Annotated in this window: 89 protein-coding genes and 1 pseudogene; 36 read left to right on the forward strand and 54 right to left on the reverse strand. The window is 71.9% G+C overall.

Features of this window, described 5'->3' with window-relative positions:
* Nucleotides 1-136: 136 nt before the first annotated feature.
* Nucleotides 137-892 (reverse strand): TIGR00730 family Rossman fold protein, encoded by a 756-nt coding sequence (locus ABZ659_RS13060; RefSeq protein ID WP_360217513.1) that lies wholly within the window; start codon nt 890-892, stop codon nt 137-139.
* Between the two features lie 145 nt (nt 893-1,037).
* Entirely contained in the window at nt 1,038-2,117 is a 1,080-nt protein-coding gene (gene dapE / locus ABZ659_RS13065; RefSeq protein WP_360217516.1) for a succinyl-diaminopimelate desuccinylase, read from the reverse strand.
* Between the two features lie 53 nt (nt 2,118-2,170).
* Here dapE and ABZ659_RS13070 point away from each other — a divergent pair, with 53 nt between their 5' ends.
* Together ABZ659_RS13070 and ABZ659_RS13075 are read left to right on the forward strand one after the other, a co-directional pair.
* On the forward strand, nt 2,171-3,166 hold the full coding sequence (locus tag ABZ659_RS13070; RefSeq protein WP_360217519.1) for a heavy metal transporter: 996 nt from the start codon (nt 2,171-2,173) through the stop codon (nt 3,164-3,166).
* 297 nt (nt 3,167-3,463) lie between these two features.
* Nucleotides 3,464-3,898, forward strand: a complete 435-nt coding sequence (locus ABZ659_RS13075; protein WP_360217522.1) for an ATP-binding protein — start codon at nt 3,464-3,466, stop codon at nt 3,896-3,898.
* A gap of 69 nt (nt 3,899-3,967) precedes the next feature.
* On the opposite strand, the gene ABZ659_RS13080 is transcribed toward ABZ659_RS13075, so the two are convergent.
* Together ABZ659_RS13080 and fdxA are read right to left on the reverse strand one after the other, a co-directional pair.
* Nucleotides 3,968-5,059 (reverse strand): bifunctional succinyldiaminopimelate transaminase/glutamate-prephenate aminotransferase, encoded by a 1,092-nt coding sequence (locus ABZ659_RS13080; protein ID WP_360217525.1) that lies wholly within the window; start codon nt 5,057-5,059, stop codon nt 3,968-3,970.
* A 141-nt stretch (nt 5,060-5,200) separates the two neighbouring features.
* Nucleotides 5,201-5,527 carry a ferredoxin gene (gene fdxA / locus ABZ659_RS13085; protein ID WP_360217528.1) on the reverse strand — a complete coding sequence of 109 codons (327 nt, stop codon included), beginning with the start codon at nt 5,525-5,527 and terminating at the stop codon, nt 5,201-5,203.
* Between the two features lie 111 nt (nt 5,528-5,638).
* Between fdxA and ABZ659_RS13090 the strand changes: the two genes are divergently transcribed.
* Nucleotides 5,639-6,790: a GNAT family N-acetyltransferase gene (locus ABZ659_RS13090; RefSeq protein WP_360217531.1), complete on the forward strand. Its 1,152-nt coding sequence runs from the start codon at nt 5,639-5,641 to the stop codon at nt 6,788-6,790.
* Between the two features lie 17 nt (nt 6,791-6,807).
* Nucleotides 6,808-7,659 carry a transglutaminase-like domain-containing protein gene (locus ABZ659_RS13095; RefSeq protein ID WP_360217534.1) on the forward strand — a complete coding sequence of 284 codons (852 nt, stop codon included), beginning with the start codon at nt 6,808-6,810 and terminating at the stop codon, nt 7,657-7,659.
* Between the two features lie 121 nt (nt 7,660-7,780).
* On the opposite strand, the gene ABZ659_RS13100 is transcribed toward ABZ659_RS13095, so the two are convergent.
* The 4 genes from ABZ659_RS13100 to ABZ659_RS13115 form a co-directional block, all read right to left on the reverse strand.
* A complete protein-coding gene (locus ABZ659_RS13100) occupies nt 7,781-9,949 on the reverse strand; it encodes a hypothetical protein (RefSeq protein ID WP_360217537.1) in 2,169 nt (722 codons plus the stop codon).
* Between the two features lie 223 nt (nt 9,950-10,172).
* Nucleotides 10,173-10,556, reverse strand: a complete 384-nt coding sequence (locus tag ABZ659_RS13105) for a DUF6113 family protein (protein ID WP_360217539.1) — start codon at nt 10,554-10,556, stop codon at nt 10,173-10,175.
* Complete coding sequence (gene mshB, locus ABZ659_RS13110; protein ID WP_360217541.1) at nt 10,553-11,416, reverse strand: N-acetyl-1-D-myo-inositol-2-amino-2-deoxy-alpha-D-glucopyranoside deacetylase; 864 nt, start codon at nt 11,414-11,416, stop codon at nt 10,553-10,555. Before mshB ends, ABZ659_RS13105 begins: the two co-directional genes overlap by 4 nt.
* 72 nt (nt 11,417-11,488) lie before the next feature.
* Entirely contained in the window at nt 11,489-11,683 is a 195-nt protein-coding gene (locus ABZ659_RS13115) for a hypothetical protein (protein WP_360217543.1), read from the reverse strand.
* Between the two features lie 187 nt (nt 11,684-11,870).
* On the opposite strand from ABZ659_RS13115, the gene ABZ659_RS13120 reads away from it, so the two are divergent.
* Nucleotides 11,871-13,991: a prolyl oligopeptidase family serine peptidase gene (locus tag ABZ659_RS13120; RefSeq protein ID WP_360217546.1), complete on the forward strand. Its 2,121-nt coding sequence runs from the start codon at nt 11,871-11,873 to the stop codon at nt 13,989-13,991.
* Between the two features lie 266 nt (nt 13,992-14,257).
* Here ABZ659_RS13120 and ABZ659_RS13125 read toward each other — a convergent pair whose 3' ends face one another.
* The 12 genes from ABZ659_RS13125 to ABZ659_RS13180 all read right to left on the reverse strand — a co-directional run bounded on the left by ABZ659_RS13125 (nt 14,258) and on the right by ABZ659_RS13180 (nt 30,771).
* On the reverse strand, nt 14,258-15,298 hold the full coding sequence (locus tag ABZ659_RS13125) for a dipeptide ABC transporter ATP-binding protein (RefSeq protein WP_360217549.1): 1,041 nt from the start codon (nt 15,296-15,298) through the stop codon (nt 14,258-14,260).
* Entirely contained in the window at nt 15,291-16,271 is a 981-nt protein-coding gene (locus tag ABZ659_RS13130) for an ABC transporter ATP-binding protein (protein ID WP_360217552.1), read from the reverse strand. The genes ABZ659_RS13125 and ABZ659_RS13130 overlap by 8 nt, the downstream gene beginning before the upstream one ends.
* Nucleotides 16,272-16,274: 3 nt before the next feature.
* Complete coding sequence (locus tag ABZ659_RS13135; RefSeq protein ID WP_360217556.1) at nt 16,275-17,255, reverse strand: ABC transporter permease; 981 nt, start codon at nt 17,253-17,255, stop codon at nt 16,275-16,277.
* Entirely contained in the window at nt 17,248-18,171 is a 924-nt protein-coding gene (locus ABZ659_RS13140; RefSeq protein ID WP_360217559.1) for an ABC transporter permease, read from the reverse strand. The genes ABZ659_RS13135 and ABZ659_RS13140 overlap by 8 nt, the downstream gene beginning before the upstream one ends.
* 12 nt (nt 18,172-18,183) lie before the next feature.
* Nucleotides 18,184-19,821: an ABC transporter substrate-binding protein gene (locus tag ABZ659_RS13145; protein WP_360217562.1), complete on the reverse strand. Its 1,638-nt coding sequence runs from the start codon at nt 19,819-19,821 to the stop codon at nt 18,184-18,186.
* A 187-nt stretch (nt 19,822-20,008) separates the two neighbouring features.
* Nucleotides 20,009-21,118 (reverse strand): dipeptide ABC transporter ATP-binding protein, encoded by a 1,110-nt coding sequence (locus ABZ659_RS13150; RefSeq protein WP_360217565.1) that lies wholly within the window; start codon nt 21,116-21,118, stop codon nt 20,009-20,011.
* Nucleotides 21,119-21,133: 15 nt separating this feature from the next.
* Nucleotides 21,134-22,195, reverse strand: coding sequence for an ABC transporter ATP-binding protein (locus ABZ659_RS13155; RefSeq protein WP_360217568.1), 1,062 nt, complete (start codon nt 22,193-22,195; stop codon nt 21,134-21,136).
* A 15-nt stretch (nt 22,196-22,210) separates the two neighbouring features.
* On the reverse strand, nt 22,211-23,188 hold the full coding sequence (locus tag ABZ659_RS13160) for an ABC transporter permease (RefSeq protein WP_360217571.1): 978 nt from the start codon (nt 23,186-23,188) through the stop codon (nt 22,211-22,213).
* A gap of 97 nt (nt 23,189-23,285) precedes the next feature.
* The gene (locus tag ABZ659_RS13165; RefSeq protein ID WP_360217574.1) at nt 23,286-25,076 is read right to left on the reverse strand and encodes an ABC transporter substrate-binding protein; all 1,791 of its coding nucleotides are present in this window, start codon (nt 25,074-25,076) and stop codon (nt 23,286-23,288) included.
* Nucleotides 25,077-25,178: 102 nt separating this feature from the next.
* Complete coding sequence (locus ABZ659_RS13170) at nt 25,179-26,225, reverse strand: ABC transporter permease (RefSeq protein ID WP_360217577.1); 1,047 nt, start codon at nt 26,223-26,225, stop codon at nt 25,179-25,181.
* A gap of 409 nt (nt 26,226-26,634) precedes the next feature.
* Nucleotides 26,635-28,551 carry a translational GTPase TypA gene (typA, locus tag ABZ659_RS13175; protein ID WP_360217580.1) on the reverse strand — a complete coding sequence of 639 codons (1,917 nt, stop codon included), beginning with the start codon at nt 28,549-28,551 and terminating at the stop codon, nt 26,635-26,637.
* 141 nt (nt 28,552-28,692) lie between these two features.
* On the reverse strand, nt 28,693-30,771 hold the full coding sequence (locus tag ABZ659_RS13180; protein ID WP_360217583.1) for an ABC transporter family substrate-binding protein: 2,079 nt from the start codon (nt 30,769-30,771) through the stop codon (nt 28,693-28,695).
* 319 nt (nt 30,772-31,090) lie between these two features.
* On the opposite strand from ABZ659_RS13180, the gene ABZ659_RS13185 reads away from it, so the two are divergent.
* From ABZ659_RS13185 to ABZ659_RS13200, 4 genes are read left to right on the forward strand one after another with little or no spacing between them, the layout of a single operon-like run.
* Entirely contained in the window at nt 31,091-31,381 is a 291-nt protein-coding gene (locus ABZ659_RS13185) for a hypothetical protein (RefSeq protein ID WP_360217586.1), read from the forward strand.
* A gap of 47 nt (nt 31,382-31,428) precedes the next feature.
* Nucleotides 31,429-32,265, forward strand: a complete 837-nt coding sequence (locus ABZ659_RS13190) for a hypothetical protein (RefSeq protein WP_360217589.1) — start codon at nt 31,429-31,431, stop codon at nt 32,263-32,265.
* Complete coding sequence (locus ABZ659_RS13195; RefSeq protein WP_360217592.1) at nt 32,265-34,142, forward strand: fumarate reductase/succinate dehydrogenase flavoprotein subunit; 1,878 nt, start codon at nt 32,265-32,267, stop codon at nt 34,140-34,142. Before ABZ659_RS13190 ends, ABZ659_RS13195 begins: the two co-directional genes overlap by 1 nt.
* Entirely contained in the window at nt 34,139-34,909 is a 771-nt protein-coding gene (locus ABZ659_RS13200) for a succinate dehydrogenase/fumarate reductase iron-sulfur subunit (protein ID WP_360217595.1), read from the forward strand. Before ABZ659_RS13195 ends, ABZ659_RS13200 begins: the two co-directional genes overlap by 4 nt.
* Before the next feature lie 10 nt (nt 34,910-34,919).
* Here ABZ659_RS13200 and ABZ659_RS13205 read toward each other — a convergent pair whose 3' ends face one another.
* Nucleotides 34,920-35,234: a hypothetical protein gene (locus ABZ659_RS13205; protein ID WP_360217598.1), complete on the reverse strand. Its 315-nt coding sequence runs from the start codon at nt 35,232-35,234 to the stop codon at nt 34,920-34,922.
* 106 nt (nt 35,235-35,340) lie between these two features.
* On the opposite strand from ABZ659_RS13205, the gene ABZ659_RS13210 reads away from it, so the two are divergent.
* Nucleotides 35,341-36,774 carry a hypothetical protein gene (locus ABZ659_RS13210; protein ID WP_360217601.1) on the forward strand — a complete coding sequence of 478 codons (1,434 nt, stop codon included), beginning with the start codon at nt 35,341-35,343 and terminating at the stop codon, nt 36,772-36,774.
* A gap of 4 nt (nt 36,775-36,778) precedes the next feature.
* On the opposite strand, the gene ABZ659_RS13215 is transcribed toward ABZ659_RS13210, so the two are convergent.
* The 6 genes from ABZ659_RS13215 to ABZ659_RS13240 all read right to left on the reverse strand — a co-directional run bounded on the left by ABZ659_RS13215 (nt 36,779) and on the right by ABZ659_RS13240 (nt 43,314).
* Entirely contained in the window at nt 36,779-39,502 is a 2,724-nt protein-coding gene (locus ABZ659_RS13215; protein ID WP_360217604.1) for a SpoIIE family protein phosphatase, read from the reverse strand.
* Between the two features lie 232 nt (nt 39,503-39,734).
* The gene (locus ABZ659_RS13220) at nt 39,735-40,163 is read right to left on the reverse strand and encodes an ATP-binding protein (RefSeq protein WP_360217607.1); all 429 of its coding nucleotides are present in this window, start codon (nt 40,161-40,163) and stop codon (nt 39,735-39,737) included.
* Between the two features lie 59 nt (nt 40,164-40,222).
* Nucleotides 40,223-40,645, reverse strand: a complete 423-nt coding sequence (locus ABZ659_RS13225) for an NUDIX domain-containing protein (protein WP_360217610.1) — start codon at nt 40,643-40,645, stop codon at nt 40,223-40,225.
* A gap of 39 nt (nt 40,646-40,684) precedes the next feature.
* Nucleotides 40,685-40,876 (reverse strand): SPOR domain-containing protein, encoded by a 192-nt coding sequence (locus tag ABZ659_RS13230; RefSeq protein WP_360217613.1) that lies wholly within the window; start codon nt 40,874-40,876, stop codon nt 40,685-40,687.
* A gap of 360 nt (nt 40,877-41,236) precedes the next feature.
* A complete protein-coding gene (locus ABZ659_RS13235) occupies nt 41,237-41,989 on the reverse strand; it encodes a GntR family transcriptional regulator (RefSeq protein WP_360217616.1) in 753 nt (250 codons plus the stop codon).
* A 113-nt stretch (nt 41,990-42,102) separates the two neighbouring features.
* A complete protein-coding gene (locus tag ABZ659_RS13240) occupies nt 42,103-43,314 on the reverse strand; it encodes a DUF4190 domain-containing protein (protein WP_360217619.1) in 1,212 nt (403 codons plus the stop codon).
* Nucleotides 43,315-43,441: 127 nt separating this feature from the next.
* Here ABZ659_RS13240 and ABZ659_RS13245 point away from each other — a divergent pair, with 127 nt between their 5' ends.
* Nucleotides 43,442-44,668 (forward strand): serpin family protein, encoded by a 1,227-nt coding sequence (locus tag ABZ659_RS13245; protein WP_360217622.1) that lies wholly within the window; start codon nt 43,442-43,444, stop codon nt 44,666-44,668.
* Nucleotides 44,669-44,675: 7 nt separating this feature from the next.
* On the opposite strand, the gene ABZ659_RS13250 is transcribed toward ABZ659_RS13245, so the two are convergent.
* Complete coding sequence (locus ABZ659_RS13250; RefSeq protein WP_360217625.1) at nt 44,676-46,256, reverse strand: S8 family peptidase; 1,581 nt, start codon at nt 46,254-46,256, stop codon at nt 44,676-44,678.
* Nucleotides 46,257-46,636: 380 nt separating this feature from the next.
* Here ABZ659_RS13250 and ABZ659_RS13255 point away from each other — a divergent pair, with 380 nt between their 5' ends.
* Complete coding sequence (locus ABZ659_RS13255; protein WP_360217628.1) at nt 46,637-46,780, forward strand: hypothetical protein; 144 nt, start codon at nt 46,637-46,639, stop codon at nt 46,778-46,780.
* Between the two features lie 12 nt (nt 46,781-46,792).
* Here ABZ659_RS13255 and ABZ659_RS13260 read toward each other — a convergent pair whose 3' ends face one another.
* Genes ABZ659_RS13260 through ABZ659_RS13270 form a run of 3 tightly spaced genes read right to left on the reverse strand, consistent with a single transcriptional unit; the run spans nt 46,793 to nt 52,246 of the window.
* The gene (locus tag ABZ659_RS13260; protein ID WP_360217631.1) at nt 46,793-49,219 is read right to left on the reverse strand and encodes an ABC transporter substrate-binding protein; all 2,427 of its coding nucleotides are present in this window, start codon (nt 49,217-49,219) and stop codon (nt 46,793-46,795) included.
* Nucleotides 49,220-49,232: 13 nt separating this feature from the next.
* A complete protein-coding gene (locus ABZ659_RS13265; RefSeq protein ID WP_360217634.1) occupies nt 49,233-51,362 on the reverse strand; it encodes a bifunctional serine/threonine-protein kinase/ABC transporter substrate-binding protein in 2,130 nt (709 codons plus the stop codon).
* Complete coding sequence (locus ABZ659_RS13270) at nt 51,362-52,246, reverse strand: hypothetical protein (RefSeq protein ID WP_360217637.1); 885 nt, start codon at nt 52,244-52,246, stop codon at nt 51,362-51,364. The genes ABZ659_RS13265 and ABZ659_RS13270 overlap by 1 nt, the downstream gene beginning before the upstream one ends.
* A 404-nt stretch (nt 52,247-52,650) precedes the next feature.
* Here ABZ659_RS13270 and ABZ659_RS13275 point away from each other — a divergent pair, with 404 nt between their 5' ends.
* From ABZ659_RS13275 to ABZ659_RS13300, 6 genes are all read left to right on the forward strand, one after another.
* Entirely contained in the window at nt 52,651-56,238 is a 3,588-nt protein-coding gene (locus ABZ659_RS13275) for a LamG domain-containing protein (RefSeq protein WP_360217991.1), read from the forward strand.
* 88 nt (nt 56,239-56,326) lie between these two features.
* Nucleotides 56,327-62,776: an RHS repeat-associated core domain-containing protein gene (locus ABZ659_RS13280; RefSeq protein ID WP_360217640.1), complete on the forward strand. Its 6,450-nt coding sequence runs from the start codon at nt 56,327-56,329 to the stop codon at nt 62,774-62,776.
* Between the two features lie 53 nt (nt 62,777-62,829).
* On the forward strand, nt 62,830-63,393 hold the full coding sequence (locus ABZ659_RS13285) for a hypothetical protein (RefSeq protein WP_360217643.1): 564 nt from the start codon (nt 62,830-62,832) through the stop codon (nt 63,391-63,393).
* Nucleotides 63,394-63,930: 537 nt separating this feature from the next.
* Nucleotides 63,931-66,165, forward strand: a complete 2,235-nt coding sequence (locus tag ABZ659_RS13290; protein WP_360217646.1) for an MMPL family transporter — start codon at nt 63,931-63,933, stop codon at nt 66,163-66,165.
* Nucleotides 66,166-66,171: 6 nt separating this feature from the next.
* Nucleotides 66,172-67,410, forward strand: a complete 1,239-nt coding sequence (locus ABZ659_RS13295) for a sensor histidine kinase (RefSeq protein WP_360217649.1) — start codon at nt 66,172-66,174, stop codon at nt 67,408-67,410.
* Nucleotides 67,407-68,069 carry a response regulator transcription factor gene (locus ABZ659_RS13300; protein WP_360217652.1) on the forward strand — a complete coding sequence of 221 codons (663 nt, stop codon included), beginning with the start codon at nt 67,407-67,409 and terminating at the stop codon, nt 68,067-68,069. Before ABZ659_RS13295 ends, ABZ659_RS13300 begins: the two co-directional genes overlap by 4 nt.
* Here the strand turns inward: ABZ659_RS13300 and ABZ659_RS13305 are convergent.
* The 3 genes and pseudogenes from ABZ659_RS13305 to ABZ659_RS13315 all read right to left on the reverse strand — a co-directional run.
* On the reverse strand, nt 68,042-70,210 hold the full coding sequence (locus tag ABZ659_RS13305) for an SNF2-related protein (protein WP_360217655.1): 2,169 nt from the start codon (nt 70,208-70,210) through the stop codon (nt 68,042-68,044). The two genes, ABZ659_RS13300 and ABZ659_RS13305, sit on opposite strands and share 28 nt — an antisense overlap.
* A 132-nt stretch (nt 70,211-70,342) precedes the next feature.
* Nucleotides 70,343-70,717, reverse strand: coding sequence for a PIN domain nuclease (locus ABZ659_RS13310; protein WP_360217993.1), 375 nt, complete (start codon nt 70,715-70,717; stop codon nt 70,343-70,345).
* A 179-nt stretch (nt 70,718-70,896) separates the two neighbouring features.
* Nucleotides 70,897-70,986 (reverse strand): annotated as a pseudogene (locus ABZ659_RS13315) (IS5/IS1182 family transposase); the annotation flags it as partial.
* Between the two features lie 450 nt (nt 70,987-71,436).
* On the opposite strand from ABZ659_RS13315, the gene ABZ659_RS13320 reads away from it, so the two are divergent.
* The 3 genes from ABZ659_RS13320 (at nt 71,437) to ABZ659_RS13330 (ending at nt 74,408) form a co-directional block, all read left to right on the forward strand.
* Nucleotides 71,437-71,901: a hypothetical protein gene (locus tag ABZ659_RS13320; protein ID WP_360217658.1), complete on the forward strand. Its 465-nt coding sequence runs from the start codon at nt 71,437-71,439 to the stop codon at nt 71,899-71,901.
* 9 nt (nt 71,902-71,910) lie between these two features.
* Nucleotides 71,911-73,734, forward strand: a complete 1,824-nt coding sequence (locus tag ABZ659_RS13325; RefSeq protein ID WP_360217661.1) for an alpha/beta hydrolase — start codon at nt 71,911-71,913, stop codon at nt 73,732-73,734.
* A gap of 281 nt (nt 73,735-74,015) precedes the next feature.
* Complete coding sequence (locus ABZ659_RS13330; RefSeq protein ID WP_360217664.1) at nt 74,016-74,408, forward strand: hypothetical protein; 393 nt, start codon at nt 74,016-74,018, stop codon at nt 74,406-74,408.
* A 196-nt stretch (nt 74,409-74,604) separates the two neighbouring features.
* Here ABZ659_RS13330 and ABZ659_RS13335 read toward each other — a convergent pair whose 3' ends face one another.
* The 3 genes from ABZ659_RS13335 to ychF form a co-directional block, all read right to left on the reverse strand.
* Nucleotides 74,605-75,018 (reverse strand): PIN domain-containing protein, encoded by a 414-nt coding sequence (locus ABZ659_RS13335; protein WP_360217667.1) that lies wholly within the window; start codon nt 75,016-75,018, stop codon nt 74,605-74,607.
* A complete protein-coding gene (locus ABZ659_RS13340) occupies nt 75,000-75,284 on the reverse strand; it encodes a hypothetical protein (protein ID WP_360217670.1) in 285 nt (94 codons plus the stop codon). The genes ABZ659_RS13335 and ABZ659_RS13340 overlap by 19 nt, the downstream gene beginning before the upstream one ends.
* A gap of 217 nt (nt 75,285-75,501) precedes the next feature.
* Entirely contained in the window at nt 75,502-76,590 is a 1,089-nt protein-coding gene (gene ychF / locus ABZ659_RS13345; protein ID WP_360217673.1) for a redox-regulated ATPase YchF, read from the reverse strand.
* A 395-nt stretch (nt 76,591-76,985) separates the two neighbouring features.
* On the opposite strand from ychF, the gene ABZ659_RS13350 reads away from it, so the two are divergent.
* Nucleotides 76,986-77,405, forward strand: coding sequence for a DUF6542 domain-containing protein (locus ABZ659_RS13350; RefSeq protein ID WP_360217676.1), 420 nt, complete (start codon nt 76,986-76,988; stop codon nt 77,403-77,405).
* 28 nt (nt 77,406-77,433) lie between these two features.
* On the opposite strand, the gene ppgK is transcribed toward ABZ659_RS13350, so the two are convergent.
* Both ppgK and ABZ659_RS13360 read right to left on the reverse strand, forming a co-directional pair.
* Nucleotides 77,434-78,183 carry a polyphosphate--glucose phosphotransferase gene (gene ppgK / locus ABZ659_RS13355; protein ID WP_360217679.1) on the reverse strand — a complete coding sequence of 250 codons (750 nt, stop codon included), beginning with the start codon at nt 78,181-78,183 and terminating at the stop codon, nt 77,434-77,436.
* Between the two features lie 29 nt (nt 78,184-78,212).
* Entirely contained in the window at nt 78,213-79,223 is a 1,011-nt protein-coding gene (locus tag ABZ659_RS13360; RefSeq protein WP_360217682.1) for a 4-hydroxy-3-methylbut-2-enyl diphosphate reductase, read from the reverse strand.
* 82 nt (nt 79,224-79,305) lie between these two features.
* Here ABZ659_RS13360 and xseA point away from each other — a divergent pair, with 82 nt between their 5' ends.
* The 3 genes from xseA (at nt 79,306) to ABZ659_RS13375 (ending at nt 81,521) form a co-directional block, all read left to right on the forward strand.
* Nucleotides 79,306-80,526: an exodeoxyribonuclease VII large subunit gene (gene xseA / locus ABZ659_RS13365; RefSeq protein ID WP_360217685.1), complete on the forward strand. Its 1,221-nt coding sequence runs from the start codon at nt 79,306-79,308 to the stop codon at nt 80,524-80,526.
* Nucleotides 80,527-80,542: 16 nt separating this feature from the next.
* The gene (locus ABZ659_RS13370; protein WP_360217688.1) at nt 80,543-80,782 is read left to right on the forward strand and encodes an exodeoxyribonuclease VII small subunit; all 240 of its coding nucleotides are present in this window, start codon (nt 80,543-80,545) and stop codon (nt 80,780-80,782) included.
* Between the two features lie 145 nt (nt 80,783-80,927).
* A complete protein-coding gene (locus ABZ659_RS13375) occupies nt 80,928-81,521 on the forward strand; it encodes a malonic semialdehyde reductase (protein ID WP_360217691.1) in 594 nt (197 codons plus the stop codon).
* A gap of 133 nt (nt 81,522-81,654) precedes the next feature.
* Here ABZ659_RS13375 and ABZ659_RS13380 read toward each other — a convergent pair whose 3' ends face one another.
* Nucleotides 81,655-82,188 (reverse strand): DUF4245 domain-containing protein, encoded by a 534-nt coding sequence (locus tag ABZ659_RS13380; RefSeq protein WP_360217694.1) that lies wholly within the window; start codon nt 82,186-82,188, stop codon nt 81,655-81,657.
* 128 nt (nt 82,189-82,316) lie between these two features.
* Between ABZ659_RS13380 and glpX the strand changes: the two genes are divergently transcribed.
* Entirely contained in the window at nt 82,317-83,348 is a 1,032-nt protein-coding gene (glpX, locus tag ABZ659_RS13385; protein WP_360217697.1) for a class II fructose-bisphosphatase, read from the forward strand.
* Between the two features lie 73 nt (nt 83,349-83,421).
* Here the strand turns inward: glpX and ABZ659_RS13390 are convergent, their stop codons facing one another.
* From ABZ659_RS13390 to ABZ659_RS13400, 3 genes are all read right to left on the reverse strand, one after another.
* Nucleotides 83,422-83,793 (reverse strand): WhiB family transcriptional regulator, encoded by a 372-nt coding sequence (locus tag ABZ659_RS13390; protein WP_360217700.1) that lies wholly within the window; start codon nt 83,791-83,793, stop codon nt 83,422-83,424.
* Nucleotides 83,794-83,958: 165 nt separating this feature from the next.
* Nucleotides 83,959-86,385 carry a glycoside hydrolase family 9 protein gene (locus ABZ659_RS13395; RefSeq protein WP_360217703.1) on the reverse strand — a complete coding sequence of 809 codons (2,427 nt, stop codon included), beginning with the start codon at nt 86,383-86,385 and terminating at the stop codon, nt 83,959-83,961.
* A 151-nt stretch (nt 86,386-86,536) separates the two neighbouring features.
* A complete protein-coding gene (locus tag ABZ659_RS13400; protein WP_360217706.1) occupies nt 86,537-88,639 on the reverse strand; it encodes a cellulase family glycosylhydrolase in 2,103 nt (700 codons plus the stop codon).
* A 507-nt stretch (nt 88,640-89,146) separates the two neighbouring features.
* Here ABZ659_RS13400 and ABZ659_RS13405 point away from each other — a divergent pair.
* Complete coding sequence (locus ABZ659_RS13405; RefSeq protein WP_360217995.1) at nt 89,147-91,705, forward strand: glycoside hydrolase family 9 protein; 2,559 nt, start codon at nt 89,147-89,149, stop codon at nt 91,703-91,705.
* On the opposite strand, the gene ABZ659_RS13410 is transcribed toward ABZ659_RS13405, so the two are convergent.
* Entirely contained in the window at nt 91,702-92,427 is a 726-nt protein-coding gene (locus tag ABZ659_RS13410) for a DUF1707 domain-containing protein (RefSeq protein WP_360217709.1), read from the reverse strand. The two genes, ABZ659_RS13405 and ABZ659_RS13410, sit on opposite strands and share 4 nt — an antisense overlap.
* Before the next feature lie 152 nt (nt 92,428-92,579).
* Here ABZ659_RS13410 and ABZ659_RS13415 point away from each other — a divergent pair, with 152 nt between their 5' ends.
* Nucleotides 92,580-94,247, forward strand: coding sequence for a fumarate hydratase (locus tag ABZ659_RS13415; RefSeq protein WP_360217712.1), 1,668 nt, complete (start codon nt 92,580-92,582; stop codon nt 94,245-94,247).
* Nucleotides 94,248-94,343: 96 nt separating this feature from the next.
* Here ABZ659_RS13415 and ABZ659_RS13420 read toward each other — a convergent pair whose 3' ends face one another.
* Together ABZ659_RS13420 and ABZ659_RS13425 are read right to left on the reverse strand one after the other, a co-directional pair.
* Complete coding sequence (locus ABZ659_RS13420) at nt 94,344-94,544, reverse strand: DUF397 domain-containing protein (protein WP_360217715.1); 201 nt, start codon at nt 94,542-94,544, stop codon at nt 94,344-94,346.
* Entirely contained in the window at nt 94,537-95,340 is an 804-nt protein-coding gene (locus ABZ659_RS13425) for a helix-turn-helix transcriptional regulator (RefSeq protein ID WP_360217718.1), read from the reverse strand. Before ABZ659_RS13425 ends, ABZ659_RS13420 begins: the two co-directional genes overlap by 8 nt.
* Before the next feature lie 118 nt (nt 95,341-95,458).
* Here ABZ659_RS13425 and ABZ659_RS13430 point away from each other — a divergent pair, with 118 nt between their 5' ends.
* From ABZ659_RS13430 to ABZ659_RS13440, 3 genes are all read left to right on the forward strand, one after another.
* Complete coding sequence (locus ABZ659_RS13430) at nt 95,459-96,844, forward strand: class II fumarate hydratase (protein ID WP_360217721.1); 1,386 nt, start codon at nt 95,459-95,461, stop codon at nt 96,842-96,844.
* Between the two features lie 44 nt (nt 96,845-96,888).
* Nucleotides 96,889-97,566 (forward strand): DUF402 domain-containing protein, encoded by a 678-nt coding sequence (locus ABZ659_RS13435; protein WP_360217724.1) that lies wholly within the window; start codon nt 96,889-96,891, stop codon nt 97,564-97,566.
* 287 nt (nt 97,567-97,853) lie between these two features.
* Nucleotides 97,854-99,905 carry an ATP-binding SpoIIE family protein phosphatase gene (locus ABZ659_RS13440; protein ID WP_360217727.1) on the forward strand — a complete coding sequence of 684 codons (2,052 nt, stop codon included), beginning with the start codon at nt 97,854-97,856 and terminating at the stop codon, nt 99,903-99,905.
* A gap of 29 nt (nt 99,906-99,934) precedes the next feature.
* Here ABZ659_RS13440 and ABZ659_RS13445 read toward each other — a convergent pair whose 3' ends face one another.
* Nucleotides 99,935-102,211 carry a transglycosylase domain-containing protein gene (locus tag ABZ659_RS13445; RefSeq protein ID WP_360217730.1) on the reverse strand — a complete coding sequence of 759 codons (2,277 nt, stop codon included), beginning with the start codon at nt 102,209-102,211 and terminating at the stop codon, nt 99,935-99,937.
* Nucleotides 102,212-102,428: 217 nt separating this feature from the next.
* Between ABZ659_RS13445 and ABZ659_RS13450 the strand changes: the two genes are divergently transcribed.
* From ABZ659_RS13450 to ABZ659_RS13470, 5 genes are all read left to right on the forward strand, one after another.
* Entirely contained in the window at nt 102,429-103,364 is a 936-nt protein-coding gene (locus tag ABZ659_RS13450; protein WP_360217733.1) for an SPFH domain-containing protein, read from the forward strand.
* Nucleotides 103,361-103,636 (forward strand): hypothetical protein, encoded by a 276-nt coding sequence (locus ABZ659_RS13455; RefSeq protein WP_360217736.1) that lies wholly within the window; start codon nt 103,361-103,363, stop codon nt 103,634-103,636. The genes ABZ659_RS13450 and ABZ659_RS13455 overlap by 4 nt, the downstream gene beginning before the upstream one ends.
* A 105-nt stretch (nt 103,637-103,741) precedes the next feature.
* Nucleotides 103,742-104,269: a PadR family transcriptional regulator gene (locus ABZ659_RS13460; RefSeq protein WP_360217739.1), complete on the forward strand. Its 528-nt coding sequence runs from the start codon at nt 103,742-103,744 to the stop codon at nt 104,267-104,269.
* Nucleotides 104,266-104,955 (forward strand): ABC transporter ATP-binding protein, encoded by a 690-nt coding sequence (locus ABZ659_RS13465; protein ID WP_360217742.1) that lies wholly within the window; start codon nt 104,266-104,268, stop codon nt 104,953-104,955. Before ABZ659_RS13460 ends, ABZ659_RS13465 begins: the two co-directional genes overlap by 4 nt.
* Entirely contained in the window at nt 104,952-107,288 is a 2,337-nt protein-coding gene (locus ABZ659_RS13470) for an FtsX-like permease family protein (protein ID WP_360217745.1), read from the forward strand. The genes ABZ659_RS13465 and ABZ659_RS13470 overlap by 4 nt, the downstream gene beginning before the upstream one ends.
* A gap of 1 nt (nt 107,289) precedes the next feature.
* Here ABZ659_RS13470 and ABZ659_RS13475 read toward each other — a convergent pair whose 3' ends face one another.
* The 7 genes from ABZ659_RS13475 to ABZ659_RS13505 form a co-directional block, all read right to left on the reverse strand.
* Nucleotides 107,290-108,606, reverse strand: coding sequence for an AI-2E family transporter (locus ABZ659_RS13475; protein ID WP_360217748.1), 1,317 nt, complete (start codon nt 108,604-108,606; stop codon nt 107,290-107,292).
* Nucleotides 108,607-108,770: 164 nt separating this feature from the next.
* On the reverse strand, nt 108,771-109,484 hold the full coding sequence (locus ABZ659_RS13480; protein WP_360217751.1) for a transglycosylase SLT domain-containing protein: 714 nt from the start codon (nt 109,482-109,484) through the stop codon (nt 108,771-108,773).
* Between the two features lie 397 nt (nt 109,485-109,881).
* On the reverse strand, nt 109,882-111,207 hold the full coding sequence (locus tag ABZ659_RS13485) for a PhoH family protein (RefSeq protein ID WP_360217754.1): 1,326 nt from the start codon (nt 111,205-111,207) through the stop codon (nt 109,882-109,884).
* Nucleotides 111,208-111,520: 313 nt separating this feature from the next.
* Nucleotides 111,521-112,294: an isoprenyl transferase gene (locus tag ABZ659_RS13490; RefSeq protein ID WP_360217756.1), complete on the reverse strand. Its 774-nt coding sequence runs from the start codon at nt 112,292-112,294 to the stop codon at nt 111,521-111,523.
* A gap of 496 nt (nt 112,295-112,790) precedes the next feature.
* Nucleotides 112,791-113,570, reverse strand: a complete 780-nt coding sequence (locus ABZ659_RS13495; RefSeq protein ID WP_360217759.1) for a methyltransferase domain-containing protein — start codon at nt 113,568-113,570, stop codon at nt 112,791-112,793.
* Nucleotides 113,571-113,601: 31 nt separating this feature from the next.
* A complete protein-coding gene (locus tag ABZ659_RS13500) occupies nt 113,602-114,474 on the reverse strand; it encodes an LLM class flavin-dependent oxidoreductase (RefSeq protein ID WP_360217762.1) in 873 nt (290 codons plus the stop codon).
* Between the two features lie 53 nt (nt 114,475-114,527).
* Nucleotides 114,528-115,268 carry an A24 family peptidase gene (locus ABZ659_RS13505; RefSeq protein ID WP_360217765.1) on the reverse strand — a complete coding sequence of 247 codons (741 nt, stop codon included), beginning with the start codon at nt 115,266-115,268 and terminating at the stop codon, nt 114,528-114,530.
* Between the last annotated feature and the right edge of the window lie 75 nt (nt 115,269-115,343).

Raw genomic sequence — 115,343 nt, forward strand, 5'->3', positions numbered from 1 at the left:
ACCTCGTCGACGCCGAGCAGCGCGCACGCGGCGAGGATGGTCGGGTGCGGCAGTCCGCCGAACTCGGCCTGCGCGGGCGAGGCCAGCGCGATCGACCCGGAAGGACCTCGTCCTCAGACGCCGGACGGGCTGGGAGTCACCTTCCCGCTTCCTTCGACACCAACGCCACCGCCTCGTCCACGTCGTCCGTCACGTGGAACAGCGCCAGGTCCTTCTCCGCCGCCTTGCCCTCGGCCACGAGGGTGCCGCGGAGCCAGTCGACCAGGCCGCCCCAGTACGCGGTGCCGAACAGGACGATGGGGAAGCGGGTGACCTTGCGGGTCTGGACGAGGGTGAGGGCCTCGAAGAGTTCGTCGAGGGTGCCGAGGCCGCCGGGCAGGACGACGAAGCCCTGGGCGTACTTGACGAACATCATCTTCCGGACGAAGAAGTAACGGAAGTTCAGGCCGATGTCGACGTAGGGGTTGAGCCCCTGCTCGAAGGGCAGCTCGATGCCGAGGCCCACCGAGACGCCGCCCGCCTCCAGGGCGCCCTTGTTGGCGGCCTCCATCGCGCCGGGGCCGCCGCCGGTGATGACCGCGAAGCCCGCGCCGACCAGGCCCTCGCCGAGCCGCACGCCCGCCTCGTAGTCCGGGGAGTCCACCGGGGTGCGGGCCGAGCCGAAGACGCTGATCGCTGGCGGGAGTTCGGCGAGCGTGCCGAAGCCCTCCACGAACTCCGACTGGATGCGCAGGACCCGCCAGGGGTCGGTGTGCACCCAGTCCGACGGGCCGCCGGTGTCCAGCAGCCGCTGGTCCGTCGTGCTCGCCGTGATCTGGCCGCGTCGCCGGAGGACCGGTCCCAGGCGCTGCTCCTCAGGCCGCCTGTCCTTGCCGGGGGTACCGGTAGCCATGTGCGCTCCCTCCGATAGGGGTCTCCCCGGTTCGGGCGGAGCCGAGAACCGGGGAGCGTCGTTCCACCTCAGCGTAGATCTACGCGGGTTACGTGCGGGGTACCTGAGCATGTCCGCCCTACGGCCGGGTAAACCGGGCCCGCCGTCATGCGGTGAGCCAGGCCCGCAGGCGCTCCTCTCCCGCGAGGATCTTGGCGGTTTCTACGCGTTCGTCCCGCCTGTGCGCCAAGTGCGGGTTTCCGGGGCCGTAGTTGACGGCCGGGATGCCGAGCGCGGAGAAGCGGGAGACGTCCGTCCAGCCGTACTTGGGCTGCGGGGTGCCGCCGACCGCCTCGATGAACGCCACCGCGGCCGGGTGGGACAGGCCGGGCAGGGCGCCGCCGCTGTGGTCCTCGACGACGAACTCCTCGACCCCGCAGTCCGCGAAGACCTCACGGACGTGCGCGATCGCCTCGTCCTCCGTGCGGTCCGGCGCGTAGCGGAAGTTGACGGCGACCAGGCACTCGTCGGGGATGACGTTCCCGGCGACACCGCCCGAGATCCGTACGGCGTTGAGGCCCTCGCGGTACTGGAGTCCGTCGATCACCGGGTTGCGCGGCTCGTACGCGGCGAGCCGGGCCAGGATCGGGGCGGCGGTGTGGATGGCGTTGGAGCCCATCCAGCCGCGCGCCGAGTGGGCCCGCTCGCCGCCGGTCCTGAGCACCATCCGCAGGGTGCCCTGGCAGCCGCCCTCCACCTCGCCGTCGGAGGGTTCGAGGAGCACCGCGAAGTCGCCCGCCAGCCAGTCCGGGTGGGCCTCGGCGACGTGCCGGAGGCCGTTCAGCTCGGCGGCGACCTCCTCGTTGTCGTAGAAGACGAACGTCAGGTCGCGGTTGGGGGCGGGGACCGTGGCCGCGATGCGCAGCTGGACCGCCACCCCGGACTTCATGTCGCAGGTGCCGCAGCCCCACAGCACGCCGTCGTCGTCGAGGCGGGCGGGGACGTTGTCCGCGATCGGCACGGTGTCGATGTGCCCGGCGAGGATGACGCGCTGGTCGCGGCCCAGGTCCGTGCGGGCGACGACGTTGTTGCCGTACCGGTCGACCGTCAGGTGCGGCAGCGCGCGCAGCGCGGTCTCGATCGCGTCCGCGAGGGGCTTCTCGGTGCCGCTCTCGGAGGGGAAGTCGACCAGCCGCGCGGTGAGCTTCGCGGCGTCCAGGGTGAGGTCAAGCGGGGTGTCGGCCATGGCGTCGACCCTAACCCCCGCCGATTTCCGTACTCTCCAGTACCTTGTATCGCGTGCCAGAGCCGTCCCCCACCACCCGCAAGCGTCGCGGCCGTCTCTTCCGTACCGGAGCGGCCCTCGTGGTCCTGTCCGCGGTCGCCGGTTACCTCGCCGTGCAGTACGTCACCGGCGGGACCGGCGCCCCGGGCTGCAAGGTCGTCGCGGCCGGGGCCCGGGGAGCGACGTACGAGTTCTCGCAGGAGCAGGCGGTCAACGCCGCGACGGTCACCGCCGTCGGCATAGCGCGCGGGATGCCCGAACGGGCCGTGACGATCGCGCTGGCGACCGCCCTCCAGGAGTCCGCGCTGCGCAACATCGGCCATGGCGACCGCGACTCGCTCGGCCTGTTCCAGCAGCGGCCGTCGATGGGCTGGGGCAGCGAGCGGCAGATCATGGACCCGTCGTACGCGGCGGGCATGTTCTACGACCATCTCGCCAAGGTCCCCGACTACACCCGGCTGCCGCTCACCGTGGCCGCGCAGCGCGTGCAGCGCAGCGCCTTCCCGCACGCGTACGCCAAGCACGAGCCCGACGCCACACTGCTCGCCGCCGCCCTCACCGGCCGCGCGGGGGCCACGCTGACCTGCGACGGACGCCCGGCGTCGACCCGGGCGGCCGTGGGGCCGGACGCGGTGCGCTCGGCGCTGGTGCGGGACTTCGGGCGGGACGCGCTGGAGGAGGCCGCCGCCGAGGTGGACGGGGACGGCCGGGAGGCCGGGGGCGCCACCGGGTTCGCCGCCGAGACCCGTGGGCGGGCGGTGACCGTGCCGGTCTCCGAGGACACCAACGCCGTGGCCGGGCGCACCGTCGAGCAGCGCGGCTGGCAGCTGGCCCACTGGGCGGTCGCCAACGCCTCCGCCCTGCGCATCGAGAGCGTCTCCTACGCGGGCCGGACGTGGACCGCCGGGAACACCGACAGCCGGTGGCACACCACCGGGGCGACCGACGCCAAGGGGTCGGGCGGCGCGGGGAGCGCCGCGGGCGCCGTCCGCATCGTCACTGGACAGTAGTGCGGGGCGTCACCCTCCCGGGTTGGCCGTGCGGTGCGGGGACGGTGGGGTGCGCGGGTGGGCGCGCTGTCACCCGCGTGTCGGGCGGAATCCTTGGCAGCAAAGGGATGTAAGGGTTCTGCCAGCTTCGCGGGACGGCGTCCTTTGCCCGTTTTTATCCACAACAGATAATGCGACGCATTGCCAACTCTTTACGTTGCGCCGCCGCAACCTTCCCGGGTTTCAAGCGGTAGTCACTGCGTCTGGGCCCGGACGATCAACAGCCTTCCACCTGTTCTCTCCCGTCAAAGGAGCACCATGTCCCTCCCTCTGACCCGTCGGATCGCCCGTGCCGCGCTGCTCGTCGCTGCGGGAGCGGCCGCCGGGGTCGGTGCGGCCGGCTCCGCCAGCGCGGCCCCCGAGCTGCCCGCCACGCCCAACCTGAGCGGTCTGACCGCCCTGGACGGGGCGAACGTCGGCAACACCGTCGACGGTGCGGCCCAGAGCGTCACCGGTGCCGCCGGTGAGACCGGCGGCAAGGCCGTCAAGAAGGCGGTCCCGGCCGCGGGCAAGACCGGTGGTCAGGCCGTGAAGAAGGCGACCCCCGCGGTGCAGAAGGCGGCCGGTGACGCGGCCGGGGCCGCCGGGGACGTGCTGGGTGACACGGCCAGGACCGCCACCAAGGGTGGGCTGCCCACGGACGGGCTGGCCAAGGGCGGCGCGCTGCCGGTGCAGGGCCTGCCGGTCAGCTGACCCGTTCGCTCCCGCGTGTGACGGTGGGGCTCAGGGGTTCTCCCCTGGGCCCCACCGCCGTCCGTACGGCTACAGCCGGGACACCGCCGCCGCCACCCTCTCGTCCGTCGCCGTGAAGGCGATACGGACGTGGCGGGCGCCCGCGGGGCCGTAGAAGTCGCCCGGGGCCGCCAGGATGCCGAGGCCGGCCAGGTGGGCGACCGTGTCCCAGCAGGGCTCGTCGCGGGTGGCCCAGAGGTAGAGGCTGGCCTCGCTGTGCTCGACGCGGAAGCCGTGGGACAGCAGGGCGTCGCGGAGGGCGGTGCGGCGGGCGGCGTAGCGGGCGCGCTGGGCGTGCACGTGGTCGTCGTCGCCGAGGGCCGCCACGACGGCCGCCTGGGTCGGGGCCGACGTCATCAGGCCGCCGTGCTTGCGGATCTCGAGCAGCGGGCCGAGGACGGCCGGGTCACCGGCGATGAACGCGGCGCGGTAACCGGCCAGGTTGGAGCGCTTGGAGAGGGAGTGCACGGCCACGATCCCGTCGTAGGAGCCGCCGTTCACGTCCGGGTGCAGGACCGAGACCGGGTCGGCCTCCCAGCCCAGTTCGAGGTAGCACTCGTCGGACAGGACGAGGATCCCGTGGGCGCGGGCCCAGGCGACGATCCGCGTCAGCTCCTCCTTGGGGAGGACCTGGCCGGTCGGGTTGGACGGGGAGTTGAGCCAGAGCAGCCTGAGGTCCGCCGGGTCCAGTTCCGTCGGGTCGTCGTAGGAGACGTGGTCCGCCCGGGCCAGGCGCGCGCCCACCTCGTAGGTCGGGTACGCGAGGCGCGGGTAGGCCACCGTGTCGCCGGGGCCGAGGCCCAGCTGGGTGGGGAGCCAGGCCACGAGTTCCTTGGAGCCGACGACCGGCAGGACGTGGTGGTGGGTCAGGTCGCGGGCGCCGAGGCGGCGGCCGAGCCAGCCGGTGATCGCGTCGCGCAGTTCGGGGGTGCCCCAGACGGTCGGGTAGCCCGGCGAGTCGGCGGCGGCGACCAGTGCCTTCTGGACCAGCTCGGGGACCGGGTCGACCGGGGTGCCCACGGAGAGGTCGACGATGCCGCCGGGGTGCTCGGCGGCCGTCTTCTTGTAGGGCGCGAGCTTGTCCCAGGGGAAGGCGGGGAGGCGGTCGGTGACGGAGGACACGGGTGCTGCTCACTTTCTCGTGCGGCGCTGGTGCGGGCGCTGGTACGGCAAACGCCTCGGTCCCGTACGGCGCCGGTGATGACCGGGGTCATCGGGCCGTACGGGACCGAGGCGGCGCGGTGGTGCGGGCCGCTTGGGGTGTTACTCGCCCGAAGCCTGCGGCGGCAGCGCGGCGATGAAGGGGTGGTCCCGCTCGATCAGTCCGAGCTTGCTGGCACCGCCCGGGGAGCCCCGTTCGTCGAAGAACTCGACGTTCGCCTTGTAGTAGTCCTTCCACTCCTCCGGAGTGTCGTCCTCGTAGAAGATCGCCTCGACCGGGCATACCGGCTCACAGGCACCGCAGTCGACGCATTCGTCCGGGTGGATGTACAAGGACCGCTTGCCCTCGTAGATGCAGTCGACCGGGCACTCCTCGATGCACGCCTTGTCCTTGACGTCGACACAAGGCTGCGCGATGACGTAGGTCACGCTGTCGTTCCTCCTCGATACGGGCGCTGGCGGGCCTCCTTAGGCTCCGCCGCCTGGCGCGCGGGAGCGCGGCGTCGTCGATGCCCACCCCTAGTATCTCCGTTCCTGGGCATGATCCGAACAGGAGGGGTGAACTGGCCTGTGGAAATGTCGGCCGCTGGGCGCCTTGAGGTCCGCATTACCGCCGCTGACGTGGGCAAACGCGTTTCCGTACGGCGTTTGACCGGCGCGTCGGGCACGGAGGGGAAATTCACCGACACGGTGGGTGTTCTCACATCATGGGATGACGATGTGCTCGTCATCACACGGCGGGACGGCGAGGCCGTGCCGATCGCGCGGGCCTCGCTGGTCGCCGGGAAGGTGGTGCCCGCCGCGCCCGCCCGGCGCCGGGGGCCCGCCGCGTCGTACGAGGAGCTGGCACGGGTCTCCGCGCGGGCCTGGCGGCCGGTGGAGAGCGAACGGCTCGGCGCGTGGGAGCTGCGCGCCGCGGTCGGGGAGGCGCCGCGCGGAGCGGGTCCGTGGGGGGCGGTGGCCGGGCGACGGGTGGGTTTCACCCGGCGGGCCAACTCCGTGCTGCCGCTCGGCGACCCCGGGGTGCCGCTGGACGAGGCGCTGACCGCCGTACGGCGCTGGTACGGCGCCCGGGGGCTGCCCGCCTACGTGCAGACCGCCACGGGTGGCGCGGGGACGCAGGAGCTGCTCTGCGCGGAGCTGGAGCGGCGCGGGTGGGTGCGGGAGGTGACCGCGGAGCTGTGGGTCGGGGCGCTGGCGCCGGTCGCGGACCTGCGGGACGGGCCCGGCGGGGTCGTCCTGTCGCGGACCGCTGACGACGCCTGGCTGGCGCGGTACCAGCGCAAGGGCGTGAGTGACGTGGCGTTGCGGGTGCTGGGAGGGGGGTCCCCCCGCGCGAGCGAAGCCGAGCGTGGGGGAGGGCCCTCGGTGTGGTTCGCGGCCGTGCCCGGGGCGGAGGGTGTGCCCGGGGCGGAGGGTGTGCCGGACGCGATCGGGCGGCTGGTCGTGGACGGGCGGTGGGCCGGGTTCGCCGCGGTCGAGGTCGCGCCGGAGCGGCGGCGCCTGGGCCTCGCGACGACCGTGATGGCCGCGCTGGCCCGGCGGGCGCTCGACGAGGGCGCGTCGGCGGCGTGGCTCCAGGTCGAGACGGAGAACGCGGGGGCGCGGGAGCTGTACGCCGGGATGGGGTTCTCGGCGCATCACGCGTACCACCACTACCGGCAGCCGGACCCCAGGGCGTCCGCCGACTGAGAAGGGCAACCTGACTCATGCGTCCCCCCTTCCCCCCGCCCCCCGAGCGCTCCGCGGAGCTGCGGCGGCGGTTCGCCGCGGAGGCGCGGTCCGAGCGGCCCGACCTGTCGGCGCTGTGCCTGCTGCTGGGCGCGGTGGCGGACGGCGCGCTGGACGAGGCGGGCATCGACGCCGCGCAGCTGGAGCTGGACGAGCTGGCGGGGCGGCTGCCGTTCCGGCCGGGCGGGCCGCACGCGTGGGCGGTGGCGCTGCGGGAGCTGCTCGGTGAGCGGCTCGGCTTCCGCGGCTCCCCCGGTGACTACCAGCGCCTTGAGTCGTCCCTGCTGCACGAGGTGCTGCGGCGGCGGCGCGGGCTGCCGATCCTGCTGTCGGTGGTGTGGCTGGAGGTGGCGCGGCGGGCCGGGGCGCACGTCTACGGGGTGGCGCTGCCGGGGCATTTCGTCGTCGGGCTCGGGACGGCCGGGGAGCAGGTGCTGGCCGATCCGTTCGACGGGGGGCGGGTACTGACCGGGCCGGACGCGGAGCTGCTGGTCGCGGGGGCGGCGGGGGTGCCGCTCGACCCGGGCATGTTGCGGCCCGCGGATCCGCTGGAGGTGGTGCTGCGGGTGCTGAACAACGTGCGCGCGTGGGCCGCCGCCCGGCCCGAGCGGTCGGACGTGGCCCTGTGGGGCGTGGACCTGTCGCTGCTGCTGCCGTCGCACCCGGCGCGGCTGCGCTACGAGCGGGCGCAGCTGCTGGTGCAGCGCGGGGAGTTCCTCGCCGGGGCGGCCGAGCTGGACGCGTACGCCGAGGTGGTGGCGCCGGTGGACGAGGCGACGGCGGAGCAGGTGCGGCGGCAGGCCCGCGTGGCGCGGGCCAGGCTCAACTGACCGGACCCGGCTGGTCGTACCGTCCCCCGCGCCCTGTGGGGCGCGGGGGTACCGGCGTCGCCTAGGTGTGCTGTCCACGGAGGTTAGTGATCGCTGTCACCAACCTCCGTGGACCGAACACCTAGCTCGGGTTCGTTTCTATGACCGCGGTGCGGTCCGAGGTGCTCTTCAGGGCCAGGCGGAGGGCGCCGATGACGTCCTCCACGGTGACCGCGGTCTTCTCGCCGGTGGCGCGGGTGATCAGGACGCCGTCGAAGGTGGAGCCGTACAGCTCCTTCAGGGCGGCCTTGTCGTAGCTCTCGACGAGCTTGCCGTCGACGGCCTTCACGCCGAGGAACTTCCACAGGGAGTTCTCGGGGCTGAAGGCGATGGAGTGCGCGGCGTCGGTCCGGACGGTGACGATGTCGGACATCGCCGGTTCGGCGAACTCCTTCATCATCCGGTCGACCTCGGCCTTGCCGACCGTGGGCTGCTTGGCGGTGGTCGGCACCTGGACGGGGGCGGCCGTGCCGGTCTCCACCTGGGTGCGGTACGCCGCCGCGACGGCCCTGGCCGCCGGGTCGACGGCGATGCCCTTGCCCTCCTTGCCGTAGACCGGGACGGCCTTGCCGGACTCGAACCGGATCGTGCCCTCGGTCACCGAGCCGGTGCCGCCCGCGGCGGTCTCCAGGGCCGCCTGGAGCTTCTCCTCGTCGACCGGCATGACCGGCTCGACGACCCGCTGGTCGCCGAAGAGCGAGCCGATCACGGAGACCGGGTTGTAGTCGCTGGCCGCCGCCGCCGCGACCGTCGCCGTGGCGTCGAACTGGAGGCCCGCCTGGTCCGGCTTGAGGGCGACGTTCTCGCCGCCCACGGAGAGCTTGAGCGGGTTGTTCACGCGGTCGCCGAGCGCCCCGTCGAGCTTCTTGACGGCCTCGTCGCGGGTGCCGCCGCCGATGTCGACGCCGAGCACGGTGGTGCCCTTGGGCACGTCGGAGTGGTTCATCAGCAGCCCGGCGCCGTAGGCGAGCCCACCGATGACGAAGACGCCGGTGCCGAGCAGGACGAGCTTGTTGCGGCCCTTCTTCTTCCTGGGGGCCGCGGGGGCGGGCGCGCCGGGCCGCGGCGCCGGGGGCCGGGCCCCGTCGCCGGGGGCGCCGGCGCCGAACGGCGGGGTGCCGCGGTCGGCGGGCGGGACGACGGGGATGCCGCTGGTGACGGTGTTGCCGGAGACGTTGTCCGCGGAGGTGCCGTAGAGGCCGCCGGGGGGTTCGGGGGCGGGCTTCTGCGGGGTCAGGATCGCGGTGTCGTCGCTCAGTCCGCCGCCGGGTCCGGGGTGGCCGGGCGCGCCGGGGCCGCCAGGGGCCGTGTGCGGGCCGCCGCCGGGCGTACCGGCCCCGGCGGGTCCACCGGGGCCGACGGGGCCGCCAGGGGCGCCGGGAGCCGCGCCGGGGCCGCCTGCCGCCGACATCCGGGGGCCGTCGCCGGTGACGGGGCCGCCGGTGGGGCCCGTGGGGTGCCGGGGGGCCGCGCCGGGACTGCTGAAGTCGTACGGGTCCACGGCGTGCTGGCCGGTGGTGCTGGCCGGGTCGTCGTCGGAGAAGTACGGCAGCTCGTCGCGGCGCGGTTCGGTGGGGTGCTGGCCCGCGGTGAGGGCCTCGGTGACGTCGAAGGAGCCGGTGCCGCCACCGTGGCCGGGGGCGACGGGGCCGCCGGTGGGCCCGGCGCCGTTGCTGCCGCCCGGGCGGGGGGCGCCCGGCGTGGCCACGGGGCCGGGGCCGCCGCCGGGGCGGGGCGCGGTGGCGCCCGGTGCGGGCGAAGCGCCGGAGGGGGCCGAGCCGTTGGCGGGGGCGCCGCCCTGACCGGCCTTGGGGGCCGGGGACTTGCGGGGGGCGAACCAGTCGCTGGTCTTCTCCCCGGCGCCCGGGCCGGACGTGTCCGGGCCGGACTCAAGGGTGCCGGGACCGCCGTTCGCCGTCGGCTCGTCAGCGCGCGGGGCGCCGCCCCTGGCGCCGGGTACCCCGCCGTTCGGGGTCGGCGTCTCGCCCTCGGCCGGGCCCGTGTCCTCGGTCTCACCGACGGGCTTGCGCACGACGACCGGCGGAATCGGCCGCGATCCGGGGATGTTGATCCGGATCCGGGTCGTCAGCGTCGTCTCGGTCTTGCGGTCCTCCGGCTGTGCGGCCGTACGGCCCGCGTCCGTGGTGCCGCCCGGCCCGATGGGGGTGCCGTACGGCGGCGTGCCCGAGGGGTAGGCGGCCGCGCCGCGCCCGTGGGGCCCGGAGGACGGACTGTCAGTTTCACGACTCAAGGCAGGTTCTCCCGGTTGGCTCGCCGCCCGTTGCGACCTCGCTCTGCTAGGGGGTCCCCCCGGCTTGAGCGGAACTCAAGGTTTGGGGGAGGCTCGGCGGCGGGACCACCATACTGGCCACTTCTGGCGCTTATCCCACGACCGCTGGGGAAACCCACACGGGACTCGCACGAGCGCGGGGCGGCGAACTGGTACGTCACTTGCGAAGTCGGACGACCCGGACCTACGGTTGCCGGCCCGTGGCGAGAGTGGCGCACATCACAGCCACTCCCATCCCGCCGAGCAGGAAGAGGTACGAGCCCGCTCCCGCGGCGAAGAGGAAGTCGCCCTCGGGGCGGCTGGCGGTGAGCAGCACGACGGCGACCATCCACCCCACGGCGGGCGCGACCGCCCCGCCCCGGCCGCCGAGCCCGCGGGCCCCGCCGAGGAAGAGCCCGGCCGCGCCGGCGAGGGCGAGCAGCAGTCCGCCGGGGAACCACGCGGCCTGCACCAGCGCCCCGGCGCCGCCGACGACCGCGCCGAGCAGGAAGAGGCCCAGGTAGACGGCGATCCGCAGGGCGGACGGCCGGTGCAGGGGCTGGGCGAGCAGGGAGCCGCGGTCGCTCATGCCGACGCCTCCCCGAGGGCGAGCCCGGCGAACAGGTCGCCCGCCGCCGGGCCCGGTTCGCCGCTGGCCAGCTCGTAGGACTCGATGGTGAAGATCGGCTGGGCGAGGTCGTTGGAGAGCGCGAAGTAGGGCTCGGCGACCTCGATCTGGGTGGCATGCGCCCGCATCGCGGCGGCCTTGGCGGCGGCGTACGCGGTGCCGTCGACCTCGGTGGTGATCCGCTCGTCGGGCACCACGCCGGGGACGTCGTCGAGGGTGGCGGCCCGGGCGAAGGGCAGGCCGGGCAGCGCGTCCCCGAGGCGGGCGAAGGCGTCCTCGGCGGCCGAGCGGGGGACGCGGTTCCAGTAGACCCGGGCGACGCCGCAGCCCTCCCGGTCGGCCAGTTCGGCGGCGCGCGTGGCGATGCGGTGGGCCTGGACGTGGTCGGGGTGGCCGTAGCCGCCGTGCGGGTCGTAGGTGACCAGCACCTGGGGGCGGACCTCGCGGATGACCTCGACCAGGTGGGCGGCGGCCTCGTCGAGGTCGGCCCGCCACAGGCAGTCGGGGTCGTCGTTGTCGGGCAGGCCCATCATCCCGGAGTCGCGGTAGCGGCCCGCGCCGCCGAGCTGACGGAAGTCCTCGACGCCGAGCGCGCGCATGGCGGCGGCCAGTTCGCCGAGCCGGTGCTCGCCGAGGGCGGCGCCGGTGAGGTGGGCGAGCGCGGGCGGGATGACCTCGCCGCGTTCACCGAGGGTGCAGGTGACCAGGGTCACATGGGCACCTTCGGCCGCGTACCGGGCCATGGTCGCGCCGTTGTTGATCGACTCGTCGTCCGGGTGCGCGTGCACCAGCAGCAGACGCCGCGCGGGCAGTTCCGTCATACGCCCACCCTACGAGGACGCACCGACGGACCCGCGCGGCACCGGCTGTGGGACCTGCCTAGTGCCGCGGCACTAGAACTTGATGCTGCCGATCATGCCCGCGATGTTCGTGGTCAGCTCGTTGATCGTCGGCGCGACGGTCGAAGAGGCGAGGTAGAAGCCCAGGAGCATGCACACGACGGCATGTCCGGCCTTCAACCCCGACTTCTTGACCAGCAGGAAGACGATGATCGCCAGCAGCACCACCGCCGAAATCGAGAGTGCCACGGCGGCTCACCTCCAAGAACCCGGGAACGTGGGGGAAACGGTCGAGGGACAGAGCGAGGGAACGGAAAATCCATACATCAGCCAGCAGGTTCATACCCACGCAGCGCTAGTGATCATAACTGTCAGTACGTGCGCATCGATCGGCGCACGGCCGCACAAGGGGGCGCATGGCCAATATGGTCAGGGCATGACGATGGCGCCTGATTCCTTCCCCCGACGGCACGCCCGCACCCAGCGCTTCACGCTCGGCGCGCCGCGTTCGTTCACGGTGGCTCCCGACGGTTCCCGTGTCGCGTTCCTGCGCTCCCCCTCCGGCTCCGACCGGGCCAACTCCCTCTGGGTCCTGGACGTCGCGGACGGCCGGGAGCGCCCGGCCGCCGACCCGCGCGCCCTGCTCGGCGGCGCCGACGAGGACCTGCCGCCCGAGGAGCGGGCGCGCCGCGAACGCAGTCGTGAGGGCGGTGCCGGGATCGTCGGCTACGCCACCGACACGGCCGTGGAACTGGCGGCTTTCGCCTTGTCAGGGCGGCTCTTCACGGCCGAGCTGCGGGCCGGTACGGCGCGTGAACTCCCCGTCGCGGGGCCGGTGATCGACCCGCGTCCGGCGCCCGACGGGCGGCATGTCGCGTATGTCGCGGGGGGCGCGCTGCGGGTGGTCGGCGCGGAGGGCGAGGGCGACCGGGCGCTGGCCGAGCCGGAGGCGGAGGGGGTCTCCTACGGTCTGGCCGAGTTCATCGCCGCGGAGGAAATGGCGCGTTCGCGGGGGTTCTGGTGGTCCCCGGAGTCGGACCGGCTGCTGGTGGCGCGGGTGGACGACACGCCGGTGCGACGGTGGTGGATCTCTGATCCAGCCCGACCGGAGCGTGATCCACAACACGTCCCGTACCCGGCCGCGGGCACCCCCAACGCGGAGGTGCGGCTGCTGGTGATCGGCCTGGACGGGACCCGCACCGAGGTGGCCTGGGACCGCGCCCGCTATCCGTATCTGGCCCGAGTGCACTGGTCAGCGGCGGGTGCCCCACTGCTGCTCGTACAGGCGCGTGACCAGTGCAGCCAGCTGTACCTGGCCGTCGACCCGGACACCGGGGCGACCCGGATGGTGCACGCCGACGAAGATCCGATTTGGCTTGATCTTTTCCCCGGGGTGCCGTGCTGGACGCCCTCCGGGCAGCTGGTCAGGATCGCCGACGAGGGCGGCGCACGGGTACTGGCGGTCGGTGAACGACCGTTGACCGGACCGCAGTTGCACGTCCGTGCGGTGCTCGACGTGTCGGACGACGACGTGCTGGTCTCGGCGTCGGCGGGCGCGGAGGCGGCGGCTCCCGAGATTGGCGAAACCCATGTGTACCGGGTGAACGAACTCGGGTGGGAGCGGGTGTCGCAGGAGCCGGGGGTGCACTCGGCGGCGCGCTCGGGGAACGTGACCGTGCTGGTGTCGCACTCCCTGGAGTGGGCGGGGGCGCGGGTGCGGGTGCTGCGGGAGGGCAAGCAGATGGCCACTGTCCCCTCGTACGCCGAAGATCCTGGTCTGTCCCCGCGCATCACGCTCACCGAGGGGGGCGCACGCCGCGTCCCGTGCGCCGTGCTTATGCCTCGGGACTACGCCGGTGACACCCCGCTGCCCGTCCTCCTCGACCCCTACGGTGGCCCGCACGGCTCGCGCGTGGTGGCCGCGCACAACGCCCACCTCACGTCGCAGTGGTTCGCCGACCAGGGGTTCGCGGTGGTCGTCGCGGACGGCCGCGGCACCCCCGGCCGCTCCCCCGCCTGGGAGAAGGCGATCAAGGACGACCTCGCGGCGGTCGTCCTCCAGGACCAGGTCGACGCGCTCCAGGCGCTCGCCGCGGAGCACCCGCTCGACCTCACCCGGGTCGCCATCCGCGGCTGGTCCTTCGGCGGCTACCTGGCGGGGCTGGCCGCGCTGCGCCGCCCCGACGTCTTCCACGCGGCGGTGGTCGGCGCCCCGGTCACCGATCTGCGGCTGTACGACACCCACTACCAGGAGCGCTACCTCGGCCACCCCGACGAGCGGCCCGAGGTCTACCGGCGCAACTCCCTGATCGACGACGCGGGCCTGGTCGACGCGGCCGGGCCGCACCGGCCGATGATGATCGTGCACGGCCTGGCGGACGACAACGTGGTGGTCGCCCACTCCCTGCGGCTGTCCTCGGCCCTGCTGGCCGCCGGACGCCCGCACGAGGTGCTCCCGCTCTCCGGCGTCACCCACATGACCCCCCAGGAGGAGGTCGCGGAGAACCTGCTGCTGTTCCAGCTGGACTTCCTCCGCCGCGCCCTCAACCTGGGCTAGCGGAAGTCACTCCACGGAGCACCGCAACCATCGGCTATCCCCGGCCTGAAGGCCGGGGTTCGCGCCGAAGAGTTACCTGATCAATTGGGCAACCACGACGAGAGACCAGCCGGCTCCGCGAGAGCGGCGCCGGTTGAGGCGCAAAAAGGGCAACGGGCCGGGGTGACATGGCGTACCCCGGCCCGTTTACGGCACCCGCACGGCCGTACGCTCCACAGACTGCCGCGTCCGTATATCGGAACCGGGTCGCGGGAGTTGCCTCCGTGTTACTCGTCCGGCGTCTCCGGGGGGACGACCCGTTTCTCCTCCGCGAAGTGACAGGCCGAGTCGTGGACGGCCGGGCCCCGCGCGCCCTGGAACACCTCCGGGACCGCCAGCGCCGGGACCTCCACCACACACCGCTCGCGCGCCTTCCAGCAGCGGGTGCGGAAGCGGCAGCCGGACGGGATCTTGGTGGGTGACGGCACGTCACCGGCGAGGATGATCCGCTCCCGGTGCTCCCGCGCCACCGGGTCGGGCACCGGCACCGCGGAGAGCAGCGCCTGGGTGTAGGGGTGGGTCGGGTGGTCGTAGATCTCGGTGTCCGTGCCGGTCTCCACGATGCGGCCGAGGTACATCACCCCGACCCGGTCGGAGATGTGCCGGACGATGGACAGGTCGTGGGCGATGAAGACGTAGGACAGGTCGAACTCGTTCTGCAGGCGGTCCATCAGGTTGATGACCTGGGCCTGCACCGACACGTCCAGCGCCGAGACCGGCTCGTCGGCGACGATGATCTCCGGGCGCAGGGCGAGGCCGCGGGCGATGCCGATGCGCTGGCGCTGGCCGCCGGAGAACTGGTGCGGGTAGCGGTTGACGTACTCCGGGTTGAGGCCGACGACGTCCAGCAGCTCCTGGACGCGCTTGCGCCGGTCGCCCTTGGGGGCCACCTCGGGGTGGATCTCGTACGCCTCCCCGATGATGTCGCCGACGGTCATCCGGGGGTTGAGGGAGGTGTACGGGTCCTGAAACACCATCTGGATGTTGCGGCGGACGGATTTCAGGGCGCGGCCGGAGAGGTGGGTGATGTCCTCGCCCTTGTAGCGGATCGTCCCGGCGGTCGGTTTCTCCAGGCTGACCAGCATCTTGGCGACCGTGGACTTGCCGCAGCCGGACTCCCCGACGATGCCGAGGGTCTCGCCGCGGGCGAGCTGGAAGTCGACGCCGTCGACGGCCTTGACCGCGCCGACCTGCTTCCTGAAGAGGATGCCCTGGGTGAGCGGGTAGTGCTTGACCAGGCCGCTCACCTCCAGGATGGGCTCAGCCATGCAGGCACTCCCTCCAGAAGTGGCAGGCACTGCCGCGGCCCGGGGCGCCCTCGACCTCGTACAGCGGTGGTTCGTCGGTGGTGCAGACGTCCCGGGCGAGCGGGCAGCGCGGGTGGAAGGCGCAGCCCGGCGGGATGTGGAGCAGGCTGGGCGGCAGGCCCTTGATGGCGTACAGCTCCTGGCCCTTCTGGTCCAGGCGCGGGATGGAGTCCAGCAGGCCCCGGGTGTAGGGGTGGGCGGGGGCCTTGTAGATGTCGTGGACGGGGGCCGACTCCACGATGCGGCCCGCGTACATCACCGCGATCCGGTCCGCGACGTCCGCGACCACGCCGAGGTCGTGGGTGATCAGGAACAGGCCCATGTGGTACTCGCGCTGCAACTCCGCGAGGAGTTCCATGACCTGGGCCTGGACGGTGACGTCGAGGGCGGTGGTGGGCTCGTCGGCGATGATCAGCTTGGGCTCCAGGGCGAGCGCCATCGCGATCATGATGCGCTGGCGCATCCCGCCGGAGAACTGGTGCGGGTACTGCCGTACGCGCTCGCGGGCGGCGGGGATGCGCACCCGGTCCATCAGCTCCACGGCCCTGCTCCGCGCGTCCTTGCGGGACATGCCGCGGTGCACGGTGAACATCTCGCCGAGCTGGTCGCCCACCGGGATCACCGGGTTGAGGGCGGAGAGCGCGTCCTGGAAGATCATCGCCATCTCGGCGCCGCGGACCTTCCTGCGCTCCTCCTCCTTCAGCTTCAGCAGGTCCCGGTCCCGGAAGACGACCTCGCCGCCGGTGATCCGGCCGGGCGGCATGTCGAGGATGCCCATGATGGCCTGCGCGGTGACGGACTTGCCGGAGCCGGACTCGCCGAGCACGGCGAGGGTCTCGCCCGCGTCCACCTGGTAGCTGACGCCGTTGACGGCCTTGGCGACGCCGTCCCGGGTGCGGAACTCCACGTGCAGGTCACGTACGTCGAGGAGCACGGCTCACCTCAGCTTCGGGTCGAGGGCGTCGCGCACCGCGTCGCCGAGCATGATGAACGCGAGCACGGTGACCGCCAGCGCCCCCGAGGGCCACAGCAGGGCGTGCGGGGCGTTGCGGACGTACGGGGAGGCGGCGGAGATGTCGATGCCCCAGGAGACGCTGGGCGGGCGCAGTCCGACCCCCAGGAACGACAGGGTGGCCTCCAGGGCGATGTACGTGCCGAGCGCGATGGTGGCGACGACGATCACCGGGGCGACGGCGTTGGGCGCGATGTGCCGCAGCAGCAGCCGGGAGTGGGAGGCGCCGAGGGCGCGGGCGGCCTGGACGTAGTCGTTCTGCTTGGCGGTGATGACGGAGCCGCGGGCGATGCGGGACAGCTGCGGCCAGCCGAGCAGCACGATGAACCCGATGACGGGCCAGATGGTGTTGCTGGTGACCACCGAGAGCAGCACGAGTCCGCCGAGGACGACGGGGATGGCGAAGAAGACGTCGGTGATCCGGGAGAGGAACGCGTCCCCGAGCCCGCCGAAGAACCCGGCGAGGGCGCCCAGGACGCTGCCCAGGACCGCCACCCCGAGCGTGGACAGGACGCCCACCGCGACGGACGTACGGGCCCCGTAGACGGTCCGTGTGTAGACGTCGCAGCCCTGCCCGTTGAAGCCGAACGGATGGCCCGGCTGGGAGCCCTCCTGGGCCCTCGCCAGGTCGCACTTGAGCGGGTTGCCGGAGGCGATCAGGGAGGGCCACAGGGAGATGACGACCAGGAAGAGGATGACCAGCGCGGAGCCGATGAAGACGGGGTTGCGGCGCAGGTCGTGCCAGGCGTCGGACCACAGCGAGCGCGGCTTCTCCTGGGGGCCGGTGCCGAGCGGCCCGCCCGGGGTGCGCTCCAGGGTCTCGGCCTCGTCCAGGCCCAGGTCCATCGCGCCGCCCTGCCCGGTGGAGGCGATGGCGTTGTCCGGTTCGCGCGGCGGCTCAGGCATAGCGGATCCTCGGGTCGAGTACGGCGTACAGGAGGTCGACGATGAGGTTGGCCACCAGGAAGACGAGGACGAGGACGGTCACGAAGCCGACGACGGTCTGGGTGTTCTGGCGCAGGATGCCCTGGTAGAGCTGGTAGCCGACGCCGTGGATGTTGAAGATCCGCTCGGTGACGATCGCGCCGCCCATGAGGAAGCCGACGTCGGCGCCGATGAAGGTGACCACGGGGATGAGGGAGTTGCGCAGCAGGTGCCGGGTGATGACCCGGCGCCGGGGCAGGCCCTTGGCGACGGCGGTGCGGACGTAGTCGGAGCGCCGGTTCTCCGCGATGGAGGTGCGGGTCAGCCGGGTGACGTACGCCAGGGAGACGGAGGCCAGCACCAGCCCCGGCACGATCAGCTCGTCGAAGGTGGCCTCCGACGACACCGACGGTTTGATCCAGTCCCATTTCACGCCGAGCAGCAGCTGGATCAGCAGGCCGGTGACGAAGGTGGGGACCGAGATGACGACCAGGGTGACCAGCAGCACCCCGGTGTCGACGGGATGGCCGCGGCGCAGGCCGGTGACGACTCCGAGGGTGATCCCGATGACGATCTCGAAGAGGATCGCCACCACGGTGAGCCGGATGGTGACCGGGAACGCCGTGCCCATCAGCTCGGTCACCGGCTGCCCGTTGAAGGCGGTGCCGAAGTCGCCGGTGAACACGTTGCCCATGTAGGTCAGGTACTGCTGCCACACCGGCTTGTCGAGGCCGAACTCGTGGCGCAGCTGGGCCGCGGTCGCGGGGTCGCACTGCCGGTCGCCGCAGAGGCCCGCGATGGGGTCGCCCATCACGTTCACCATCAGGAAGATCAGCAGCGTGGCCCCGATGAAGACCGGGATCATCTGGAGCAGCCGCCGGACGACGTAGCGTCCCATCGCCGCCCCCTCTCAGCCGACCTTGATCTCGTTGTAGACCGGGACGCTGAACGGGTTGAGCTTGACGTTCGAGAGGCGCTCGGAGTAGCCCGCGCTGCCGTTCTGGTACCAGAGCGGGATGGCGGCCATGTTGTCCCGGACGACCTCCTCGGCCTGCTGGAAGAGGTCGACGGCCTTGGCGGTGTCGGACTCGGCGTTGGCCTGGTCGACCAGGTCGTCGAACTTCTCGTTGCTCCACTTGCCGTCGTTGGACGAGGCGTTGGTGTAGTAGAGCGGCTGGAGGAAGTTCTGGATCAGCGGGTAGTCCATCTGCCAGCCCGCGCGGAACGGCCCGCTCATCTTCTGGTCGGTGATCTGGCTGCGGAAGTCGGCGAAGGTGCCGACGGGGTTGCCGACGCAGGCGCGGTCGTTGTCGAGGGCGTTGTTGATGGAGTTGCAGACCGCGTCGACCCACTCCTTGTGGGAGCCGGTGTCGGCGTTGTAGGTGATCTTGACCTGGCCGCCGGGGAGCCCGCCGCCCTGTTCGATCAGCTTCTTCGCCTCGCCGGGGTCGTACTCGCACAGCTCCCCGCACAGCTCGGGGTCGAAGCCGCCGTCCTCGCCGAGGACCGGGGAGGTCCAGTCCTTGGCGGGGGTGCGGGTCTTCTGGAAGATCGTCTCGGTGATCTGCTCGCGGTCGATCGCCCGGGACAGGCCCTTGCGGACGTCCTCCAGTCCGTCCTGGCCCCAGTCGCTGTCGTAGAACGGGAAGGCGAGGGTCTGGATGATCCCGGCGGGGGTGTTGATGTACCGGTCGCCGAGGTCGTTCTGGACGTTGCGCAGCTGGGCGGCGGGCACGTCGTCGACGAGGTCGAGGTTCCCGGCGAGCAGGTCGGTGTAGGCGGTGTTGTTGTCGGTGTAGACCTTCAGGTCGACGCCGCCGTTCTGCGCCTCGTCGTCGCCGGGGTAGTCCTCCCACTTGCGCAGGGACATCTTCGAGCCGCGGGTGTACGACTGGACCTGGTACGGCCCGTTGCCGACGGGCTTCTTCAGCCAGGCGTCGTGGTCGTCGAAGAACGCCTTGGGCAGCGGGACGTAGGCGTTGTACCCGAGGGTCTCGGGGAAGGTGGAGAACTTCTGGTTGAGCTTGACGTTGAAGGTCCGCTCGCCGGTGACCTCCAGGCCGGAGAGGGTGTCGGCGGTCTGCTTGCCGCCGTCCTCCGGGTGGACCTCGTCGTAGCCCTCGATGAAGCTGAAGAAGTAGGCGTTGCGCTGGTTGTTCTTCAGGCTGGCGCCGTAGTTCCAGGCGTCGACGAAGGACTGGGCGGTGACCTTCTCGCCGTTGCTGAAGGTCCAGCCGTCCTCGACGGTGACGGTGAAGTTCTGCGAGTCGGACGTCTCGATCTTCTCGGCGAGCATGTCCTTGGCCTCGCCGGTGTCCGGGTCGTACTTCTTCAGGCCGCGGAAGAGCATGTCGAGGACCTTGCCGCCCTGCACCTCGTTGGTGTTGGCGGGCTCCAGCGGGTTCTGCGGGTCGCCCCAGGACGAGGCGAGCACGGCGCCCGAGTCGCCTCCGCCACCGCCGCCGTCGTCGCCGCCCCCGCAGGCCGTCGCCACAAGGCCCGCGGCGACCGCGCACGCGGCCCATCTGGCGTGCCTGGCTCCACGCATGGAGTCCCTCCTCGTATCGCCGTACGTCAGCGCCGGGGCACTGAACCGTTAACGGCCAATATCGGTGCGAAGAGGGCATAGCGCATGTGGTGTCGGGCCGGATGGATGACGGGCGCGACGGGCGCGCTGACGCGACGGAGCCCGGCCGGGTGGGCCGGGCTCCGTCGCGTCAGCGGGCCTTCGGGGTCTAGCCCTCGGACTCCAGGGCCTTGAGCGCGGGGTCCATGATCACGTCCGTGCCGTGGGTCCCGGTCATCGGGTCCTCCGGGAAGTGGCAGGCGGTCAGGTGACCGTCGCGGTTGCCGGAGATCTGGACCAGCGGGGGCTCCTCCGTGGCGCACTTGTCCTGCGCCTTCCAGCAGCGGGTGCGGAACCGGCAGCCGGACGGCGGGTGGATCGGCGAGGGCACGTCGCCGGAGAGGCGGATGCGCTCACGCTGCTCCGTCTCGTCGTCCATGGCGACCTCGGGGACGGCGGACAGCAGGGCGTGGGTGTACGGGTGCCGGGGGTGGTTGTAGATGGAGTCCCGGTCGCCGACCTCGACCACCTTGCCGAGGTACATCACGGCCACGCGCTGCGAGAAGTGCCGCACGATCGCCAGGTCGTGGGCGATGAAGACGAACGCGATGCCCAGCTCTTCCTGGACCTTCTGCAGCAGGTTCACCACCTGCGCCTGGATCGACACGTCCAGGGCCGAGACCGGCTCGTCCGCGACGATCAGCTTCGGGTTCAGGGCGAGCGCGCGGGCCACGCCGATGCGCTGGCGCTGACCGCCGGAGAACTCGTGCGGGAAGCGGTTGTAGTGCTCGGGGTTGAGGCCGACCAGCTCCAGCAGCTCCCGGACGCGCTTCTCCCGGCCGCCGTCCGGGTTGATCCCGTTGACCTCCATCGGCGCCTTGATGATGGAGCCGACGGTCTGCCGGGGGTTCAGCGACGAGTACGGGTCCTGGAAGATCATCTGGATCTCGGACCGCACCGGCGCCAGCTGCCGACGGGTGGCCTTGGTGATGTTGTTCCCGGCGTACGTGATCTGCCCCGCCGTCGGCTCCAGGAGCCGGGTGATCAGCCGCCCGGTCGTGGACTTGCCGCAGCCGGACTCACCGACCAGACCGACGCTCTCGCCCACGCCCACGGTCAGGTCGACGCCGTCGACGGCCTGGACGGCCCCGACCCTGCGCTTGATCGGGAAGCCGCCGTAGATCGGGAAGTGCTTGGTCAGCCCCTTGACCTCCAGCAGGGGTTCCGTGGAGGTGGCGGAGGCGCCCTGCTGTGCGGGGAGGGTGAGGTTCTCGCTCATGATCTCGGTCTCTCCCTAGCGCAGCCGGGGCTGGATCTCGTCGATGAAGATGGTCTGCTTCTGCTCAGCCGTGAGGTGGCAGGCGGCGGCGCGGCCCTCGCCGAGCGACGGCCGGGCGTCGGTGCACTGGTTGCCCGGCACCTTGTCGCGGTAGGCGCAGCGCGGGTGGAACGGGCAGCCGGTGGGCGGGTTGAGCAGCGACGGCGGGCTGCCCGGGATCGGCGTCAGCTCCTGGTCGATGTCGCCGTCGAGGCGCGGCATCGAGCTGAGCAGGCCCCAGGTGTAGGGGTGCTTCGGCGTGCGCAGCACCTCCCTGACGGAGCCGCGCTCCACCGCCCGGCCCGCGTACATCACCAGCAGGTCGTCGGCCATGTTGCCGATGACGCCGAGGTCGTGGGTGATGAAGACGATCGCGGAGCCGAACTCCTGCTGGAGGTCCTTCAGCAGGTCCAGGATCTGCGCCTGCACGGTCACGTCGAGCGCGGTGGTCGGCTCGTCGGCGATCAGCAGGTCCGGGTCGCACATCAGCGCCATGGCGATCATCGCGCGCTGGCGCATACCGCCGGAGAACTGGTGCGGGTAGTCGTCGAAGCGCACCTTGGGCTGCGGGATGCCGACCTTCTCCAGCATCTGGATCGCCCGGTCCTTGGCCTCCTTCTTGGAGGCGCCGGTGTGCTTCATGTACGGCTCGGCGAGCTGCCGTCCCACCGTGTAGTACGGCGACAGCGCCGTCAGCGGGTCCTGGAAGATCATCGCCATCTTGTTGCCGCGGAGCTTCTCCAGCTCCTTCTCCTTGGCGGTGACGAGCTCCTGCCCGTCGAGGACGATCTCGCCGTCGATGGTGGTGGTCCGCGGGTTGTGCAGGCCCAGGATCGTCAGGTTGGTGACGGACTTCCCGGAGCCGGACTCGCCGACGATGCCGAGGGTCTTGCCGCGCTCGACATCGAAGGAGAGCCCGTCGACGGCCTTGACGATGCCGTCCTCGGTGGAGAACCGCACCCGCAGGTCACGGACCGAGAGGAAACTCTCGGACCCGGTCGGGGCCGGGGCGTCCTCGGTTTTGGTCAGTGTGGTCACGGTGGTGGGTTCTTCCTAGGAGAGCCGGACGCGCGGGTCGATCCAGGCGTACGCGATGTCGACGAGGATGTTCAGCAGCAGGATGAAGAAGGCTCCGACCAGCATGACACCCATCGTCAGCGGGAGGTCCTTCGTGATCGCGCCGGTCACCGCGAGGCGGCCGATGCCCTGGAGGTCGAAGGTGAGCTCGGTGACGACACCGCCGCCGAGCAGGGCGCTCAGGTCGATGCCGAGGATGGTCACGATCGGGATGAGCGAGCCGCGCCAGGCGTAGCGGAAGAAGACGTACTTCTTGCCCATGCCCTTGGCGCGGGCGGTGCGCACGTGCTCCTCCTGGAGCTGCTCGATCATCGAGGAGCGCGCCATACGGGTGTACTGGCCGGTGAAGATGGTCGCCATGACGGCCATGGGGATCCACAGCCCGCCGAGCCAGCCCGCCGGGTCCTCGGTGAACGGGATGTACTTCGGGTTCTCCACCCAGCCGGTGCTGTAGACGAAGATCAGCAGCACGATCGGGCCGAGGAAGTAGATCTGGAAGGAGCTGAGCACCATGGAGGCGCCCGTGGCGGTCTTGTCCACCAGGGTGCCGCGCCGGTAGGCGGCGATCATGCCCGCGCCGATGCCGAGGACGAGGAAGACGAGCAGGGCGCCGACCGTCAGGGACAGGGTCAGCGGGAACCGGTCCATGATGATCGAGGTGACGTTGTCGTTGTAGAAGAACGACCGGCCCAGGCACGGCGCGGGGCAGTCGCCCTGCGGGAAGTCGCGCCCGGCCACGATGCCCGACATGAAGTCCCAGAACTGCGTGGCGAGCGGCTGGTCGAGGCCGAGGGCGTGCCGGATGTCCTCCAGTCGCGCGGGCGAGCAGTCCTTGCCACAGGCCAGGGAGGCGTAGTCGGACGGCGCGGCGACGAAGAGGAAGAAGGTGGCGGCGCCGATCAGGAACAAGGTGACGAGGGCACCGACCGAGCGCCGGATGATGAACTGAAGCATGGCGGGGGGCTGCTCTCTGCGGAGACGGTGGACGGGTTCACGGAACCGCGGGGACGCGCTCCGCCTGGTGCGCGCCCCCGCGAACAGCCGTAGAGAGTTACGACTTCAGGAACAGTCGGGTGACGTCCATGTAGCTGGACTCAGTGCTGTAGCGGGCACCGCCGATGTTCGAGCCGAACAGCTGGAGCTGCTTGGTGTACCACAGCGGAGCGGCCGGGTTGACCTCCTCCAGGATGTACTTGTGGGCCTCTTCCCAGGTCTTGGCGGCCTGCTCGGGCTGCTCGGTCAGGGCCTTCGTGATCAGCCCCTGGACCTTGGGGTCGTTGATGTGCGCGTAGTTCGAGGCACCGTCGGCGACCTGGTCACCGTCGTAGATGGGGGTGATGACCGTCGCGGCGGACGGCCAGTCCTGGCCCCAGCCGGTGATGTACATGTCGTACGGGTTGGCGAGCTTGCCGATCTGCTCGTAGTAGCTCGCGGCGTCGATCTCCTTGGAGACGACGTCGATGCCGACCTTGCCCAGCGCGTCCTCGATGGCGACCTTGCGCTTCTGGCCCGCCTCGGAGTTGGCGTAGGCGAAGACGAGCTTCTTCTCGGACGCCGGGACGTCCGCGAGCAGCTCCTTGGCCTTCTCGATGTTGCCCGCGGGCATCTTCAGACGGCCGTAGGGGTCGTACGTGGCGTCGTAGCCCGGCAGGGTCGGGGCGAACAGGTTCGGGGCGACGTCACCACCGTAGGCGCCACCCTCACCGGCGATGAGGGACTTGGAGTTCACCGCGTAGGTGACGGCGTCACGGACGGCCTTGTTCTTGACGCGGTCCAGGTTGAAGGTCAGCTGCATCACGTAGGGCTGGTAGCCCTTGATGGTGCGGCTCTCGACCTTCGGGTCGCCTATGACGTCCTGGATCTGGGTGGCGTCGACGCTGCCGGTGAACTGGATGGCGTTCGCGGAGTCGCCGTTGCTGGCGATCAGACGCTTGGTCTGGGACGACTCGGTGATGCCGAACTGGAAGTTGAAGCCGTCCACGTACTGGTGGCGGACGGAGTCGGTGTTCGGGTCCCAGTTCTCGTTCTTGACGAGCTTGAGGGTCTTGCCCGCCTTGAACTCCGCGATCTTGTACGGGCCGAGGGAGACCGGGGCGGTGTCGTACTTCGCCTTGGTGTCGGTCTCCTCCGGAACCACGGAGTAGCCCGGCATCGCCAGCGTCATCGGCAGGTCCGGACGCGGGGTGTCGAAGTGGAAGATGACCGTCTTGTCGTCCGGCGTCTCCAGGACCGAGTCCGGCAGGTGCTTCTTGCCGAAGCCGCCGTCCGGCAGGGCCTTGCGGTAGTCCGCGCCGCTCAGCCAGTTCTGGAGGTAGGTCGGGCCGTCGAAGATGAACTCGGCGTAGAGGCGCTCGACGGTGTGACGGATGTCGGCCGAGGTGATCTCGTTGCCGTTCTCGTCCTTGATGCCGTCCTTGAGCGTGTACGTCCAGGTCTTGTTGTCGTCGGACGCCTTGCCGGAGTCGGTCGCGAGGTCACCCACGACGGCGACGCCGCCCTTGCCGTCCTCCTCGAAGTTGGTCAGACCACGGAAGACCAGGTTGGCGAACTGACCCGCGTCGGAGACGTAGATCTGGCCCGGGTCCATGTGGGAGAGGCCGGACTCCTGGTAGACCGTGATGGTGCCGCCCGGCTTGGCCCCGGGGACCTTCTCGGCCGGACCGGTGGAGGCCTTGGCGTCCAGGTACGCGACGCCCTCCTGCTGCTCCTTGGCCTTCTCCTGCTTCTCGCTCTTGTCCTTGCCGGTGTCGCCGGTGTTCTCAGAGCAGCCGGTGAGCGCGAGGGACCCGGCCGCGATGGCGACCAGCGCGGCGCGCGCTCTGCGCGAGGTGAACGACTTCATAGCGGTGAATGCACCTACCTGTCGGTTGTTATCCATGAGTACTGCCTGACGCGGCTGGTAGGCCGACGCGGGGGCGGCAGCCACCCCCCACCAATGGACGGGTCAGCGCCCGGACTTGGGGTCGAAGGCGTCCCGTACCGAGTCTCCGAGGAGGTTGAAGCACAGGACGAAGATCACCAGCGCCACACCCGGGAAGAAGATGAACGCGGCATCCTGCTGGGTGTACTGAGCGCCAGCGGCGAACAGCCGCCCCCAGTCCGGGGTGGGCTCGACGAAGCCGACGCCCGCGAAGGAGAGGAAGGCGATGGTCAGGATGGTGCTGGGCAGCTGGTACGTGAACTGCACCAGCACCGGCGTGACGATGTTCGGCAGGACCTCCTTGCGGATGATCCGGCCCGGTGAGGCACCCGAGACCTTGGCGGCCTCGATGAACTCCCGCTCACGCAGTGCCAGCACCACCGAGCGCACGAGGCGGGCCATGCCCATCCAGCCCAGGACCCACAGCACGATGAGGATCGCCAGCGCCCGGAAGTACGTGGGCGTCTCCTCCTGCGGGTCCACGAAGAACGAGGTCACCACGGGCATGAAGGCGATGAAGAACAGCTGGGAGGGGAAGGACAGGAAGAAGTCCGTGATCCGGCCCAGCCAGTAGTCGGTGCGGCCGGCGAAGTAGCCGCCGATCAGACCGATGATCACGCCCGTGACGGTCAGCAGGACCGACACGCCCAGCGCCATGAAGAGCGACGTCCTCATGCCGTACACCAGCATGGCGAAGAGGTCGCGGCCGTACTGCGGCTCCACGCCGAACCAGTGGTCGGCGGACATGCCGCCGAAGTAGCCGAGCGGGAGCCCGAAGTCGTCCAGGATGGGCTTGTCCGCGTACGTCGGGTCCTGGCCGTACAGGGTGTACGGGTCCGTGCCGCTGATCGAGGTGAGCAGCGGCGCGCAGAGCGCGATGACGAAGTAGAAAATCACTACGCCCGCGCAGAACATCCCTGTACGGTCACGCCTGAAGCGCTGCCACATCAACTGCCCGGGAGAGCGACCCTCAAGCTTCTTGGGGCCCTCGGCGACCTCGGAGGTCGCGTCGAGCTCTGGGTCCAAGGCGACCGCGGACCCGGAGCCCTCGGCCTTCGTCGGACTGGTCATGTGTGTTCTTCCCCCGGGGGGTTGGAGAGTTGAGCGCAGCACAGATACCGGCAGGTTCTGTGGTTTGGGGGAACTTTCGCCAAACGCATCAACGCGCGTCAAGGGCAGAAGACATAGGGATCTCCCTACCGAGCTTTTTTTGAGCAAAAATTGCAAAGATTGACACCTTGGCGCGCTTGACAGGTGCGATCGATAATCGACAGTTCCCGTCGAACCGGACATTTTGCAGGTTTACATGTCCGAAACTTGAGCGCAGCCATACCGATATCCGAACAGCGTGGTTCAACTGTCATCTCTCGACCTCAGAAGCCCTTCCGGTGCCCTTCCGAGGCCGTTCCGTGACCCTTTCGCGAGCACCACGACGACCCGGCTCCCGCGGCGGGGGGCCGGGTCGTCGCGCCGGGGCGCGTCAGCCGTGCTTGGCGCGGCTCGCGGCGCGGGCGCGCTCGCGGGCGTCCAGGCTCACCTTGCGGATGCGAACCGCCTCCGGGGTGACCTCCACGCACTCGTCGTCGCGGCAGAACTCCAGGGACTGCTCCAGCGACAGCTTGCGCGGCGGGACGATCGACTCGGTCACGTCGGCCGTGGACGACCGCATGTTGGTGAGCTTCTTCTCCTTGGTGATGTTCACGTCCATATCGTCGGAGCGGGAGTTCTCACCGACGATCATGCCCTCGTACACCTCGGTGCCGGGCTCCACGAAGAGCACGCCGCGCTCCTGGAGGTTCGTCATCGCGAACGCCGTGACGGCGCCGGAGCGGTCGGCGACGAGGGAGCCGTTGTTCCGGGTCTGGAGCGGCCCGAACCACGGCTCGAAGCCCTCGTGGATCGAGTGGCCGATGCCGGTGCCCCGGGTCTGGGTGAGGAACTCCGTCCGAAAACCGATCAGTCCGCGCGAGGGCACGACGAACTCCATGCGGACCCAGCCGGAGCCGTGGTTCGACATGTTGTCCATCCGGCCCTTGCGGACGCCCATGAGCTGGGTGACGGCGCCCATGTGCTCCTCGGGCACGTCGATCGTCATCCGCTCGACCGGCTCGTGGACCTTGCCGTCGACCTCCTTGGTGACGACCTTGGGCTTGCCGACGGTCAGCTCGTAGCCCTCCCGGCGCATGGTCTCGACGAGGATGGCCAGGGCCAGCTCACCGCGCCCCTGCACCTCCCAGGCGTCGGGCCGCTCGGTGTCCAGCACCCGGAGGCTGACGTTGCCGATCAGCTCCCGGTCGAGCCGGTCCTTCACCTGGCGGGCGGTGACCTTGCGGTCCTTCACGACCGCCTTGTTGTCGGCGCCCTTGCCGGTGCCGCCCCGGCCGACCAGCGGCGAGGTGTTCGTACCGATCACCATCGAGATCGCGGGCTCGTCGACCGTGATCAGCGGGAGCGCGATCGGGTTCTCCGGGTCGGCGAGGGTCTCACCGATCATGATGTCCGGGATGCCGGCCACGGCGCAGATGTCGCCGGGCCCGGCCTTCTCGGCGGGCTTGCGGGTCAGCGCCTCGGTCATCATCAGCTCGCTGATGCGCACGCTGTGGACGGAGCCGTCGCGCTTCATCCACGCGACCGTCTGCCCCTTCTTCAGCTCGCCCTGCTGGACGCGCAGCAGCGCGATACGGCCGAGGAAGTTGTCGGCGTCCAGGTTGGTGACGTGCGCCTGGAGCGGGGCGTCCGCGTCGTACGTCGGCGCGGGGATGTGCTCCAGGATCGTCGAGAAGAACGGCTCCAGGCTGTCGCTGTCCGCCGGGACCGTGCCGTCCTGCGGCTTGGTCAGCGAGGCGATGCCGTCCCGGCCGCAGGCGTAGACGATCGGGAACTCGATCTGGTCCTCGTCGGCGTCCAGGTCGAGGAACAGGTCGTACGCCTCGTTCACGACCTCGTCGATACGGGCGTCCGGCCGGTCCGTCTTGTTGATGCACAGGATGACGGGCAGCCGCGCCTGGAGCGCCTTGCGGAGCACGAACCGGGTCTGCGGCAGCGGGCCCTCGGAGGCGTCGACGAGCAGGACGACACCGTCGACCATCGACAGCCCGCGCTCGACCTCGCCGCCGAAGTCGGCGTGGCCGGGGGTGTCGATGATGTTGATCGTGATCGGGTCCCCACCGGCCTTCGGGTGGTACTTCACCGCCGTGTTCTTGGCGAGGATCGTGATGCCCTTCTCACGCTCCAGGTCGTTCGAGTCCATCATGCGGTCGTCGACCGTGTCGAGCTGGTGCGCGGCGAAGGCACCGGCCTGCTTGAGCATGGCGTCCACGATCGTGGTCTTGCCGTGGTCGACGTGGGCGACGATGGCGACGTTGCGGATGTCGTGACGCGTTGCAGTCACAGCCATAGTGCGGCGTACTCCCGGGGTGGTGAGGAGGGCTGCGCGTAGGTCTGCGATACGCGCACCCTGCCGGGCTTGACACGCCTCGGCCTTATCCCATGGTACGGGGCGCCCGGGCAAGGGGCCGCGCGGAGGGGCGGCGGGGGGCTACGAACGGGACGGGGACGGGCTGGTGGACACCTGTTCCGACGGCTTTCCCGACGGCTTTCCCGACGGCTTCTCCGAGCGGCTTCCCGACTTCTTCCTCAGGAACCCCATGTCCTCGTACACCGGCGTTCCCATCCCGAAGGCGCCGACGTTGGCGAGGCCGGTCCGGGTGGCGACCAGCTGGGGGCGCTGGTAGAGGGGGAGGGAGCCCGCCGCCGCCCAGATGCGGGCGTCGGCCTTGCGGAGCAGGGCGCGGGACTCGCCCTCGTCGAGGGTGCCGACCGCCTGCTCGAAGAGCTGGTCGACCTGGTCGGTGCCGACGCGGGTGTAGTTCTGCTCGACGTTCAGGGAGCCGTCCGCCGCCGGCACCGGCTTGGCGTAGATCGGCCGGGCGTCGGTCGCGGGGAAGGGCGACGTGGGCCAGGAGTAGAGGGCGAGGTCGTACTCGCCGGACGCGATGTGGTCCTTGAAGTAGCTCTGCTCCCCGACCTTGGACACCTCGGTGCGGATGCCGACCCGGTCCAGCATCCGCCGGATCCGCTCCGCGACCGTCGCCAGCGTCTGGGTGCCCGGACCGGACGGCAGCACGAAGCGCAGGGAGAGCGCCTTGCCGTCCTTGGCCAGCGGGCCCGGCGCCGACCTGGCGGGCGCGGCCGTGCCCTTCGGCGCGTAGGCGCCCGGGGCGCCGCCCGGCTTCAGGTGCTGCTTGCCGTCCTGCGCGAGGTCCTCGTCGCCGCCCCGGCCCTTGTCGTCCTGGCCGACGATGTAGGTGCCGTCGTCGTCCCCGTCATCTCCGTCATCTCCGTCGTCGCCCTGGCCCTGCTTGGAGCCCGCGGCCTTCTCGCCCTTCTCGCCCTTCTTCTCCGCCTTCTCGCCCTTCTCGCCCTTCTCGCCCTTCTCTTCCTTCACCTTCCCCGGCTCCCACCCCGCGTCCGCCAGCAGGGCCCGGGCCTCCTCGGTGTCCTGGCCGCCGAGCGCCCCGCTGCCGTCGGCGTAGGCGGCCTGGCCGGAGAGCGCGACATGGCTGCCGACCGGCTTCGCGGGCAGCCCCAGCGGCTTGAGGACGACACGGGCCAGCTCCCGCCGGTCCAGCGCCCGCGCGACGGCCCTGCGCACCCGCTCGTCGGCCAGCGGGCCCCCGGCGCCGTTCAGGGCGAGCTGGGTGAACGCGGGCTCCAGGGACTTGCGCACCTCCACGGCGCCCCCGCGCCGCCCGAGCCTTCCGGCCGTCGCCGCGTCGATCTCCGCGACGTCGATCCGGCCCGCCGTCAGCGCGGCGGCCCGCTTCCCGCGCGGCACCTCGCGCAGCACGATCCCGGAGAGCTTCGCGGGCCGCCCCCACCAGCGCGGGTTGCGGGCGAGGCGCACCTCGTCGTCCGCGCGGTCGACCTTCTTCAGGACGAACGGCCCCGCCGTCAGCTTCAGCGTGCGCCGCGCCCCCTCGTTGAAGGCGTCCGGCGTCCCCATGACCTCCTTGGGGTACAGCGGGGAGAACAGCGACTTCCAGTCGGCGTAGGACCGCCTGAAGGTGACCTTGACCTCCAGGTCGCTGGCGCCGCGCTCGATCCGCGCGATCCGCTCGTACCCGGCGTTCCGGGCGGTCCAGTAGGCGCTGTCCTTGCCGGACAGGGCCCGCCACTGCGCGGCGAAGTCGGCGGCGCCGATCTCGCGTCCGTCGCTCCAGACGGCCTGCTGGTTGAGCTTGTAGAGGACGACCTGCTGGGGCTCGGTCTCGACGATCTTGGCTGATTCCAGATAGTCGGGGTTGATCTCCGGGCGCCCCCGCTCCCCCGTCCGGTACAGCGTCGGCAGCACCGCCTGCGCCACCCGCGTGGTGCCCGCGTCGGCGTCGGCCTGGAAGGCGTTCAGCGTCTCCGGCACGGCGTCCACGGCCCATCGCAGGGTGCCGCCGTCGGCGATCCGGTCCCGGGCGGCGGGCGCGGTGTCCGGTCCGGCCAGCGGTTTTCCGGCGGGGTCCGGGGAGCCGCACCCGGCGAGACCCGGGACCACGAGGGCGCCCGCGGTGAGGAGGACGGCCGAGCGCGTGACCGCGCGCAGTCCGACGCCGTACTGGGACATCTCTGGTTACCTCCGGAGGTCACGGGCATGACGATCACTTTGGCGGTTTAAGACGGTATACGGCGGTATATGGAGCTGATCACATCTATGGCGGCCTACTGAAGAGGAAAGGGTTCAGCAGCGGACGGCGACACGGCGACAGCCCCCGCCAACCTCACCCGTACGGCGCAACCACACCGCCCGTGCACCCGCGGGCCCCAGCCAATCGGTGCACGTCCCTTCCCACCGGCCGGTGTGACGCGCAACACTCGCAGGCGCATGAACGTCACCTGAACGTTGCCGCCCACGGCCGCCAGGCCGACGGAAGTGAGGTCACGTCATGTCCGTGCACGACGAGCTCGACTCGGTCCAGCGCTGTCTCGACGACCTGATGAGGTCGGTGAGCCGACTGGAACAGCAACTGGGCAGCGGCGGAGTGGACATCCGCCGGGTCCGCGCCGACTGCGCGCACCTGCGCGAGAGCGTGGCACTGCTGCGCGAGGGGGCGGCCACACCGGGCAGCACCCGGCGCCAGGAGCTGGTCACCATCTCCGACGCGCCCTACGACAGCGCCCTGTGGACCGACTCGGACGACGAGGGCCTCGGCGCCCGCAACCGACACGCGCCGTGAACCGCGGCGCCGCCCAGCCGTAGAGCCGACCCGACCGGAGTCAAGACTTGGCCACTGGTACGGAACCCCCGACGACAGAACCCCATCCGCCCGGCGCCGGTGTACGGTCCGCCACCCGCGCCGCCATCGCCGCCCCCCACCTGCGGACCGACCGCTGGTGGCTGGCCCCGGCCACCACCACCTTCGGCCTGCTCGCCTTCATCGTGTACTCGACGTGGCGGGCCTTCGTGAACGCCGACTACTACGCGGCGCCGTACGTCTCGCCCTTCTACTCCCCCTGTCTGGCGGAGAACTGCGAACCGATGCGGGCGGGCCCGAACTGGGAGCTCTTCGGTGGCTGGTGGGGCCTGTCCCCCGCCATCCTCATCCTGGTCTTCCCGCTCGGCTTCCGGCTGACCTGCTACTACTACCGCAAGGCGTACTACCGCGGCTTCTGGGCCTCGCCACCCGCCTGCGCGGTCGCCGAACCGCACCGCAAGTACACCGGCGAGACCCGCTTCCCGCTGGTCCTCCAGAACCTCCACCGGTACTTCTTCTACGCGGCGTTCCTGGTCGCGGGCGTCCTCACCTACGACACGGTGCTCGCCTTCCGCGACGAGGACTACGAGTGGGGCCACATGGGCCTCGGCACCCTCGTGTTCCTCGTCAACATCGTCCTCATCTGGGCGTACAGCCTCTCCTGCCACTCCTGCCGCCACATCGTCGGCGGCCAGCTGAAGCACTTCTCCAAGCATCCCGTGCGCTACCGCATGTGGCGGTGGGTGGGCCGGCTCAACGACCACCACATGGCCCTGGCCTGGGCGTCCCTGGTGAGCGTGGCGCTCGCCGACTTCTACGTGTATCTCGTCGCGTCCGGCGCTTTCGACGATCCGAGGTTCTTCTGATGACCGTGGTGGAGCGACAGCAGTGGGACGTCGTCGTGATCGGGGCGGGCGGCGCCGGACTGCGCGCCGCCATCGAGGCGCGCGAGCGGGGCGCCCGTACGGCCGTGATCTGCAAGTCGCTGTTCGGCAAGGCGCACACGGTGATGGCGGAGGGCGGCATCGCCGCGGCCATGGCCAACGCCAACGAGCACGACAACTGGCAGGTCCACTTCCGGGACACCCTGCGCGGCGGCAAGTTCCTCAACCAGTGGCGGATGGCCGAGCTGCACGCCCGTGAGGCGCCGGACCGGGTGTGGGAACTGGAGACCTGGGGCGCGCTGTTCGACCGTACGAAGGACGGCCGGATCTCGCAGCGCAACTTCGGCGGCCACGAGTACCCGCGCCTCGCCCACGTCGGCGACCGCACCGGCCTGGAGCTGATCCGCACCCTCCAGCAGAAGATCGTCTCCCTCCAGCAGCAGGACCACAGGGAGACCGGCGACTACGAGTCGGGGCTCAGGGTCTTCCAGGAGTGCACGGTCACCCGCGTTCTCAAGGACGGCGACCGGGTCTGCGGGGTCTTCGCCTACGAGCGTGAGTCGGGCCGTTTCCTCGTGATCGAGGCGCCCTCCGTGGTGATCGCCACCGGCGGCATCGGCAAGTCCTTCAAGGTCACCTCGAACTCCTGGGAGTACACCGGAGACGGCCACGCGCTGGCCCTGCTCGCGGGCGCGCCCCTGCTGAACATGGAGTTCGTGCAGTTCCACCCGACCGGCATGGTCTGGCCGCCGTCCGTGAAGGGCATCCTGGTCACCGAGTCGGTGCGCGGCGACGGCGGGGTGCTCCGCAACAGCGACGGCAAACGGTTCATGTTCGACTACGTCCCGGACGTCTTCAAGGAGAAGTACGCCGAGACCGAGGACGAGGCCGACCGCTGGTACGACGACCCCGACCACAACCGCCGCCCGCCCGAACTGCTGCCCCGGGACGAGGTGGCCCGCGCCATCAACTCCGAGGTGAAGGAGGGCCGCGGCTCCCCGCACGGCGGGGTCTTCCTGGACGTGTCGACGCGGATGCCCGCCGAGGTGATCAAACGGCGGCTGCCGTCGATGTACCACCAGTTCAAGGAGCTGGCGGACGTCGACATCACCGCGGAGGCGATGGAGGTCGGGCCCACCTGCCACTACGTGATGGGCGGTATCGCCGTCGACTCCGACACGACCGCCGCGCGCGGGGTGCCGGGGCTGTTCGCGGCCGGTGAGGTCGCGGGCGGGATGCACGGCTCCAACCGGCTCGGCGGGAACTCGCTCTCCGACCTGCTGGTGTTCGGGCGCCGGGCGGGCTGGCACGCCGCCGAGTACGCCCAGGGCCTGACCGGGGCACGGCCGGTCGTGGACGACGCCCAGGTGGACACGGCGGCCGAGGAGGCGCTGCGGCCCTTCTCGGTGACCGGCGAGAACCCGTACACCCTGCACCAGGAGCTCCAGCGCACCATGAACGACCTGGTCGGCATCATCCGCCGGGAGGCGGAGATGGAGCAGGCCCTGCGGGCCCTGGCCGAGCTGCGGGAGCGGGCCGCGCGGGCCGGCGTGGAGGGGCACCGCCAGTTCAACCCGGGCTGGCACCTCGCCCTGGACCTGCGGAACATGCTGCTGGTCAGCGAGTGCGTGGCGCGGGCCGCGCTGGAGCGCACCGAGTCGCGCGGCGGCCACACCCGGGAGGACTTCCCCGGCATGGACCGGGCCTGGCGACCCCTGAACCTGCTGTGCGCGCTCACGGACGACGACGCCGTCGCCCTCACCCGGGAGACCACCGAACCCGTCCGCCAGGACCTGCTCGCCCTCTTCGACAAGGAGGAGCTGGTCAAGTACCTCGCCGAAGAGGAGCTGTACGAATGAGCAGCTACGACGCCCACTTCAAGGTGTGGCGGGGGGACGCCGAGGGCGGTGGCCTGGCGGACTTCGAGGTCGAGGTGAACGACGGCGAGGTGGTCCTCGACATCATCCACCGCCTCCAGGCCACCGAGGCGCCCGACCTCGCCGTCCGCTGGAACTGCAAGGCGGGCAAGTGCGGTTCGTGCTCGGCGGAGGTCAACGGGCGGCCCCGGCTGATGTGCATGACCCGGATGTCGGTGTTCACCCGCGACGAGACGATCACCGTGACCCCGCTGCGGGCCTTCCCCGTCATCCGCGACCTGGTGACGGACGTCGGCTTCAACTACGCCAAGGCGCGGGAGATCCCGTCCTTCGTGCCGCCCGCGGACCTCGGTCCCGGGGAGTACCGGATGATGCAGGAGGACGTGGACCGCTCGCAGGAGTTCCGCAAGTGCATCGAGTGCTTCCTGTGCCAGGACACCTGTCACGTGGTCCGGGACCACGAGGAGAACAAGGCGGCCTTCGCGGGCCCCCGCTTCCTGATGCGGGTCGCCGAACTCGACATGCACCCGCTGGACGCCGCCGCCGAGTCCGGCCTGGACCGCAAGACCACCGCGCAGGACGAGCACGGCCTCGGCTACTGCAACATCACCAAGTGCTGTACGGAGGTCTGCCCCGAGGGCATCCACATCACGGACAACGCCCTGATCCCGCTGAAGGAGCGCGCGGTGGACCGCAAGTACGACCCGCTGGTGTGGCTGGGGTCGAAGATCCGCCGCCGTACCGGCTGACGACGGGCGGTCAGGGGGCGGGCGTGGACTGCCGTGCCCGCCCCGGCCGCTGGGCCAGCACCTGTACGAACAGGCCCGCCGCGAAGCACGCCATGCTGCCCAGCGCGAGGACGGCGTACCCGGTCTCCGACCCGTCGTACGAGCCCAGCGACACCGAACCGCCGAGCCCGGCACCGGCCGCCAGCGTGCCGTACCCGTACAGCCTCGGCCGCGGGATCCGCCCGCGTCCGTACGGCGGCACCCACCCCGTCACGGCCCCGGTCACGCCCATGGCCACGGCGGCCACCACGACCGCCACGGCCACCGTCAGCAGCATCCCGTACATACCGCACACCCTCCCAGCCGGGCGGAGGCGGCGTCGAGAGCGCGGACGGTAACGGAGGCGGCTCCAGCGGTCGCGGGCCGCCATTCCTGGTCATACGCTCCCACATGTGACGCCATCCTTGATCGGGGGCCGGACGCGGCGGGGACGGGGACAGATAGCCGCGCGCATCGCCCAGGGGCTGCTCGGGGGTGCCATAGCGGTGCTGTGGCTCTGCCTGGTGCTGCCGAGGGTGACGCCTCGGGCGCGGGGCCCGGTCGCGGGCGCGGCGGTGCGGGAGGACGACGGGACGCACACCGCCGACCTGGTGCTGCCGCTGGTGGCCGCGGTGGCGGTGCTCGCGCTCGCCGCCTACGGGTACGTACGCCGCACCCGGCGCGCGGCGACCCGGACGACGCCCGGTGGGGCACGGACCGCCGCGGCGGGCGGCGCGCCGCTCACCGAGCTGGACGCGCGGGCCTGCGCGGCGCTCGTCGAGGCCGACGACGGTCTGCGCGCCGGCCGCGTGGAACTCGGCTTCGCCGCCGCCCGCTGCGACCCGGCCGCCCTGGAACCGTACGAGCGGGCGGCGCGGGCGGCCGGGACGGAGCTGCGGGCGGCGTTCGCGATCCGGCAGCGCTACGACGGTGGCGTCCCCGGCGACGAGTCGGCGCGGCGCCACGCGCTCGCCGGGATCGTCGGCCGGTGCGCGGAGGCGGGTCGGCGGCTGGACGCGGAGGCGGCCGGGCTGGCGCGGCTGCGCGGCCTCGACCGGGCGCCGGGCGCGGCCCTGGAGGTCGCGGAGGGACGGTTCCGGGAGCTGGCGGGGCGTACGACGGGGCTGTCGGCGACGCTCGACGCGCTGCGGGAGCGGTGCACGCCGGGCGCCACGGCGTCGGTGACCGGGTACCTCGAACTGGCGAAGGACCGGCTGGTGTTCGCCACCACGCGGCTCAACGAGGCCCGGCAGTCCGCCGACCTCGGCCAGCCCGAGCACACCGCCGGGCACCTGCGCGCCGCCGAGGACGCGATTGCCGGGGCCGCCGTCCTCGTCGCCGCCGTCGACCGGCTCGCCGGTGAGCTGACCGCGGCGGCGGAGCTGCTCCCGGCCGCGCTGACGGGGGCGGAGGCGGAGCTGGCGGGGGCCAGGGAGCGGGCGGCGAAGGGCTCCCCGGGGGTACCCGTGGGGGAACTGCGGGCCCGGGTCCGGCAGGCGGACGTGGTGCTGGGCTCCGTACGGGAGGAGCTGACGGCGGGGCGGGCGTACGACCCGGTGGAGCTGCTGCGCCGGACCGTGCGGGCGGTGCTGCCGGTGGCGGACGGGCGGGCCGGGGTGGTGGGGGCCGCCGCGCTGCTGGTGGCGCGGCACGCCACGGCCGCCGCGGACGACTTCGTGGCCACCCACCGGGGCGTGGTCGCCGCCGAGGCCCGCACCCGGCTTGCGGAGGCCCTGCGGCTCCTCGCGCCCGGCCCGGAGAGGGACCTCCTCGCGGCCGACGACCTGGCCCGGCACGCCCGCCACCTCGCGGAACAGGACGTCCGCCTGCACGGCACGCCCCGCTGAGGGCTCAGAACAGGCTCAACAGGGCCTCGGCGGGGTCGGCGAGGGTGGTTTCGCCGTCCGGGAGGGGGAGTTCGAACCAGACCGTCTTGCCGCGCGGGGTGCGCCGGGAGCCCCACGCCGCGGAGAGCAGGCCGACGAGCTGGAGGCCCCGGCCGCCCTCGTCGGTGTCGCGGGCGCGGCGGCGGCGCGGCTGCACGAGTCCGGCGTCCCAGACCTCGCACACCAGGGTGCGGTCCAGCAGCAGCCGGAGTCTGATCTCGCCCTCGCCGTACCGCAGGGCGTTCGTCACCAGTTCGCTGACCAGTAGTTCCGTGGTGTCGACGAGGGGTTCGAGGTCCCAGCCGAGGAGCTGGTCGCGGGCGTACTCGCGGGCCCGGCCGACGCTGCGCGGTTCGCGCGGCAGGGTCCAGTCGCCGACGGACTCGGTGGGCAGGCCCTGGACGCGGGCCATCAGCAGGGCGATGTCGTCCTCACCGTGGTGCGGGTCGAGGGTGTTGAGGACGTGGTCGCAGACGTCCTCCAGGGGGCGCGTGGGGTCGGTGAGCGCGCCGACGAACGCCTGGAGGCCCTCGTCGAGGGGGTGGTCGCGGCTCTCGACGAGGCCGTCCGTGTACAGGGCGAGCAGCGCGCCCTCGGGCAGTTCGACCTCCACGTCCTCGAACGGCTCCCCGCCGACGCCGAGCGGCAGCCCCGGCGGTACGTCGAGCATCAGCGCGGCCTCGCCGGGTTCGACCAGGACGGGCGGCAGATGGCCCGCGTTAGCGAAGGTGCAGCGCCGGGTGACGGAGTCGTAGACCGCGTACACGCAGGTGGCGAGGTAGACCTCGGACAGGTCGGCCTCGCGGGGGCGGCGGGCGGCGCGGGTGGCCTGCTGGATGCCGCCGGGGGTGCCGAGGCCGCGGGCGATCTCGTCCAACTGGGAGAGCACCTCGGCGGGTTCCAGGTCGAGCTGGGCCAGGGTGCGGACGGCGGTGCGCAGCTCGCCCATCGCGACGGCGGCGCGCAGCCCGCGCCCCATCACGTCGCCGACGACCAGCGCGGTGCGGTGGCCGGGCAGTTCGATGACGTCGAACCAGTCGCCGCCGACCTCGCTGGGCCGCCCGGAGGAGACGTTGCCGGGCAGGTAGCGGCAGGCGATGTCCAGGCCGGAGGCGACCGGGTCGCCGGGCGGGAGCAGCGACCGTTGCAGTATCAGGGCGCGTTCGTGCTCGCGGCGGTAGAGGCGGGCGTTGTCGATGCACACCGCCGCCCGCGCCGCCAGCTCCACCGCGAGGTCCCGGTCCCGGTCCCCGAACGGCTCGCTGCCCTTGGTCCGGGCGAACTGGGCCAGTCCTACGACGGTGTCGTGGGCGACCATCGGCACGGCGAGGGTGGACTGGACGAGGCCGCCGTCCTCGGCGGGCACCCGGCGGGGCCGGGCGGTGCGCAGGGCGTCCGCGCAGGGTGAGTTGAAGGGGTAGTGGTGGACGGCGCCGACGGCGACCTGCTGGCCGCTGCCGTAGAAGGGGGCGTCGGAGACGGCGCTGGCGAAGGCGACGCGGCGCAGGTCGGCGCTGCCGTCGGGCAGTCCGGGCGGGGTGCCGTCGCCGATCAGCAGGCCCTGGTAGAGGTCGACGGTGGCGAGGTCGCAGAAGCCGGGGACGACCACGTCGAGGAGTTCGCGGGCGGTGGTCTCCAGGTCGAGGGAGTTGCCGATGCGGGCGCCCGCGTCGTTGAGGAGGGCGAGGTTGCGGCGGGCGGCGGCGGCCTCGCGGGCGGCGGCCCGGCGGGCGGTGATGTCGGTGCCGAGCCAGGCGACGCCGATGGGGCGGCCGGTGCCGCTGTGCACGCGGTAGAGGTTGACGGACCAGTGGCGGCGGTCGTCGGAGCCGGGCACGAAGCCCGTGATGTGCATGTCGGTGATGGAGTCACCGGTCTCCAGGACCCGGCGCAGGGTGGCCGAGACCCGCTCGGCCTCGCCGCGCGGCAGATAGTCGTGGACGCCCTTGCCGCGGTGGTCGTCGGGGGTCCCGCCGAAGGTGGACGCGAACCGCTCGTTGGCGCGGCGCACCCGCAACTCGGCGTCGATGAGCAGGAATCCGAACGGGGACTGGCCGAAGATCGCCTGCGAGGCGGCGAGGTCGGTCTCGATGCTCCGCAGCACGCGGACGTCGACGACGATGCAGACGGCGGCCTTCTCGCCGCCCTCGGCCCGGGTCGGCATCACGTAGATCTCGGCGAGGGCCTCCACCGCGGGCCCGCCGTGCACCGGGTCGGGCAGCCGGACGGGTACGACGCCGGTCCACTCCCGCCCGTCGAGGATCTCGGCCATCTTCCGCTGGCCCTCGACGCGGTGGTCGGGGTCGATGAACGCCTGGATGGGGTCCAGGCCGAGGGCGTGTTCGGCGGCGATGCCGAACAACTGCTCGGCGCGTACGCTCCACTGGTCGACCAGCCCGTCCGGCCCGATGGAGAACGACGCCACCTTGACGTAGTCGTACAGGGACCCCGGCGGGCTGCCCTGCCAGATCGCCTCCCCGCCTGACGCGCCCGCAGCGGCGAGGGCGCCTGCGGCCAACGTCCGTGCGGCGTCGGGGGAGTCGTCGAGGGCGTCGGAGACGGACGTCCCGGCGCGCCGCTCGGCGCCGCCCGGCCTCGCTGGGACCGCGGAAGGGTCCGTCGCCCCGTCATCCCTCGCGCCGTCCGACGGGTCCTCGGACTCCGTGGCCTTCGCTGGTATCTCGCTCACGCGAACCGTCCCCTCCAGCTCACCGCGTCCGGCACCGGTCACCGGGTGCGGCTGCCCGCAGTATCCAGCACTACGGCGCCCCACGACACGGTGTTCACGATCACAACATGGTCCTGGTGCTTTCCGGACCGGGCGGTGACAACACTTCCAGTCTTCTAACCAGCGGACACGCCCTCGAATCACACTGGTCGACAACCGGTAGGGGCGGGGTCGCGCCGGTGTCCGCCGCGGCTCACCCGGGCACCGTCAGTTCGAACCACACCGTCTTACCGGTCTCCCCCAGGCGGGTGCCCCAGCGACGGGTGGTGGATGCCACCAGTTGCAGGCCACGTCCGCTCTCGTCGTCCGGCCGGGCCGCGCGCTCCCGGGGCGGGTAGGGCAGCGGATCGGAGACCTCGACCAGCAGCACCCCGTCCGCCGCGCTCCTGGCGTCCGGGCGCACCAGCCGTACGCCGATGGGTCCGGTGGCGTGCCGCAGCGCGTTGGTGACCAGTTCGCTCACCAGCAGGGCGGCGAGGTCGCCGACACGGTCGAGGTCCCAGCCGTGCAGTTGGCGGCGGACCTCCCCACGGGCGGCGCGTACGGCGCCCGGGTCCGCGGGGAACGTCCATTCGGCGTGGTCGCCTGCGGTGTCGGTCACGCCGACCACTTCCCAGCGCATGAGCCCCACCCCCGTACCCCACGTCCGGTTTCGTGGGGTTAAAGAGGACATACCCGATATCAGGGACCCGGTACACCCAGGAGCGCGAGCGCCTCGCGGACGGCCGGGACGTCCTGGTCGAGCCAGTCGACGTCCCAGACCTCGGCGGGGGTGAGCCAGCGGAGCCGGTCGTGGTCCTCAAGGGGCCGGGGGGCCGCGCTGCCGGGACACAACCGGGCGGTGAGGACCCGTAGGACGTACGGCGGTCGCAGGGGCCACTCCCCCGGGATCCGCTCACCGGTCTCGGCGTCGACGCCGAGTTCCTCACGGAGTTCGCGGACGAGCGCCGCCTCCAGCGCCTCGCCGGGTTCGACCTTGCCGCCGGGCAGTTCCCAGCGCCCGGCCGTCTCGGGGGGCGCGCTACGGCGCGCGGCGAGCAGTCGGACGCCGTCGCCCTCGCCGTCGAGGAGGGCCGCCGCGACCACCACGATCCGTTCGCTCATGCGCCGGAGCCTACGGGAGGGTTGGCGGTCGACCCGCGCTCAGTCCTGCTCGGCCGGGGCCGCCCGGCCGACGCGCTCGACCCAGTAGAGCTGCTTGTGACCGCGGCTGTCGAGGCTGTCGGCGATCTTCTGCGCCTCGGCGCGGGTGGCGTACCTGCCCACGCGGTAGCGGTTGCCGTTGTCGTCCTGCCGTATGACGAGCCAGGGCAGAGTGACCGTGCTGTCGTTCACCGCACCCACCCCCTTCCCGTCCGCGGTCGGTGCCGTGCCCCACCTTCTGACGAAACCGCAATCCGCATATGCCCGAGCGTACGCCTTACCTTCACGGAGCGGATACGGCTTCTCACAAACAGGTACGCAACCAGCCATGCCACAGGGGGCGCACAGCACCGAACGCGCCGCTCCCAGAACCCGGCGCTTCCGGTCAGCGGCATACCGCCGCCCCCTCGGCATCGCGGGAACGACCTGCGAGAACGACCGGAATGCAGTGCCGGCCCGCGGCCTCGGACGGGGTCCGGTGCCGGGGGCAACTGCCGTACGGGCGTGCGCAACCACGCGCCTGTGTGCGCTACTTCACCGACCCGCCGTGGGCTACCTCACGGGCAGGTGGTAGGCGACCCGGTACCGGTCGGCGGGGATCACCACGTCGGCGGTCTCGACGGCGCGGCCGGAGGCGTAGAAGGTGCGTTGCACGACCAGGACGACATGGCCGGGGACGCCGCCGAGGGCCTGCAACTCCTCGGCGAGGCCGGGGCGGGCGCCGACCTCCTCGGTGACGTTGTCGACGACGACGTCGATGGCGGCCATCCGCTCGACCACGCCCATGCCGCCGAGCGGGCCCTCCTCGGGCAGCATCACGGGGGTGCGGCCGGTCAGCGCGAGCGGCTCCCAGGAGGTGGAGAGCATCATCGCCTCGCCCGCCTCCCGGAACACGTACCGCGTGCACATCACCTTCTCGCCGGCCTCGACGCCGAGCCGCTCGGCGATGGCGCCGCTCGCCTCGGTCCGCGCGCTGCTGGACTCCCAGGTGCCGCGGGCGGCGGCGTCGGCCTGCTCCTGGCGGAAGGGGGTGGCGCCGCCGGACGGGCGGTAGCCCGAGCGGGCGATCCGCCGGGGCACCGGACGCTCGCGCACATACGTCCCGGAGCCGGAGCGGCCCTCCACCAGGCCCTCGGCCATCAGCACCTTGCGCGCCTCCAGGGCGACGGTGTCCGAGACGCCGTACTCCTCGCGGATCCGGGCCTGGGAGGGCAGCCGGGTGTGCGGTGGCAGCAGACCGTCGACGATCTTCTTGCGGAGATCACCCGCGACGCGCAGGTACGCCGGCTGCTCACCGAATGTCACTGGCCGCTCCCATCAGGTTGTACAGACAGCCACAGCGTGGCAACCGTGGGTTGGAGCGTGCAAGCAGAGGCCAGGGAATCACCCGATGTGATGACATGCGGGTCGGAAGGGTTTTACACGTCCCCCGTGGCCTCCCCGGGGTCCTCCCCGTAGAGGTACGCCGGTGGTGACGTGTCCAGGCCAAGCGCCTCGCGCGCGGTGACCGTCGCCTCGCCGTCGTAGAAGCCGTACGCCTTGTCGTAGTGCTCCCAGTAGGTCTCCGGGTCGGTGGCCGTGCCCGCCTTCCGCCAGTGTCCGCGCGCCGACTCCAGTTCCTCGAGGAGCGCGGTGAGGGGCTGCTCGGTGTCGGACCGCCAGGTGTGGTCGCGCAGGACGTCGGCCTGCTCGCCGAGCACCTCCTCGACCTCCTTCGCCCACTTCCGGTTCCCCGGCAGGTCGTCCTCGGGGTACTCCTCGGGCTCGGTGTCCAGCACCAGGTCGACGGCGCGCACCGCCTCCAGGTACGCGAGCTGGTCGACGTCGAAGTCGGCGCCGTCGTGGCGGAGCGAGCCGGTCAGCTTGCCGCCCTCGTCGGTGTCGCCGAAGACGCAGGTGATCTCCCGGTCGCCGAGCCGCCAGCTCTCCGAGGTGGGTGCCAGGTAGTAGACGTCGACGTCGTCGGGGACGGCCCAGCTGTCCAGGGCGTAGTACCCCATGAGGGAGTAGCACTTCTCGTCGGCGACCCCCGTGACGTGGTCGTCGCCGGGGTAGTCGCCGTCGCCGTCCGGCAGGGTGACGGTGGCGAAGACCTCGCCGTCGTGCTCGCCGGAACAGGGCACGGTGTCCACGTCGTAGGTCACCCCCTGGAGGGAGCCGGAGGGGGTGTCGAAGCAGTCGCCCTCGTCCAGCGAGAAGCTCGCGCCGTCCCGGACGCCCTCCTTGACCCCGTCCCAGAAGCTGGACGCGGCGCCCGTGCCCAGGACCAGCGCCCACAGCAGCACCCCGGCCGACGACAGCGCCGCCCCGGTGACGGCCAGTGACCTGCCCCGCTCGCCCTTGCGCCGGATCTGCGCCAGCGCGACCAGCCCGAGCACCAGCCCGACGCCGGGCAGCAGGCACAGCACGCCGAAGACCAGGGAGGCGACGGCGACCCCGTTGAGGGGCGGCTGCGGAGCCGGGGGCGGGAAGGGGAACGCGTACGGGTACGCCTGGGGGTGCGGGTACGCCTGCGGCTGCGAGTACGGCGTCGGGTGCGGGTACGGCGGCTGCGGCGGAGCCGGGTACGGGCCCTGCCGGCTCTGCGGGTCCGGGGGCGGGAAGGGCCCCGGGGGCGGAGGAATGGACACGTGTACCGTGCTCCCGGTCGTGACGGTGGCTGGACGCGCGCGCGAAGGGCGTGCGCGGCTGGGCGCATCGTAAGCGGGCGGGCGAGGTCGGCGCTGGGGTGCCCCCGTGCCGGGGAGGGCTGGGGGCGTGGGACAGCTGGCGGCGCGGGCGGCCGTGGGCGCGGTGAACGGGCTGACCGCCCGCTGGGCCGGGACGGTGGCGCGGGACCGGAACACGGCCTTCGCGGCCCCCGGTGTCTGGCCGCTGCTGGCGTTCCTGGCGGACGGCGCGGACGGCCACGCGCGCGTGGAGCTGGCGGACGCCCTCGGCGTGCCCGCGGACCAGGCGGCGTCGGCCGCGCGCCAGGTGCTCGCCACGCTGGACGGGGTGCCGGGCGTCGACTCCGCCCTCGGACTGTGGACCCGGCGGACCGTGGAGCCGCACGCGGCCTGGCTGGCCGGGCTGCCCGCGCGGGCGCACGGTGTGCTCACCGGGGACGAGGCGGCCGACCAGCGCGCCCTGGACGCCTGGGCGGCGGAGCGGACCGGCGGGCTCGTCGACCGGCTGCCGGTGGCGCTGACCGACGACACCGAACTGGTGCTGGCGAGCGCGCTCGCCGTGCGCACCGGCTGGCTGCGCCCGTTCCGGGACCGGCCGTTCATCCCGGAGACGGGGCCGTGGCGGGACCGCGTGCTGCCCGGCCTCCTCCGGGTCAGCTCCGTGCTGGACCGGATCGGCGTGGCGGACACGCCGGACGGCCGGGTCACCGAGCTGAAGGTGCTCGGGAACACCCCGGTGGACGTCCATCTCCTCCTCGGGGAGGAGCTGATGACGCCCGGTCAGGTGCTGGGCGCGGGCCTCGGACTGCTCACCCGCGCGTATCCGTTGGTGCCGGGCGGGCAGTTGCCGTACGGGGAGGCGGGGCCCGGGGTGCGGGTGGTCCGGGAACTGGACACGCGTCCGGCGCCGCCCACGCTCGACGTCACGACGGTGGCGTTCGACCTCACGGCACACCACGACCTGCTCGCCGCGCACCGCCTGTTCGGGCTGACCACCGCCCAGGACACCGGCCGCGCCCACTTCTCCGGCGTCAGCGACTTCCCGCTGGCCGTCGGGTCGGCCGCGCAGTCCGCGACGGCGAGCTTCGGGGAGCGGGGCTTCGAGGCGGCGGCGGTGACCGCGGTGGCGGCGGTCGCCGGTGCTGCCGCGCCCGCCCCGCGCTACCGCACCACCACCGTCGAGGCCTGCTTCGACCGCCCCTTCGGCTTCCTCGCCGTGCACCGCAGGACACGGCTCGCCCTCGTGGCGGGCTGGGTCGGTGACCCGGGAACCCACCCCGAGGGCGAGGAGACTCACGATCCCTTCGGCGTCTGACCTCAGGTCAGAACTGGAGCGCCCAGGAGTCGATGCGTCCGGTGTCGTAGTTGGCGTTGTCGCTGACCCTCAGCCGCCAGGTGCCGTTGGCGGCCTCCGAGGAGGCGTTGACGCCGTACGTGGTGTTGATGTTGTCCGCGCTGCCGCCGGAGCCGTACGACTTGAGGGTGTACGCCGTGCCGTCGGGCGCGATCAGCTGGACCTGGAGGTCGCCGATGTACGTGTGCACGATGTTGACCTCGACGGCCAGGCTGGACGGCGCGTTGCCGGAGACGCCGGAGACGGTGATCGGCGACTCGACGGTGGAGTTGTCGGCGATCGCGTAGTCAGCGGTGTTCTCGAAGCGCGGTCCCGGCGGGGTGGTGGGTCCGCCGCCGACGTACAGCAGGCGGTTGGGGGAGCCGCTGCCCGGGTTGGAGACGACGTTCGGGGTGGCGGCGGAGACCAGCGCCGAGGAGACCTGGGCGGGCGTGGCGGCCGGGTTGTCGGCCAGGTACAGCGCCGCGGCACCGGCGACGTGCGGGGTCGCCATCGACGTACCGGAGATGGTGTTGGTCGCCGTGTCGCTGGTGTTCCAGGTGGACTTGATCGACGAGCCCGGCGCGAACAGGTCGAGGACCGTGCCGTAGTTGGAGTAGCTGGCGCGGGCGTCGCTTGAGGTGGTGGCGCCGACCGTGATGGCCTCCGTCACGCGCGCGGGTGAGCGCGTGGAGGCGTTGGTGGACTCGTTGCCCGCGGCGACGGCGAAGGTGACACCGGAGGCGACCGCGTTGCGTACGGCGGTGTCCAGCGCGGAGTCGGCGCCGCCGCCGAGGGACATGTTGGCCACGGCGGGCTTGACCGCGTTGCGGGCCACCCAGTCGATCCCGGCCACGACCTGAGCCGTCGTACCGGAGCCGGAGTTGTTCAGCACGCGGACGCCGACGACGCGGGCCTTCTTGGCGACGCCGTAGGAGGTACCGGCGACGGTGCCCGCGACGTGCGTGCCGTGGCCGTGGCCGTCCTGGGCGGTGTTGTCGTTGTCGACGGCGTCGTAGCCGTAGGAGGCCCGGCCGCCGAAGTCGCTGTGGGTGATGCGGACACCGGTGTCGATGATGTACGCGGTCACGCCCTGCCCGGCGGAGTCCGGGTAGGTGTACGAGCTGTTCAGCGGGAGGTTGCGCTGGTCGATCCGGTCCAGGCCCCAGGAGGGCGGGCTGGGCTGGGTCGCGGCGATGGTGAAGGTGCGGTTCTGCACCACGGAGGCCACGGCCGGGTCGGCGGCGAGACGTTTCGCCTCGGTCTCGGACGCCTCGACCGCGTAGCCGTTGAGGGCCTTGGTGTAGGTGCGCTCGATGCTGGCGCCGTACTTCTTGGCCAGCGCGCGGCCCTCGGCGCTGCCCGAACGGGCCTCGTCCGCCTTGAGGGTCACGATGTAGCTGTCGGCGACGGCGTTGGCCGCGCCCTCGTACTGGATGTGGCCCTGGGCGGGGGCCGCGTCGGCGGGCAGCGCGGTCATGAGGCTCGCCGCGAGCGCCGCGGTGGCCGCGATGCCGGTCGCGGCCAGTCTTCGACGGACGTGGAAGTGGGGAGTACGCATCACTGCCATCTGAGGGGTCCTCCTCAATCGGTGGTGCGTTGGTGGTGCTCCGGTGGGGGGTGGTGCGGGATGGCGCTGACGCACCGGCGGAGACCGACAGTGATCAGGTCCATGTCAACCCGATCAATCGCGGAGGGCACGGCGTGGTGCGCCGCGCCGAACACGTGCGTCAGGCGAAAGATTGAGGGATCCACAGGAATTGCACAAGGGGCCCCGCGCTCATCGGAGCGTGGCGGGCGTTGTCAGTGGGTCCCGTCACGGTGACGGGGACTTGACCGAAAGAGGCCGTCCGGCGAGGGAGCCGGGGCCCTGCCCGGCGCCGGTGCGCTCCCGCCCGGCCGGCCCCACCGCGCGCGGCACCAGGTGCGGGACGGCGGTGCTCGTCCTTGGTGAGCGGGCTCCGCACCGTCTGCCTGGACGACGGCCCCGGCGACCACCGCCCCCGGCGCGCCCACCGGCCGCGTCTGGGCGACCTGGACCCGGTCGTCGCCTCCGAACTCCGTGCCGCCCTCACGGAGGTGACCACACCGTGACCCCGCCCCGGCTCACCGCGCGCCCTTGACCTCGTCGTGCCGTCCGAGGAGGCGGAAGGCGCCGTCGCGGACCTGGTAGAGGAAGTTCGTGCCGAGGGGCTTCAGGACCTGGGTCTTGTCCTGGCTGAAACTGAGCCGCTTGGCCACGCCGTCGTGGGAGACACGGAAGATCCGCTCGGCGATCCGGCCGGGTTCGACGTCGGTCTCCCCGCCGAGGGCGGCGATCGTACGGGCCACCAGCTCCACGGCGTCGTACGCCTCGGCGGCCCAGCGGCCGGGATCGTCGCCGTAGCGGCGGCGGTGGGCGGCGGTGAACGCCTTGGCGGCCGGGGAGGTGGCCGACTGCGGTGCGGTGTACGGGGCTCCGAAGACCCAGCCCTCGGCGGCGGCGCCCGCCTCCGCGAGGAACTCGGGCCGCATCACGGGCTCGTACGCGGCCCGGGGCCCGGTGAAGCCCTCGGCCGCGAGCACGCGGGCGCAGGCGGCGGCGCGGCGCGGCCCGGTACCGGCGAACACCACGGCCTGCGGCCGGTCGGCGAGCGCGGCGCGGACGGCGGGGCGGAAGTCCTGGTCGGCCGCCACCGGGTAGGCCGTGGCCGTGCCCTCGGCGGGTGGAGTGGCCTCCATCTGGCGGGCGTTGTCCCAGGCGGTCGCACCGGAGGCCCGGTCCTCGATGACGGCGGTGCGCTCGGAAGGCCGTACCCGGCTCAGGTAGTCGAGCAGGGCCAGGTGGCGGTGGGCGCCGTTCGCCCGGGTCACGCACAGGGTGCGCAGTTCGCTGGTGGACAGGGTGGTCGCCGCCGTGTCGACCGACACGAGGACGACCGGCAGCTCGGCGGCCCCGTACAGCGGCGCCGCGGCCTCCGCGGTCGCGGTCGCCGTGGGCCCGAGGACGGCGCGCACCCGGGGGTCGTCCAGCACCTGGCGGGCGACCCGTCTGGCGCGGGCCGCGTCGCCCGCGTCGTCGTGGGTGGTCAGGGCGAGCCGGAAGCGGGCGTCGGGGCGGGCGTTGTGCGCGGCGACGGCGAGGCGCGCCCCGTGCTCGTGCGCCGTGCCCGTCTCCCGCCCGGGACCGCTCAGGTCGGCGTGCAGGGCGAGGGTGTGGGTCGGCAGCTCCCCGGAGGAGCCGCCGCCCGCCGGGGACCCGCGCCGGGACAGCAGGACGGCGGCCCCGGCGGCGGCGACCACGGCGGCCACCGAGCCGCCGACCGCCAGCACCCGCCGCCGCGAGGTCCCGGCCGGCGGCTCCGCCCCGGCCCCCTCCCCGGCCCTGGTGGGCGGCTCCGACCGGGGCGGCGGCACCAGCGCCCGCGCCGACCGCTCGGCCACGAGGCGCAGCAGGTCGGGGGGCAGCCAGTCGCCCTCCGGTTCCGCGGCCTGGGGAGCGCCGAGGGGTGCCGACGTGGGGGCGATCCCAGACGCCGGGGCAGGCGCCACCGCCGACACCGCGGGCTCGGGCCCCGCCGCGGGCTCGGGCCCCGCCGCAGGCTCGGGCCCCGCCGCAGGCTCGGGCCCCGCCGCAGGCTCGGGCCCCGCCGCAGGCTCGGGCCCCGCCGCAGGCTCGGGCCCGGCGGTGACCGCGGGCGCGGGCGCCGACCCGCCCGTCCCCCGCCCCGGCGGCCCCCACCCCCGCAGCACGTCCCGCACCTCCCCCGCCGTGGGCCGCCCCTCGGGCTCCTTGGCCAGGCACCGTCTGATCACGGCGCACGCCGACGGCGGCAGCGCGCGGTCCAGGCCGGTCAGGTCCGGCTCCTCGTGGACCGTGCGGTACAGGACCGCCGCCGGGTCGCCGGTGCCGAACGGCCGCCGCCCGGTCGCCGCGTACGCCAGCACGCAGCCGAGGGAGAACACGTCGCTCGGCGGCCCCACCGCGCTGCCGGAGGCGCGGGCCTGCTCGGGGGAGAGGTAGCCCGGCGTGCCGATGACCGCGTCGGGCGCGGTGAGCGCGGTGGTCCCGGCGCCCTGGGCGATGCCGAAGTCGATCAGCCGGGGCCCGTCCCGGGCGAGCAGGATGTTGCCGGGTTTGACGTCCCGGTGGACCAGTCCCGCCGCGTGCACCTCGGTCAGCGCCGCCGCCAGCCGGACGCCGAGGGTGCGGACGGTGGCCACGGGCAGCGGACCGTGGCCGTCCACCGCCTCGGTGAGGGCGGGGCCGGGCACGAAGTCGGTGGCGAGCCACGGCTCGCGCGCCTCCGTGTCGGACGCCGTCACCGGCACCACCCAGCGCCCGTCGAGCCCGCTGGCCAGCCGCACCTCACGGCGGAACCGGGCCCGGAACGCCGGGTCAGCCGCGTGCTCGGCGCGGACCGTCTTCAGCGCGCGCAGCGCACCGTCCGGGGTGCGGGCCAGGTAGACGGTGCCCATGCCGCCCGCGCCGAGCCGGGCCAGCAGCCGGTGCCCGCCCAGGGTCTCGGGGTCGTCGGCCCTCAGCGCGCGCATACCGCTCCCGCCGTCACGCGGCGTTCACCGGGCCGACGTAGGTGAACCGCCCGTCGTCGACGCGGAGGTGGTGGACCGTGTTGGTCCTGAGCCGGTTGCTGTCGTTGAACTCGTAGGTGGTGACCTCTCCTTGGTACCGGGCCTTGGCGACGGCGTCCGCGATCCGGGCCCGGCTGGGCCGTCCGTCGCCCCCGGCGGCGAGGGCGGAGAGCCGGTCGGCGAGCAGCCAGGTGGTGTCGTACGCCTCGGCCGCCCAGACGCCCGGCGCGCCGCGGTACCGCTTCCGGTAGGCGGCGGCGAAGGCGCGGACGGACTTGGCGTCGGGCGGGACGTACGAGGTCAGCGTCTGCCAGCCGTCCGCCGCGGCGCCCGCCGCGGCGGTGAACCCGGCGGTGGCGGAGTCCGCGTCGAGGAACCGCGGCCCCGTGAAGCCGCGTTCGGCCAGGGCCCGGGCGACCTTGGTGGCGCGTTCGGCGGTGCCGGTGTAGTAGAAGCCGTCGATGCCGTGGTCCAGCATGTCGTCGAGGACGGAGGTCACGTCGGGGGCGGCGGCGGGCACGACCCGGGTGTAGAGGTTCAGCCGCACGGTCGTGGCCGCGCTGCGGGCGATGAGCACGTACTCCATGCCGAGGATGCCGCCCGCGCGGTCGACCAGCAGGCCGGGCCGGAAGGACCCCTGGGTGCCGAGGGTGGTGACGGTGGTGTAGGCGCCGTACGCGGCGACGGGCGCGGTCTGGAAGTAGCGCTTGGCCTGGATCAGGGTCGACACCGTGGCGCTGGTCGAGGTCTCGGAGACGGTCAGCAGGGGCAGTCCGGCGGCGTTGTAGATCTCCAGGGCGGCAGCGGCGGAGTCGTAGCCGGTGGGGCCGACCACCGCGAGCAGCGCGCGGTCGCCGGTCAGGTCCCGGGCCACCTGCCGGGCGCGGGCCGGGTCGCCGCCGTCGTCGGCCACCCGCAGTCCGAGGTCGAACGGCCTGTCGTCCCGGGCGTTGAACTCCGCCACGGCCAGCCGCGCGGCCCGCTCCTGCGCCTGTCCGGCCTGCCGCTGCGGTCCGCTGAGGTCGGCGTGCAGCCCGATCGTCCAGGGCTGGGTCGCGGACGGCTTGTCGTCGTCCCCGCTCAGCGCCGCCCACAGTCCCGCGCCACCGCCCGCCGCGAGCAGCAGCGCGCCGCCCGCGCCGAGCGCGAGCACCCGGCGGCGGCTGGGCGCCTTCGGTCCGCCGTCGGAGAGCCGGGTCGGTTCGATGCCGGGCAGTGCCAGCATCTCGGCGGCCCGCGCGGCGACCATCGCGACTACCGGGTCGGGCAGCCAGCCGATGGCCCCCTCGGGGGCGTCCTCCACCAGCGCCTCGTCCACCTCGGCGGCCGAGGGCCGGTCCCCCGGCTCCTTGCCGAGACAGCGTCCGAGCAGTTCCCGCAGCTCCGGGTCGGGTACGGCGTCCAGCTCCGGGTCGTCGTGGACGGTGCGGTACAGCAGCGCGTCGACGGCCCCGGTGCCGAACGGCGCCCGCCCGGTGGCGGCGTAGGCGAGCACGCAGGCCAGCGAGAACACGTCGCTCTGCGGGCCGACCCGCTGCCCGCGCGCCTGCTCCGGGGAGAGGAAGCCGGGGGTGCCCACCACCAGGCTCTCCGCCGTCAGCGCGGTCTCCTCGACCGCCGTGGGCCGGGCGATGCCGAAGTCGATCAGCCGGGGGCCGTCGGGGGCGAGCAGCACGTTGCCGGGCTTGACGTCCCGGTGTACGAGTCCCGCCGAGTGCACCGCGGCCAGCGCCCGCGCCAGCACCTTGCCGAGCACCCGCACCGCCCGCCCCGGCAGCGGCCCGCAGGCGACGACCGCCTCGGCGAGCGAGGGTCCGGGCACGAACGCGGTCGCCAGCCACGGCACCTCGGCCTCGGTGTCCGCGCCGAGCACCGGCACCACCCACGGGCTCTCCACGCGCCGCGCGGAGGCGGCCTCACGCCGGAACCTGGCGCGGAACTCCGGCTGGTCGGCGTACTCGGGCTGGATCGCCTTGACGGCGGCGAGGTCCCCGCCGTCCTCCGTGCGGGCGAGGTACACCACGCCCATCCCGCCCGCGCCGAGCCGCCCCAGCAGCCGGTGACCGCCGAGCCGCGAGGGATCGCTGGGAAGCAGCCGCTCCATCAGGCGCCCTCCCCGGGGTCCTCGGACTCCCCCGACTTCTTGGAGTCCTCCCCCGCGTCCCCGACCGGCCGCCCGATCGCGTCCTGCACCCGGACCATCATCATCGGCCCGGCCGTCCCGGCGAGGGCGTTCAGCTCCTCCTCGTCCTGCCCCCGGCCCCCGCACACCGAGGTGCTGACCACCACCGGCCCCAGCTGCAACTGGTTCCACCAGTACGGGTACGGCCCCCCGCGGGTGTCGCTGACGCACGCGCCGGTCTCGTACAGCATGTCGTCGCTGTGGTTGTTGGCCCCCTCGCCACCCGCCTGCGCCTGCGACGTGAGGCCGGTCAGCCGCTCCCCCTCGCTCAGTGTCTGCTCCTCGCAGCCGAGGGCCTCCTCCAGCATCCCGGCCTGCTCCCACGCCGCGTCGAGCGCCGTGCGGTGGACCGTGACGGTGGCCGACATCCGGGCCTCCCCCTTCCTGCCCGCGGCGGGCACGGCGTAGTGCCGGGTCAGGGTGGCCAGTACGTCGTCGGGCAGCTCCTCGCGCTGCCACACACAGTCCTCGCCCAGCACCGCCCACCGGCTCGGATCGCTCTCGTACGGGGTCCCCCGCACCGCCTTGGAACCGAACATCTCCGGTCCGCCCAGCACCTTCCGGATGAGCGTCCGCGCCTCGTCCGCGGTACCGGGCAGCTTGGCCGGATCGGCCTCGACGGTGGGCGCGGTGACGGGGCGCGGCTCGGCCTCGGCGCCGGGTGCCGCGGACGCGCTCGCCCGTGGAGACCCGCTGGCCGCGCCGCTGGACCCGCCCCTGCCGCCGTCCCCGTCCGTGCACCCCGCCGTCAGCGCCCCGCACACCGCCAAGGCGCAGCAGACGCCGAGCACCCGTGCGTGCTCCACGCCCTCACCCCCTCCTCCGGTTCCCCGGCGACCGCGGTCGACGGCCGCCCCCTGCCGGTACCGATGCCACGGGGGTCGCCTGCGGTTCCGCTCCCCGGGCGTCAGTACGGCCCAACTCTCGCTGAGTGGAAGCCAGTTCGGAAGGCACCGGGAGACGCGGGGCGCCCATCGCGCGGCTGTCGCCTCCCCCGTCCCTCCCGCCTCTCACGTCACAGTTTGATCACGTAGCGTTTTCTTCACATGTCCATGGCAAATGTTGCCCCGAGCAAAAGTCGCGGTGGGGACTTCGTGAAACCTGGGGTGGGGTCGTGGGCGTGAGACGGGTGCGTCGCTTCGGCGGCGGACGGAGCGGACGGATACGGGCGCTGGTGTCCACGGCGACCGCGGCGGCGGTCCTGGTGGGGCTGCCCGCCTGGGCGCCCGTCGCCCGGGCCGCGGCGGCGGACGAGGCCGGGCCGCCGCTGTCGGAGGGGCAGCGGGCGCTCGCCGAGGCCGCCGAGTCGGGCGAGCGGGTCGAGGTCGTCGGGGAGCGGTCGGAGCGGACGACGGTCTACGCCAACCCGGACGGGTTCACCTTCACCCTGGAGGAGTCCGCGGTCCCGGTCCGGGTCGCGGCCCCCGACGGCGGCTGGCGGACGCCCGACGCCACCCTGGAGGTCCGCGCGGACGGGACCGTGGCGCCGAAGGCCGCGGCCGTCGACATGGCGTTCTCCGGCGGCGGGCGCGGCGCGCCCCTGGCGAGGATCACGGCACAGGGGCGGTCCCTCGAACTGGGCTGGCCGGGCAGGCTGCCCGAGCCCGAACTCGACGGGACCGAGGCGCTGTACCCGGAGGTGCTGCCCGGCGTCGACCTCAAGGTCACGGCGTCGGTGGAGGGCTTCCGGCACGTCCTGGTGGTCAGGACCCCGCGGGCCGCCGCGTCGCCGGAGCTGAGGGAGATCGACTACACCCTGGGGACCACCGGTCTCGACGTCGTCAAGGGCGCCGCGGGCAACCTGACCGCGGTCGACGACGACGGCAACCGCGTCTTCCGCGCCCCGCCCGCGCAGATGTGGGACTCCGCGGGCACCGAGGCACCGGAGCCCTCCGGCGCCCGGACCATGTCCCTCACCGCGGCACCCGCCCCCACCGCGACCGGGAACGCCGCGGCCGGGTCCACCGAGCCCACCGCGGGCGACCACGTCACCACCATGGACGTCAAGGTCTCCGACTCCGCGCTGACGGTGGTCCCGGACGCAGGGATGCTCACCGGCACCGGCGCCGCCGACTTCCCGCTCTACATCGACCCGACCGTGACCTGGGGCGAGTCCGAGCGCACCCTGCTGCGCAGCGACGGCTACGAGTCGTACGGCTGGGGCAACGGGGACGACGGCCTCGGCAAGGGCGTCGGCAAGTGCGGCACCTGGTCGGGCTACTACTGCGGGCCGGGCTACGTGCAGCGGCTCTACTTCGAGTTCTCGCCCGCCAGCCTGAAGGGCAAGCAGGTGCTGGACGCCACCTTCCGGGTGACCGAGCCGTGGGCGTTCCAGTGCGACCCGCGGTGGGTGGACCTGGTCCGCACCAACAACATCTCCTCGTCCACCACCTGGTCGTCGCGGCCCACCCACCTGGACCTGATGGGCGACCGGCACGTCTCGGCGGGCCGGGGTTCGCTGTGCGACCCCGACTCCCCGGACGCGCCGATCGAGTTCAACGACAACCCCGAGGAGACCAACGAGAACCTCACACCGACCGTGGAGAGCTTCGCGGCGGGCAAGTTCTCGCGCCTGACGCTGATGCTGAAGGCCCACGACGAGACGGACACCTCGGCGTGGAAGCGGTTCAAGAACGACGCCGTGCTCTCGGTCGACTACGTGGGCCTGCCCGCCAAGCCCACCGGCATCGGCCTGGTGACCGGCTCCGGCACGGTGTGCGAGACGGCCGAGTCGGACCCGGCGATCGTCTCCGACCCGACCCCGGGCCTCACCGCCACCACGCAGACGGCGTCGGGCGGCGAGAAGGACGCCCAGCTGCGGATCTACTTCGACGTCGACCACAAGAACACCGACGGCACCTGGTCGGACACCACCGCGGGCGCCGGCGACCTGCGCCCCTCCAGCGGGTACGTCGGCGACGGGGTGAAGCTGTCCATGTCCTGGTCGACGCTGACCGAGGGCAAGCTCTACCGGTACCGGGCGTGGGTCCGCTCGTACTACGACAGCGGCGGCAGCTACCTGTCGGGGCCGTCGAACGCCTCGACGACCGGCTGGTGCTACTTCAAGGTCGACCCGACCGCGCCCAAGGCACCGCGGATCTCCGTGGCCGGCCCGTACTCCGTGTGCACGGACACCGCGTGCGCGCCGGGCGGCGGCCCCGGCCAGCAGGCGACGCTCACCTTCGCGCCCGCCACCGGGGACGCCAACAACGTCGCCTACCAGTACAAGCTCTCCTCGGCCGACGCCTGGTCGACGGCGGTCGACGGCTCGACGGTGACCCAGGCCGTCACCCCGGCCCGCTCGGGCACCCACAGCGTGTACGTCCGCGCCCAGGACGACGTCGGCCGCTGGGGCGCCCAGGGCGTGGTGGACTTCCTGGTCGCCTCGGGCGCGGGGCCGGTCGGCCGCTGGCACTTCGACGAGGCGAGCGGCGCCGCCGTCGACGCGGCCACGGCGGACGGCACCGACGACGCGACCCTGGGCGGTGGCGCCGTACGCGACGACCGGGGACGGCGCGGCCTGCTCACCCACGACGCCGAGGGACAGCCCCTGCCGGAGCTGGTCACCGACCAGGGCCTGGCGCTGGACGGCACCACCGGCTACGCGGAGACCAGCGCGCCGGTGCTGGAGACCCGTTCCGCCTACACGGTCTCGGCGTGGGCGCGGCTGGACCGGGGCGACACCAACGCCTCCGTGCTGGCGCAGCCCGGGGCCGACGGCAACACGTTCATGCTCTGGTACCTCGCCGACGTCAAGCAGTGGTTCTTCGGCGTGCTCGACCCGGACGGTTCGACCGTGCGCGGGCGGTACTCGGTCTTCCCCGCCCAGACGGGGGTGTGGACGCACCTCGCCGCCAGCTACGACCCGTCCTCGGGTGCGCTGGTCTTCTACGTGGACGGCCGCCGACAGGGCCAGCCCCTGACGGTCACCAGCTCCTGGGCGTCCAACGGCGGCCTGCAGATCGGCCGTTACAAGTTCCCGAGCGGCAGCTCCACGTACCACTTCCCCGGTTCGATCGACGAGGTCGCCGTCTGGCAGCGGGTGCTGACGCACGAGGAGGTCGCGGACGAGACCCGGCTGCTGGTCTCGGAGAACTACGCGGGCGTCGAACTGGTGGCGGACTGGAACGCGGCCCGGGGCAGCGGCACGACCGTCGCGGACACCACGTCCGGCTACGGCCGCGACCTGACCCTGACCGGCGGCGCGTCCCTCGCGGGCGAGGCCATCGTCCTGGACGGCGTGGACGACGCCGCCACGACGGCGGGCCCGCTGGTGTACGACCACGCGCCGTTCACCGTGAGCACCCTGGTCGAGCTGGACTCGGCGAAGCTGCTGACCAAGGACGTCGGGTACACCGGCCAGGTGCTCGGCCAGCGCACGGCGGACGGTTCGGCCTGGGGCTTCTGGTACGAGCTGACCGGCAAGGACACGGTCCTCGACGAGGAGACGCTGGAGGAGCACACGGTGCCGGTCGGCCTGTGGCACTTCGGGCGGCTCAACGCCGACGGCACCTGGTCGTCGGTGGTCTCCGACGAGGTGGCGGCGCTGGACAGTCCGGTGCGGCTGACCGGGACCTACGACTCGGTGTACGGCACGATCACCCTCTACCTGGGCTACGGGCGCAACGGCGAGCCGAAGGCGTACACCGTGCAGCTCGGCACCGGGGACTTCGCCATCGGCAAGGGCTTCACGGGCGGTACGTGGAAGCACTTCCTGCCCGCCCGGGTCTTTGAGGTCCGGCTGTGGGCGGGGGCGATGGCGAGCCCGGAGCAGATCGAGACCCGCGTGGGCGACTGAGGACGCCCGTGCGGCGCCGCCCCCGACGGGCGGCGCCGCACGCACCACGAGCTGACTTCCACGGACTACGGGGCAGGGACGGTCGACCATGGCATTTGGCATAGGCACATCAAGCAGGGAACGGGACGGCGGAAGACGGGGCCGCGCGGCGACCGTGGCCGTCCTCGCCCTGTCCGTGGTCGTCCCCACCGGCCTCGTGGCCCCGGTCGCCCAGGCCGCGCAGCAGGCGCTCGGCCGCCCCGACCTGCCCGACCAGCGCGTCAGCAAGGTCAGGGAGGTCGAGGGGCCCGGCGCCGGGAAGGCCCGCGCCAAGGCCGCCAAGGACCGGGAGGCGGGCGCCGAGCGCGCCCGCCGGGCCCGTACGGAACGCGAGGTGTCCTGGCCGGGACCGGGCGACGCCCGCCTCGAACTGGCCCCCGCCGACCACGCCCGGGCCACCCCGGGCGGCCTCCCCGTCACCCTCGCCCCCGCCCGGGGCGAACGCGCCGCCGACCCCGGCACCACCGCCCGCGTCACGGTCCTCGACCAGAAGACCGCACGCGAGGCGGGCGTCACCGGCGTCCTGCTCACCGCGGAGGCCGACGCCTCTGGCCAGGCCCGGCTCACCGTCGACTACGGCGACTTCGCCTCCGCGGTCGGCGGCGGCTGGGCCTCCCGGCTGCGCCTGGTGAGCCTGCCCTCCTGCGTCCTGGACACCCCCGGCGAGGCGGCGTGCCGCACGGCCACCCCGCTGCCGTCGTCGCACAACGACCTCGCCGACCAGACCGTCACCGCCACGGTCACCCTGCCCGGCGACAGCGGCGGCCCCGCCGCGCAGCTCACCGGCGCGGCCTCGGCGGGCACCGCGGTGTTCGCCGTCACCGCCACCGACCCCGGCGCGGGCGAGTCCCCGTCCGGCTCCGGCGACTACTCCGCCACCGAGCTGTCGGAGTCCTCGTCCTGGGAGGCGGGCGACAACTCCGGCACGTTCACCTGGAGCCACGACTTCAACGTGCCGTCCGCCGCGGCCGGTCCGACCCCCGAGCTGTCCCTGAACTACGACTCGGGCAGCGTCGACGGCCGTACCGCCGCCACCAACAACCAGGGCAGCGCGGTCGGTGAGGGCTTCAGCGTCACCGAGTCGTACATCGAACGCTCCTACAACTCCTGCGACGACGACGGCCACGACGACGTCTTCGACACCTGCTGGAAGTACGACAACGCCCAGCTCGTCCTGAACGGCAGGGCGAGCCGGCTGGTGAAGGTCTCCGGCACCTGGGACAGCACCTGGCGGCTGGCCAACGACGACGCCTCCGTGGTGACCCGCTCCACGGGCGCCGACAACGGCGACGGCAACGGCGAGTACTGGACCGTCATCACCGGCGACGGCACCAAGTACGTCTTCGGCCTGGAGAAGCTCGACGGCGCCACCGACCAGCGCACCGGCTCCACCTGGACCGTCCCCGTCTTCGGCGACGACTCCGGCGACCCCGGCTACGGCAACGGCGACTCCTTCGGCGACCGCGCGGTGACCCAGGCGTGGCGGTGGAACCTGGACTACGTCGAGGACACCCACGGCAACGCGTCGACGTACTGGTACGCCAAGGAGACGAACTACTACAAGAAGAACAAGGCCACCACCGCCAACGCGGCCTACACGCGCGGCGGCTACCTCAAGGAGATCAAGTACGGGCTGCGCGAGGGCGCGCTGTTCACCGACGCCGCCGACGCCCGGGTGACCTTCGGCCACGCCGAGCGCTGCACCGCCGCCGACTGCTCCTCGCTGACCAAGGACACCGCGAAGAACTGGCCCGACGTGCCGTTCGACGCGCTCTGCACCGACGGCGACACCGACTGCCTGGCCTCCGGACCGTCGTTCTTCTCCCGCAAGCGGCTGACCGGCGTCGCCACCTCCTCCTGGAACGCCGCCACCGGCGCCTACGACCCGGTGGACTCCTGGGCGCTCACCCAGGAGTACCAGGACGGCGGCGACATCGGCGACACCTCCGACCACGTCCTGACGCTGAAGTCGATCCGCCGCACCGGCAAGGCCGGGGACACCGACATCGCCCTGAACCCGGTCACGTTCACCTACCAGTGGCGGGAGAACCGCGTCGACGGCACCGACGACATCCTGCCGCTGACCCGCCCCCGCATCTCCACGGTCACCTCGGAGACCGGCTCCCTCACCACCGTCACCCTCTCCTCCCCGGAGTGCGTGCGCAGCGAGGTGACCGGCGCCGCCGAGGACACCAACACCCGCTCCTGCTACCCGAGGTACTGGAACATCAACGGCTCCTCCGAGGCGTCGGTGGACTGGTTCCACAAGTACCGGGTGCTGGCCGTCGTCGTCTCCGACCCGGCCGGGCACAACGACGCCGTCGAGTACGCCTACGCGTACCAGGGCGCCGCCTGGCACCACAACGACGACCCGCTCACCCCCAAGGCGGAGCGCACCTGGTCCGACTGGCGCGGCTACCGCGAGGTGACCGTCCTGACCGGTGCCACCGGCGCCACCCGCTCCAAGACCGTCTCCCTCTACATGCAGGGCATGGACGGCGACCGGAAGAAGGACGGCACCACCCGCTCCGTCTCCCTCGCCCCGCTGGCGTCCCCGGCGGTCGGCGCGGCGAGCATCACCGACAGCGACCAGTACGCGGGCACGCGCCGCGAGCACGTCACCTACGACGGCGCGACCCCGATCACCGTCGAGGTCAACGAGCCGTGGTCGAAGGAGACGGCCCGGCAGAGCGCGCCCGACGCCCCCGACCACGTGGCCCGCTACGTCCGCTCCGCGAAGTCCACCACCCACACCTACCTGACCGGCTCGCGGACCTGGCGCGCCCGCACGGTCGCCACGACCTTCGACGGCTACGGGATGCCGGTCACGGTCGACGACTCCGGCGAGGTCGGCAAGGGCGGCGACCAGACCTGCACCCGCACCTGGTACGCCCGCAACGACGCGGCCGGGATCACCGACCTGGTCTCCCGCACCCGTACCGTCGGCCAGTCCTGCTCGGTGACCGACACCGCCCTGGACCTCCCGGCGACCCCGGAGACCCGCGGCGACGTCCTCACCGACACCGCCACCGTCTACGACAACCCGTCCGCCACCGCCTGGACGGCGTCCCAGACCCCGACCAGGGGCGCCGCCACCTGGACCGGCCGGGTCTCCGGCTACTCCGCCACCGCGGGCGCGGACGGCCTGCGCCCGGCCACCGGCTGGCAGCGGACCACGGCCACCACGTACGACACCCTGGGCCGCCCCGTCGACGTCACCGACGCCGAGGGCAACACCACCGACACCGCCTACACCCCGGCCGCCGCGGGCCCGCTGACCAAGACGGTCGTCACCAACCCGCTCGGCCACAGGACCACCACCTTCCTGGACCACCGGCACGGCCAGGAACTGCGCGTGTACGACGCCAACCTGAGGAAGACCGAGACCGCCTACGACGCCCTCGGACGGCTCACCGCGGTCTGGCAGCCCCACCGCAACAGGGCCGCGGGCTACAGCGCGAGCACCACGTACGCGTACCGGATCAGCGCCACCGAACCGTCGTACGTCTCCACCTCGACGCTCAGGCGGGACGGCGAGACGTACAACACGACCTACGAGTTCTACGACTCGATGATGCGCCCCGTGCAGACCCAGTCCCCCACCCCGGTCGGCGGCCGGATCCTCACCGACACCCGCTACGACAGCCGCGGTCTGGAGTACGAGAAGTACGAGGACATCTTCGACAGCACCAGCGCCCCGAACGGCACCTACACGCGCGAGGAGTACGGCGAGGCACCCCGGCAGACCGAGACCGTCTTCGACGGCGCGGAGCGCGAGATCAGCAGCACCCTGTACGTGTACGGGGTGAGGAAGTGGTCGACGACCACCACCCACACCGGTGACTCCACCGCCACCAGCGCCGTCCAGGGCGGCACCGCGACCCGCACCATCACCGACGCCCGGGAACGGACCGTGGAGACCCGCGAGTACGCGGGCCCGAGCCCGGCGGACCCCCAGTACGGCGGCGGTCCGGGCACGGCCTCGTACACCAGCACCCGGTTCCGGTACACGCTGGACGACCTGCAGACCGAGGTCACCGGCCCCGACGGCGCCAAGTGGTCCTACGGCTACGACCTGTTCGGCCGCAAGACCAGCGCCGACGACCCCGACAAGGGCCTGACGGAGCTGGCCTACGACACGATGGACCGCCCCACGCGGACCACCGACTCCCGGGGCCGGTCCGTCATCACCGGCTACGACGCCCTCGGCCGCACCACCGGCACCTGGACCGGCTCGAAGACCGACGCCAACCAGCTCACCGCCTACACCTACGACGGCCTCCTCAAGGGCGAGGCGGACGCCAGCATCCGCTACGTCGGCGGCAGGGCGGGCCAGGCGTACACCGAGACCGTCACCGCCTACGACAGCATGTCCCGCCCCACCACCACCGAACTGACCCTGCCCGCCTCCGACCCGCTCGCCGGGGCGGGCGCGGCCACCGTCCGGTTCGAGACCAACTACAACATCGACGGCAGCCTCCAGAACGCCAAGGAGCCCGCGCTCGGCGGCCTCCCCTCGGAGATCGTCGACTACGGCTACACCGGCACCGGCCAGCTCACCTCGCTGGGCGGCAGCACCGGCTACCTCCTCGACGTCGACTACTCCCCCCTCGGCGAGGCCCGGCAGGTCGTCCTCGGCACCGCCGACACCGAGGAGCACAAGAAGGCGTACGTCACCAACACCTGGGAAGAGGGCACCGGACGGCTCCTCGGCAGCCACGTCACCGACCAGACGCACCCCTACAAGCTCCAGAACCTCCTCTACACCTACGACCAGTCCGGCAACGTCACCTCCATCGCCGACACCAGCACCCTCGGCGGCACCGCCGCGCCGGAGACCCAGTGCTTCACCCATGACGGCCACCGCCGACTGACCGAGGCGTGGACGCCCTCGTCCCAGAACTGCTCCGACACCCGCGGCACCAGCGCCCTGGGCGGCCGGGCCCCGTACTGGACCAGCTACACCTACAACGACGCGGGCCAGCGCACCACGGAGACCGTCCACACCAGCGCCGCCACCACCACGACGACCTACTGCTACACGAAGACGGCCCAGCCGCACGCCCTGACCGGCACCAGCCAGACCGCCGACTGCACCACCCCGGACCGCGCCTACGACGTCGACAGCGCGGGCAACACCACCACCCGCCCCGACGGCACGACACCCCAGTCCCTGACCTGGTCCGACGAGAACCGCCTGGCGACCCTCACGGAGAACAGCAGGACCACGGACTACCTCTACGGCGCTGACGGCACCCTCCTGATCCGCGCCACCGAGGACGGCGAACGCGTCCTGTACGCGGGCGCGACCGAACTCCACCTGCGCGCCGACGGCACCACCTGGGCGCAGCGCCACTACGGCTCCGACGACCTGACGGTGGCCGTCCGCTCCAACGAGAGCGGCAGCAGCCAGCTCAGCTACCTGGTCGCCGACGAGCACGGCACCGCCTCCCTCGCCATCGACGCCACCGACCAGGCGTACTCCCGCCGCTACCTGACGCCCTTCGGCGCCGAGCGCGGCAGCGCCACCGGCCCGGCCTGGCCCGACGACCGGGGGTTCCTGGGCAAGACCACCGACACCGGCACCGGCCTCACCCATGTCGGCGCCCGCCAGTACGACCCCGCGGTCGGCCAGTTCATCAGCGTCGACCCGCTCCTGCAGACGGGCGTGAACCAGACCCTCAACGGCTACAGCTACGCCGTCCAGAACCCGGCGACGGTCGCCGACCCGTCCGGCCTCGGCGTCCCCGAGTGCCAGCAGCCGCAGAAGTACGGCATCACGTGCCGGGGCGGCATCCCGGTCAGCACCGGCAAGAAGAAGTCCGGCGGCTCCGAGGGGCCGGTCCGGGCCTGCCGCTGCGGCAGCCGCCCCCCGCTGGTCAAGGGCAACACCAAGCCCACCGGCCTGGGCGGCATCCCCGGCCGCCGCAACATCCAGCTGCCCTCGACGCCCGCCCCGAAGGGCTGGCTCAAGACGGTCCCGCCGCCCAACCCCGGCCCCGCGCCCAAGAAGGACGACGGGTTCTGGGGCAAGCTCAAGGGCGCGGCGCGCGGCACCGGCGGCTGGCTGAAGGAGACGTTCACCACCTGGGACGGCTGGAAGAACAGGGTCATCCCGGGGCTGGCCTTCGGCACCTGCGTGGTGGTGTCCGCGGGCGTCTGCACGGTGGCGGGCGTGGTCGGCGTGGGCGCGACCTTCGTCGGCGACGGCCTGACCACCGGCAGCTGGAACTACGCGGCGGCGGGCAAGAGCCTCGCCTGGACCCTGGCGGGCGGCGGCGTGGCCCGCGGTCTGGCGGGCAGCTGGCGCGGCTCGGCCTTCGTGACCCGGACCCGGGTCAAGACCGTCTCCGAGATGGAGAACGTCACGATCTACGGCTACCGCAAGACCGTCGACTGGGGCGCGACCCAGGCCAACATGACCCTCAACCTGGGCAACTCGCTCACGTTCTGCGGGGTGGGCGCGTCCAGCCCGGGGGTGGCGGCGGGCTGGTGCTGAACCCGACATGAGAGCCTGAGGCGCCGTCGAGGGGCCGGGAACGGAGGAGAGCGATGACCAGAACACCAGCACCGGGTCGTACGACCGTGCTCCGCCGCCGTTCCTGGCCCGTCCTGTGCGGGATCGCCCTGGTGGCCCTCGGCATCGGCATGGCGGCGGCCGTCTGGAAGGTCACCTCGGTGAGCGGCTTCCGCAGCGGCTGGCAGGGCATCCCCGTCTACCTGGCCCTCGCGGGCGTCCTCGGCAGGATCGCCCACTGCAAGGTGGTCCTGCGCGAGGACGCCGCCCTCGTCGTCAACCCCCTCCGCTCCCACACCCTGCCGAGGTCCGCCATATCCGCCGCCGGGGTGGACGACCACGGCACCCTGGAGCTACGGCTCGACGAGGACCACACGGTCGGGGCGTTCGCGTTCGGCGGCTCGCTGGTCGACCGGGTGCGGGGCACGAGCGAGCAGGCGGCCCGGACGGTCACCGCCTGGCTGAACGCCCCCCACTCCACGCCCCCGGCCCCGCCCCGGGCCCACTGGACCCGCGCCCCCTACGCCGACGCCGCCCTCGCCGCGTGCGCGGTGACGGCGGCGGTGGGCGCGCTGTGGATGGCGCTCAGCGGGGGCTGACCTGCACCCGGCGGCGGGGGCGGCGGCGTCGCGTCCAGCGGACCGGAGAGCCGGTGCGCGAGGTGGTGGCCGAGAGCGGCCGTCTCACGCGCTTCCGGACCCGCCTCGCGCAGCACCCACAGGGCGGTGACCAGCAGGGGCCGAGACCACCGGCACCGCCGTCGGCCAGCGTCTGGGCATGCCGCCCCTCCCGCACCGCCGAGACGGCCCGTTCGTGGTCCTCGGCCACCCGCGCGGCTGCCGAGCCCCCTTCCCCTCCCACGCGGCACCCAGCGTTCCAGGAACCCGTGGGCGGTACGAGGGGAGCGGCCCGCAGCGTTCGACCGCACGCGTTTCGGAGCACCCCCTCCCCTTTCTCACCGACCCCGGCGCGTGTAGTGCGTACGCACCAGGACCGCCGGGGAGCCGGCTCCACCGCACCAGGCGAGGACGGCGACAGCGGACGATGCCCGGCCCCGGTGCCGGAGGGAAGGGTGGAAGCCGCGTGGATGCCACGCCTTCCCCCTTACCGCCTGCGGCGTCTGGAGTGATCAGTTCATGGCGACAATTCTCTACCGGCTCGGACGGTGGGCCTTCCGGCGGCGCCGACTCGTGGGCGGTGTGTGGCTGACCGCGCTGCTGCTGGCCGTGGTCGCCGCCGCCGTGGCCCCGGCCGCGGAGGACGAGGACCTCTCCATGCCCGGCACCGAGTCACAGCGGGCGTTCGACCTGCTGGACGAGCGCTTCCCGCAGTCCCACGCCCAGGGCGCCGAGGCCCGCCTGGTGTTCCGGGCGCCGGACGGACAGCGGATGACGGCCGGGCAGCACCGGACGGTCGTCGAGGACACCCTCGGCTCGCTCACCGACGGCGACCAGGTCGCGTCGGCCACCGACCCCTACGACACGGGCGCGGTCAGCGAGGACGGCACCGTCGCCTACTCCACGATCACCTACACCGCCGACGCCGTGGACCTGACCGGGCCGACGAAGACCGCCCTGGAGGACGCCGCGGACCAGGCCCGGGACGCCGGGCTGACCGTGGAGGTCGGCGGCTCGGCCCTGGACGCGGACGAGGCGCTGGGCGGTACGACGGAACTGGTCGGCGTGGCCGTGGCGGCGGTGGTGCTGGTCCTCGCCCTCGGCTCTCTGGTCGCCGCCGGCCTGTCGCTGCTGACCGCCTTCGTGGGCGTGGCCATCGCCTTCGGCCTGGTCTCCGCGCTGGCCGTCCCCCTGGGCCTGACCTCCACCGTCGCGATCCTCACCCTGATGCTGGGCCTCGCGGTCGGCATCGACTACGCCCTCTTCATCACCTCCCGCTACCGCGACGAACGCGCCCGGGGCCGCGCACCGGAGGAGGCCGCGGGCCGGGCGGTGGGCACGGCCGGGTCCGCGGTGGTCTTCGCCGGTGCCACCGTCTTCATCGCCCTGGTCGGGCTGGGCGTCGTCGGCATCCCCGAGCTGACCAGGATGGGCCTGGGCGGCGCGGGCGCGGTGGGACTCGCCGTCCTCGTCGCGCTGACCCTCGTCCCCGCGCTGTTCGGCTTCTTCGGGCGCCGGGTGCTGTCCCGCGCCGCGCGCAGGGCGGCCACCGACCACCGGACACCCCCCGCCGCCACCGACCGACCCGGTCTCGGCGCCCGGTGGGCCCGCTTCGTCCTGCGCCGCCCGGCCGCCGTGCTCCTGACCGCCGTACTCGGCCTCGGTGCCGTCGCCGTACCCGCCCTGAGCCTCGAACTCGGGTTGCCCGGCGACGAGTCGAAGTCGACGGAGACCACCCAGCGCCGCGCCTACGACCTGCTGTCGGATGGCTTCGGCCCCGGCTTCAACGGCCCGCTGACGGTGGTGGTGGACACGTCGTCGGCGTCGGAGCCCGCGAACGCCGTCACGGACCAGGTCGCCAGGACCGTACGCGAGGTGGACGGGGTGGCGTCGGTCGGCGACCCGGTCCTCAGCAGCAGCGAGGACACGGCCGTCCTGACCGCCGTCCCGCGCACCGCGCCGAACAGCGGCGAGACCAAGGACCTGGTGCACACGATCCGGGACACGGTGTCCGGCGTCGAGGCCGACACCGGCGCCACCGTCCTGGTGACCGGCACCACCGCGATGAACATCGACATCTCCGAGGCGATGTCCGACGCCCTCGTCCCCTATCTGACGGTGGTCATCGGCCTGGCGGTGCTGCTCCTGACGGTGGTCTTCCGCTCGGTGCTCGTCCCGGTCAAGGCGGCGCTCGGCTTCCTGCTGTCGGTGGGCGCGGCCTTCGGTGTCCTGGTCGCCGTCTTCCAGTGGGGCTGGGCGGCGGACCTGCTCGGCATCGAGCAGACCGGACCGGTGATGTCGTTGATGCCGATCCTCGTCATCGGCATCGTGTTCGGCCTCGCCATGGACTACGAGGTGTTCCTGGTCAGCCGGATGCGGGAGGCGTACGTCCATGGCGCGTCCCCCGGCGAGGCGGTGGTCAGCGGGTTCCGGCACAGCGGACGCGTGGTGGCCGCGGCGGCGATCATCATGATCAGCGTGTTCGCCGGGTTCGTCGGGATGAGCAACCCGACCATCCAGACGATGGGCGTCGGCCTGGCCTCCGCGGTCGCCTTCGACGCCTTCGTGGTCCGGATGGCGATCGCCCCCGCGGTGCTGGCGCTGCTCGGACGCAGGGCCTGGTGGCTGCCTCGTATCCTGAACCGTGTGCTGCCGAACGTGGACATCGAGGGTGAGGCGCTGAGCGGACGCGTCCCGGGCCTCGCGACCGGAGGGGACGCGGCGGCGCCGCGGCTCCCCCTCGGCCGACGCTGAGCCACCATGACGTACGAGGACGGCGGCGGAACCGGCTGGCGGCGCGAGGCGGCGCTCATCGCGACGGCGTTCGCGCTCTGCCTGTTCGGCGGCGCGCTCGGGGACGACGGCAGCGCGCTGACCCCGCCGCCCACCGCCGCCTACCTCATCGCCGTCGTCTCCTGCGCCGTACTGCCCGTACGGCACCGGGCGCCCCTCACGGCGATGGCGGTCACGACCGCGACCGGCGTGCTGGTGCCGTTCGTCGGCCTGCTGCTGAGCCCGCTCATGGTGGCGCCCGCCGTGATCGCCGCCTACTCGCTCACCGTGCGCCCCCTGCGCCGCGAACGGCAGGCGGTGAGCGCGGTGGCGCTCACCTCGGTGGCGCTGCTGGTCGCCTTCACGCCCGTGATCGGCGCGCTGTCCTGGAAGGACGCCAGCAGGATGGGCGCGGTGGCGGCGTTCCCGCTGGTGGCGGGCGTGTTCGGGCACTCGGTGCGGAACCGGCGGGCCTACCTGGCGGCGGTGGAGGAGCGGGCGCGGCGGGCCGAGGAGAGCCGGGACCGGGAGGCGCGCCGGAGGGTGGCCGAGGAGCGGCTGCGTATCGCGCGTGAACTGCACGACCTGGTGGCCCACCAGATCACCCTGGCCAACGCGCAGGCCACGGTCGCCGCCCACCTCTTCGACAGCCGCCCCGAGCAGACCCGTAAGAGCCTGGGCGAACTCGTCGAGACCACCGGTCACGCCCTCGACGAACTCCGCGCCACGGTAGGCCTGTTGCGCCAGTCCGGCGACGGGGAGGGCGGCACCGCCACCCCCGCCGAACCGGCACCGGGCCTGTCCCGTCTCCCCACCCTCCTCGAATCCTTCCGCCGCGCCGGTCTTGAGGTGACGGTGCACGAGGACGGCACGGCCAGACCACTCCCACCCGGCGTCGACCTCACCGCGTACCGCATCGTCCAGGAGGCCCTGACCAACGTGACCAAGCACGCCGGTACCGGCACGGCCCGGGTACACCTCGCCTGGACCCGCGACCGGGTGACCCTCACGGTCACCGACGACGGCCGAGGCGAGACGACTGCCGCACCCCCGAGGGACCGCCCCCCCGGCTACGACCTGATCGGAATGCGCGAACGCGCCACCGCGGTGGGCGGCCACCTCTTTGCGGGCACCCGCCCGGAGGGCGGCTTCCGGATCACCACGCACCTCCCGGCCCCACCCCCACGAACGCACGACGCGGAGTCCGGCCGGAAGGAGTCCCCATGACCCTCAGGGTGCTGCTGGCGGACGACCAGGCCCTCCTCCGGAGCGCCTTCCGCCTGCTCCTCGACAGCGCCGACGACATCACCGTGGTCGGCGAGGCCGCCGACGGCCGGGAGGCGGTGCACCTCACCCGGCGGCTCCGCCCCGACGTGGTCGTCATGGACATCCGTATGCCGGACCTGGACGGCCTGGCCGCCACCACCCAGATCTGCGCCGACCCCGACCTCCAGGCCACCCGCATCCTGGTCCTCACCACCTACGAGACCGACGAGTACGTCGCTCAGGCGCTCCGCGCGGGCGCCGGCGGCTTCATCGGCAAGGGCATCGGGGCCGAGGCCCTCCTGGACGCGGTCCGCACGATCGCCGACGGCGACACCCTGCTGTCCCCCGCCGCGACCCGCTCCCTGGTCGCCCGCTTCCTGGCCACCCCGGACGCTCCTCCGTCCCACGCCCCGGAGGAACTCGCGACCCTCACTCCCCGCGAACGCGAGATGGTCACCCTGGTGGCGACGGGCCTCTCCAACCAGGAGATCGCCGACCGCATGTACCTCAGCCCCTTCACGGTCCGCGCCCACGTCCAACGCGCCATGACGAAGCTGCACGCCCGCGACCGAGCCCAACTGGTGGTGATCGCCTACCAGTCGGGCCTGGCCCCGCGCTGACGCCCCAGCCGCGCCTGCTCCTCCTCCACGATCTGACGGGCCATCGCCGTGTCGGAGACGTCGACGGCGTCCGGCGTCGACTCGGCGACCGCGCTGCGACGCGCGTACGCGTCGAACAGCCGGGTCTTGTCCTTGAGCATCTCCACCATCCGCTCGTCCACCCCGGGCGTGGCGAGCAGCCGGTGCACCTGGACGGACCGCACCTGCCCCATCCGATGGACCCGGGCCACGGCCTGGTGCTCGATGGTCGGCTTGACCTGCGGCTCACAGAGGATCACGACGGACGCGGCCTGCATGTTGAGCCCCACCCCCGCCGACTCGATCTGCGCCACCAGGACCGCGTGACCCGCCACGGCGGCGAACTCGTCGACCAGCCGCTGCCGACGCACGGGCGGCACACTCCCGGAGATCGGCCCGAACACCTGACCATTGGAGCGCTCGAGCGCGTGCGTCACACCGTGCAAGACATCCCGAAAATAGGAGAACACCACAACTTTCACCCCATTCTCGGCAGCGTCCTGAACGATCTCACGCAACCGCTCCAGCTTGGCCGACTTCTCGGGGCGCGCGTACGCCGCCCTGCGCATCGCCATGAAGTTGCCCGCGAGCACGGCCTCGCGGTAGGCGTCCTCGTCCGACGCGCTCAGCTCCTCCCACTCGTCGGTGTGCTGGAGGGCGGGCAGTTCGGCGAGCACGTCCACCTGGTTACGGCGCAGATAGACCGGCGCGACGGCCTTCCGGAACGCCTTGGACCCGACCACCCCGTCCCGCTCGTCAATGCCCTCCGCCAACTCCGGCCGCAGAAGGCGCACGAGACTACGGAACTCGGAGACCCGGTTCTCCATAGGCGTACCGGTCATGAAGAGGACACGCTCACACCGCGCGGCCCACTCGGCCACGACCCGGGACCGACGGGTCGCCGGATTCTTCACGTAGTGCGCCTCGTCCACGACAAGCATCCCCAGCTCACCGTCCCGGGGCACCGGAAACCCCCGCAGGGCGTCGAAGGTCGTCACCCCCACCCCGCCCCGCTCCTCCCACTCGGCGAACGCGTCCCGCCGCTCCGGCCCGTGCAGAGGAAGAGCACGCAGCCCGCTACGGCCCCCGATCTCACGCGTCCAGTTGATAAGCACACTGGCCGGACAGACAACGAGAAAATGACTCCGCCCTTCGACGGCGGCGAGATGAGCGAGCACAGCAAGAGCCTGAATGGTCTTCCCGAGCCCCATCTCGTCCCCGAGGATCACCTTGCGCTGCGCCAGCGCGAAGCGCGCCCCGAAGGCCTGGTACCCGCGCAACGACACCCGCCGATGCCGATCGTCCAGCCCCTGCTCACGCACCCGCTCGGCGACGTCGTCGGGCAGATACCCCTCGGCGGCGGCGGTGTCGGGGCTACGGCCGGAGATCTCCGCGAGGAGGCTGTAGTACTCGGCGGACCGCAACTCGAAGTCGACCCAGGCCGCGGCCTCGTCCGAGGCACGCAGCAGATCCACCGAGGCCTGCGCGAACAACTCCGGTACGCCGCCCCGCTCCGCCTCCTCGGTCAGCCGCCGAACCTCCGCGACGGCCTCCAGCACCCTGACCCTCCGGGCCCCCCGCGTCAGAAGCAGCCGCAGCGGACGACCAGCGGGACCGGCCTCACTCAGCAGCGGCCCGAGCCGCCCCGAAAGCTCCGTAGCGGCATCAACGGCCCGCCGCGTACCGGGCCCCGCCTCCACCAACACGTGCAACGCCATGACGAGTGCGGTGGTACGGGGCTCGGGCCGATCGACGTCGATCTGAACGGCGACGGTCTCCCGAACGGCATCGGCGATCTGCCGCGCCGCGGCGACGACCTGATCAGCGGTCCGCTGCCCCACACCAGGAATCTGCCGCAACCGGTACGGCCCGGCGTCCAACACCTCCCGAACCGACCGCAGCCCACTCCGCTCCACCTCCCCCAGCCGCAACCGCCCCTCGGTGACCTCCTTCAGCCGCCCCACCGAGATGCCGCCGAGCGCCTCCTCCACCGCCGCGTCACAGATCGGCTCCAACGCCCCCCGTACGGCCTCGACGGCCCGCCCGTGATCCTCGACGACAGCCCGAGCCCCGTCACACAGCCGCCCACCCCCGACGACCACCCCCCGCTCACTCCGCCCCATCCCCGCCCCGTCCCTCTCTCCACCGTCCCCGCATAGTGCCACCGCGGCCCCGGTGAACTAGAAGGCAATCCGACGCCGAGACGGCCACCCAACATCTGCGATACATCTGCGGGCGCCGGTGCCGTTTCCAGCTCAGTCAGCGGTACCCGGTTCCACGACCCACTCGGCCTGCAGCCCGCTCACCGAAGCGATCATGTCGAAGTCGCCCTCGCAGTGCAGGACCGTGGCTCGATGCCGCTCGGCGGTTGCCGCGATGAGCACGTCGGCCAGCGACAGCGCCCGGTGAAAACCGGCGTTCAGGGTCAGAGCCTGGATCTCAAGCGCCCGCTCGAACTCTTCGTCGTTGCAGGGCAGGTAGTCGAATCCACGGAGCAGAGTGCGCAGCCGTAGCACCTCGGGCTTTCCGCGTGCCGAGTACAGAACCTCGTACTCGGTCGGAGCGCACACCGCCAGGAGCCCGTCGCGGTCCAGCGCGCCAAGCCGCGCACGCACCGCCGGTTTGCCCAGGCGAGCCGAGGAGCGCTGCCCCGGTGAAGCGGTCGTCTCACTGGTGCAGACCTCGCGCGCTATCGCGTGGCCAGCGCGTTCATCGCCTTCCCAGACCGCCAGGTCATAGCTCAGGGCCACCCTGCGCCCTACGCCGATGACAGCGCACCTTCGGTGCCACGGGAGCATGGGCAACCAGGGTGCACGTTGTTCCACACGGTGATCACCGGCTCGACCAGCGCCCACTGCTCGTCGGAAAGGCCGCTCTTGCGGGGCTTGCGCTCGCTCACAGCGACCAGCCCAGCACGCCCATAGCCGCCGACCGGCGGGATATCGTCCTGCCATACGTTCAGGTGACGACACATCGCCTATGTACTCGTGTACCGCTCCCTCCGTCACGCCTCAGCACTCCTATGCACCACGCCTACCCCGTCAAGCCATTTTCCCCGCACCCCCCAACCGCCCGGCTCACCTGTACCGACTGATCCGACCAGCCCATACCCCCAGAACCCCTCCGGCTCTCAGCGACAGGTTTGAGCCGAGTGCCGTCCTGGTCGACGCGTTCTGCTCGGCCTCTCCCCAACTAGGTACGGATACTCAGGCCCGGTTGAGCGATCGCGCGGACGTCACGCAGCGCACCTGCCCCGTAACGTCTTCTGCGGCAACCTCTTTAAACACAACGGAAGTCGGACGAAGTCCGCCCGGGCGGAGCATCCGGGCCGCGGGGGAAGGGACCGCGCATGGCGTGGGACGAGTGGGACCAGCTCAAAGCCGATGCCGCAGCACGCGGCGGCCCGGCCCAGACGCAGATCAACGGCATCCCGGCTGACGGGGGTTCCGGACCCACCCAGAGCGGCGTCACCGATGGACTCAAGTCGACCAAGGCCGCATGGAACAAGGCGGGCGAGGACGTCGGCGGACTGAGGGACGACATCGGCAAGGCCCTCACCAAGCTGTCGGACGGACAGAAGGGGCTCGGCGACGACGCGGGATGCCTGAGTGTCAGCGCCCAGCGGGACGTGTACAGCTCCTGGGCTCGCTATGTGAAGTCCGTCAACGAGCGTTGCGGCAGCGTCAAAGAGGTTCTTGAGCAAGTCGGTCATGACCTACTCCTGACCGACGAAGGGGTCCGCGCCGCGTTCGGCAACATCGACCTCAAGTACGCGGACACTCCCGCCGTCGGCGGCCAGGGTTCGGGTCGGTGACGGACAGCCATGGACCTCGCCACGCTCAAGAAGCTGAAGCCGTCTGAGTACGAGCAGGCCGCCGACGGTTACCGCGCGGTCGGTGACATGGCCAGCGCGTCCAAGGACGAGATCGACAACGTCATCGCGGCCGGGATGCGTAAAGCCCTCAAGGGACAGGCTCTCGACGCCGCGCTCGGGGAACTCAAGCAACTCTCGGCCAACTTCCACTACATACAGATCGAATGCGGCCTGGTCAGCACGGCGCTGAACGGTTTCGCCTACGACATGGACGCGGCGAGGAAGAAGCTCCTGTCCGCGCTTGACGATGCGGAATCCCGAAAACTCACGGTCAACGCGGACGGCAGCGTCACCTACCCGGAGGGACAGCCGAGGAACGGAGTGGAATTGCCGCCCAAGGGCGGCACAGTAAGTGGCACCACCGACCCCACCGCACAGGCTGTAGGTCGCCAGGCGGCGGGTTTCGACCCCAATACGCATCACGCCGAGGCCCTGGCCATCGCGGACCGTGTCGCCGCCGCCCTGAAGGAGGCCACGGAGGCGGACGCCAAGTGGGAACCGAAGATCCGGGCGCTGAAGGCTGACGACGACCTCACCGTGTCAAACCGGGACCTCAAGGACGCCCAGTCGGACATGGCCGGCGTCCGGGACGCCGGCAAGAGGTACCTGGACTCCATCGGAGGGCCGCCGAAGGACGGCAAGCCCCAGGCCAATGCCGACTGGTGGCAGGGGCTCTCTGCGGAGGAGCGCGAGGCGTACCTGTCGCTCCGTCCCGACCTTGTCGGCCAGTTGGACGGCCTCCCCGCTGACATCCGCGACGAAGCCAACCGCGTCGTGCTCGACGAGAAGCACGCCGAATACCAGCTACGGATAGACTCGCTGCCGAAGCCGCCCACCAATGAATGGACGTGGATCACCGCGGGCGGATACCCATCCAAGGTGCACACCGATGAATGGATGGACTGGAACAGGAAGTACGGCGACGAGTACCGGCGCCTGAACTCCTCCCTCAAGGGCATGAACGCCATCCGTACCCGATTCGACCAGACCGGCGAGGGGGGGCTGCCCGAGGCGTACCTGCTCGGATTCAGTCCGGAAGGCAACGGCCGGGCGATCGTGGCCACTGGCAACCCCGACACCGCCCAGAACCAGGCTGTGTACGTACCAGGCACCACCGCGAACCTGAGCAAGGTCGGGGGCGACATCGACCGGATGACCGAGCTGTGGCGCCAGACGCAGCAATCAACACCGGGCGCTTCGGTGTCAACCATTACGTGGCTCGGCTACGACGCTCCGCAGAGCATCGTCAAGGACGCTCCGTTCGAGCACTACGCCTACGACGGAGCACCCGCCTACCGGCAGTTCATGGACGGCCTCGAGACCTCACACAGTGGCCCTGACGACGCCCATCGCACTGCCATCGGCCATTCCTACGGCACCACCCTCATCGGAGCCGCAGCCCAGACGGGAAACCTCAACGCCGATGACGTGATCCTCGCCGGAAGCCCCGGCGTCAAAGTGGGTTCGGCCGACGAGATGGACGTACCGCATGGCCACGTCTGGAACGAGGAAGCCGACGGCGACCCGGTCCCCGACATCGGCCGCTGGGGCCACGGTGGCAGTCAGTGGAAGCTGGGCGGCGGCACCTTCCTCATCCCCAGCGACGAGGTCTTCGGCGCCAACCAGATGAACACACAGCCCGAGACCAGCGGCCCCACGTCCACCACCGGGTCCGAAGGCCACAGCGAGTACTGGAACCACGGAACAACAGCGATCAAGAACCAGGCACTCGTCGTGGTCGGCGAGTACGGTGACGTCACTGCTCCCCGGTGACCGCCCCTGGCCGTGCCCCACAAGCGCGCCTCAAACACTCACCACCCTGCCGGACAACTCATAGGACCCGCATGCCTTCCGCCTCTCCCCACGCCCCCCGATGGCGCCGCCGTGGCATTGCCCCCCTCGCTCTCGTAACGACCGGCCTACTCATCAGTGGATGCGGCATGACTGACAACAACGCGAGCACGTCTCCGTCGAGCGACGCCAGCACATCGGACGGCTCTTCGCCGGAAATTCCGTTGGCCGGCACCGCCACGACCGATGAAGGTGTCGCCGCCGTGAAAGCGGTCTCCAGCCAGATCTACGACTTCACCGGCGTGGCTGGCACTGCCTCCGAGCCGGGTCCCGGGATCAAGGCGTGCGAGGGCAAGGACCCTGACACCTACTTCCAGGTCTACCATCCCTGGAACTTCAGGCCGAAGTCCGGCTCCGACAACGACGTGGCCATGGGGAACCTCAAAGAGAAGCTGAGCACAGACGGCTGGGTGATCAAGGACTCCTACCGCGACAACAGCGCGAACAAGAACCTCAACCTCATCGCCGACAACGACTCCAAGAAGATGAGCGTCTGGGTCGTCGCCTACAGCAAGCGGACCACCCCGAGCCTCGGCATCGAGGTCACCTCGGGCTGCTACCAGGTCCCCGAGGGCGAGACGATCGAGCACTCTTGACCGAGAGCGTTACCCCACCTCTGCCGGTGCCGACACGTGTTCCCGACCCAGTCGGCGGTGCCCGGCTCCCCGACCCACTCGGCTCGCAGCCCGCTCACCGAAGCAATGTGTTGAAACCGGTGATCCGCCGAATGCTGATAGCTGCACCGCCACGCACTGACTAACCGTCGAAAGGCAGAAAGCAGACCAGGGGGAATCACACCGCCACGAGCCGGACCCGATCGCCGCACAGCTTGGCCATGTCGGCAGTGTCGGAAGTCAGCATGACCACGGGGCGGTGCTGTCGCAGCGCGGCCTCGGCGACGGCCGCATCGATCGCGTACTTGTGTCCGTGCAACCCGGCATTCATCAGCAACTTCGAGGCAGCCCTCGCCTCCTCGTCACCGACCGGGACGACCCGCAGCCCGGAAAGCACCCAGTTCAGGCGTGACTTGTTCGTACGGGCGTGGACGGCCTCGATGATGGTGAGCGCACTGATCACGACCTCCATGCCGCGCGAGCGCGCCTCAGCGATCAGAGCCACCACCTGCTCTTCGTCAGCGAGCAGCTTCGAGAGTCCCTCGCTGTCGAGGACGAGCGTCCCCTCGTGACTCAGCCTGCGGCGGGCCACTCGGCCTCCTCGGCGAACACCTCGTCGAAGACCTGCCGCGCCCGCTGACGAGCCGGCCCGGAGACCGGCCCCTTGCGGCTCTCGTAGTCCGCCAGGTACTCGTCCAGAACCTGCCCGCGCAGCTCACGCTCAACCGCCTCGGCGATGAACGCGGAGAACTCCCGCTTGCCCACCCGAGCCCGGATCGCCTCCGCGGTCCCCTCCGGCAGCGACAAGCTCACCCGCGTCGCTGGCCCTTCCCCGATGCTGTACGTCGCCTCAGCCATGCCCCCGATTGTGTCAAACGAGTAGGAAAAGCGCCACGTCCGCACTACCTTCACAGCTCTGCCAGCGCCCCCGCTCGCACAAATTCCAGCACGGGCACCCCCATCCCATCCCAGCGCCATCCCAGCACGGGAAAAAGCTAAGGGCCCGACCCCGAAGAGTCGGACCCTCTCTGAGCTGCAAGTTTGCCAGATCAGCGACGTGGTGATGCGTCAGCCGCTACACATTGAAGCGGAACTCCACCACGTCCCCGTCCCGCATCACATAGTCCTTGCCCTCCATGCGGGCCTTTCCCTTCGCGCGGGCCTCGGCGACCGAGCCCGTTTCGACCAGGTCGTCGAAGGAGATGACCTCCGCCTTGATGAAGCCCTTCTGGAAGTCGGTGTGGATGACTCCGGCGGCCTCGGGGGCGGTGGCGCCGCGCTTGATGGTCCAGGCCCGGGACTCCTTGGGGCCTGCCGTGAGGTAGGTCTGGAGGCCGAGGGTGTTGAAGCCCACGCGGGCGAGGGTGGCGAGGCCGGGTTCCTCGGCGCCGACGGATTCGAGGAGTTCCAGGGCGTCCTCCTCGTCCAGTTCGGCGAGGTCCGCCTCCAGCTTGGCGTTCAGGAAGATCGCCTCGGCGGGGGCGACCAGGGCGCGCTGTTCGTCCTTGAAGGCGTCGTCCGTCAGCTCGTCCTCGTCGACGTTGAAGACGTAGAGGAAGGGCTTCGTCGTGAGGAGGTGCAGGTCGTGGAGGAGTTCCGCGCGCTCGCTGCCCTGGACGATGCCGTGGGCGAAGAGGGTCTCACCCTTGTCGAGGATCTCCTTCGCCTCCTCGACCGCCTTGACCTTGGCCACCAGGTCCTTCTTGATCCGGGACTCCTTCTGGAGGCGCGGGAGGACCTTCTCGATGGTCTGGAGGTCGGCGAGGATCAGCTCGGTGTTGATCGTCTCGATGTCGTCCTTCGGCGAGACCTTGCCGTCGACGTGGACGACGTTCTCGTCCTTGAAGGCGCGGATGACCTGGCAGATCGCGTCGGACTCGCGGATGTTCGCGAGGAACTTGTTGCCCAGGCCCTCGCCCTCGGAGGCGCCGCGGACGATGCCCGCGATGTCCACGAAGTCGACCGTCGCCGGAAGGATGCGTTCCGACTTGAAGATCGACGCCAGCTGCGCGAGGCGGGCGTCGGGGACGCCGACCACGCCGACGTTGGGCTCGATCGTGGCGAACGGGTAGTTGGCCGCGAGCACGTCGTTCTTGGTCAGGGCGTTGAACAGGGTCGACTTGCCGACATTCGGCAGACCGACGATTCCGATCGTGAGCGACACGTTCTCGACTTCCCGTGCGTGAGGAGGGCCCAGAGGGTCAGGCGAACCCCCAGTCTAAGGGGTGGCCGCACCGGGGGCGGCGATCAGTCGAACGTCTGGCCAAGGTGCGGGCAACGGCGTGTCCGAGAGCTGATTCGGCACATAAAACGACCTAAGTTGGTCGAGTGGAGCAACACAGGACGCGACCTGCCCAGCACGGACCGCGACGCGGGACGGCTCCGCTGCCGCCACAGATGAGGCGGGGCGGGGTTCGCTCCGCCTCCCAATCCAACGCCCAATCCAACGCCCAGCCCAACGCCCGGTCCGGCGCCCGGTCCGCATCCCGGTCTGTCCCCCGGTCGGACGGCAGCCCCGCGGGGGCCCGGACCCGGGCGTCGCCAGCCGTCGGCTCCCTCGTGGCCCGGCTGCCCGGGCCCCGGCTCACCGGGCTCGGGTGCGGGCTGTTCTGCGTCGCGCTGATGCTGCTGCTCGGCTGTCTGGTGCGGCTGCTCTTCGGGACGTCGCCCACCGTGTACGGCGTGCTCTTCCTGCCGGTGTGTCTGCTGAGCGCGCTGTGGGTGCGCAACGGGGACCTGCCCAGCGCGCCCGTCGTGGTACCCATCGCCTTCGCCGCCGGGCTGCTCTTCGTCGCCGACAGCGGGGACGGCGGCTTCGGCGGGCATGTCGTCGGGCTCGCGACCACCCTGGCCACCGAGGCGGGGTGGCTGTACGGCGGGACCCTCGTCACCGGGGTGATCGTCACCGTACGGAAGGTGCGGCTGATGGGGAGGGGGCGGGGGCGCCGGGTTCGCGGTGACCGGCGCCCCTCCGGCTGAGCCTCGTCAAGGCCCCCGGCACCCGCCCTCAGGCCATGACCGACGCCGCCCGCATCGCCGCCCCCACGATCCCCGCGTTGTTCTGGAGTTGCGCCGGGACGATCTCCGCCCTGATGCCGTCGATGTGGTGGAGGAACTTCTCCGACTTGCGGCTGACCCCGCCGCCGACGATGAACAGCTCAGGCGAGAACAGCATCTCCACATGGGCCAGGTATCTCTGCACCCGGTGCGCCCAGTGCTCCCACGTCAGGTCGTGGTCCTCCTTGGCCTTGCTGGAGGCGCGCTTCTCCGCGTCGTGGCCGTGCAGTTCCAGGTGGCCCAGTTCCGTGTTGGGCACGAGCACGCCGTCCGTGAAGACGGCGCTGCCGATGCCGGTGCCGAAGGTGAGCAGGATGACCGTGCCCCTGCGGTCGCGCCCGGCGCCGAAGGCCATCTCGGCGACGCCCGCCGCGTCGGCGTCGTTGACCACCGTGACCGGCAGGCCGCCGAGCCGCTCGCCGAACAACGCGCGCGCGTCGGTGTCGATCCAGCTCTTGTCGACATTGGCCGCCGTACGGACCGTCGAACCGCCGGTCACCACGCCCGGGAAGGTCAGCCCGACCGGGCCCGTCCAGCCGAAGTGCTCGACGACCTGCCTGACGCCGTCGGCCACCCCGTCCGGCGTCGCCGGATGCGGGGTGAGTACCTTGAACCGCTCCGCGGCCAGGTCGCCCCTGTCCAAGTCCACAGGGGCGCCCTTGATACCGGACCCGCCGATGTCCACACCGAAGATCTGCATGGCCCTACGTTACGACGGGGGACGGACAGTCACTCCTGGGCGGTACCCGTGCGCCCCGCGATCAGCGACGCCGCCTCCTCGCGCAGGTCCCGGCGCAGTTCCTTGGGCAGCGAGAAGGTGATGGACTCCTCGGCCGCCTTCACGATCTCCACGTCCGCGTAACCGCGCTGGCCGAGCCACTCCAGGACCTGCTCGACCAGCACCTCGGGGACGGACGCGCCGGAGGTGACGCCGACCGTGGTCACGCCCTCCAGCCACGCCTCCTCGATCTCGTCGGCGAAGTCCACCAGGTACGCCTCCCGCGCCCCGGCGAGCTTGGCGACCTCGACCAGGCGCTTGGAGTTGGAGGAGTTCCGGGAGCCGACGACGATCACCAGCTCCGCCTCCGCGCCCATCTGCTTCACGGCGAGCTGACGGTTCTGCGTGGCGTAGCAGATGTCGTCGCTGGGCGGGGAGATCAGCTGGGGGAACTTCTCCTTCAGGGCGTCCACCGTCTCCATCGTCTCGTCCACGCTCAGCGTGGTCTGGGAGAGCCAGACGACCTTGGACTCGTCGCGGACCTCGACCTTCGCCACGTCGTCGGGACCGTCGACGAGCTGGATGTGGTCGGGGGCCTCGCCGGAGGTGCCGATGACCTCCTCGTGGCCCTCGTGGCCGATCAACAGGATGTCGTAGTCCTCGTCGGCGAACCGGACGGCTTCCTTGTGGACCTTCGTGACCAGCGGGCAGGTGGCGTCGATGGTGGCGAGGCGGCCTTCGCGGGCCTCGTCGTGGACGGTCGGGGCGACGCCGTGCGCGGAGAACATCACGATGTTGCCGGGCGGCACCTCCTCCGTCCGCTCGACGAAGACGGCGCCCTTCCGCTCCAGGGTCTGTACGACGTACTTGTTGTGGACGATCTCGTGGCGGACGTAGACCGGGGCCCCGTACTGTTCGAGCGCCTTCTCGACGGCGATCACGGCGCGGTCCACACCGGCGCAGTAGCCCCGGGGGGCGGCGAGCAGGACACGGCGGCCAGGCGAAGCAGTCATGGGACCCATCGTAAGGCCGCGCCCCGCGGCGCCGAGTCGGTCACCCCGGGGCTGTCGGTGACTGTCAGTGGCTGCGACTACGCTCGCGGGCATGGCTGCCAACACGTCCGCGCAATCCCCGCTGCCCGTCGGTGAGGTGTCGCGGCTCATCGGGGGGTGGATCGACCGGCTCGGCGCCGTGTGGGTCGAGGGGCAGATCACGCAGTTGTCGCGGCGGCCGGGCGCGGGGGTGGTGTTCCTGACGCTGCGGGACCCGTCGTACGACATCTCCGTGAGCGTCACCTGCTACCGGCAGGTGTTCGACGCCGTCGCCGACGTGGTGAGCGAGGGCGCGCGGGTGGTCGTGCACGCCAAGCCGGAGTGGTACGCCCCGCGCGGGCAGCTGTCGCTGCGGGCGGCGGAGATACGGCCGGTGGGGGTCGGGGAGCTGCTCGCGCGTCTCGAACGGCTGAAGAAGGCGCTGGCGGCGGAGGGGCTGTTCGCGGCGGAGCGCAAGAAGCCGCTGCCGTTCCTGCCGCAGTTGGTCGGACTGGTCTGCGGCCGGGCCTCGGCGGCCGAGCGGGACGTGCTGGAGAACGCCCGGCACCGCTGGCCCGCCGTCCGCTTCGAGGTGCGCAACGTGGCGGTGCAGGGCGTGCACGCGGTGCCGCAGGTGGTGCGGGCGGTGAAGGAGCTGGACGCCCTCGACGAGGTGGACGTGATCGTCGTCGCGCGCGGCGGGGGCAGCGTGGAGGACCTGCTGCCGTTCTCCGACGAGGAGTTGGTGCGCACGGTGGCCGCCTGCCGTACGCCGGTGGTGTCCGCGATCGGGCACGAGCCCGACAACCCGCTGCTCGACCACGTCGCCGACCTGCGGGCCTCGACGCCGACCGACGCCGCGAAGAAGGTCGTCCCGGACGTCGGCGAGGAGTACGAGCGGGTACGGCTGCTGCGCGACCGCGCGCGGCGGTGTGTGCGGGCGTACGTCGACCGGGAGGAGCGCGGGCTCGCCCACGCGCTCGCCCGGCCGTCCATGGAGGACCCGCACCGGATGATCGACGAGCGCGCCGAGCAGGTCGCGGCGCTGCTCGACCGGGCGCGGCGCTCCTTCGGGCACCAGCTCGACCGCGCCCACTCGGATCTCACGCACACGCACGCGCGCGTGGTGGCCCTCTCCCCCGCGGCCACCCTGCAGCGTGGCTACGCGGTGCTCCAGAAGGCGGACGGCCATGTCGTCCGCGCCCCGGACGAGGTCACCGGCGGGGAGCCGCTGCGGGCGCGGGTGGCGGAGGGCGAGTTCTCGGTACGAGTCGACACTAAGATGGGCGAATGAGCGGCGAGGTGGATGAATGAGCAGCAAGGTGGATGAAGCGCTCGGGTACGAGCAGGCGCGTGACGAGCTGATCGAGGTCGTACGGCGGCTGGAGGCGGGCGGTACGACGCTGGAGGAGTCGCTCGCCCTCTGGGAGCGCGGCGAGGAGCTGGCCAAGGTCTGCCGACGCTGGCTGGACGGGGCCCGGGCACGGCTGGACGCCGCGCTGGCGGAGGAGGAGGCCGAGACGGAGGAGGGCGAGGACGGGGACGAGTAGCGGCGGAGGGCGCCGGTCCGGCGGCGGGCTGTGAAGCGGATCACCCCATCCCACTTTTGGTTGAATATTGAACTTCTGCGGCGTACTGTCGATGTCGTCAGCCACTCCCCCGGGCTGACGCCGCCAGACACGAGAAAGCCGAACCATGTCCCTCGTTCTTGACTCCGCCGCCCAGGACCTGCTGTTCCGCGAGGCCCGCACCGCGAACACCTTCACCGACGAGCCCGTCACCGACGAGCAGATCCAGGCCGTCTACGACCTGGTCAAGTACGGCCCGACGTCGATGAACCAGTCCCCGCTGCGCATCACGCTGGTCCGCTCGGCCGAGGCCCGTGAGCGCCTGGTGGACCTGATGGCCGACGGCAACAAGGAGAAGACCGCCAAGGCCCCGCTGGTCGCGATCCTCTCCGCCGACAACGAGTTCCACCACGAACTGCCCACGCTCTTCCCGCACTTCGAGGGCGCCAGGGACATGTTCGAGGGCTTCGGCCGCGAGGCCCGCGAGGGCAGCGCCACCCTGAACGCCGCCCTCCAGGCCGCCTACTTCCTCATCGGCCTGCGCTCCGCCGGACTGGCCGCCGGCCCGATGACCGGTGCCGACATGGACGCCGTCCGCAAGGAGTTCCTGGACGACGACCACACCCCGCTGATGATCGTCAACATCGGCAAGCCGGGCGAGAACGCCTGGTTCCCGCGCTCCCCGCGACTGGCGTACGACCAGGTCGTCACCACCGTCTGAGGCACCACGGCCTGAGGCACCACGGCCTGAGGCACCACCGTCTGAGACGCCCTTTCCGAGACGCGCCCGCGCACCCGAAGAGGCCCCCGGCATCCCGTGCCGGGGGCCTCTCCCGTTCGTGTCCCCCGTCGCGCTACGACATCTTCAGCGCACCGGCCATCCGCGCGAGCTGCTCGAACGAGCCCGTCCCCGCCACCACCGTCGTCGAGCCCTTGCCGTCGGCGGACTCCTCCAGCACCAGGGCGTCGTACCGGCCGCCGGTGTACCGGGTCCAGGTGCGGCCGCCGATCTCCTCGGTGTCCTCGGTCGCGGTGGCCCCCTGGCTGGCCTCCTTGATGAACCGCTTCCGCTGCTCGGTCGACTGCCCGATGGCCACGTACTCCCCGTCGGGAGCGTGGTAGCCGAGGTGCCAGGTGCCGTACGGCTCGCCCTTGTAGCGGACGGAGGTCGGCTTCCAGCCCTCCGGCAGCCCCTCCGGGGCGGCCACCGGGTAGTCGGCGGCGCGGCGTGCCGTGAGCAGTTCGATGCGGTAGTCCACCCGGGGGAGGTCGGGTTCCTTGTCGTCATGCGGGGTGAAAAGGTAGATCACCCCGGCCGCGAGCAGGCACACCAGGAGCGAGAGCACCATGCCGCGGATCGTCTTCTGCTTGCCATTCGTCCCTGCCACGCCCCCTATCGTCGCAGGTGACCCCTCGCGCTCATCCGTGGGGTGCCCTGCTCATTCTGTCGGCCTGCGGCTAGAGTCGTCGCCAACACCCTCATCCGGCCGTCGTCGTATCAGAAAGGTGCGCACCGATGACCGAGCATCATCTGCCGTCCGAACTCGATGTCCCCTCCGAGGCCCCTGACCGCAACCTCGCCCTGGAACTCGTCCGGGTCACCGAGGCCGCGGCGATGGCCGCGGGCCGCTGGGTCGGCCGCGGCGACAAGAACGGCGCCGACGGGGCGGCGGTACGCGCCATGCGCACCCTCGTCTCGACCGTCTCCATGAACGGCGTGGTCGTCATCGGGGAGGGCGAGAAGGACGAGGCCCCGATGCTCTTCAACGGGGAGCGGGTCGGTGACGGCACCGGCCCCGAGTGCGACATCGCCGTCGACCCGATCGACGGGACGACGCTGACCGCCAAGGGGATGCCGAACGCGATCGCCGTGCTGGCGGCGGCCGAGCGGGGTTCGATGTTCGACCCGTCGGCCGTCTTCTACATGGACAAGCTGGTCACCGGCCCCGACGCCGCCGACTTCGTCGACATCAACGCGCCCGTGTCGGTCAACATCCGCCGGGTCGCCAAGGCCAAGCGGGCCACGCCCGAGGACGTCACCGTCGTCATCCTGGACCGGCCGCGGCACCAGGGGATCATCGAGGAGATCCGGGCGACCGGCGCCCGCATCAAGCTGATCTCCGACGGTGACGTGGCGGGCTCCATCCTCGCGCTGCGCGAGGGCACCGGCATCGACCTGCTGCTCGGGATCGGCGGCACGCCGGAGGGCATCATCTCCGCCTGTGCCGTGAAGTGCCTCGGCGGCACCATCCAGGGCAAGCTCTGGCCGAAGGACGACGACGAGCGGCAGCGGGCGGTCGACGCGGGGCACGACCTCGACCAGGTGCTGACCACCGAGGACCTCGTCACCGGGGAGAACGTGTTCTTCGTGGCGACCGGGATCACGGACGGGGAGCTGATGCGCGGGGTGCGGTATCGGTCGGAGACGGCCACGACCGACTCGATCGTGATGCGGTCGAAGTCGGGGACGGTGCGCAGGATCGACTCCGAGCACCGGCTGAGCAAGCTGCGGGCGTACAGCGCGATCGACTTCGACCGGGCCAAGTAGAAGTCGACGAGGAGAAGCGGGAGAGGGAACAGGAGAAGGAAGGGGTGCGGTTCCCCGCGCCCCTTCTCGGGCCTCAGCCCGCTATGCGGTTGGTGGCGCGGGCCGCCTTCTTCAGTTCCAGGTCGCGGCGGCGGCGCCGGGCGAGGACGACGCGACGCTCGGCGGCGGTGAGGCCGCCCCAGACGCCGTACGGCTCGGGCTGGAGCAGGGCGTGTTCGCGGCACTCGACCATGACCGGGCAGCGGGCGCAGACGCGCTTGGCCGCCTCCTCGCGGGAGAGCCGGGCGGCGGTGGGCTCCTTGGAGGGGGCGAAGAACAGGCCGGCCTCGTCGCGGCGGCACACCGCCTCGGTGTGCCAGGGGGCGTCTTGGTCCCTGTCCCGCACTGGCACCCGCTGGGCCGGAGCGGCAGCTACCTGCGGGGACGAATGCGGCGGTTGCAGCACGGTCTACTCCTGACGACGGCTTCGCGAGCGAGAGACGATGCAGCAAGGTCTACCCGCTGTGCGTGCGCCTATGCAGGGAGTCCCCAACCGCCCGGTCCACAAGGGTGGTTGGACACCCCTGTGGACCGCCGCGCCCCGCGTTCCCCCGGGCCCCCGGGCGTGGACTCACGCCAGCCCGCACTCCCTCCCGTTCAGCTCGAAGCCCGTCGGCGTGCCCGCGGGCGTGCCCGTTCCCTGGAAGCCGAAGCCGACCGTGCCGCCCGCCGGGATCGCGGCGTTGTGGGCGACGTTGGTGGCCGTGACGTCGGCGCCGCTCTGGGACGTGGTCGCGTTCCAGGCGCCGGAGACCTTCTCGGAGCCCTGGAAGGTCCAGCCCAGCTTCCAGCCGTCGATCGCGGTGCCGCCGGTGTTCCGCACCGCGACGTCGGCGGTGAACCCGCCCGTCCAGGACTGGGTGACCTTGTAGGTCACGGCGCAGGAACCGGCCGGGCTAGGCGTGGGCGTGGGAGTGGGCGTCGGAGTCGGAGTCGGCGTCGGAGTCGGCGTGGGGGTCGGAGTCGGCGTGGGGGTCGGAGTCGGTGTGGGCGTCGGCGTGGGCGTCGTGCCGTCGGGGGTCGAGCCCCACTGCTTCTCCGCGCCCTCCATCAGGACGATGCGGGGCGCGTCCACCGGCGTCGTGCCCGGCGTCGTCGCCGACGTGGGGTACGACCAGTCGTTCGACGGGTCCCAGGCCCCCGACGAGCTGATCCGGAACTGCACCTCCTTGCGGTACGCCGACTGCCCCGCCGGGGCGATGGTCGCGTTCGAGCAGTCCACCGTCACGTAGTAGACGCCGTCGCCGTACTCCGCGGCCCGCGTCGGCCCGGAGACCGTCCCGCACTGGTTGTAGTTGGTGGAGTGGCTGATCTGGTCCGGGGTGACCCCCGGCTCCAGCGTGAAGTAGTACCGCAGCGAGGCGTCGGTCAGCGCCCGCGCCGGCCACGCCGACTTGTTGACCAGGTACGCCTTGATCTCCGTGAAGCCCGGCCCGGTGGCGTTCACCGACGCCTGGACGGAGATCTCGGGCCCGTCCGGCTGCTCGGCCTGCGGGAAGTCGGCGAGCGGGCTGCCGCCGTACTCCCCGTAGAGGCGGGCCAGCGCGCCGGTGAAGGCCGCGTTGTAGTCGGTGGCGACCTCGTTGTTCACGTAGTTCGACCGGTCGTCGGTGTAGCTGTCGTCCGGCGCGCTGGGGCCGCCGACCAGGGCCCCGTACAGCGTGTGCCGGGTCTCGGTCGGGCTGGTGAGCTGGTCCGTCCAGGAGCCGTGGGCGGTCCGGTGGTGCGGTTTCGTCGGCGGGTTGGCGCCGAAGCCGACGACGTAGCTCGACTTGCGGGGGTTGTCGCCGAGGGCGTAGTTGATCTGCCGGACGGCGAAGTCGTGGTAGCGGCTCCTGCGCTCGCTGTCCCCGCTGAGCCAGTCCGCGTACTGGAGCGCCACGAAGGCGGTGTTGGCGGCGTACCGCAGGGAGCCCCAGCTGTCGAGCACGGCCTGCCCGCCCGGCGAGTACCGCACCCGCTGGCCGTTGACGCCGACCGTCCACCAGTCGAGCCAGCGGTTGGTGTCGTCGACGTACTTCTGCTTGCCGGTGAGCTGCGCCAGCAGCGCGTACGCCCCGTACGACGAGTCGTCCCAGGACAGCGTCCAGCGGTAGGACCGGGTGCTGGTCTGGGGCTCGGTGGAGAGGTTGTCGTAGGACGACTCGGCCTTGGCCAGGTAGGCCGCGTCGCCGGTCGCCTTGTAGAGCCAGATCGCGCCCCAGACCAGCTCGTCCTGGTAGCCGCTCCAGGAGTTGTAGTACGACTTCGCATCGGTGATGCAGTCGCTGTACTTGCCCCGGTACTGGTCCGCGAAGGCGTACAACTGCTTGGCGTGTGTCACCAGTTCGGCGGCGTACGCCGGGTCGCTGTCCGCGAACACCATCGACGACGACGCCATGGCCGCCGCGGTCTGGCCCGCGAGGTCGGAGCCGGGGCAGGACGCGTCGATCTTGTACGCGGGCCGGGCCATCGGCATGACCTCGGCCGGTCCCCACCACTTGTGGTCGTCCGCGCCGTTGCCGACCTGCCCGTACAGGACGTTCGGGGAGGGGTGCGCCTTGATGAAGTAGTCGTTGACGAAACGGAGGTTGTTCTTCAGGTGGGTGAGCTGCCCCGCGGAGGTGTACGCCGCCTTCTCCTCCACCCCGCCCCAGGCCAGCATGGTCGCGGAGAACGCCATCGGCAGGCCGAACTTGACGTGGTCCCCGGCGTCGTACCAGCCACCGGTCAGGTCGAGGCCGACGTCCTTGCCGTCGTCCAGGCCGGAGTCGCCGCGCCAGCCGACGCGGTTGAAGGCGGGCAGCTCGCCCGACTGCTGCGCCTCGTAGAACGCGACGGACTTCTGGAGTGCCTCACCGTAGTCGAAGGCCGGTGCCGCGGCGGCGGTGGTCGGGTGCGACAGCGGGAGGAGCAGGCCGGCGGCGACCGCGCCGACCACGGCGTACGCGGTGGTGCGGCGGGAGCGCCGTGGGGTCCTGTGGTCTCTTCCGGGTTTCAGGAGGGTGATCGCGCGCACGGAACGTCCCTTCCGACGGTCGGCTGGGGTGGGGGGCGGGTTCGGTGGTGCCGATAGTGCGGGTGGTACGGGTGGTACGGCCTTCCGCCCGGCGCCGTCGGACGGGCGCCGGGCGGACCAGGGGGCAACCGGGCGGACCGGGGAGCGCCCGTCAGGACGGCGGCGTGCCCCAGGCCAGGGCCGTGCCCGTGTACGCGGGGATCTTCGGGGCGTCCGCGTACGCCGTGGCCGTCGAGCGGCTGTAGTCGTCGGCCTCGTCGAAGTTCGACCAGTCCGACTTGCTCATCCGCAGCTGGATGTCCCCGGTGTCCCGCCCGGCCGCGAGCGAGCCCTCGGCGAACGACACCTCCAGGTAGGCGTCCGCGCCCGTGACCGGCGTGGTCAGGTTGACGACCCTCAGCTTCACCTGCGCGCACCCGACCACCGCGTAGTCACACCAGGCGCTGACCGACGGGGCGCCGTCGCGGGTGAAGTAGTAGCGCGCCGACACCGTGCTCAGGTCGACGGACGTGGAGCCCGGGTTCGCGATCACGAGGGACGGGTGGATGGCGTTGTCCGTCGCGGAGGTGTCGTCGTTCTTGTAGCGGACCTTCAGCGCGCCCGACGGGTCGCCGCCCCCGCCGTCCGCCTCGGTCGTCACGCTCAGCGCCGTGGACGCGGCCGACACGTTGCCCGACGCGTCCCTCGCCCGCACGGTGTAGCGGTACGCGGTCGAGGGCGACAGACCGGTGTCCGTGAACGACGTGCCGGTCACCGCCGTGGTGTTCGCCTTCGTCGTGCCCCGGTAGACGTCGTACCCGGCCACGCGCACGTTGTCGGTCGAGGCGGACCACGAGAGGGACACGCTGTTCGCGGTCTTCGCGGTGGCGGTGAGGCCGGTCGGCACGCTGGGCGCGACGGTGTCGTCCGGGTCGGGGGTCCCGCCGCCGTACACGTCGCTCAGGCTGACGCCCGTGGTGCTCCCGGCGCCGCCCAGCGGCACCTCGTGGTCGAGGCTGACGAACTTGCCGCCGTGCTGCCACAGGGCGGGCTTCAGCAGGGCGTACTTCTCCTCGTCCCAGGTCTTCCAGTCGTACCCGAGCAGACCGCCGGTGTCACCGGAGTTGGGGTTGATGCACCAGAAGGTCTGGTGGATGCGGTTCTCGACGATGAGGTCGCGCAGCGCCGTCATCCACTTCTGGTTCGGGCCGCCGTCGAGGAAGCCGCCCCATTCGCCGATGAGCAGCGGCGACGTGTTCTCCTTGTGCAGGTACAGCCAGTTGGGGTCCCAGACGTCCCGTTCGAGGGTCGTGCGGTCCCAGTCGCCGGTGAACCAGGGCTGGGCGAACACGAGCGGGCCGTAGTCGTGCGGCGAGTAGACGAGCTGGTCGCTGTCGGCGCCGAGGTCGACCGGGTGGTCGCGCACGCCGCGCAGGTTGCCGCCCCACCAGGTGGAGTGGTAGTCCGTCGGCGTCGTGGAGGTCCAGCTCACCCCGGCCTTGGGGTACACCTCGATGCCCTCGCACAGCACCAGGACGTTCGGGTTGATCGCCAGGACGCGCTTGCCCGCGGTCTCGCAGGCGTACTTGAAGTTGTCCTGGTCGGTCGAGCCGTCCCACTTGGCACGGGGGGTCTCGTTCGCCCTGCCGTGCGGCTCGTTCTCGATGTCCATGGCGACGAGGGTGTCGTTGGTCTTGTAGCGCGCCGCCACCCACTCCCACGCGCTGTAGAACTGCTCGGTGGTGATGTCGCCCTTCCACCACACCGGGTACACGTGCCCGGAGTTGTCGGCCTCCGCGCTGTGCACGTCCAGCAGGACCTTGATGCCGTACTGCTCGCACAGCCGCAGCCAGTAGTCGAAGACCTCCAGCGAGGTCTTGCCCTCCAGCTCGGGGTTGGCGTAGGCGTTGACGCCGGACGGGACGGTCGCCTGTCCCGCCTTCCACTCCAGCAGGAGCTGCGTCGAGATCGGCACCCGGACGATGTTGATGCCGCGGTCGGCCATCGACTTGGTGAGGTCGGTGATGTTGGCGGACCACAGCCCGTGGAAGACCCGCTCGGAGGCGTTGAAGCCGAACCAGTTGGCCCCGGTGAGCCAGACCTCGTCGCCGTTCGCGTCGACGATCCTGTTGCCCCGGGTGTGCAGCCAGTCGTCGCCCGCCGCGGCGGCGCTGGTCGTCGCTTCCTCGGCCGTCCTGGCGTCCGGCGCCGGGGCGGCCTGGGCCACCGCCCCGCCCGCGAGGCCGCCCACCGCGACGAGCGCCGCGGTCAGCACCGCGGCCAGGAGTCGTCGGGGGTGCCGACTGTCTCTTCGAAACTGCCTCACTATGCGCTGACCTTTCCGTCTGGAGCGGGAGAACGGGAGGTGCACGTGCGTGGAGCCGGAACGCGGGGCCCGCGCCGGGAGCGCTCCCAGGGACAGGAGCCGGTGGGAGCGCTCCCACCGCCTGCTTCGGCCAGGACTGTAGGGCCGTTCCACCCCCTTGGCAAGACACATCGCACGGTTCTCATCCGCCGTGAGGCAGAGCCGAGTTGGGGACGAAACAGGCCGATCGCTGTCCGATGTCTTGACGCCGCATCACTCACTCCCGACATTGGGAGCGCTCCCATCCCTGTGTGCGCTCCCGTAACCCGGAGCCGTCGCACACCCCTACTCCCCGAAGAGGACCATGGCGTGTCGCCTCATCAGCTCCCCCCTCCGCACCGGGTCCGCACGGCCCGTACGTCCCGCCGCCCGGGCCGGCGCGGCCGTCTCGCGCTGACGGTCACCGCCCTCACCGGGCTGCTCGCCGGTGCCCTGGCCACCACCCCCGCCTCCGGCGCCGAGCCCGCCGACGAACCGCCCGAGCTGATCGTCAACGGCGACTTCAGCGCCGGTACCGCCCCGTGGTGGTGGACCGAGAACAGCCCCGGCGCCGTGGTCGACGGGCGCCTGTGCGCCGACGTCCCGGCCGGCACGGCCAACCCGTGGGACGCCATCATCGGGCAGAACGGGCTCGCCCTCACGGCCGGTGAGGGATACACGCTCAGCTACACGGCGACGTCGACGGTGCCGGTCACCATACGCACCAACGTCCAGATGGCCGTCGAGCCCTGGACGACGGAGCTGTCCGCCGCCCAGCCGGTCGGGACGAGCGCCGAGCGCGTGACCCACACCTTCACGGCGGCGGCCGACCACGACGCCGCCCAGCTCGCCTTCCAGATCGGCGGCAGCGCCGAGGCGTTCACGTTCTGCGTGGACGACGTCTCCCTGCGCGGCGGCAGCGCACCGCCCCCGTACGAGCCGGACACCGGCTCGCCCGTCCGCGTCAACCAGGTCGGCTACCTCACCAACGGCCCGAAGAACGGCACCGTGGTCACCGACGCCACCGAGCCGCTGACGTGGACGGTCAACGCCGCCGACGGGACCCAGCAGGCGAGCGGCACCACCGCACCGGCCGGGGTGGACCCCACCTCGCGCCAGAACGTGCACACCTTCGACTTCAGCTCCGTGACCACCCCCGGGGACGGCTACACCGTCACGGTCGGGGAGGACGAGAGCGAGCCGTTCTCGATCGGCGACGACCTCTACGACTCGCTGCGCACGGACGCGCTCGCGTACTTCTACCACAACCGCAGCGGCATCGAGATCGACGCGGACATCGTCGGCGAGGAGTACGCCCGTCCCGCCGGGCACCTGGGCGTGAGCCCCAACCAGGGCGACACGGACGTCCCCTGCCAGCCCGGCGTCTGCGACTACCGCCTGAACGCGGCCGGCGGCTGGTACGACGCCGGTGACCACGGCAAGTACGTCGTCAACGGCGGCATATCCGTGGCCCAGTTGATGTCCACCTACGAACGGACCCTGACGGCACAGCACGCCGACGGCGCCCCGCTCGGCGACGGCAGGCTGCGGCTGCCGGAGCACGGCAACGCCACGCCCGACATCCTGGACGAGGCCCGCTGGCAGCTGGACTTCCTGATGCGGATGATGGTGCCGGAGGGCGAGCCGCTGGCCGGGATGGCGCACCACAAGCTCCACGACCGGGCGTGGACCGGTCTGCCGCTGCGCCCCGACCAGGACCCGCAGCCCCGTGAGCTGCACCCGCCGACCACCGCGGCGACCCTCAACGTGGCCGCCACCGCCGCCCAGTGCGCCCGCCTCTTCGCGCCCTACGACGCCGACTTCGCGGCCAGGTGCCGTACGGCGGCGGTCACCGCCTGGAACGCGGCCAAGGCCCACCCGGACGTCTACGCCGACCCGGACGACGGCACGGGCGGCGGCACGTACGCCGACAACGACGTGCGCGACGAGTTCTACTGGGCCGCGGCCGAGCTGTTCCTCACCACCGGCCAGGACACCTACCGCCAGGAGGTGCTGCGTTCACCGCTGCACGGCCACACCGACCTGGTCTTCCCGGCGGGCGGCATCTCGTGGGGGTCCGTGGCGGGCCTGGGCGCGCTGGACCTGGCGACCGTGCCGGGCAAGCTGACGGCCGACCAGCTCCAGTCGGTGCGGACCATGGTGACCGGGGCCGCCGACCGGTACGCGGCCGACTCGGCCGAGGCCGCCTACGGGCTGCCGTACGCGCCGTCCGACGGCCGCTACGTCTGGGGCTCGAACAGCCAGGTCGCCAACAACATGGTCGTCCTGGGCACGGCCCACGACCTGACCGGCGAGGCCGCCTACCGCGACGCCGTACTGCGGGGGCTCGACTACCTGCTGGGCCGCAACCCGCTCAACCAGTCGTACGTCACCGGGTACGGCGAGCGGGACTCGCACAACCAGCACCACCGCTTCTGGGCGCACCAGCTCGACCCGGCCCTGCCGAACCCGGCGCCGGGTTCGCTGGCGGGCGGTCCGAACAGCGGCATCGAGGACCCGGTCGCGCAGAGCAAGCTGCAGGGCTGCGCGCCCGCGATGTGCTACATCGACGACATCGAGTCGTGGTCGACGAACGAGATCACCATCAACTGGAACGCCCCGCTCGCCTGGGTGGCCTCCTACGTGGACGACCTGGGGAGCGGCGGCGCCCGCAGCCCGGTCTGTGAGGTCACCTACACCTCGACCCGGTGGGACGGCGGCTTCACCACGCAGGTCGTGGTGAAGAACACCGGCACCCGGACGGTCAGCCCCTGGCAGCTGTCGTGGACGTTCGGTGACACGCAGCGCGTGCGGGACCCGTGGGGCGCGACCGTCACCCAGACCGGCCCGCAGGTCGTGGCCGAGTCGCTGAGCTGGAACGCCACGCTGGCCCCCGGCGCCACGACGCGCTTCGGCTTCAACGGCACGGCGAGCGGCCAGGTGTCCGACCCGAGGGCCTTCCGGCTGAACGGCGAGTCCTGCGGGGTGCGGAGCTAGCCGGTGACGTCCCGGCGCGGCCCGCTGGTGCGCTTGCCCGTGACGCGGTCGAGGATGTCCGCGACGAGCTTGCCGCGCTTGGGCCGCGCCTCGATGTTGCCCAGCACCGACCAGCCCTCGACGTAGACGACGGGCGCCTCCGGGTCGCCCGCGTCCAGGCTGTCCACCTCGAAGTTGCCGAGGACGCCGCCGCCGGAGCCGTGCAGCGAGATGTTCGCCGGGACCCTGACCTCGACGTTGCCGAAGACCGAGATCGCCTTGATGACGACCTGCTGGTACTCGAAGAGGGCCTCGCTCAGATCGATCTCGACGCTGCCGAAGACCGAGTACGCGTGGATACGGCGGCCCACGCGCCAGCGCCCCTTGCGGGAGGCGTTGCTGAAGACCGCGACGACGTTGTCATCGGGGTCGACGGGTATCGCACCGGCGGCCGGACGACCGGGGACATGGGCGAACGGCGGCGCGGACGGCCGCTGCTGCCGGTCCTGGCCGCCGGGCAGGTCGCGGACGAGCGGGGTCAGCTCGCCGACCGTCCTCGCCCGGTACACCCGCTCGACCCGCTCGGCGTGCTCCTCGGCCGTCAGACGGCCCTCGGCCAGGGCGTCGCGCAGGACGTCCGCGATACGGTCCCGGTCGGCGTCGGAGGCGCGCAGCTCACCGGGGGCGGGAGCGGCGGCAGCAGGGGCGTCGGCGGCGGTGGCGGTCTGCTTCTCAAGGTCCACGCCAGCAGCGTACCGAAACACGATAGATCGCGATACCCCCCCTCCCTCCCCGACTGAGCCTCACCTCACAGCCTCGCTCCTCCCGCCAGGTTCTACGCTGGTGAGCGCCGCCAACGAGGGCGGCGGCCGTCGTCGAGTGAGGAATGGGCGAGATGCCTGAGTTCGCGTACACCGATCTGCTCCCCATGGGAGAGGACACCACCCCCTACCGGCTGGTGACCTCCGAGGGTGTCTCCACCTTCGAGGCCGACGGGCGGACGTTCCTCAGGGTCGAGCCGGAGGCGCTGCGCAAGCTCGCCGAGGCGGCCATCCACGACATCCAGCACTACCTGCGCCCTGCCCACCTCGCGCAGCTCCGCCGCATCATCGACGACCCCGAGGCGTCCGCCAACGACAAGTTCGTGGCGCTCGACCTGCTGAAGAACGCCAACATCGCGGCGGCGGGCGTCCTGCCGATGTGCCAGGACACCGGTACGGCGATCGTGATGGGCAAGCGCGGGCAGAACGTGCTGACCGGGGGCGGCGACGAGGAAGCGCTGTCGCGCGGCATCTACGACGCCTACACCAAGCTGAACCTGCGGTACTCCCAGATGGCCCCGCTCACCATGTGGGAGGAGAAGAACACCGGCTCCAACCTCCCCGCGCAGATCGAGCTGTACGCCACCGACGGCGGTGCCTACAAGTTCCTGTTCATGGCCAAGGGCGGCGGGTCGGCCAACAAGTCGTTCCTGTACCAGGAGACCAAGGCCGTCCTCAACGAGTCCTCCATGATGAGGTTCCTGGAGGAGAAGATCCGTTCGCTGGGTACGGCCGCCTGTCCGCCGTACCACCTCGCGATCGTCGTCGGCGGCACCTCCGCCGAGTACGCGCTCAAGACCGCGAAGTACGCCTCCGCGCACTACCTGGACGAGATCCCGGCCGAGGGGTCGCCGCTCGGGCACGGGTTCCGGGACAAGGAGCTGGAGGAGAAGGTCTTCGAGCTGACGCAGAAGATCGGGATCGGGGCGCAGTTCGGCGGCAAGTACTTCTGCCACGACGTGCGCGTGGTGCGGCTGCCCCGGCACGGGGCGTCCTGCCCGGTCGCCATCGCCGTCTCCTGCTCGGCCGACCGGCAGGCCGTCGCGAAGATCACCGCCGAGGGCGTCTTCCTGGAGCAGCTGGAGACCGACCCGGCGCGGTTCCTGCCGGAGACGACGGACGAGCACCTCGCGGAGGACGGGGACGTCGTCCGCGTCGACCTCAACCAGCCGATGGACGCGGTGCTGGCCGAGCTGACGAAGTACCCCGTCAAGACGCGGCTGTCGCTGTCCGGGCCGTTGGTCGTCGCGCGGGACATCGCGCACGCGAAGATCAAGGAGCGGTTGGACGCGGGTGAGGAGATGCCGCAGTACCTGAAGGACCACCCGGTGTACTACGCCGGTCCCGCGAAGACGCCCGAGGGGTACGCGTCGGGGTCGTTCGGGCCGACGACGGCGGGGCGGATGGACTCCTACGTGGAGCAGTTCCAGGCGGCCGGCGGGTCGAAGGTGATGCTGGCCAAGGGGAACCGGAGCAAGCAGGTCACGGACGCGTGCGCGGCGCACGGCGGCTTCTACCTGGGCTCGATCGGTGGGCCCGCGGCCCGGCTCGCGCAGGACTGCATCAAGAAGGTGGAGGTCCTGGAGTACGAGGAGCTGGGGATGGAGGCGGTGTGGAAGATCGAGGTGGAGGACTTCCCGGCGTTCATCGTCGTCGACGACAAGGGCAACGACTTCTTCCAGAACCCGGCGCCCGCGCCGACGTTCACGACGATTCCGGTACGGGGGCCGGGGCTGGCGTAGGGGTTTGGCGGGGAGGGGGTGGTGGGGGTTGCGTTTTTCGCCCCTGCCACCCCTTCCCGTTCCCGACCCTGGGGGCTGCCGCCCCCGGACCCCCGCTCAGAGATGTCCGATGAACGCCGTCCAGGCGGTGCGGCCGAAGACTATCGCCGGGCCGTGGGGGTTCTTGGAGTCCCGGACCGGGAGGCCGGACGGTACGTCGGGGATGACTTCGAGGCAGCTCCCCTCGTTCCCTCCGCTGTACGACGACTTGCGCCACCCCTTGAGCGCCGAGGCGTCGGGGATCATGTGCTCAGTCATGTTGGCCGTAATCCTTCGCGATCGACCGCATCAGGGCCAGCGACTCCTTCTGCGGCAGGGCTTCTCCCAGCACGAGATCGTAAGCGGCCTGGATGCGCTGAACCAGCGCCGGTTCATCGTGCACGGTGCCCGAGAAGGCGCCCTCCTCGTAGGCGATCGGAGGCTGGTCGTCGAACCACATCAGCGTGACCATGCCCCCCAGGAGGGGGTGGGGCCCGTGCCCGAGCGGCAGCACGTGCAGTCGGATGCGCTCGCCCTCCACGAGACCCACCAGGTGCAGGATCTGCTCCGCCATCACCTCGGGTCCGCCCACTGGCCGCCGTAGCACCGCCTCGTCAAGTACGGCCCAGACGACAGGTGTGCGGGGATCGTCGAGCACGCGTGCCCGGTCGAGCCGGGTGGCGACAGCCTTGGCTCGGTCCTCCCCACACAGCGGCGGGTACGACGCGTCACGCAGCACGGCGTCTGCGTATGCCTCGATCTGAAGGAAGCCCGGCACGAAAGACAGTCCGAACTCCCGGATGACCTGAGCCTGTTGCTCCAACGCCAACGCCGCCTCGAAGTGCGCCGCCACCGGCCTGCGGTCGTTCCCCGGACGAAAACTCGTCAACGCCCCCCGCGTACCCAACACCTGGTCCAACCGCTTCGCGTCGTCCCGCGACGGCACCCTCCTCCCCGCCTCGATATGCGCGATGTGCGTCCGCGACATGATCGCCTCGTCCGCCAACTGCTGTTGCGTCTTGCCCGCCGCCTCCCGTTGCTCCCGCAGCCAGTCGCCGTACGTCGTCGTACCCACCCGACACCCCCTACGTCACTCACCAGAACCACGCGGTCACCGTCAGTGTGCACGGCACTCGCACCCCGTGTGGCCCAGTCGTCGGAACATCCCCGCCGCCCCGTTCGCTGTACGGGGTATGAGCGAATACCGGATCGAACACGACTCCATGGGCGAAGTCCGCGTCCCCGCCGACGCCAAGTGGCGTGCCCAGACGCAGCGGGCCGTCGAGAACTTCCCCGTCTCCGGACAGCGCATCGAGCGCGCACACATCGAGGCGCTCGCGCGGATCAAGGGCGCCGCAGCGAAGGTGAACGCGCGGCTCGGCGTGCTGGACGAGGAGGTCGCCGCGGCGATCCAGGACGCGGCCCGGGAGGTCGCGGAGGGGAAGTGGGACGCGCACTTCCCCGTCGACGTGTTCCAGACCGGGTCCGGGACCTCGTCCAACATGAACGCCAACGAGGTCATCGCCACCCTCGCGACCGAGCGGCTGGGGCGGCCCGTCCACCCCAACGACCACGTCAACGCCTCGCAGTCGTCCAACGACGTCTTCCCGTCGTCCATCCACATCGCCGCCACCGCCGCGGTGACGAGGGACCTCGTCCCGGCACTCGGCCAGCTCGCGGACTCGCTCTCCCGCAAGGCCGAGGAGTTCGCCGACGTCGTGAAGTCGGGGCGGACCCATCTCATGGACGCCACGCCCGTCACCCTGGGCCAGGAGTTCGGCGGGTACGCCGCCCAGGTGCGGTACGGCGTCGAGCGGTTGGAAGCCTCGTTGCCGCGGCTGGCCGAACTGCCGCTCGGCGGGACCGCCGTGGGGACCGGTATCAACACCCCGCCGGGGTTCTCCGCCGCCGTCATCGAGGAGGTGGCCCGCACCACCGGGCTGCCGCTGACCGAGGCGCGGGACCACTTCGAGGCGCAGGGCGCGCGGGACGGGATCGTCGAGGTCAGCGGGCAGTTGCGGACCATCGCGGTGGGGCTGACGAAGATCGCCAACGACTTGCGGTGGATGTCCTCCGGGCCTCGCACCGGGCTCGCGGAGATCTCGCTGCCCGACCTCCAGCCGGGGTCGTCGATCATGCCCGGCAAGGTCAACCCCGTCATCCCCGAGGCCGTGCTGATGGTCGCCGCCCAGGTCGTCGGCAACGACGCCACCGTGGCCACCGCGGGCGCCTCCGGCAACTTCGAGCTGAACGTCATGCTCCCCGTCATCGCGAAGAACGTGCTGGAGTCCGTGCGGTTGCTCGCCAACGTGTCGCGGCTGCTCGCCGAGCGGACCGTGGACGGGATCGTCGCCCACCGGGAGCGGGCCCGGGAGTACGCCGAGTCGTCGCCGTCCGTCGTCACCCCGCTGAACAAGTACATCGGGTACGAGGAGGCCGCCAAGGTCGCCAAGACGTCGCTGGCGGAGCGGAAGACCATCCGTCAGGTCGTGCTGGAGGGCGGGTACGTCGAGCGCGGGGACCTCACCGTCGAGCAACTGGACGAGGCGCTCGACGTGCTGCGGATGACGCGACCGTGACACGCGCCGCAGCGGACTGTGCCGGTGACACCTAAAATCCGTTCATGGCAGACGGTGGAGACACGAGACCCGCGGCGGCGTACTGGGCCCCGGGGACGCGCATCCTGTGGCGGTACCGCGAGAACGCGGGAGACCGCGTCCACATCGCGCGCCCCGTCACCGTCGTCCACGACGGCCCCGAACTGCTCGCCGCCTGGATGGCACCCGGCACCGAGTGCGTCCGGCCCGTGCTCGCCGACGGCACCCCGGTGCACCAGGAGCCGCTCGGCACCCGGTACACCAGGCCCCGGACGGTGACGCGCGACCGCTGGTTCGGTACCGGGGTGCTGAAGCTGGCGCGGCCCGGTGAGCCGTGGTCGGTGTGGCTGTTCTGGGAGCCGGGGTGGCGGTTCAAGAACTGGTACGTGAACCTGGAGGAGCCGCTGACCCGGTGGGACGACGGGGTGGACTCCGAGGACCACTTCCTCGACATCTCCGTGCACCCGGACGGCAGTTGGCACTGGCGCGACGAGGACGAGTTCGCGCAGGCCCAGCGGGACGGCCTGATGGACCCGGCGCGCGCCGAACGGGTGCGGGCGGCGGGGCGGGCCGCGGTGGACGTGATCCGCGACTGGGGGCCGCCGTTCTCGGACGGCTGGGAGAACTGGCGCCCCGATCCCGCCTGGACGGTTCCGCACCTGCCGGAGGACTGGGATCGTACGCCCGCGCGTGTGTCCTCATGAGACCCTTGTTGTGCCCCCGGGCAACAAACGTAGGATCGTCCTCCGCAAGGGCGCGTCACAGCAACTCCGGGGGTACGCGCCGGGTCTGACCAGTTGTCACCGAGGGGCGGGCAGGACGTGAGCGAGGGGTACGACGGCAACACCCGCGCGGGCCGCAGGTCCGCCGGTGACACAGCAACAGCCTCTGACCACGTGGGAAATCCGTTCCTGGGACACCCATTCCGGGTATCGGAACTCCTGCGGGACGAACTGCGCGTGCGGCGCACGGTGCGCACGACCCCGGACGGATGGACTCTACACGCGTGACGGAGCAGCCGATCTCCTTCGAACGCGCCCAGCCGGGCGCCGACCCCGCGATCCCCAGCGGGGCGATGGTGCACACCCCGGCAGCGGCCCGAAGTACGGATTTACCCGCCACCGCCGCGTCCAGCGGGCCCGAGCACGCCCAGCCGCCCGCCGCCGACTCCGGCACCCACCGGCCGCGCCCCGCGACGGCGGAGCACATCCCGGCCCAGCCCGCGCCCGGCCAGGACCGTGCCGCCGTAGGCGCCGGCGGTGCCGTCGGCCCCGCCGGCCAGGAGCGGCGCACCGGGCAGGGCGCGCTGACGCCGGGGCGTCCCACGCCGATGCGGCGGGACGGGGACCGGCTGCGGTTCGTGGGCGCCGCCACCCGGCGTATCGCCCGCGGCATCGACCTCGAAGAGATCGTGATGGGGCTGTGCCGGGCGACCGTGCCGACCTTCTCCGACGCGATCCTGGTCTATCTGCGCGACCCGCTGCCGGTCGGCGACGAGCGGCCCACCGGCCCGATGGTGCTGCGGCTGCGCCGCACCGACCGGATCCCGGAGGAGCGGGACACCGAGAGCGGTTTCCTGTCCGCGCCGCCGCCGGAGACGGAGCCCCCGGGGCTGGCCGAGCTGACGGCGGAGCTGTGCGAGGTGCGTCCCGGTGGCGCGCTCGCGGAGGTGCTGCGCGGGGTGCGCCCGGTGTTCGCCGACGCGCCCGCCGCCCGTGCCGCGCTGCCGGAACTCCTCGGCGGCGACTCCGACGTGATCGTCCCGGCCGGACAGCGGGCGATCCTCGCGCCGCTGCGCGGCCGACGCCGGGTGATCGGCGCGGCGGTCTTCCTGCGCCGCCCGGAACGTCCCGCCTTCGAGGCCGACGACCTGCTGGTGGCCGCCCAGCTCGCCACGCACAGCGCCCTCGGCATCGACAAGGCGGTGCTGTACGGGCGGGAGGCGTACATCGCGGACGAGCTCCAGCGCACCATGCTGCCGGAGACCCTGCCGCAGCCCACCGGCGTACGCCTCGCCTCCCGCTACCTCCCGGCCGCCGAGACCGCCCGGGTCGGCGGCGACTGGTACGACGCCATCCCGCTGCCCGGCAGCCGGGTCGCCCTCGTCGTCGGCGACGTCATGGGCCACTCCATGACCTCGGCGGCGATCATGGGCCAGCTGCGCACCACCGCGCAGACCCTGGCCGGTCTCGACCTGCCGCCGCAGGAGGTCCTGCACCACCTCGACGAGCAGGCCCAGCGCCTGGGCACCGACCGGATGGCGACCTGTCTGTACGCCGTCTACGACCCGGTAAGCCACCGCATCACCGTCGCCAACGCCGGACACCCGCCGCCCGTGCTGCTGCACCTGGGCGGCAGGGCCGAGGTGCTGCGGGTGCCCGCGGGCGCCCCGATCGGCGTCGGCGGCGTCGACTTCGAGGCCGTGGAACTGGACGCGCCCGCGGGCGGCACCCTGCTGCTCTACACCGACGGCCTGGTGGAGTCCCGGCTGCGGGACGTGTGGACCGGCATAGAACAGCTCCGGGAGAAGCTCGCCGCGACCGCGCAGCTCACCGGACCCGACCACCCGCCGCCGCTGGAGGCCCTCTGCGACGAGGTCCTCGACATGCTCGGCCCCGGCGACCGGGACGACGACATCGCCCTGCTCGCCGCCCGCTTCGACGGCATCTCGCCCAGCGACGTGGCGTACTGGTACCTCGACCCGGAGGAGATGGCGCCCGGCAAGGCCCGCCGCCTGGCCCGGCGCGCGCTGGCCCGCTGGGGTCTGGAGGAGCTGTCGGACTCGGTCGAGCTGCTGGTCAGCGAGGTCGTCACCAACGCCGTGCGGTACGCCTCCCGGCCGATCACGCTGCGGCTGCTCCGCACCGACGTGCTGCGCTGCGAGGTCGGCGACGACGTGCCCCAGCTGCCCCGGCTGCGGCAGGCCCGCGCCACCGACGAGGGCGGACGCGGGCTCTACCTGGTGAACCGGATGGCCCGGCGCTGGGGAGCGACCCGGCTGAGCACCGGCAAGGTGGTGTGGTTCGAGCTGAACGGCACCTGACCGGGCCCGGACCGCCACCTACCCCGCGGCTACTGCGTGTCGTTCCCGTCGCCGGGCGCGGCCGGGTTGTCCGGGAGTGGGATGTCGCTGGTCTCGGTGGGCGGCGGCTCGGACGTGGGGTCCTGCGTCGTCGGCTCGTCCGACACGGGCGGCTCCGTCGTCGGGTCCTGCGTCGTCGGCGCCTCGCGCGTCGGGGGTGCCGACGTGGTGGGCGCCTCGCTGGTCGGCTCCTCGCTGGGCGACTCCGACGGGGGCGCCTCGCTGGTCGGCTCCTCGTCGGGCTCGACCGCGGCGCCCTGGTCGGTCTCCAGGTCGAACTCGGTGACGCCGCCCATCGCGCCGAAGGTGTACTGCGCCCAGATCAGCGCCGGGAAGCCACCACCGTTGACGCGCGGCTCGCCGCCCGCCTCGTACATCGGGACCTGGTTGTGCGGGGGCTCGTGGTTCTCGCCGAACAGGCCGACCGACGTCACCAGGTCGGGCGTGTAGCCGGTGAACCAGGCCGACTTGTTCTCGTCCGACGTACCGGTCTTGCCCGCGACCTGCTGCCCGCCGCGCTCCGGGTTGTCGCGCACCGAGACCCGGGCGGTGCCGTCGTCGACCACGCCGGTCAGCACGGAGGTGACGGTGTCGGCGGCCTCCCGGCTGATGACCTGGTCGCCGACCGGGTCCGGCAGGTCGAGGGTGAGGTCCTTGTGCTCGGCGGCGCCCACGAGCGCCGGGGTGACCTTCCTGCCGTGGTGGTCGAAGGTGGCGTACACCCCCGCCATCTGGAGCGGGCTCGCGCCCATGGAGCCGAGGGTCTGGGCCGGGAACGCCTTCAGGTCGTCGCTCATGCCGAGTTCCCCGGCGACCTCCATCACCCGCTCCATGCCGACGTCGATGCCCATCTGCGCGAAGACGGAGTTGACGGACTTGTTCATCGCGGTCTGCACGGTGACGTCGCCGTAACTGACGTCGTCCTCGTTCGGGGGCGCGAAGCCGACCTGCCTGCCGTTGTCCACGGCGGGGCGCTCGCTGTCGCCGTCGTAGACGGTGTCGGCGGCGATCGGGTCGCCGTCCTGGGTCTCGGCGCCGTCCTCCAGGGCGGCGGCGAAGATCACCGGCTTGAAGGTGGAGGCGGCCTGGTAGTCGAGGCGGGTGGCGTTGTTGCGGAAGTGCTTGAGGTAGTCCACGCCGCCGTACATCGCCACCACCTTGCCGGTCTTCGGGTCGACGGAGACGGCACCGGCCTGGACGTCCGCGTCGACGTCGCGCTCCTTGGGGTCGAGCTTGCTGGTGAGCTGCTGCTTGACCGCCTTGACGAGCTGGGTCTGCTTCTTCTTGTCGATGTTGACGGTGATCGTCCAGCCGCCCCGGTCGATGCGCGCCAGCGCCTCCTCGGTGTCGGCGGCGGCGCCCTGCGCGACGAGTTGCCGGGCGAGTTCCGCGTTGGCCGCCTCGACCAGGTAGCCGGTCTGGCCCTCCATGCCGGGCGCGCCCGCGGGGTCCTTCGGCACCGGGAACTCGGCGTCCGCGCGGTCGGCGGCGTCGAGCCAGCCCTCCTCGACCATGTTGTCCAGGACGTAGTTCCAGCGCTGCTTGACCAGCGTCCGGCCGGTGTCGGAGGCGGACGACCAGTCGTACTGGCTGGGCGCCTGGAGCAGCGCGGCGAGGTAGGCGCCCTGCTCGACGGTGAGGTCGTCGGCGTCGACGCGGTAGTACGCCTGCGCGGCGGCCTGGATCCCGTAGGTGCCGCGGCCGTAGTAGCTGGTGTTGATGTAGCCCGCGAGGATGTCGTCCTTGGACATCTGGCGGTCCACCTTCAGGGAGATCACCAGCTCCTTGAGCTTGCGGGTGACCGTCTGTTCCTGGGTGAGGTAGTAGTTCTTGACGTACTGCTGGGTGATCGTCGAGCCGCCCTGCCTGCCCTTGCCGGACAGGGTGTTGAGGACGCCGCGCGCGGTGCCCTTCAGGTCGACGCCGGAGTCGCTGTAGAAGGACTTGTTCTCGGCGGCGACGAAGGTGCGCTGCACGTCCTTGGGCACCTGGGCGAGGTCGACGACCTCGCGGTTGACCTCGCCGGTGCGGGCGAGGGTGGAGCCGTCGGCGTACTTGTAGACGTTGCTCTGCTCCTGCGCGAGGGCGTTGCCCTGGGGCACGTCGATCATCAGGTACAGCACGATGAAGCCGCCGATGCCGAGCAGGCACAGGCCGAGGAACGTACCGAGGATCTTCTTCCAGGTGAACAGGCGGCGTATGCCGCTCGGACCGGCCGCACGGCGGCCGCGGCGCTGCCGCGCTCGCCTCTCTTCGGCTCGTCCCATGAGTCCCGTCGCTCCGCTTCGTTCTCGTCCGCCCCAGAAGGCTGTCCCAGCCTTGCAAGCTAACACCGGTATATATGACGAAGTCCGTCCGATCCGACCCTTTCCGGACGTGACAATCAGCACCCACCTCAATGAATCCGACGGCCGGGAGGCGGTGAGGGTTGCCAGGAGGAGGTAAAGTGATATCACTTAGTAAGCACAGAAACAGGGGGAACCCATGTCCGTACACGACACCGCACCCATCGCCGACGTCCCCGAGATGCCCGCGCCGCGCGTGCGGGAGTTCCAGGCGCACAGCATCGGCGGCGGGCTCGCCCTGCTGCTGGGTCTGGTGGGGCTGCTCGGCGGGGTGGGCATGGCGGTCGCCGCGGTGGCGGTCGACTCGCCCGCCGGGAAGGCCGCGCTGATCATCCCCGGCATCCTCGTCGCGCTCGCCGCCTTCCTCGCCATGTGCGGGCTGAACATGGTGGCGCCCGGTGAGGCCCGGGTCGTCCAGCTCTTCGGCCGCTACCGGGGCACGATCCGCCAGGACGGCCTGCGCTGGGTGAACCCGTTCACCAGCCGCACCAGGATCTCCACCAGGGTCCGCAACCACGAGACCGCCGTACTGAAGGTCAACGACGCCTACGGCAACCCGATCGAGCTGGCCGCGGTCGTGGTGTGGCGGGTGGAGGACACCGCGCAGGCGACCTTCGAGGTGGACGACTACATCGAGTTCGTGTCGACGCAGACCGAGGCGGCCGTCCGGCACATCGCCATCGAGTACCCCTACGACGCCCACGACGAGGACGGCCTCTCGCTGCGCGGCAACGCCGAGGAGATCACCGAGAAGCTCGCCATCGAGCTGCACGCGCGCGTGGAGGCGGCCGGGGTGAAGATCATCGAGTCCCGGTTCACGCACCTCGCCTACGCCCCCGAGATCGCCTCGGCGATGCTCCAGCGGCAGCAGGCGGGCGCGGTGGTGGCCGCGCGGCGGCAGATCGTGGACGGCGCGGTGGGGATGGTCGAGGCGGCGCTGGCCCGGATCACCGAGCAGGACATCGTGGAGCTGGACTCGGAGCGGAAGGCGGCGATGGTGTCCAACCTGATGGTGGTGCTCTGCGGGGACCGCTCGGCCCAGCCCGTGCTGAACACCGGGACGCTCTACCAGTGACGGCACCCGAGGAGGAGCCGGGGCGCCCCCGGCGCAGGCAGCCGCAGCAGCGCAAGCAGGTGCTGCTGCGGCTGGACCCGCTGGTGTACGAGGCGTTGGCGCGCTGGGCCTCGGACGAGCTGCGGTCGGCCAACGCGCAGATCGAGTTCCTGCTGCGGCGGGCGCTCGCGGAGGCCGGACGGCTGCCCGGCGAGGCGGGCCCGCTCCCCCGCCGGGGACGGCCGCCACGCAGCCCGGAGGGCCCCGAGCACCACCATCCCCAGGGCCAGTAGCACACCTGTGACAATCGGCCCTGACCTGCGGGGCCGCACCCGCTGCCGAGCACTGCACACAGGGCGTATACATGCCGTGTATACGCCCTGTGTACAGTGTTCGCCATGTCCATCGGTCACACCCTCCTCGGACTCCTGGAGTCCGGCCCGCGCCACGGCTACGACCTGAAGCGGGCGTTCGACGAGAAGTTCGGTCAGGACCGGCCCCTGCACTACGGCCAGGTCTACTCCACGATGTCCCGGCTGCTGAAGAACGGCCTCGTCGAAGTCGACGGCATCGAGCCCGGCGGCGGTCCGGAGCGCAAGCGGTACGCCATCACCGACGCCGGCGTCACCGACGTCGAGCACTGGCTCGCCACCCCCGAGAAGCCGGAGCCGTACCTCCAGTCGACCCTCTACACCAAGGTCGTCCTCGCCCTGCTCACCCGGCGCGACGCCGCCGACGTCCTCGACGGCCAGCGCTCCGAGCACCTGCGGCTGATGCGGATCCTCACCGACCGCAAGCGCCGGGGCGACCTCGCCGACCAGCTGATCTGCGACCACGCCCTGTTCCACCTGGAGGCCGACCTGCGCTGGCTGGAACTGACGGCCGCCCGGCTCGACAAGCTCGCCGAGGCGGTGAAGGCCAAGTGACCCCACCGCCCGGTTCCCTGCTCACCGCCGACCAGCTGCGCAAGGCCTACGGCCCCACCACCGCCCTGGACGGCGCCGACTTCTCTATCCACCCCGGCGAGGTCGTCGCCGTGATGGGCCCCTCGGGCTCCGGCAAGTCGACCCTGCTGCACTGCCTCGCCGGGATCGTCACCCCCGACTCCGGCTCCATCCGCTACGACGGCCAGGAGATGGCCACCATGAGCGACGCCCGGCGCAGCGCCCTGCGTCGCTCGGAGTTCGGGTTCGTCTTCCAGTTCGGGCAGCTGGTGCCGGAGCTGACCTGCGTGGAGAACGTGGCGCTGCCGCTGCGCCTCAACGGCCGCCCCCGCAAGGAGGCCGAGCGCGCCGCGCTCACCTGGATGGAGCGCCTGGAGGTCGACGACCTGCGCCGGAAGCGGCCCAGCGAGGTCTCCGGCGGGCAGGGCCAGCGGGTCGCGGTGGCCCGCGCCCTGGTCACCGACCCGCGCGTGCTCTTCGCCGACGAGCCGACCGGCGCGCTCGACTCCCTCAACGGCGAACGCGTGATGGAGCTGCTCACCGACGCGGCCCGCTCCACCAACGCCGCCGTCGTCCTCGTCACCCACGAGGCCCGGGTCGCCGCCTACTCCGACCGCGAGATCGTCGTCCGCGACGGCAGGTCCCGGGACATGGAGCGCGCCGTATGAGGGCCGTCCGCCAGTGGAGCCGCGACCTCGGCATGGGCGCGTCCTTCGCGTTCACCGGGCGCGGCGGCTGGGCGCGGGCCGTCCTCACCGGCGTCGGCGTCGGCCTCGGGGTGGCGCTGCTGCTGCTCACCACCGCGATCCCCAGCGCGCTGGACGCCCGGCACGAGCGGGCGGAAGCGCGCACCGACATCACCTACAGCCCCGCCGTCCCACAGGAGTCGGACCGCTCGCTGGTCGTCGCCGACGTCGACACCTCCTACCACGACCACGAGATCAGGGGCCGGGAGCTGGAGGCGGAGGGCGCGCGGGCGCCGCTGCCGCCGGGCCTGGACCGGTTCCCGGCGCCCGGCGAGATGGCCGTCTCCCCGGCGCTGAAGCGCCTGCTGGAGTCGGACGAGGGCGCCCTGCTGCGGGAGCGGCTGCCCGACCGGATCACCGGCACCATCGGCGACGAGGGCCTGGTCGGCCCCGCCGAACTCGCCTTCTACCGCGACGGCCAGGGCCTCGCCGAGCACATCGACACCTCCTACGTCACCCGGATCAACCACTTCGGCGGCGGCGAACAGCAGCCGTCCGAGCCGTGGGACCCGGTGCTGATCCTGCTCATCGTGGTGCTCTTCGCGGTGCTGCTGACGCCGGTCGGCGTGTTCATCGCCGCGGCGGTGCGGTTCGGCGGGGAGCGGCGCGACCGGCGGCTGGCCGCGCTGCGGCTGGTCGGCTCCGACAGCCGGATGACCCGCCGGGTCGCCGCGGGCGAGGCGCTCGCCGGGTCGGCGCTCGGGCTGGTCTTCGGGGTGGTCTTCTTCCTGCTCGGCCGGGAACTGGCGGGCTCCCTGGAGGCGTTCGGGATCAGCGTCTTCCCCGGCTACCTCAACCCGTCGCCCGCGCTGGCCGCGCTGGTCGCGGTGGCGGTGCCGCTGGCCGCCGTCCTGGTCACGCTGCTCGCGCTGCGCGGTGTGGTGATCGAGCCGCTCGGCGTCGTCCGTACGGCGAGGCCCGCGCGGCGACGGCTGTGGTGGCGGCTGCTGCTGCCGCTGGCCGGACTCGCCGCCCTGTACCCGATGACGGGCCAGGGCCGCGACCACGGCGACTTCAACGAGTACCTCGTCGTCGGCGGTGTCGTGCTGCTGCTGGTCGGCGTGACCGCGCTGCTGCCGTGGATCGTCGAGCGGTTCGTCGCCCGGCTCGGCGCGGGCGCGGTCTCCTGGCAACTCGCGGTGCGCAGGCTTCAGTTGAGCAGCGGTACGGCGGCCCGCACGGTCAACGGCATCGCCGTCGCGGTGGCCGGTGCGATCGCCCTCCAGATGCTGTTCGCGGGCGTCGAGGGCGACTACACCGAGCCGACCAGCGTCGACCTCACCCGTGCGCAGATGAGCGTGCGCCTGACCAGCGACGTGGCCGTGCCGACGGCCGCCGAGCGGTTCCGGCGGACGCCGGGCGTGCGGAAGGTCGCCGCCTACTCCGAGGGCGGCCTGGGCGACCGGCGCCGGGACCCGGAGCACACCACCCAGGTGACCGTCGCCGACTGCGCGGCCCTGCGCGAGGTGGCGGTACTGCCGTCCTGCCGGGACGGCGACGCGTTCGCGGTGGCGGGGGCCGAGTACGACACGGAGACACCGCTGCTGGCGAAGCCGGGCCGCACGCTCTACCTCGACCCGTCCTACGACGACGTCCAGCCCGGCCACGAGGTTCCCTGGACCCTCCCGAAGGGCCTGCGGGAGGCGAAGACCCGTACCGACATGACGGGCACCGAACGCGGCGGCTTCCTCCTCACCCCCGGCGCCCTGCCCGAGGGCGGGGCGCGGGCGCTGACCGGGCAGGTGTACCTGGCGGTCGACTTCTCGGTGCCGGACGCCGCCGAGCGGGTGCGCAACGCGGCCGCGGCCGTCGACCCGCTGGCGTACCCGATGACGTGGTCCGCCACGGACCGCTCCGACCGCTACGACTCCCTGCGCACCGGCCTGTTCGTCGGCGCCGCCTGTGTCCTCACGCTGATCGGCGCGAGCCTGCTCGTCTCCCAGCTGGAGCAGTTGCGGGAACGCCGCAAGCTGCTGTCGGCACTGGTCGCCTTCGGCACCCGGCGGCGCACGCTCAGCCTGTCGGTGCTGTGGCAGACGGCGATCCCGATCGCCCTCGGCCTGCTCCTGGCCGCCGGGGTGGGCCTGACCCTGGGCGCCGTACTGCTGCGGATGTCGGCGACCCCGGTCACGGTGGACTGGGTGAGTGTGCTGACGATGACCGGCATCGGCGCGGGCGTCGTCCTGGCCGTGACCCTGCTGAGCCTGCCGCCGCTGTGGCGGCTGATGCGGCCGGAGGGCCTGCGGACGGAGTGAGCTACGGCGCGCTGTCCCCGTCGGGGGGCGGCGCGGCCTCGACCGGCGGTGGGGGGCCGGACGCCTCCGCCGCCAGCCGGGCCCGCGCCGTCTGCTCCGCGTAGCCGCGCAGATAGCCGACGACCGTGTTGGTGACCGCCACCAGCGGCACCGCGACCACCGCGCCGCCGATCCCGGCGATCATGCCGCCCGCCGTCACCGACAGCACCACGGCGAGCGGGTGCACCCGCACCGCGCGGCCGAGGATGAACGGCTGGAGGATGTGCCCCTCGATCTGCTGCACGGCGAGGACCACGGCCAGCGTCATCACGGCGGTGAACACGCCCTGCGTGACCAGCGCGACGACCACCGCGAGCGCCCCGGACACCACCGCGCCGACCAGCGGGATGAAGGCGAACAGGAAGATGAAGACGGCCAGCGGCACGGCCATCGGGACGTCCAGGAAGTAGATCCCGAGCCCGATGAAGATGGCGTCGATCAGCGCCACGACCACCGTGCCCCGCACATACGCGGTCAGCGTCCGCCAGGCCCGCGGGCCCGCCCCGGCGACGCCCGGCCGGGCCGCCGCGGGCACCAGCTTCAGCGACCACTCCCAGATGCGCCTGCCGTCGTAGAGCAGGAACAGCGTGGAGAAGACGGCCAGCAGAATGCCCGTCAGGGTCTCGACGACCACCGTGACACCTTCGATGCCCGCCGACGTGATCTCGTCGCTGTTCGCCCCGACCGCGTCCCGGAGGCTCTCGGCGATCTCGTTGATCTGCTTGTCCGTGACGTGGAACGGACTGTCCAGCAGCCAGCGCCGCAACTCGTCGATGCCGTCCTGGACCTGGTCGGAGAGGTTGTCGATGTTCTCCATGACCTGCCAGGTCACGAACCACCCGATCAGCCCCATCACCACGAACCCGAGCACCGCGGTGAGCGCGGTCGCGGGCCCGCGCGGCACCCCGTACCGCCGCAGCCGCGCCACCGTCGGCTGGAGCAGCGCGGTGATCAGCAGCGAGGCCACGAACGCCAGCACCACCAGCTGTACGGCGCTGATGATCCGCATCAGCACCCACACCGTCCCGGCGAGCACCAGCAGCCGCCAGCCCGCCTCGGCGGCCACCCGCACGCCCCACGGCACGGCCTGCGCCGGGTCGGGGCGGGTCTGGACCAGCGGGGGGTGGTCCGGCGGGGGCGGCACCGGGGCGGGGACGGGCGGCTCCGACCGTTCCTCGGCCCGCTCCCGCTCCGCCTCGGCCCGGCGTTCGCTCCACCGCTCACTCATGGCGGTCAGCCCGGCCCCGAGCCGACCGACCCACCCTGGCACTCGCGACATGATCCGTCCTCTTCCCCCGCTCTTCCCCACCACTCCCCCCGGAGTCGTCGGATCCGACCGTACAGGGCCCCGTCCCGGACGGGGCGCGGGCCCGTGACAGCGCGAAAGCCCCTCCCCTAGGACGGGGAAGGGCTGCGCGGGGTTGAGACGAACCGGGCTGCGGCTCAGTACCAGTTGTTGGCCTGCCAGAAGCCCCAGGCGCCACAGGGGCTGCCGTAGCGGTCGTTCATGTAGTTCAGGCCCCACTTGATCTGGGTGGCCGGGTTGGTCTGCCAGTCGGCGCCGACCGACGACATCTTCGACCCGGGCAGCGCCTGGAAGAGGCCGTAGGCACCCGAGGAGGGGTTGACCGCCCGGTAGTTCCAGCTGGACTCGTGGTCCACGATGTTGCTGAAGCACGTCCACTGGTCGGCCGGGACCATCGAGCGTGCCATCGACTGGATCTCGGCGATCGAGTAGGAACTCTGGACCGCGAAGCTGGAGGCGTCCCGGGTGGCGGAGCGGCTGGCCAGTTCCTCGGCCTCTTCACGCTCCTTGGCCTCCTGGGCGGCCTTCTCGGCGGCTTCCTTCTTCTCGATGGCCGTCTGGGCGGCGGCCTTGCGGGCCGCTTCCTCCGCCTGCTTCTTGGCGCTCGCGTCCGCCGCGATGGCCTGGACGTCGGCCTGCTGCGTCAGGGAGGCGGTCTGCACCTGGGCCTGCTGGCCCGCGGGTATGTCCGCGAGGAGCGTCAGGTCGGTTGCCGCCGCCTCGGCGTCGTTGTCCTGGGCGGTGCTGCCCGAGGCAACGCCGACGACGCTTCCGACTGCGGTGACCGCGGTGGCCGAGGCCACTGCGAATCCCCGGACCGAGATCCGGCTCACACGGTTTCCTTCCAGCATCGCCCGCTTCGGTGACCCTGGCGGACGCAATCGTGCCCCTGACACTGGCCTCCCCAACTGCGGGGTCACGGGAGGCGCGGACCCGATGGGCGACTCCCGGCTCGGGAGTGCCGCGTGGTGCTCGGGCGGCATACGACGGTTGCTATGGAGTTGTGGCCTTTGGTGTGCCGTTGCGCTGGAGGCACAGGAGTGTCGTATGCGGGGCCTGACAGGATGGAGACTCTGCCGTAACCCGACGGGGCAAAGCAATTCCGAGTTGCGTGTGAAAGCTCACATGCGGTTTGCCCCCGGGGATTTCGACTTTCCACCCCACACGGCGGCGCCGCCCGGCTAGGCTCTCGGCCTTCACCGGGCGGCGCCAACTGCCGCGTAACCGCCCCGAGCTGGGGCGGGACGGTCAGATCTGCCCATCCTCCAGCATTTCGGTCACAAGGGCGGCGATCTGGGACCTCTCGGACCGGTTGAGCGTCACATGGGCGAAGAGGGGATGCCCCTTCAGTTTCTCGACGACGGCCACCACGCCGTCGTACCGTCCGACGCGCAGATTGTCCCGCTGTGCCACGTCATGGGTGAGAACGACCCGTGAATTGGCGCCGATCCGGGAGAGCACGGTCAGCAGGACGTTCCGTTCCAGGGACTGCGCCTCGTCCACGATCACGAAGGCGTCGTGCAGCGAGCGCCCCCGGATGTGGGTGAGCGGCAGGACCTCCAACATGCCCCGCGCGGTGACCTCCTCGATGACCTCACGGCTCGTCACCGCCGACAGGGTGTCGAAGACCGCCTGCGCCCAGGGGCTCATCTTCTCGGCCTCGGTGCCGGGCAGATAGCCCAGCTCCTGCCCGCCCACGGCGTACAGCGGCCGGAAGACCATCACCTTCTGGTGCTGCCGCCGCTCCAGGACCGCCTCAAGGCCGGCGCACAGCGCCAGCGCGGACTTGCCGGTACCGGCCCGCCCGCCCATCGACACGATGCCCACGTCCGGGTCGAGCAGCAGGTCGAGCGCGATCCGCTGCTCGGCGCTGCGCCCCTTGATCCCGAACGCCTCCCGGTCGCCGCGCACCAGCCGGACGTTGCCCTCGGGCGTGATCCGGCCGAGCGCCTTGCCGCGCTCCGACTGGATGGTCAGCCCCGTGTGCACGGGCAGGTCGGCGGCCTCGGGGACGTACAGGTGCCCTTCCTCGAAGAGGATGTCCACCTGTTCGCCGGGCAGCGTCAGTTCGGACATCCCGGTCCAGCCGGAGGAGTCCGTGATGGCGAGTTCGGCGCGGTACTCCTCGGCGAGGAGGCCCACCGAGGACGCCTTGATCCTCAGGGGCAGGTCCTTCGACACGACGGTGACGTCGAACCCCTCGGCCTGGAGGTTGCGGGCGACCGCGAGGATGCGGGAGTCGTTGTCCCCCAGCCGGTAGCCGCTCGGCAGCACGCTGGGGTCCGAGTGGTTCAGTTCCACCCGCAGCGATCCGCCGAGTTCCCCGATCGGGATGGGGGCGTCGAGTCGGCCGTACCGGACGCGGTAGTCGTCGAGCAGGCGCAGGGCCTGCCGGGCGAAGTAGCCGAGTTCGGGATGGTGCCGTTTGGCCTCCAGCTCCGTGACCACGACGACGGGCAGCACGACCTCGTGCTCCTCGAAGCGGCTCATGGCGTTCGGGTCGGCCAGCAGGACGCTGGTGTCGAGAACATAGGTGCGCCGGTCGGGCTTGTGGCGCTTTGTGCTGGTCACCACGGAAGGACGTACCCCCTCGGATGAGGTCGGGGAGCGACGGAGACGAGCTGGGCCGGTTGTCGGCCGCGGTGCACCGCGGGCCGGGAACCGGCCCTCCGCTGCTGCGTCCGTGCGGTGAACGCACGATCGGGCTGGTGCAAAGGGCCTCCCGGGCGGACGGCCCCGTGCCGTCCGCTGAGATCCGACACCCGTGGTTCGGGAGTCGACCTGTTGGGTCTATGCCCTCGAACACCCGCCGCCATGCCAGGGCATATGACGGCACGCCCGTGAACTCCGGGTGAAGCGCCGCCCGCTGGGGTCTACGGCCGGTGGGTCAGCCGCCGTAGCGGCGGTGGCGGGCCGCGTAGTCGCGCAGGGCGCGCAGGAAGTCGACCTTACGGAAGGCGGGCCAGAAGACGTCGCAGAAGTAGTACTCCGAGTGCGCCGTCTGCCAGAGCATGAATCCGGACAGCCGCTGCTCGCCGCTGGTCCTGATCACCAGGTCCGGGTCGGGCTGGGCGCCGGTGTAGAGGTGACGTCCGATCATGTCGATGTCGACGGCCTCGGCGAGCTTGGTCATCGGGACACCGCTGTCGTGGGCGTCGAGGAGCATGGAGCGCACGGCGTCGGCGATCTCCTGACGGCCGCCGTAGCCGATGGCGACGTTGACCGTTATCCCGTCGACGTGCGCGGTGTCCTCCTGGGCGCCCTTGAGGGTGCGCTGCATGTCGCCGGGGAGCAGGTCCAGGTTGCCGACGTGGTGGACGCGCCAGCGGCCGTCGGCGGCGAGGGAGCGGACGACGTCCTCGATGATGCCGAGCAGGGGGACGAGTTCGTCCGCGGGCCGCTCGAAGTTGTCGGTGGACAGCAGCCAGAGGGTGACGACCTCGACGTCCGTCTCGGAGCACCAGCCGAGGAACTCGCCGATCTTGTCGGCGCCGGCCCGGTGACCGTGCATGGTGGAGGAGCCCGCCGCCCTCGCCCAGCGGCGGTTGCCGTCCATGATGACGCCGATGTGCTTGGGCACCTGAGCGTGGTCCAGGTGGCCTTCCACCCGGCGTGCGTACAGCCTGACCAGCAGGCCACGCAGCTTGTCGCGCAGGTTCACGTGATCGTCAGCCCCTCCGTACGGTGGCGGTCCCCGCGGGCGAAGCGTACCGCCGTGGGGTGGGGACGGGAGCCCGGGGTTCCGGGGGCAGAAAAAACGGGCCGGTCCGTGGGGGGGGAGACGGACCGGCCCGAGGGGGGGTTTCCACCATAACCCTTCGTAAGTGATGCTGCGCGCATCAGCGCCCCACAATTACTCTCCGAGTTCACCCGGCGACGCCACGATGAGGGCGGAACCCCCGGTTCACAGGCGGTTCCTGGCCGGATCGCGCCGGATCCACCGCCCTCCACCGTCCTGGAGCACATCATCCCGACGGGCTAACCGGGCATGTCGCGCGCTTGACGCCGCAGGCGGGACACCGCGCGATCCCCTCCACCGCGCGGCACCCGGCGCGCAGCTTTGCTAGCGCGAATCACCTTGGTCTGAACCTACCGGAGGTACGCGACGGAAACGAGCCACCCCCGGTAACGATGTGAAAACCACACCGGCCGCCCGGCTATCCCCGCTCGGCTCTGCGGGCGTCGAACAGGTGCCGGGTGCTGTACGCCACAAACGGCCCCTCCGCGCGGATCCGCTCGTCCAGTTCCCGCAGCCGGGCCGCGTACCGCTCCACGGTGAACCCCGGCACGATCCACACCACCTTGCGCAGGAAGTGCACCACGGCGGCGACGTCGTGGAACTCCATCCGCAGCCGCTCCGCCCGCAGCTCCAGGACCTCCAGCCCCGCCGCCTCCGCGGCGGCCCGCTCCCCTTCCGGATCCCGCACCCGGCGCGCCTCCTCCGGCTGCGCCCCGAGGAAGAACTCGGTCAGCTCGAAGACGCTGGCCGGGCCGACGTGCTGGGCGAAGTACGTGCCCCCCGGCCGCAGCACCCGGACGACCTCCGCCCAGCGCGGCCGGACCGGGTGCCTGCTGGAGACCAGGTCGAAGGAGGCGTCCGGGAAGGGCAGCGGGTCGTCCTCCCCGGCGCCGACGACGGTGACGCCGCGCGCTGCGAGCAGCGCGGTGGCCTTGGCGAGGTTCGGCGGCCAGCCCTCGGTGGCGACCACGCGGTCGGGCGCCGCGGGCGCGGCCCGGCCCAGGGCGAAGTCCAGCACCTCCCCGCCGCCGGTCTGGACGTCCAGCGCGGCCCCGGCCCGCGCCAGCCGCCCGGCCAGCGACTCCGCGTACCGCCAGGACGGCCGCGCCTCGCTGGCCCGCCCCTCGAACCAGGAGAACTCCCACCCGTCGGTGGGCACGGCCGCCCCTTCGGCGACCAGTTCCTCGAAAGACGCCACGCCCTTCCCCTCCGCGTGAGTGTGCACGGCTCTACGGCACCAGCGGCCGGACGTCCTCCGCCACGAACCGGACGAAGCCCTCCGGGTCGGGCTCGTCCCCCGTCGGCTGGAGGACCACCGTGTCCGCGCCCGCCGCGGCGAACGCGCGCACCACCTCCGCGACGGCGGCGGCGTCCCCCGCGACGCCCGGGCCCGGCACGTCGGCCAGGCCCTCGGCGGCGAGTTCGGCCCGCAGCCGGGCGTCGGCGCCGTCCCCGGTCGCGGCGAGCAGGTAGACGACGACGCGGTGCGGGTCGGTCCGCCCCACCGACGCGCGCCCCTCGTCGATGAGCCGCCGGGCCTCCCGCACCCCCGCCGCGGAGGTCGCCGAGGTGAGCAGGGTGCCGTCCGCCGCCGCGCCGGACAGCCGCAGCGTACGCGGCCCGGTGGCACCGGCGAGCACCTCGGGCGCCCCGGCGGGCGGCCAGTCCAGGGCGACGTCGTCCAGTCGGACGTACCGCCCCTCGGTGGTCAGGCGCTCACCGCGCAGCAGGGCGCGCAGGGCGTCGAGGTGCTCGCGCAGCAGCGTCAGCGGTGACTCGGCGCGCGCCCCGACCTGCCCCATCCAGTCCTGGACGCCGTGGCCGAGGACGACGACGGGACGGCCGGGGAACATCCGGTGCAGGGTCGCGGTCTCCATCGCGGTGACGGCCACGTTCCGCAGCGGCACCGGCAGCAGGCCGACGCCGATCCGGACCCGCTCGGTCCAGGCGAGCGCGGCGGCGGCCGTGGCGACGCCGCCCTCGCGGAAGCAGTCCTCCCACAGCCACAGCTCCTCCAGGCCGCTGTCGTCGGCGAGCCGCGCGACCTCGCGCAGCCGCTCGGGCGGGAGTTGGGGACGGAAGACAGCGCCGAGTCCGGTCATGGGATCTTCCTAGCGGTCGCACCCCGGATCGACAACCGCTTATCGGTGCACCCTCACGCCGCCGCGAGCGCCCCCAGCAGCACCCCCGTGAACGCCCCGGCGATCATGAACGGCCCCAGCGGGATCGCCGACTTGCGGCTCGCGCGGCGCAGGGCGATCAGGGTGAGGCCGTACAGGCTGCCGTAGGCGAGCCCGGCGAAGGCGCCGGTCAGCAGGACGGTCCAGCCGTACCAGCCGAGGGCCGCGCCCAGCCCCAGCGCCAGCTTCACGTCGCCGAAGCCCATGCCGGACGGGTTGACGCGGTGCAGGACCCAGTATCCGGCGCCCAGGGCGAGCGCGCCGAGCAGCGCCGTCGTCCAGGAGCCGCCGTCGGCGGGGAGCGCGGCGGCGGCGCCGAGCAGGGCCAGCGTCACCGCGGCGAGCGGCAGCGTCAGCACGTCGGGCAGCCGCTGGACCCGCTGGTCGACCAGGGCGAGGAGGACGGCGACGGGTGCGACGGCCAGCCAGACGGCGACCTCGGGCCGCGCCCCGGTGGCCGCGCCGAGCGCGGCGCAGACGGCGGCGGTGAGCACGGCGACGGCACCGGAGCCCGGCCCGTACGGCGCACAGTCCGCGACCGCGCACCGGGCCCGCCCGACCCAGCCGCCGAACGCGCCGGTGATCCGGTGCCCGCCGGGACAGTCCGCGCGCCACGGCTGCTCGGCGTCCACCGAGAACCGGTGCACGGCCCGCGGCAGCAGCAGCCCGGCGCCGGCGCCCCACAGGGCGGCCACGAGGACGATGAGTGCGCGCACGCGGGGACCCTAGTCCGGCGGGGCCGGGCACGGCATGGGCCCGGGGGCCCAAGCGGGATACGGTCGCCACGAGGG

Source organism: Streptomyces sp. NPDC006997 (assembly GCF_040635175.1).
GTDB lineage: Bacteria > Actinomycetota > Actinomycetes > Streptomycetales > Streptomycetaceae > Streptomyces.

What these genes read in the sequence shown, in the direction of transcription:
- ABZ659_RS13120 (WP_360217546.1), top strand. Translation starts at nt 11,871, where the DNA reads ATGACGATGGCGCCTGATTCCTTCCCCCGACGGCACGCCCGCACCCAG.
- ABZ659_RS13280 (WP_360217640.1), top strand. Translation starts at nt 56,327, where the DNA reads ATGGCATTTGGCATAGGCACATCAAGCAGGGAACGGGACGGCGGAAGA.
- ABZ659_RS13360 (WP_360217682.1), bottom strand. Translation starts at nt 79,223, where the DNA reads ATGGGTCCCATGACTGCTTCGCCTGGCCGCCGTGTCCTGCTCGCCGCC.
- ABZ659_RS13180 (WP_360217583.1), bottom strand. Translation starts at nt 30,771, where the DNA reads ATGTCCCAGTACGGCGTCGGACTGCGCGCGGTCACGCGCTCGGCCGTC.
- ABZ659_RS13095 (WP_360217534.1), top strand. Translation starts at nt 6,808, where the DNA reads ATGCGTCCCCCCTTCCCCCCGCCCCCCGAGCGCTCCGCGGAGCTGCGG.
- ABZ659_RS13450 (WP_360217733.1), top strand. Translation starts at nt 102,429, where the DNA reads ATGTCCGTACACGACACCGCACCCATCGCCGACGTCCCCGAGATGCCC.
- ABZ659_RS13290 (WP_360217646.1), top strand. Translation starts at nt 63,931, where the DNA reads ATGGCGACAATTCTCTACCGGCTCGGACGGTGGGCCTTCCGGCGGCGC.
- ABZ659_RS13285 (WP_360217643.1), top strand. Translation starts at nt 62,830, where the DNA reads ATGACCAGAACACCAGCACCGGGTCGTACGACCGTGCTCCGCCGCCGT.
- ABZ659_RS13430 (WP_360217721.1), top strand. Translation starts at nt 95,459, where the DNA reads ATGAGCGAATACCGGATCGAACACGACTCCATGGGCGAAGTCCGCGTC.
- ABZ659_RS13090 (WP_360217531.1), top strand. Translation starts at nt 5,639, where the DNA reads ATGATCCGAACAGGAGGGGTGAACTGGCCTGTGGAAATGTCGGCCGCT.
- ABZ659_RS13445 (WP_360217730.1), bottom strand. Translation starts at nt 102,211, where the DNA reads ATGGGACGAGCCGAAGAGAGGCGAGCGCGGCAGCGCCGCGGCCGCCGT.
- mshB (WP_360217541.1), bottom strand. Translation starts at nt 11,416, where the DNA reads ATGACGGAACTGCCCGCGCGGCGTCTGCTGCTGGTGCACGCGCACCCG.
- ABZ659_RS13150 (WP_360217565.1), bottom strand. Translation starts at nt 21,118, where the DNA reads ATGAGCGAGAACCTCACCCTCCCCGCACAGCAGGGCGCCTCCGCCACC.
- ABZ659_RS13375 (WP_360217691.1), top strand. Translation starts at nt 80,928, where the DNA reads ATGTCCCTCGTTCTTGACTCCGCCGCCCAGGACCTGCTGTTCCGCGAG.
- ABZ659_RS13225 (WP_360217610.1), bottom strand. Translation starts at nt 40,645, where the DNA reads ATGAGCGAACGGATCGTGGTGGTCGCGGCGGCCCTCCTCGACGGCGAG.
- ABZ659_RS13200 (WP_360217595.1), top strand. Translation starts at nt 34,139, where the DNA reads ATGAGCAGCTACGACGCCCACTTCAAGGTGTGGCGGGGGGACGCCGAG.
- ABZ659_RS13265 (WP_360217634.1), bottom strand. Translation starts at nt 51,362, where the DNA reads ATGGAGCGGCTGCTTCCCAGCGATCCCTCGCGGCTCGGCGGTCACCGG.
- ABZ659_RS13105 (WP_360217539.1), bottom strand. Translation starts at nt 10,556, where the DNA reads ATGAGCGACCGCGGCTCCCTGCTCGCCCAGCCCCTGCACCGGCCGTCC.
- ABZ659_RS13470 (WP_360217745.1), top strand. Translation starts at nt 104,952, where the DNA reads ATGAGGGCCGTCCGCCAGTGGAGCCGCGACCTCGGCATGGGCGCGTCC.
- typA (WP_360217580.1), bottom strand. Translation starts at nt 28,551, where the DNA reads ATGGCTGTGACTGCAACGCGTCACGACATCCGCAACGTCGCCATCGTC.
- ABZ659_RS13075 (WP_360217522.1), top strand. Translation starts at nt 3,464, where the DNA reads ATGTCCCTCCCTCTGACCCGTCGGATCGCCCGTGCCGCGCTGCTCGTC.
- ABZ659_RS13295 (WP_360217649.1), top strand. Translation starts at nt 66,172, where the DNA reads ATGACGTACGAGGACGGCGGCGGAACCGGCTGGCGGCGCGAGGCGGCG.
- ABZ659_RS13060 (WP_360217513.1), bottom strand. Translation starts at nt 892, where the DNA reads ATGGCTACCGGTACCCCCGGCAAGGACAGGCGGCCTGAGGAGCAGCGC.
- ABZ659_RS13440 (WP_360217727.1), top strand. Translation starts at nt 97,854, where the DNA reads ATGGACTCTACACGCGTGACGGAGCAGCCGATCTCCTTCGAACGCGCC.
- ABZ659_RS13370 (WP_360217688.1), top strand. Translation starts at nt 80,543, where the DNA reads ATGAGCAGCAAGGTGGATGAAGCGCTCGGGTACGAGCAGGCGCGTGAC.
- dapE (WP_360217516.1), bottom strand. Translation starts at nt 2,117, where the DNA reads ATGGCCGACACCCCGCTTGACCTCACCCTGGACGCCGCGAAGCTCACC.
- ABZ659_RS13300 (WP_360217652.1), top strand. Translation starts at nt 67,407, where the DNA reads ATGACCCTCAGGGTGCTGCTGGCGGACGACCAGGCCCTCCTCCGGAGC.
- ABZ659_RS13420 (WP_360217715.1), bottom strand. Translation starts at nt 94,544, where the DNA reads ATGACTGAGCACATGATCCCCGACGCCTCGGCGCTCAAGGGGTGGCGC.
- ABZ659_RS13260 (WP_360217631.1), bottom strand. Translation starts at nt 49,219, where the DNA reads ATGCGCGCGCTGAGGGCCGACGACCCCGAGACCCTGGGCGGGCACCGG.
- ABZ659_RS13165 (WP_360217574.1), bottom strand. Translation starts at nt 25,076, where the DNA reads ATGAAGTCGTTCACCTCGCGCAGAGCGCGCGCCGCGCTGGTCGCCATC.
- ABZ659_RS13195 (WP_360217592.1), top strand. Translation starts at nt 32,265, where the DNA reads ATGACCGTGGTGGAGCGACAGCAGTGGGACGTCGTCGTGATCGGGGCG.
- ABZ659_RS13435 (WP_360217724.1), top strand. Translation starts at nt 96,889, where the DNA reads ATGGCAGACGGTGGAGACACGAGACCCGCGGCGGCGTACTGGGCCCCG.
- ABZ659_RS13325 (WP_360217661.1), top strand. Translation starts at nt 71,911, where the DNA reads ATGGACCTCGCCACGCTCAAGAAGCTGAAGCCGTCTGAGTACGAGCAG.
- ABZ659_RS13320 (WP_360217658.1), top strand. Translation starts at nt 71,437, where the DNA reads ATGGCGTGGGACGAGTGGGACCAGCTCAAAGCCGATGCCGCAGCACGC.
- ABZ659_RS13185 (WP_360217586.1), top strand. Translation starts at nt 31,091, where the DNA reads ATGTCCGTGCACGACGAGCTCGACTCGGTCCAGCGCTGTCTCGACGAC.
- ABZ659_RS13220 (WP_360217607.1), bottom strand. Translation starts at nt 40,163, where the DNA reads ATGCGCTGGGAAGTGGTCGGCGTGACCGACACCGCAGGCGACCACGCC.
- glpX (WP_360217697.1), top strand. Translation starts at nt 82,317, where the DNA reads ATGACCGAGCATCATCTGCCGTCCGAACTCGATGTCCCCTCCGAGGCC.
- ABZ659_RS13340 (WP_360217670.1), bottom strand. Translation starts at nt 75,284, where the DNA reads ATGGCTGAGGCGACGTACAGCATCGGGGAAGGGCCAGCGACGCGGGTG.
- ABZ659_RS13170 (WP_360217577.1), bottom strand. Translation starts at nt 26,225, where the DNA reads ATGACCAGTCCGACGAAGGCCGAGGGCTCCGGGTCCGCGGTCGCCTTG.
- ppgK (WP_360217679.1), bottom strand. Translation starts at nt 78,183, where the DNA reads ATGCAGATCTTCGGTGTGGACATCGGCGGGTCCGGTATCAAGGGCGCC.
- ABZ659_RS13250 (WP_360217625.1), bottom strand. Translation starts at nt 46,256, where the DNA reads ATGGCAGTGATGCGTACTCCCCACTTCCACGTCCGTCGAAGACTGGCC.
- ABZ659_RS13140 (WP_360217559.1), bottom strand. Translation starts at nt 18,171, where the DNA reads ATGGGACGCTACGTCGTCCGGCGGCTGCTCCAGATGATCCCGGTCTTC.
- ABZ659_RS13145 (WP_360217562.1), bottom strand. Translation starts at nt 19,821, where the DNA reads ATGCGTGGAGCCAGGCACGCCAGATGGGCCGCGTGCGCGGTCGCCGCG.
- ABZ659_RS13460 (WP_360217739.1), top strand. Translation starts at nt 103,742, where the DNA reads ATGTCCATCGGTCACACCCTCCTCGGACTCCTGGAGTCCGGCCCGCGC.
- ABZ659_RS13135 (WP_360217556.1), bottom strand. Translation starts at nt 17,255, where the DNA reads ATGCCTGAGCCGCCGCGCGAACCGGACAACGCCATCGCCTCCACCGGG.
- ABZ659_RS13160 (WP_360217571.1), bottom strand. Translation starts at nt 23,188, where the DNA reads ATGCTTCAGTTCATCATCCGGCGCTCGGTCGGTGCCCTCGTCACCTTG.
- ABZ659_RS13480 (WP_360217751.1), bottom strand. Translation starts at nt 109,484, where the DNA reads ATGCTGGAAGGAAACCGTGTGAGCCGGATCTCGGTCCGGGGATTCGCA.
- xseA (WP_360217685.1), top strand. Translation starts at nt 79,306, where the DNA reads ATGGCTGCCAACACGTCCGCGCAATCCCCGCTGCCCGTCGGTGAGGTG.
- ABZ659_RS13205 (WP_360217598.1), bottom strand. Translation starts at nt 35,234, where the DNA reads ATGTACGGGATGCTGCTGACGGTGGCCGTGGCGGTCGTGGTGGCCGCC.
- ABZ659_RS13125 (WP_360217549.1), bottom strand. Translation starts at nt 15,298, where the DNA reads ATGGCTGAGCCCATCCTGGAGGTGAGCGGCCTGGTCAAGCACTACCCG.
- ABZ659_RS13305 (WP_360217655.1), bottom strand. Translation starts at nt 70,210, where the DNA reads ATGGGGCGGAGTGAGCGGGGGGTGGTCGTCGGGGGTGGGCGGCTGTGT.
- ABZ659_RS13475 (WP_360217748.1), bottom strand. Translation starts at nt 108,606, where the DNA reads ATGTCGCGAGTGCCAGGGTGGGTCGGTCGGCTCGGGGCCGGGCTGACC.
- ABZ659_RS13500 (WP_360217762.1), bottom strand. Translation starts at nt 114,474, where the DNA reads ATGACCGGACTCGGCGCTGTCTTCCGTCCCCAACTCCCGCCCGAGCGG.
- ABZ659_RS13415 (WP_360217712.1), top strand. Translation starts at nt 92,580, where the DNA reads ATGCCTGAGTTCGCGTACACCGATCTGCTCCCCATGGGAGAGGACACC.